Here is a 113,398-nt window from a genome sequence, read left to right as displayed (position 1 = left end):
CGATGAGCGGCGCGGCGTCGAGATCCGGGTCGTGAACGTCGAGATCGACCTCGACGCGGCGCCTGCGTCGGTGGAGGACGCGTACCTGCGCCTCCACCTCCTGTCGCACTGCCTCGTCCGCCCGAACAGCATCAACCTCGACGGAATCTTCGGTCAGCTGCCGAACAACGTCTGGACCACGGCCGGACCGATGCTGCACGACGAGTACCTGAAGCGGCTCCCGGAGCTCCGCGTCGCGGGGATCACCGCCACCGGCATCGACAAGTTCCCGCGTCTGACCGACTACGTCGTCCCGGACGGTGTCCGCATCGCCGACGCCACTCGCGTCCGCCTGGGCGCCCACCTCGCCCGCGGGACCACCGTCATGCACGAGGGGTTCGTCAACTTCAACGCGGGTACGCTCGGTGCCTCCATGGTCGAGGGACGCATCTCGCAGGGCGTCGTCGTGGGCGACGGCTCCGATATCGGCGGCGGCGCATCGATCATGGGCACCCTCTCCGGCGGTGGCACCCAGCGCATCGCGATCGGCGAGCGCGCGCTGCTCGGCGCCAACTCGGGTATCGGCATCTCCATCGGAGACGACACCGTCGTCGAGGCGGGCCTGTACGTGACAGCGGGCACCAAGGTCACCCTTCCGCAGGGCACCGTCGAGTCGGGTGGTTCGTCGGTCGAGGTGAAGGCCGCAGAGCTCTCCGGAGTTCCGCAGCTGCTCTTCCGCCGCAACTCGCGCACGGGTGCCGTGGAGGCGCTCCCGCGAGAGGGCCACGGTGTGACCCTCAACGCGGCGCTGCACGCCTGACGGCGCGTGTGTGGGGTACCACCCGGGCCCCGCACACCGCCCGCGCGGCAGCGTCCGCGAGATCGCAAAAAGTCACGCTTCGAGCAATCTGAGGCGTGACTTTTTGCGATCTCGGTGCTGGGCCCGGGAGGGACCCTCGAGGTCAGCGGTCGAGGTGCCGCTCTCGGCTGCCCATGTAGAGCTGCTGCGGGCGCCCGATCTTGGTCTGGGCGTCCTCGTGGCTCTCGCGCCACTGCGCGATCCAGCCGGGCAGACGACCGATGGCGAAGAGCACCGTGAACATGCGCGTCGGGAAACCCATGGCCTTGTAGATGACGCCGGTGTAGAAGTCGACGTTCGGGTAGAGCTTGCGCTCCTTGAAGTAGTCGTCCTCGAGCGCGATCTGCTCGAGCTCCTGCGCCAGGTCGAGCAGCGGATCGTTGATGCCGAGTTCCTCGAGCACGCGACCGGCGCTCTCCTTCACGATACGCGCGCGGGGGTCGTAGTTCTTGTAGACGCGGTGACCGAAGCCCATGAGCTTCACCCCGTCCTCCTTGTTCTTGACCTTCTCGACGAAGGTCTGCACGCTCTGGCCGGAGTCCCGGATCTGCCCGAGCATGTCGAGCACGGCCTCGTTGGCGCCACCGTGCAGCGGGCCTGAGAGCGCGTTGATGCCCGCGGAGATCGACGAGAACATGTTCGCTCCGGTCGACCCGACGAGACGGACCGTCGAGGTCGACGCGTTCTGCTCGTGATCGGCGTGGAGGATGAGGAGCTTGTCGAGCGCGTCGACGAGCACGGGGTTCATCACGTACTCCTCGGCCATGTTACCGAAGTTCAGGCGGAGGAAGTTCTCGACGAAACCGAGATTGTTGTCGGGGTAGAGGAATGCCTGCCCGATCGACTTCTTGTGCGCATACGCGGCGAGCACGGGGAGCTTGGCGAGAAGACGGATCGTGTTGACCTCGACGAACTCGGGCACCGCGGTGTCGAGCGAGTCCTCGTAGTAGGTCGACATCGCCTGCAGGCCACCCGAGAGCGCCGCCATCGGGTGAGCCGTGTGCGGCAGGCCCTCGAAGTAGTACTTCATGTCCTCGTGGAGCAGGGTGTGCCGACGGATGACGCCATCGAACTCCGCGAGCTCGTCGGGCGTCGGCAGCTCGCCGTAGATCAGCAGGTAGGCGACCTCGAGGAACGTCGACTGGCGCGCCAGCTCCTCGATGGGGTATCCGCGGTAGCGGAGGATCCCGGCCTCGCCGTCGATGTACGTGATGCGCGACCTGGTGGACGCCGTGTTCACGAACCCGTAGTCCAGTGCCGTCAGGCCGGTCTGCTTCGTCAGCGAACTCACGTCGATCGACGAAGCCCCGTCTTCCGCCTGCAGGATGGGCAGCTCTGCCGATCCGCCGGGGAACGTGAGCTTCGCGGAGGCCTGAGTCTGGCCCTGAGTCGATTCGGTCACGTCATCTCCTCGTGAGGTCTGTGGGTGCAGGGGCGCGCGCAGAGGTGATTGCACACAGCTCTTCCACCTTATCCGTGCGGGTGCGTTGCCCGCACGCACAGACTATCTCGACGTCGAGCAAAACGCGATTTCAGGGCCTCACACGCCGCTCAGGCGGCCCGCGGCGGCAGCGATATCGGCGTCCGACGCCGTCAGCGCGAGCCGGACGTGGCGCGGCGAGTGGTCACCGTAGAAGTGCCCCGGGCCGACGATGATTCCCTGGCCTGCGAATGCCGCGACCGAGTCCCAAGCGTCCTCGTCGCGTGTCGCCCAGAGATACAAGCCGGCTTCACTGCCTTCGACGCGGAAGCCAGCGGCTTCCAGGGCGGGGCGCAGTATCGCGCGCCGTGCCCGATAGCGCTCCCGCTGCTCCTCCACGTGCGTGTCATCTGCGAGCGCTACGGCCATGGCGTGCTGCACCGGAGCGGGAAGCATCAGGCCCGCGTGCTTGCGCACCGTGAGGAGGCGGGAAACGAGCGCCGGATCTCCCCCGATCAGGGCGGCACGATAGCCCGCGAGGTTCGACTGCTTGCTCAGCGAGTACACCGAGAGGACGCCGGAGTGGTCGTCGCCGACGACGCGGGGGTCGAGGATCGACGGGATCGCCTCGCTGATCCACGGAGACTCCCACCCGAACTCGGCGTAGCACTCGTCGCCCGCGATGACCGCGCCGAGCTCACGCGCACGCGCGACGGCGGCACTCAGTGCCTCCACACCGAGCACACGGCCGTCGGGGTTGCCAGGCGAATTCAGCCACACGAGACGCGTGCTGTCTGGCCACTCCGCCGGATCGTCGCTGGCGACGGCCGCTGCTCCGACCAGCGCGGCGCCCATGGCATAGCTCGGATAGGCGACGCGCGGGTGCACCACTGTCTCCTCGGCGCCGAGCCCGAGCAGCATCGGCAGCAGTGCCACCAGCTCTTTCGAACCGACGGTCGGCAGCACCGCATCGGTGCCGAGCGTCACACCGCGACGGCGGAGGAACCACTCCACGATCGCGGCACGCAACTCGTCCGACCCCGCAGTCGCCGGGTATCCGTGGGCGTCCGTCGCCGTGGCGAGGGCGTGGCGCACCGGCTCGGGAGTCGGGTCGACGGGCGAACCGACGGAGAGATTCAACGCTCCTTCGGCGTGCCCTCTTGCCCGCTCGGCGTACGGCGCCATGGCGTCCCACGGGTAGTCGGGCAGCGTACCGCGCACGGGCTACTCCCCCTGCGGAGGAAGCGCCGCGATGATGGGGTGATCGAAATCGTACACACCCGTCTTCGCCGCTCCGCCGGGAGAACCGATCTCGTCGAAGAAATCGACGTTCGCGGTGTAGTACTCGGACCACTCTTCGGGCAGGTCGTCCTCGTAGTAGATCGCCTCGACGGGGCACACGGGCTCGCAGGCGCCGCAGTCGACGCACTCATCGGGGTGGATGTAGAGCGAGCGCTCACCCTCGTAGATGCAGTCGACCGGGCATTCGTCGACGCAGGCACGATCCTTCACATCAACGCACGGAAGAGCAATGACGTAGGTCACAGAACCTCACCTTTCAATCGACTGCACCGGAACCCCTCTATCCTACGCCCGGCGCACCTGCGCGAACGCGCTACAGCTCGGGCTCGGCGACCGTGAGCGGCGCTTTGACGGGGATCGAGGTGGTGATCACCGGCACCTCGACCGTCGGCACGTGGTGCTCGCCCTCGCCGTCGCGCGGCAGGATGCCGGCCGAAAGTCCCTCGAACTCTCCGAGGTCCGGCCCCTGCCCGTCGAGCTCGACGCGCACCGGGCTTCCGACGGCGACCTCGAAGGCCCGCCCGCGGACGTACACGGTCACGGGCTCCTCGCCGTCGACGAGCGCGAACGAGATCGCTTCGCGCTCGAGCTCGACCGAGACTCGCTTCCCGCGCCACATGAGCGAGAACGCGAGGCGCCCCCAGTGCTTCGGCAGACGCGGATCGAAGCTCAGTCGCCTGCCGGCGTCGCGCATGCCGGCGAACCCCTGGACGAGCGTCATCCAAATGCCGCCGGCCGAGGCGACGTGGACGCCATCGGAGGCGTTGCGATGCAGGTTGTCGAGATCGACCCTGAGCGCGTGCTCGAAATACCGGTACGCGAGATCCTGGTAGCCGACTTCGGCGGCGATGATCGACTGCACGACTGCCGAGAGGCTGGAATCGCCCGTGGTGAGCGCATCGTAGTACTCGAAGTCAGCCCGCTTCTGCTCCAGCGTGAACTCGTCGCTCGCGAGCAGCAGCGCGAGGACGACGTCGGCCTGCTTGAGCACCTGGTACCGGTAGATCACCAGCGGGTGGAAGTGCAGGAGCAGCGGCTTCTGCTCGGGGGGCGTTGCCGCGAGATTCCACATCTCCCGCTCCAGGAAATGGGCGTCTTGCGGGTGAACACCACTCTCCTCCGAATAGGGCACGCACATGTGCTCGGCGGCCATCGCCCAGTTCTTCACCTCATCATCAGCGAGGTCGAGGCGCTCCACGAGGTCCCAGTAGTCGGCGGGCGAATCGCGCATCATGCGGCGCACGACCTCGACCGCGAACCGGAGGTTGAACTGCGCCATGACGTTCGTGAACAGGTTGTCGTTCACCACCGTCGTGTACTCGTCCGGACCGGTGACTCCGTGGATGTGGAACTGGCCTGAGCCGACGGCGCCGCCGCTCCAGAAGCCGAGACTCGACCACAGTCGCGCCGTCTCCACAGCGATGTCACTGGCGCCTCCGGCGATGAAGCCGGTGTCCCCCGTCGCCGAGACGTACCGAGCGAGCGCGTAGGTGATGTCGGCGTTGATGTGGTACGCGGCGGTCCCGGCCGCGTAGTAGGCGCTCGCCTCCTCACCGTTGATCGTGCGCCAGGGGAAGAGCGCGCCGTTCTCGCTGAGCATGGCCGCCCGTGCCCTGGCGCGCGGCAGCATCCGCTCGCGCGCCCGCAGTGCGTTCCGCGCCCAGCGAGGGGTCGTGTAGGTGAGGAACGGGAGCACGTAGATCTCCGAGTCCCAGAAGTAGTGTCCGCTGTACCCCGACCCCGTCAGGCCCTTCGCGGGGATACCCCGTCCATCGGCACGCGCCGCCGCCTGCACGAGCTGGAAGAGGTTCCAGTTGATCGACTGCTGCACGCCCTGCTCGGCGTCGACCTCGACACCGCTCGCACGCCAGAACTCGTCGAGGAACGCGCGCTGGGCCCGCCAGCGCTCCCCCGCAGGCTCGATGGCGAGCTGCTCGAGCGACTGCTCGCAGCGGTCGACCATCTCAGTGAGCGCCGAGGTGGCCGAGGAGTGGTACATGATCGTCTTCGTGAGCCGGACCGTTTGACCCTCGTACGCCGTGCCCTGGAAGAGGTGCCTGACGCGGTCGGGCCCCGCCTCGACTCGGGAGTGCCACCCCTCGCCGAGATCCTGCATCTCGCTGAGCGCGCCGCTCGAGATACCGGTGTTCAACTGCAGCGGGTCCCGCTCCGGATCCGGCGCGAAGACGTGGTCCACGCCCACCGCGACCTTCATCCCGGAGTTGTTCACGCCGTAACTCATGATGGTGCGGCTCATGCTGTGGCGATGCGGACCGGGGTTCAGCACCCGGTCCGTCAACATCTCGCTCTGGCGAGGGTCGTTCATCTCGCGCGTCTGCCCCGCTTCCCCGACCTCGACGCCAGGCGTCTCGGTGTTGACGCGCGCCAGATCCTGCCGGTTGATCACCAGGCTGCTGAACGTCAGCTCCGCGTCGGCGTCGAGCGCCGTCACCGTCATCTCGACGGTCGCCATGTGCCGGTGCACGAAGGAGACCATGCGCTTCGTGTCGACGCGCACGCGCTTGCCCGTCGGGGTGAGCCAGGTCAGCGACCGGGTGAACGTGCCCTCCCGGAGGTCCAGGGTTCTCGTCACCTCCTGTATTTCGGAGGTTTCGAGGTTCAGTCGCTCATCGTCCACGTAGATCCGGATCGTCTTCGCGTCCGGCGCGTTCACGATCGTCTGACCGTGCTCGGCGAACCCGTAGGCGTTCTCGGCGTGCTGAATGCGCCAGGTCTCGTGCAGGCCGTTCACGAAGGTGCCGTGGCTGCCGAGCGGCAACCCCTCCTCGTGATTGCCGCGCAGACCGAGGTAGCCGTTCGCGAGCGAGAAGAGGGTCTCATCCTCTCCGGCGAGGGCGGGGTCGATCCCCCGCACCACCAGCTTCCACGGGTCGTCGCCGAACCAACGCTGCGTCTCGACTCCCGGGTTCATCGCACCAACTCCTCGAGATCGTTCACGATCACACCGGCACCCGCAGCGCGGAGGGCATCGGCTCCCGTCCCTCGGTCGACGCCGACCACTAGACCGAATCCTCCGGCGTGCGCCGCTGCGACACCGGAGACGGCGTCCTCGAACGCCGCTGCTCGCTCGGGCCGATGCCCCAGGAGCTCGGCGGCCCTCACGAAGGTGTCCGGCGCAGGCTTGCCAGGGAGCCCTTCCCGATCGGCGACGGTACCGTCGACGACGACCGGGAACCGGTCGCGCAGGCCCGCAGCGCGGAGCACGGCGTCGGCGTTCCGAGAACTCGAGACGATCGCGAGCGGGCGGCCGGCGAGCTGATCGAGCAGGCGGAGCGAACCGGGGTACGGCTCGATCCCGTCCCGCTCCAGGACCTCGGTGAACGCCCGGTTCTTCCGGTTGCCAATGCCCGTTACGGTGTCCAGCCCGTCATCCCCGGCTTCGCCCGGGGGAAGCGAGATGCCCCGCGCCTCGAGCAGCGTCGCGACACCGTCGAACCGCGGGCGTCCGTCGAGCGAACGGTAGTAGTCGCTCTCCCGGTACGGCTCCGCGCCGTGACGCGCGAAGACTTCGTCGAATGTCTCCTGCCAGGCCCGCATGTGCAGGTCGACGGTGGGGGTGATGACCCCGTCGAGGTCGAACAGAAACGCGTCGTAGTCGTCGATCAATACGTCGACCCTTCCGTGGCTTTCGTCTTACTTCTGGGATCCTGCCAGCAGCGCCTGCACGAAGTACCGCTGGAACGCGAAGAACACTATCAGCGGTACCAGCATAGACAAGAAAGCGCCCGCGGAGAGCACATCGATGTTCGATCCGAACTGTCTGAGCTGTGACTGGATGGCCACGGTGAGCGGTTGAGAGTCGGAATTCGTGAAGATCAGCGCCACGAGCATGTCGTTCCACGTCCAGAGGAACTGGAAGATCGCGAGCGACGCGATCGCGGGCAACCCGAGCGGCAGCATGACCTGGAAGAAGATCCGCCAGTCCTTCGCTCCGTCGATCCGCGCCGCCTCCAGCAACTCCGCCGGCACCTGGATGAAGAAGTTGCGCAGCAGGAATATCGCGAACGGGAGCCCGAACGCCGTGTGAAAGAGAATCACCCCGAGCACGCTGCCGAAGATCCCGAGCGCCCCGAACAGCCGCGCGAGCGGGATCAGCGCGACCTGCAGGGGCACCGCGAGCAGCACGATGACGGCGAGGAACAACCAGTCCCGTCCCGGGAAGCGCAACCACGCGAACGCGTACGCGGCGAGCGAACCGAGCAGGACGACGAGCACCGTGGTCGGCACCGCGATCACGACGGTGTTCCAGAACGACCCGGTGATCGTCGGGTTCGACAGGAGGTTGGCGTAGTTCTCGATCGTCAGCTCAGTGGGCTTCGTGAGCACGGTCCACCACCCGCTCGACGCATTGTCGCCGACGGATCGGAACGAGGTCAGCAGCAGACCGACCGTCGGCACCAGCCAGAAGATCGCGACGATGAGGAGCACGACGTTGATGATCCCCCGTCCGAATCCACTCGCGATCCGCTGGCCCATCGTACGGCGGGGCTTAGCAGGAGTTGTCACGCTCATCGGCTCCGCTCCTCCTTGAATCTCCGGATGTTCACGATCATCGACGGCAGCACGAGGATCAGGAGGAGCAGCGCGAGGGCTGATCCGAGTCCCTGATTGCCTCCGCCGCCGAAGGAAACCGTCCACATCTCCACCGCGATGACGTTGGCCGCCGGTTTCGACGCGCCAGGCGGGATCACGTAGACCAGGTCGAAGATCTTGAGCACGTTGATGATGAGCGTCACGAACACCACCACCAGCACGGGGGCGAGCAGCGGAGCGGTGATCCGCGTGAACACCTGCCACTCGCTGGCACCATCGGTGCGCGCCGCCTCCTGGAGCGAGCGGTCCATCGCCGAGAGGCCCGAGGCGATCATCACCATCGCGAACCCCGCCCAGATCCAGATATAGGAGAGGATCACGACGACGTTGATGAACGTGGAGCTCAGCCACGACACGCCCTGTGCGCCGGCGTCGAAGTTCGCGGCAGGAAGGGCGACACGGTAGCTCTCTCCGGCGTCGAGTCCCTCGATCGTGTACGTGCCGCCCGCTCCGGTGGTCGCGTACCCGCGGATCGACCCGTCCGCGTCCACGGCGTCCACGCGGACTCCCTCGAGTCCGCGCTTCCCGTCCTCGATTTCGCCGTTCGTCCCGCCGCCACCCGAGATGACGTCGAGGAAGACGGTGCCCGAAATCTCCGAGGATCCCGCGGCGTCCACGGCTTCGGCGTCCACCAGTCCCTCAGGCAGATCACTCTGCTTGATGCCGGTCAACGGGAAGTTCTGGATCGATCCCGTGGCCACCTCGGCCTCCGAGGCGATGATCCCGCCGTCGTCCACGATGCCGAAGCCCTCGCGGGGGCCGGCACCCGGGTACCCGGCGTCGTCACCGAAGACGCTCTGCACGCTCGTGATGGCGGCGTTCACGACGCCGAGCTGCGGGCTCTCCTGGAACATCCCGCGGAAGATCACGCCCGCCGCGAGCATCGAGATGGCCATCGGCATGAAGACGATGAGCCGGAACGCGGTCTTCCACCCGAGCTTGTCGACGAGCACCGCGAAGATGAGGCCGAGCACCGTCACGGCGACGGGGGCGACGAGCACCCACATGATGTTGTTCCGGATCGCGGTGAACGTGGTCTCGTTCGTGAACATCGTCACGTAGTTCTCCCACCCGACGAACTCCGCACCGGTGCGGTCGAAGAACGATCGGATGAGCGTGTAGACGATCGGGTAGACGACGAGCGCTCCGAGCACGATGAGGCCAGGCCCCAGGAACGACGCGATGACGAGCCCGCGGCGCAGGCGGGCGGGGCCGCGGAGTTTCGGTCCGCGACCCCGGACCTGCACCGGGACCGTGAGTGTACGGCTCATGGTGCGGTCAGACTCAGTAGGCGTCGGCCGCTGCGTCCTCGAGACGCTGCGCGGTACCGTCGATGTCGCTCGGATCCTGGTAGAACGAGATCATCTCCTGCCAGAACCCCTGACCGGGTGTGCCGCCGAAGGCGCTCGGAGCGAGATCGGACATATCGAAGCGGATCTCCTCGGCCTCGAGCAGGGACTCGGCGATCTGCTGCGTCGTCTCGTCGGGGTAGAGCGAGGTGTCCACCCCCGAGTTAGCCGAGAGCAGGCCACCCTCGGGCACCCAGACCTCTGCGGCATCGGGCGAGGCGAGGAACTCCATGAGCGCCGCAGTGGCCTCGTCATCGGCGAACTGCACCGCGACGTCGCCCCCGGAGACGACGCTCGGATCCGATCCGTCGATCGCCGGGAAATCGTAGAAGAGCGCGTTCTCACCGACCACCGAGGTTCCGTCGGCCGCGATGTTGCCCGCGACGAAATCGCCCTCGAAGACGGTACCGGCCTCGGGGTCCGCCCCGAAGACCTCGGTCACGCTGGTCGGGAAGTCGCGCTGATCGCCGCCCGGCTGCACGAGGTCCGTGCCCCAGAGCGAGGCGAGCACCTCGAGCGCGTCCTTCACCGACTGGTCCGTCCACGGAATCTCGTGGTTGGTCAGCTGGTCGTACTTCTCTGGCCCGGCAGTCCGCAGGTACACGTTCTCGAACCAGTCGGTGAGCGGCCACCCCACGTCGGCACCGACCGAGATGCCCGAGTACCCGGCATCGCTCACGAGCTGCAACTGGTCGAGGAACCCATCCCAGTCCTCCGGAGCCTCAGCACCCGCCTCGTCGTAGATGTCGGAGTTGTACCAGACGGTCGACTTGTTGGCGACCTTGAACCAGACACCGTAGAGGTCCCCGTCGACGCTGCCGAGGTCCGCCCAGGTGTCGGCGTAGTTCTCGGCCACCGCAGACTGCACGCCCTCGCCGACCGCGACGATATCGCCGTTCTGCGCAAGCGACTGCATGAGGGCAGGCTGACCGATCACGGCGACGTTCGGCGGGGTGCCGCCTTCGAGCTGCCCCTGAATGTAGGTGGGCCCGTTGTCGCCGAAGCTCGTGTAGTCGACCTGGGCGCCCGTACGGTCGCTGAACTCCTGCAGCACCGCCTCGAAGTTCTCCTGCTCGGCACCCGACCAGGCCGCCGCGACGGTGAGGGTTTCACCCTCGAAATCGCCCAGGGACTCGTCGCCTCCCCCGCCGCCCGCGCAACCGCTCAGCATCAGCGCGGTCGCGGCCGTGAAACCGATGGCCGTGCCCACTCGGCCGCGGCCGAACCCTCGCGCAGCCCGCCGGGTCGTCACTGTTCCAGTACTCATGAAGCTCTCCTCGTCATCGTGGTTCCCTGCTCATCGTCCTTCCGGACGCGTCAGGGCGGCAATCCTGCACTGGCATGCCGCCGCTTCCGCAGATCACGTTACTCCGCTGCCACCGCGCACGTCATACCTGATCGGGCCCGAGACGGGATCGTTACCTGCCGCGGGTGACGGGGTGCTGGGGTGTCTCACCACCAGGACGCGAAGATCGCCACCCAGGCGCCCGCCAGCAGCACGGGCCCGAAGGCGAGCGTCCGCCGACCCCGGCGATGCGCCCAGATGAGAGCGCACATCGAGGCCACCGCGATCCCGATCGGGGTCCAGACGAACGCGGCTTCCGCTCCGGCCCATCCGGCCGCGAACCCGACGAGCGGTGCCAGCTTCACGTCCCCGCCGCCGAGCGAGCCCCCGGGCGCGTACCGCCAGAGTGTCAGCGCGGCGACCCCGTAGAGCGCCGCCGCAGCCGCTGCCCACGCGAGGCGACCCGGATCTGCACCCGCGATCACCGACACCGCGCCGCACGCCGCGACGCCGACGGACGCCGCACCGAGCACGCGATTCGGGATCCGGCGCGTGCGCAGGTCGGTCAGTGCCAGCCACGCCGAAGCCACCGCGAACGCGGCGTAGAGAGCCCCCGACGCGGCAACCGCCACCTAGGCGGTGACCTCGGTGCCGATGCCCTGCTCGGTGAAGATCTCGAGGAGCACCGAGTGGGGCTCCCGGCCGTCTATGATCACAGCCTTCTCGACGCCTCCGCCGACCGCCTCCAGGCACGCCCGCATCTTCGGGATCATTCCCGTTTCGAGCGACGGGAGCAGAGCCTCCAGCTCGGACGCCGTGATCGAGGAGACCAGCGAGTCGCGATCCGGCCAGTTCGCGTAGAGCCCCGCGACGTCGGTGAGGATCACGAGCTTCGACGCACCGAGGGCGCTCGCGAGTGCCGCAGCGGCGGCGTCGGCGTTGACGTTGAGGGAGTCGCCGGGGTGGTCGGCGTCTGGCGCGATGGATGAGACGACCGGGATGAGACCGGCCTCGACGAGGGCGAGTACGGGCTCGGTGCGGACCCCCACGACATCGCCGACGAGGCCGAGGTCGACCGTCTCACCGTCCACCTCGATCGGGGGCCTCCGCCTCCCGATGAAGAGACCGGCGTCTTCACCTGTGGTGCCCGCGGCGAGCGGGCCGTGCGTGTTGATGGCGTCCACGAGCTCGGGGTTGACCTTGCCGGTCAGCACCATGCGCACGACCTCCATGGTCTGCGGCGTGGTGACGCGGTAGCCCCCGCGGAACTCGCTCTCGATGCCGAGCTGACCGAGCATGGCGTTGATCTGCGGGCCGCCGCCGTGCACCACGACCGGGCGGATCCCCGCGAGGCGCAGGTACACCACGTCCTCGGCGAAGGTGCGCAGCAGCTCATCGTCGACCATGGCGTTGCCGCCGAACTTGATCACCATGATCGAGTCGCGGAACTTCTTGAACCAGGGCAGCGATTCGACGAGCACGCGCGCCTTCGCGGCGGCCTGCTCGTGGTCCAGTGGGGTAACAGTATCGGTCATCGGTCTGCTCTCAGCTCGAGTAAGCGCTGTTCTCGTGCACGTAGTCGTGCGTGAGGTCGTTGGTGCGGATCGTGGCGTCGTGCTCGCCGGCGAACAGTTCGATGCGCACCCGCGTCGCCCGAGGCGTCAGATCGCACTCCTCGACCGGGCGGTCGGGTCCGCCTGCGTGGCAGAGACGCACACCGTTGAACGACACATCCACGCGGTACGGATCGAACGCGGCATCGGTCGTGCCGATCGCGGCGAGCACGCGCCCCCAGTTCGGATCGTTGCCGAAGATCGCCGCCTTGAACAGATTGTTGCGTGCGACGGACCGGCCGACGATCACGGCGTCCTCGGGACTGGCAGCACCGAGGACCTCGATGTCGATGTCGTGGCTCGCGCCCTCGGCGTCGTGCTGCAGCTGCGCCGCCAGGTCGTCGCAGACGGCGGCGAGCGCCTCGGCGAACGCGTGCTCCTCAGGGCGTACGCCCGAGGCACCGCTCGCGAGCAGCGTGACCTGGTCGTTCGTGGACATGCACCCGTCCGAGTCGAGTCGGTCGAACGTGGTGCCGGTGGCGTGGCGGAGAGCCCGGTCCAGGGCTGCGTCGTCGAGCTCGGCGTCCGTGGTGATGACGACCAGCATCGTCGCGAGCCCGGGGGCGAGCATGCCTGCACCCTTGGCCATACCGCCGATCGTCCAGCCATCCGCGTGACGGTGTGCGGCGGTTTTTGGAACCGAGTCGGTGGTCATGATCGCTTCGGCGGCGAGGTCGCCGTGATCGCCGAGCGCGTCGACGAGACCGGGCACCCCCTCCACGATGCGGTCGCGGAAGTCCTGTCCGCCGTGACCGATCAGCCCCGTCGAGCAGACCTGGATCTGCTCGGGCACGAGCCCGCCCGCGAGTGACGACGCCACGGCCTCTGCGGTGAGACGTGTCGTCTCATACCCGAAGTCGCCGGTGAAGCAGTTCGCTCCCCCCGAGTTCAGGATCACGGCGTGCGCCGTATGCGTCTGAGCAACGGCGCGGCTCCAGAGAATGGGGTTCGCCTGCGCGCGGTTACCGGTGTAGACGGCGGCGCTCGCGACCCGCGGCCCGTCGTTCACGACGAGCGCGAGATCGCGGCCTCCTGAGGCTTTGAGGCCGACGGTGACGCCGGCTGCGCGGAAGCCTTGGGGAACGGTGACGGTCACGGTGCTACTCCATTCACGCTGAGCCCCGTGGCCTCTGGGAGGCCGAGGGCGATGTTCGCCGACTGGATCGCGGCGCCCGCGGTGCCCTTGGCGAGATTGTCGACCGCGGCCACCGCGACGACACGTCCTGCCGCCTCGTCGACGGCGAGGCCGATGAGGCAGGTGTTCGCACCCAGCACGTCGGCGGTGCGCGGCATCACCCCTTCAGGGAGGAGGTGGACGAAGTGCTCGTCCGCGTAGGCGTCCGCCCAGGCGCGTCGCACCTCGGCAGAGGTCGTGCCTGGCACGAGACGCGCAGTCGATGTCGCCAGGATACCTCGGCTCATCGGCACCAGGACGGGGGTGAAGCTGATGCCGATATCCCCCGCCGCGCCCGCTGCGCGCAGCGACTGCCTGATCTCGGGGATGTGCCGGTGGCTCCCGCCCACGGCGTACGGATTCGCGGTGCCCATGAGCTCGGCACCGAGCAGGTGGGTCTTCGCCGCCTTCCCGGCACCGGAGGGGCCGACCGCGAGCACACTGACGATGTCATCCGGCTCGATGACACCGGCGGCGATTCCGGGCGCCAGCGACAGAGCCACCGTCGAGGCGTTGCATCCGGGTGCCGCGATCCGGTCGGCGCCGGTGAGCATCTCGCGCTGACGCACGTGCCCGTGGTCGCCGGCCACCAGAAGCTCGGGTACGCCGTATACCCAGGGCTCGTTGAACGCTCCACCGTAGAAGGCTTCCCAGTCATCGGCGCTGCGGAGGCGGTGATCGGCACCGCAGTCCACGGCGAGTCGGACCTCGCGCAGCTGCGCCGTGAGTTCACCCGAGGCGCCGTGCGGCAGCGCGAAGAAGACGATGTCGTGGCCATCGAGCACTTCGGGGGTGGTCTCCTGCAGCACGAGATGACCGAGGGAACGCAGATGCGGTTGCGCCTCGATGAGCGGGCGCCCGGCGCTCGAGTGGCCTGTCACGGTGCGCACCTCGTATTCGGGATGCTCGGCGAGGAGACGGAGCAGCTCGCCGCCCGCGTATCCGCTCGCACCCGCTACCGCGACGCTGTAGGCCATCTTCGTCTCCTTCTCACCCGGCACAGAGTGTCTCTATTCTGGCACTCCCTGCGCGGCCCTCTCGACACCGGCCGAGGCGCCGCGGCTGATACGCCGCGGCGGACGCGCTTCGCGTCAGCCAGAAGAGACGCTTCGCGTCAGCCGGCCGAGGCGCCCTCCAGCTCGGCGATGACGAGCTTCTTCATCGGCATCATCCGTTCGAAGGCGCCGGGGGTCTGCATGATCTCGGCCATCCGTGCGGGAACGATCTGCCAGCTGAGGCCGGCGAAGTCCGCCAGCCAACCACACTGCTCCGCTTCGGGAACCGCCGACAGGCGGCCCCAGAGCAGATCGATCTCTGCCTGGTCGGCGCAGTTCACCTCGAGCGACATGCCGCACGTGAACGAGAAGTCCTGCTCGACACCGGAGTCCATGGCGGTGAACCACTGGTCTCCGAGCCGGAAGTCGCTGAACATCACCGAGTCCGTGGTCGCGGGACCCTGCGGGGCCGGGTACGTCACGCGCATCCCCAGCTCAGTATCGGTCCCGGCCTCTCGGAACACGTCGAGATAGTGGTCGACCGCCTGCGTCGCCATGTTCTGCGCGGTCCCGCAGAACATCAGCGCCGGGAGCAGGAACGGCCGAGGATCCCCCGCCGGATCCGTGAGCATCAGCTGCCAGCTCACGCCATGCCGATCCTGCACCCAGCCGTAGCGCTTGCTGAACGGATACTCCTGCAGGGGCATCATCACCGACCCCTGTTCGCTGAGCGCCTCCCAGACCTCGTCGAGGCGGGCTCGGGCGGCGGGCTCGTCGGCGTCGAAGAGGAGCGGATCGAAGTTCAGCATGAACGAGACAGAGGGGTTCGGCGAGAACTCATCGCCCGCGTTGATGAGCACGAGCCGCGTGCCCGCGATAGTCAGGCCCACCGTCAACGGCTGCCCCGCGAGGGGCTGCTGGAAGTCGAGCAATCCCTCGTGCGGGTAGTGGGATTCGACCTCGGCGTGCGCCGTCGGGAACACGGAAGCGTAGAACTCCCCGACCTCCTCCGCGTTTCCATTGCACCAGATATTCGGGACGATCTTCTGCATGGCCTGCTCCTCGGTTCGGCGCTGAACGCGGACGTGGATTCAGTATCGGCCTCGGAACGGCGCCGCACAACCAACCTCGCCGGCTCTCCCCTTACATTTAGCACGCAGGTAAGATGACGTGAGAAGCGAAAGGAGCCGCTGATGCCCACTGCAACGATGACCAGCAAGGGTCAGATCACGATCCCGAAGGAGATGCGCGAGGAACTACACCTCGAAGCCGGATCGAAGGTGACGTTCATCCGCGTGAGCGAGGGGCACTACCGCATCATTCCGAGAACCGGGAGCCTGATGGATCTCGCAGGCATCCTCCACGACCCGGATCGGCCCACCATGACCATCGATGACATGAATGAGGCGATCGCCGAGGGCGGGGCCGCGAGCGGCATGCAGGGGATCACGCTCAGGGACGCGCGGTGATCGACTCGACCGGATTCACCGGCATCGACACGAACGTGCTGCTCCGCTACCTGCTACGAGATGACCACGCTCACTACTCGCTCGCAGAGCGGGCCTTCGCCCAGCTCACCCCCGAATCCCCCGGGTTCATCACCCAGGTCACCCTCGCGGAGACGTACTGGGTGCTGTCCCGGTCGCTGAAGCTGCCGCGCCGCGAATGCCTCACCGTCATGCGGCGACTGTTCGAGAGCGAAGCACTGGAGTTCGACGATGCGGAAGGGGTCGGCCGCGCGATCGCTCTCGCCGAGAACGGCGCGGACTTCGGCGACGCGCTCATCCAGGGCGCGATGGAACTGTTTGGCGTCACCCGAACGGTGACGTTCGACCGGCGAGCGGCCGAGCGACTGGGGTGGGAACTGCTGGTGCCCGACGAGCCGGCTCCCGCCGCCTGACGGCGGTCCGCCGGCTCGTCGAGAGCTACTCGCGGAGCTTCGCTCCGAAGGCCGCCTCAGCTGCGGCAACACCGGCGAGCTTCGCCTCGCTGGCCTCCTCGGCCCGCAGCGTGCGATCGTCGGCGCGGAACCTGAGCGCGAACGTCAGTGCCTTCTGCCCCTCCTCGAGGCCCGTTCCGCGGTAGTCGTCAACGATGCGGGCGCTCTCGAGTAGCGAGCCCGACCCTGACCGCACGACGTCGAGCACGTCGCCCGCCGGCACGTCGCTCCCGACGACGAGCGTCAGATCCTGCGTCGCCGCCGGGTAGGTCGAGAGCGGCCCCGTCTCCGGCGTCTGCGGTGCGATCGCGATCAGGCGCCCGAGATCGAGCTCGAACGCCGCAGCGCGACCGTGGAGGTGGTGATCGGCGACCAGGTCGGGCAGCAGTTCGCCAGCGACGCCGACGAGCTCGAGCTCGGCATCCTGCTCCGTGCGCACGAACAGTTCAGCGGTCCGGCCGGGGTGGAATGCCCGGTGGCTCCCCTGCCGCACGACCAGTTCGGCGGCAACGGCGCCGGCGACGGTGCGCGCAGCGTCGAGGGCATCGGCCCAGTCGTATGCCCGGTCACCGAGTCCCGGCTGCTTCGCCTCTGCCAGCCCCGTCAGCACCGCGGCCACTCGGAGCGGTTGCTCGGGTATCGCGGCGTCGAGCTGGGCGAGCACGGCGTCTGCCGGGCGCTCGCCGAGCGGCGGCACGCTCTCGGTGCCGAGTTCCGCGCCTGGCGCGACGGGCACGAAGACCGCACCGAACTCGACGAGCGAGAGATCCGTGAGACCACGAGAGGCGTTCCGCTGCACCGCGCCGATGAGGCCGGGCAGCAGCGAGCGACGCAGGAAGGGTGCTTCACCATCGAGCGGGTTCGCGAGCGCCAGGGCGGAAACGGGAGCGGAGGCCTCGGTTGCGGCGTCGCTCGGCCCCGAGCCGAAGGCGTCGAGCTGCGCGCGGGAGACGAACGGGTAGTTCTGCACCTCGTTGAAGCCCGCTGCCGTGACGGTGTTCGCGGCCCGACGGCGCAAGCGCTGCGCACGCGTCAGACCACGGCCGGCCGGGGCCACCGGAAGCACTGAGGGGATACGGTCGTACCCGACGATCCGTGCGACCTCCTCGACGAGATCCGCGCTCCGCGTGAGGTCGCTCCGCCAGCTCGGCGGGGTGACGAACCAGAGGTCGGGATCGCCGGCGGCACCGAGTGCGACGGTGCAGCCGATCATCTCGAGCGCGCCGCGGATCTCCTCGGGCGTGTAGTCGGTGCCCAGCAGACCATTGACGCGCGCGATGCGCAGGCGCACTGGCGTCGGCTGCCACTCGGCGACGAGCGTAGCGCCGAGATCGTCGGCGGTGCCGCCTGCCAGCTCGACGAGCAGGTCCACCATGCGCTGCGCCGCGGCGGCCGCGACGAGCGGGTCCACTCCTCGCTCGAAGCGCTTCGATGCTTCGCTCGGCAGCTTGTGCCGGCGCGCCGTTCGCGCGATCGAGACGGGATCGAACGTCGCGGCCTCCACGAGGACGTCGGTCGTCGTCTCATCGGTCTTGGTCGACTGCCCGCCCATAACGCCGGCGAGTCCCACGGCACCCGCGTCATCGGCGATGACGAGGTCTTCAGGGTGCAGTTCACGATCCTGCTCGTCGAGCGTCTGCAGGCGTTCCCCTGCGCGCGCTCGGCGCACCGTGATTCCGCCGTCGAGCTTGCTCAGGTCGTAGGCGTGGAGCGGCTGACCGAGTTCCAGCATGACGTAGTTCGAGATATCGACGGGAAGCGAGAGGGCCCGCACTCCAGCGAGCTGCAGTCGCGAGACCATCCAGGGAGGGGTTGGACGGGTCGCATCGATACCGCGCACCACGCGCGCGATGAAGCCCGTCGCTCCGGCGCGTCCGCGGATCGGGGCCTCATCCTGGAGCACCACCGGGAACCCCGTGGCTTCGGCGACTGACACCGCGGCAGCGGGATCGGTGAACGGCGCTCCCGTGGCATGGCCGTACTCGCGCGCCACACCGCGAACCGAGAAGGCGTAGCCGCGGTCGGGAGTCACGTTGATCTCGACCGCACTTTCATCCAGGCCCAGCAGCGCCAGGGCATCGGCACCGATGACGGCACCGTTCGTCTCGTCGAGACCGAGCCGCGACAGCACGATGATGCCCTCGTGGTCTTCACCGAGCGACAGCTCACGTGCGGAGGCGATCATGCCGTCCGAGACGTGCCCGTAGGTCTTCCGGGCGGCGATCCTGAAGTCGCCTGGCAGCACCGCTCCGGGCAGCGTCACGACAACGCGGTCGCCCGGCCCGAAGTTGTGGGCTCCGCAGACGATTCCGCGGACGTCCGCACCGCCGTCCGCAGCGGTCTGCCCCTCGGAAGCCACGCGCACCTGGCACCAATTGATCGTCTTCCCATTGGACTGGGGCTCGGGTTCTGCGGAGAGCACCTCCCCGACCACCACGGGCCCGGACACCTCGAAGCGGCGAATGGACTCCTCTTCGAAGCCCACGCGCACGAGGTCGGCGTGCACCTGCTCGGGGGTCGCGCCTGGCGCGAGTTCGACGCTCTCACCGAGCCAGCTGAGTGGGACGCGCATCAGACCAATCCTCCGAACTGGGAGTTGAAACGAATATCGCCCTCGACCATGTCGCGCATGTCGCTGAGGTCGTGGCGGAACTGCAGGGTGCGCTCGATGCCCATGCCGAAGGCAAACCCCTGGTACTCCTCCGGATCGACACCGGCGGCGGCGAGCACGTTCGGATCGACCATGCCGCATCCACCCCACTCGACCCAGCGTGCGCCGCCCTTGGCGTGCGGCTGCCACACGTCCATCTCGGCGCTCGGCTCGGTGAAGGGGAAGAAGTTCGGCCTGAGACGGATCTCGGCGCCCTCGCCGAACATCTGCCTCGCGAAGTGCTCCAGCGTGCCGCGCAAGTGGGCCATCGTGAGGCCGCGATCGATGGCGATGCCCTCGATCTGGTGGAAGACGGGCGTGTGCGTCGCGTCGAGCTCATCGGTCCGGTACACGCGTCCCGGGGCCACGACGTAGAGCGGAAGGGCCGTGTGCGTCAGCTGCTCGCCGAGCAGGGCGCGGATCTGCACCGGGGAGGTGTGCGTACGGAGCACCAGGTGCCGCTCAGCGGGTTCCACGAAGAACGTGTCCTGCATGGCGCGCGCCGGGTGATCGGGATCGAAGCCCAGCGCGTCGAAGTTGAACCACTCGTGCTCGAGCTCCGGGCCCTCCGCGACCTCCCAGCCCATCCCGACGAAGACATCGGCGATGTCGTCCTGGAGCTGAGCGAGCGGATGACGGGTGCCCGCTTCGCGCCGCACGGGCGCCGCGGTGACGTCGACCGTCTCGGCGACGAGCCTGGCCTGCGCCTCGGCCTCGGCGAGCGTCGCCTCACGCGACTTGTAGGCGCCCTCGATGCGACCTCGCGCCTGCCCCATGAGCTTGCCGGTCGCGGCCTTCTCATCCTTGGGAACCTGACGCATCAGCGCATTGAGCTGAGCGATCGCCGATGCCTCGCCTGCGTGCTCGGCGCGGGCGCGCTTCAGGTCGGCGACGGAGTCCGAAGACTCGAATGCGGCGAGGGCCGCCGCGACCGCGGCATCGACCGCTTCGGGTGAGATGGGGTTGGAGTCTGACACGGTGATCAAGTTTACCGTGCGCCGCCGGCCGCCGGGCACCTCGTCAGCGGCCCCGATTACACTGAGGGCCGTGGACCAGACGGGCGGACCTTCCGAGACGCGAGACGCGGGGTCCGCACCTGCCCGCGCGCCGAGCCGGCGAGAGCGTGTGCTGCGCGGAACTCTCGTCGCCGTCGCCTCGACGCTGCTCGCGGCCGGCTCGCACGCCCTCGGCGGCTCCGAGGTGACGACGCTCTCGGTCGTCGCGACGGCGGCGCTCGCCTGGCCCGTCTGCATCGCGTTGTCCGGCCGCGCCGGTTCGCTCCTCCGGACGAGCGTCGCCGTCGTCGCGAGTCAATTCCTCTTCCACTGGTCGTTCGCCGGACTCGGGGCGGCACATGGACCGGTGACCACCGCGGGTACCGGAATCTCGGCACATGCTGCGCACAGCGTGCGGTTCGGAACACTGCAGGGAGCCGAGGCGCCCCTCAGCTCGGTCTCGCTCGGCGAAGCTTCCCTCCTGATGTGGATCAGCCACGCGCTTGCGGCAGCGGCGACGGTCGCGCTCATCTCTCGCGGTGAAGCTGGAGCTCGCTCAGTACGAGGTCTGCTGCGACGCATCGTTCTCCCACCCGCTCCCGCAATCGTCGCGCATCGGCACCGCGCCGGCATCCTTGCCGCCCGTGACCGTTACTCCGCACTGCGCCCCCGCCTCTGCAGCCTCTCCGCCATCTCCCATCGCGGGCCTCCGGGAGTCCTCGTCCTCTGACCCGGTTCGGATGCGCACGCTGCCGAACCACCGACCGACCCGACGAAACGGACCCCCATGCTCACTCCGGAACTCCACGATCACACGGCCGCACGCGGTCACTCCCCCTCTACTCCCCGCACCGGACGACGCACCGGCCTGCGACTCGCTTCCGCTACGGCGCTCGCGGCCGCTGTGGCAGTCGGCGGCATCGCCACGCCAGCACTCGCCCACGACGAGCTCGTCGGACAGCGGCTCGTGCTCGACGACGTCGACTCCGTCGCCGCGGTCCAACTCAGCTTCAGCGACGAGATCCTCACCAACGGCACCGAGATCGCCGTCACCGACCCGGACGGCGCTGATGTCACGGATGGCGAGCCTCAGCACAGCGGGCGCGACGTTGATCAGCCCGTCGCGGACGACCTCGAACCCGGTGAGTACCGGGTCGTCTGGCGTGTCGTCTCGAGCGACGGCCACCCCATCGAGGGCGCATTCGTCTTCGACCTCGAGAACCCCGCGTCTGAGGATCCCGGCTTCCGCCCATTCGACCCCTCCGAGCCCGCCGGAAGCGACAACGGCACCACCGCCGAAGAGAACGATGACGCCGCGCGCGATGCGTCGGCGGACGGCGCCGGATACGTGCTCCCCGCGATCATCGGTCTCGGGGCGCTCGCGGCGATCGGTGCGGTGATCGTCGTCGTGATGAAGAACCGGAAGCGGCCCGAGGACCGTACGCCCGACGGCCCCTCAGAAGACAGCTGAGCCGGCCCCGGCACCCGGGGCGACGGGCGCGCCCGGACCGCGCTGTCCGGCGTGTTCCTCGCCCCGGGGCGAGGGCGACGCCCGCCCTTCAGCGTGAGCGCTGAGCGAAGGCGGATTCGTAGAGGAGAACGCTCGCGGCGGTTGCCAGGTTGAGCGACTCGGCGCGGCCGAAGATCGGAAGGCGTACAGAACGGTCCACGTGCGCGAGCGCTTTCGCCGACAGGCCCCGAGCCTCATTGCCGAAGACCCACGCTGTGGCCTCGGCAAGCCCCTGCTCCTCGCGGGACGCAGCGAGCTCCGCACCACCGACGTCCGCCGCCACGACGGCGAGACCGGCTTCCCGCGCAGCCAGCACGGCATCCTCCAGTGCGGGTGCTGACGCGACTGGCAGGTGGAACAGCGAGCCGGTAGTCGACCGCACGACCTTGGGGTGCAGTGGATCCACGCTGTCGCCGGCGAACACCACGGCGTCCGCACCAGCGGCGTCCGCCGCTCGCAACACGGCGCCGGCATTCCCGGGATCGCGTACCTCGTGGAGAATCGCCACCAGACGCCCCCCGGCACAGGCCTCAGCGACCGGTACCCGGCAATCGGCGACGACCGCGACGACACCCTGCGGTGTGACCGTCTCGGTCATCGCGGCCACGACGTCCGCTGTCGCGCGGACGAGTTCGACGCCCTCTCGGTCGGCAAGACGGTCGAGCTCCAGCTGCCAGGGCTGCGCTTCGTCGGTCGCGTAGACGACCTCGACGAGCTGCGGCGCGTGCACGAGCGCCTCGCGCACCGCCTGAGGCCCCTCCACGAGGAACCGCCCCTGCGCCCGGCGGTCCTTCTTCCGCACGAGGGCCGCAGCGCGCTTGACCCGGCCGGACTGACGGTTACTGAGAATGACGTCGCTCACCGCCCCATCCTACGTGGACCGCATCGGGCGGGAAAACGCGGAACCCCGCCGCCCACAGGGCGACGGGGTTCCGGCGGAGAGAACGACGCTTACGCGGCCTTCGGAGCCGAGGTGTCCTCGGGAAGGGCCTGCTTCGCGGTCGCGACGAGGGTCGCGAACGTTGCGGGCTCGTTCACGGCGAGCTCGGCGAGCATGCGACGGTCGACCTCGATGCCTGCCAGGCCGAGGCCCTGGATGAAGCGGTTGTAGGTCAGGCCGTTGGCGCGCGCGCCCGCGTTGATGCGCTGGATCCACAGACGACGGAAATCGCCCTTGCGCTTGCGACGATCGTTGTACGAGTAGACGAGCGAGTGGGTGACCTGCTCCTTCGCCTTCCGGTAGAGGCGCGAACGCTGTCCGCGGTAGCCCTCAGCGCGCTCGAGGATTACGCGACGCTTCTTGTGGGCGTTGACTGCCCGCTTGACTCTTGCCATGTTCTGTCTTCCTTACGAAAAAGTCTGGGTTCGGGTGCCGGTTAGAGGCCGAGCATCCGCTTGGCCTGCTGAGCGTCGCCCTTCGAGAGCACCTGCTCGGCGTTCAGGCGGCGCTTCCGCTTCGAGGCCTTGACCTCGAGGTTGTGGCGCATACCGGCCTGCTGCTTCATCAGCTTGCCGGAGCCGGTGACCTTGAACCGCTTCTTGGCCCCCGAGTGGGTCTTCTGCTTGGGCATCGATTTCTCCTTGATTCGTGTTGTGCGTCGCCTGGGCGACCACGGGTGCTACGGCGCGCTGGGCACCGAAGTCTCTATTCGGCGGACGCGGCGGCCTCGCCGGTCTCGCTCGACTCGCCGGCCTTCTGGGCCTTGCGGTCCGCCTTCTCCTCGGCGCGGCGAGCGTTCTGCTCCGCTTTAGCCTCGGACTTGTTCTTCACCGGGGCGATGACCATCACCATGTTGCGGCCGTCAATACGCGGAGCGGACTCGACGGTGCCGTACTCCGCGATGTCCTCTGCGAACTGCTGCAGCAGACGTACGCCCTGCTCGGGGCGCGACTGCTCACGACCGCGGAAGAGGATCATCGACTTCACCTTGTCGCCCTGCGACAGGAAGCCGATGGCGCGCTTGGTCTTGGTCTCGTAGTCGTGCTTGTCGATCTTCAGGCGGAACCGGACCTCCTTGAGGACGGTGTTGGCCTGATTGCGACGGGCCTCCTTCGCCTTCTGGGCGGCCTCGTACTTGAACTTGCCGTAGTCCATGATCTTCGCCACGGGCGGCTTCGAGTTCGGGGCAACCTCGACGAGATCGAGATCGGCGTCCGCTGCCAGGCGCAGAGCAGTCTCGATCGGCACCACGCCGACCTGCTCGCCACTGGGACCAACCAGTCGCACCTCGGGGACGCGGATTCTGTCATTCGTGCGGGGATCGCTGATCGCTTGCTCCTCTGATCTCGTGTACTGGGTCCGATGCGGACCACGGTCACGGAGATCAAGAGCGACGCGCACTCTCACACCCTTCTGCTGCCGCGCGATGCGCGGCGGGGTGTCAACGACCCGGTAACCTGTTATGTGCGGTGCCGGGTGGGAGAATCTCCACTTCCGTTTTCTCGGCAAAACACCGAGAACCAGCAGAAGTTTAGCACAGCCACAGACAGGATGCCATGAACGACGAGACCGTACCCGACACGTCCGCCACCGACCCCGCGGCGGACGCCACACGCGACATCGCTGACGTCGCCGCGGTCGAGGTCATCACCACCGCCGCCGTGCACCTCCTCAGCGCGGCCGCGGTCAAGGTGGGCCTCGCCGACGATCCCGAGAGCCAGATCGATCTCGATGAGGCACGTAAGCTCATCAATGCCCTCGCAGGTCTCATCACGGCGGGTGCGCCCGAGGTGAGCGACATGCACGCGCGAAGCCTGCGCGATGGCCTGCGATCGGTGCAGCTCGCGTTCCGCGAGGCCTCCCAGTTCCCCGACGCGCCGGGTCAGGGCCCCGGGGAGAAGTACACCGGACCCGTCAACTAGGGCTCAGCTCGCCGAGCCCGTCGGCACGACCCTGAGGGAGTCGACGCGCTCGGTGATCACCGGATCGGCCGACCACACGCTGCTCGCCGCCTGCACGACCGCCCGCAACGACTCTCGGTCGAGACCTGGCACGAGCCCAAGCACGACATCGACTTCCGGCGCCAGCAATCGTGCCTCGGGGTCCCCGGGAACGATCGCGGTGTAGCTCACGCGAGGATCCCCCGCGATCCCGGAGGCGAACGCTCGCTCGACATCCGGATCAGCCCACGCCGGTTGCGCGACTCCGCCCTCGGCGAGGGCTTGCAGTGCCGTCCGCCGGACGCCGAACTCGCGCTCGGCAGTACCCGGATCGACGATGATGAGCGCGTGATCGTCCTGTGCCGCCGCGAGGGCGGCCTGCGGCGCGGCCACTGGGATCGGCCTGGCGTCGCTGTTCCACGTGCGCAGGGCCTCGACGGAACTGAACACCGGCATGACTCGTCTCCCGTCAGGCCCGAGGACCGTGACGATGGAGAGCTCCTGCGTCTTCTCGACGGTGCGCCCGCCCTCGGTCTCACCGATGTCCCCCGCCTCCGCGACAAGCGGCACGAGTACTCGGCACCGGGAGAGCGTGACCAGAGCGTCAGCGTGTGCGGCGGCGAGTTCGCCGAGCGCCGTACGCTGCCCCTCGGCGCTCGTGGCGCCCCTCAGGCTCGAGGCCGCGGCGCGCAGTGCATCGATCGCGTCCCTGAAGATCTCGGGGGTCGCCCCGTCGTCGTCCGCGAATGCGGTCTCGTGGTGGTCGAAGCTGCGTCCAGCCCAGGGAAACCCGGCGGAATCAGTCGCCCCGCCGGAGACCAAGCTGTCGGGAACACCGGTGGATCGGGGGGCGTCACCCGTCGACGGCAGGCGCTTGATCGCCATGACGGCCTACTCGGCCCGCCCCGCCACGTCGAGCGCTGCCCCGAGGGTGAAGGCGCCCGAGTACAGTGCCTTGCCCACGATGGCGCCCTCCACGCCGAGCGGGACCAGCTCGCGGAGCGCCGCGAGATCGTCGAGACTCGAGATGCCACCGGAGGCGACGACGGGGCGATCGGTCCGCTCCGACACGCGGCGCAGAAGGTCGAGATTCGGGCCCTGCATCATGCCGTCGCGAGTCACATCGGTGACCACATAGCGCGGGCAGGCCGCCTCCTCGAGGCGATCCAGCACCTCCCAGAGGTTGCCGCTGTCCTCAGTCCACCCGCGTGCCGCGAGAGTGTCGCCCCGCACGTCGAGGCCCACCGCGATGCGCTCCCCGTAGCGAGCGATCACTGCTGCCGTCCACTCCGGATCCTCGAGTGCGGCCGTGCCGAGGTTGACGCGGGCCGCACCGTGCTCCAGCGCCGCGTCGAGACTGGCATCGTCGCGAATACCACCCGAGAGCTCGATGCGCACGTGCTTCGCGTGGGCCAGCACCTTCCGAATGACACCGGCGTTGCTGCCCCGCCCGAACGCGGCGTCCAGATCGACGAGATGGATCCACTCGGCGCCCTGGTCGATCCACTGGAGAGCAGCGTCGAGCGGGCTGCCGTAGTCGGTCTCGCTCCCCGCCTCGCCCTGCACGAGCCGCACAGCGGCACCGTCCACGATGTCGATCGCGGGAAGGAGGGTCAGTCGGGGCTGTTCGGTGAACGCCGTCACGGATTACTCGCTTTCTGAGGGGGTGGTACGGAGCGACTCGATCCAGTTGCCGAGCAACCGAATACCCGCCGCCCCGGACTTCTCGGGGTGGAACTGTGTCGCGGAGAGCGGGCCGTCCTCGACGGCGGCCACGAATCTTTCGCCGTGCTCGGCCCAGGTGATCCGGGGAGCTGCCGATGGACCTGAATCCACCGCCCACTCCGGGGCGGCATTACTGTGCACGAAGTAGAAGCGCTCTCGCTCCACGCCGCGGAACAGGCGCGATTCCGCAGGCGGGTCGACGGGGCTCCAGCCCATGTGGGGCAGCACGGGCGCGCGCAGTTCCCGCACCGTACCCGGCCAGTACCCGAGCCCGTCACTCTCGACGCCGCGCTCGATGCCGCGCGCGAACATCACCTGCTCGCCGACGCAGATGCCGAGCACCGGCCTCCCCTCGGAGAGCCGCTCGGCGATCAGGCGATCGCCGCCGACCGCACGGAGCGCGCGGATGACGGCGTCGAACGCCCCGACACCCGGCACCAGGAGCCCGTCGGCGGTGAGAACCGTCTCAGGATCTCGCGTGAGACTCGCGTCCGCCCCGGCGCGCACGAGCGCCTTGACGGCAGAGTGCACATTGCCCGAGCCGTAGTCGAGTACCGCAACCGTCGGTGCAGGTGCGGTCACAGCGCACCCTTCGTCGAGGGGATACCCGTCTCGAGCGGATCGAAGGACTTCGCCTGGCGCAGAGCCCGCGCGAACGCCTTGAACTCCGCCTCAGCGATGTGGTGAGGATCGCGCCCCTCGACGAGTCTGACGTGCACTGTCAGCCGCGCATTCAACACGAGCGCTTCGAAGAAGTGCCGGACCATCGATCCCGTGAAGTGCCCGCCGATGAGGTGATACTCGAACCCTGTCGGCTCACCGGAGTGCACGAGGTACGGGCGACCCGAAATGTCGACCACGGCCTGGGCCAGTGCCTCGTCGAGCGGCACGAGAGCGTCGCCGTACCGGGTGATCCCGCGCTTATCGCCGAGCGCCTCCAGGAGGGCGGCTCCCAGCAGGATCCCGGTGTCTTCGACGGTGTGATGCACGTCGATGTGAACATCGCCGGCTGCGCGCACGGTCAGGTCGATCAATGCGTGCCGCGCGAACGCCGTGAGCATGTGATCGAAGAACGGGACTCCCGTCTCGATGTCGTGAGTCCCGGTGCCGTCGAGGTTCACCTCGACACTGATCTGAGACTCGCTCGTCTGACGCTCGAGACGGGCGGTGCGCGCGGTTTCGGTCATACAGTGATCCTATCGCGCGTCAGGCTCACTCCGAGGGCGCGCCGCCTGGCCCGAGGTCGGAGATCGCCGAGATGAGCGTCGACGTCTCGCTTTCGGTACCCGCCGTCATCCGCAGGTGGCCGGGGATGCCGAGTTCACGGATCAGGATCCCCTGACGTCGTAGCGCGTCGAACGTCGCTCCGGGATTCGCGAAGCCCCCCACCAGCAGGAAGTTGGAGCCCGAAGGGTGCACCGTGTACCCCATCTTCGTCAGCGCGTCCGAGAGCCGGTCCCGCTGACCGCGGATGTCGTCGACGGTCGCGAGCATGCGGTCGGCATGCCGGACCGCCGCGATCGCCGCGGCCTGCGTGAGCGCCGACAGGTGGTACGGCAGGCGCACGAGGCGCAGTGCATCCACCACAGCGGGGTCCGCAGCGAGGTATCCCAAGCGCACACCGGCGAAGGCGAAGGCCTTGCTCATGGTGCGCGAGACGAGTAGCCGCGGGCGACCGGGGAGCAGCCGAAGGGCGCTCTCATGCTCGGCGTCGAACTCGTGGTACGCCTCGTCCACGATCAGGATGCCGTCGAACGCGTCCGCAGCGGCCTCCACGACCTCGAGATCGAGCGACGTGCCCGTGGGATTGTTCGGTCCGCAGATGATCGCGACATCGGGGCGCTGCTCGGCGAGCGTCCGGGCCACGAAATCCGGCCGGAGCACGTAATCGTCGGGTCGCGGAACCGGCACCCACTCCGTATCGGTCCCGGCTGCCAGCAGGGGGTACATCGAATAGGTCGGGGTGAAGCTCAGCAGCCGTCGACCCGGACCGCCGAACGCCTGCAGAATCTGCTGCAGCACCTCGTTCGAGCCGTTCGCCGCCCAGATCTGATCAGCGCTGAGACCGTGTCCGAGGTACCCCGCGAGCGCCGCGCGGAGTTCACCGAAGTCTCGGTCGGGGTATCGATTGACTCCCCGTACCGCCCGTGACAGCTCAGCCACGACGTCTTCGACGACCTCTTCGGGGATGGGATGCGTGTTCTCGTTGACGTTGAGACTGACCGGCACGGGGTCCTGAGGAGCGCCGTACGGCAGCTTGCCGACGAGATTGTCACGGAGAGGAAGGTCGCTCAGACTGGTCACGCGACCAGTCTACGCGGGGCACGCATTCGACTCCGATGAACGCGAGGACTAAGGAGCCGGGATCACGCCCGGCGCATCTGAGAAGCGGAGCGGGACCGCGATGCTCTCCCCCGCCTGCACGCTCGACCCGTCCATACCGTTCAGGGTGACCAGTTCGGCGACCAGGTCACGAGGGTCACCCTGCGGGTCCAGGGACTCTGCAATAGCCCAGAGCGAATCGCCCGGTGCCGCGACGACGGTGCTGAACGACTGCTCGCTCTGCTCGGCCGACGCGGACGCCGAGGTCGCACCCAGCGAAGCGAGGAGTGCGAGGAGGCCTGCAGCCAGGAGCGTGCCGAGGGTGCCGAACACGACTCGGCCCCGGTGCGTCAAGCGGAGGTGCGTTGCTTCACCCGTGATGGCGCCCTGAGCGTCGTCTCGTGCCTGATCGAATGCTGCGATGGCGGTCATTGCTCTCTCCTTTCGGATGAAACGTTCGAGTGTTCTCATCGAACCGAACGCTTCTTTCGAATATATATACCCCTTTTTCGAAGATCAAGTCAAGTGTTCGAATATTCCGCGGCGAAATCCGCGACACACTCGAATGGATGTTTGTTCCACTCGAACACTTCACCTACACTCGGGATCACGAGCAGCACTCAACCACGCACCTCTGACATTCGCGTCGCCGCCCCGGGAAAGGACCCACCGTGAGCCCCTCGAAGCCATCGAAATCCGCCAAGCCGCTCACCGAGAAGCAGCAGGCGATCCTCGAGTTCATTGGTCAGTCGGTGGCATCGCGCGGTTACCCGCCGAGCATGCGCGAGATCGGTGATGCGGTAGGGCTTGCCTCCCTGTCGAGCGTGACCCACCAGCTCACGCGACTGGAGCTGCTCGGATACCTCAGGCGCGACCCGAATCGGCCGCGCGCGCTCGAGATCCTCATCGAACTCCCGAGCATGAGCGACCCCACTCCCTCGAGCGCGACCCCGGAAGAGGCCGCGTATGTACCGCTGGTCGGGCAGATCGCGGCAGGCATTCCGATCACCGCGGAGCAGCAGGTGGACGAGGTCATGCCGGTGCCTCGGCACCTCGTGGGCGAGGGGCAGCTCTTCATGCTCCGTGTGGTCGGTGACTCCATGATCGACGCCGCGATCTGCGACGGCGACTACGTGGTGATCCGTCAGCAGAACGACGCCGAGAACGGCGATATCGTAGCGGCCCTCCTGGATGGAGAGGCGACCGTGAAGGTGCTCCGCCGCCGCGATGGGCACACCTGGCTGCTGCCGCGCAACAGCGCCTTCGAGCCCATCCTCGGCGACTTCGCCGACGTGCTCGGCAAAGTCGTCGCGGTCTTCCGCTCCCTCTGAGGGCCGAAACCTTGCCGCCCGGCGCTGACGACCCCGTCGGCACCGGGCGGTTTTTTGCGGGATTGGCCTTTTTGCACGCGGTTCAACTAATCTGGGAGCATGATCGCTCAATCGTCGGTGGCCGTTGATGTCGCCGGACTCGACCCCGATTTCGTCCCCTACGCCGATGGCCTCCAGCTGCAACGCACGGCGGCGGATCGCGTTGTCGCCGGGGAGGACGACGGCACCCTGATCCTGCTCGAACACGAGCACGTGTACACGGCAGGGCGGCGCGCGCGTCCGGAGGAGTACCCCACCGATGGCACTCCGGTCGTACCCGTTGATCGAGGGGGCCTCGTCACCTGGCACGGGCCAGGCCAGCTCGTCGGGTATCCCATCATCAAGCTCAGCCCGAACCGGGGCGTCGTCGACGTGGTCCGCGCGCTCGAGCAGGTCATCATCGACGTCTCCGCCGAGTTCGGGGTCACCGGGTACCGGGTCGCCGGTCGCACCGGGGTGTGGGCTCAGGCGGGAGCCGCCGAGGCGAAGTACGCGCAGATCGGTCTCCGTGCACGGGCGCACGTCATTACCCACGGTTTCGCCCTGAACTGCAGCAACTCGCTCGAACCGTTCGGCGGTTTCGTACCGTGCGGCATCACCGACGCCGGCGCGGCCACGCTGAGCACCCTCGCGGGAACGGCGATCACCCCTGCGGATGTGGTGCCGGTCATCACTCCGCGTCTGGTCGCCGCACTCGAGGAGCTCGCCGCATGAGCGCGCGCAACATCGGCGCCCCTCTCTCCGAGGTGCTCGCCGAGCAGACTAGAGCCGAAAAGGCGCTGAAGGTCGCGCCGCGTGAACCCGAACTGGTCGTCGCGACCGGAGGATGCGGAGGCGGGCAACCCCCCGCCGCTTCCGCCCCCTCGCCTGACCAGGAGGGACGACCCACCGCGAACGGGCGTACACTCCTGCGCATCGAGGCCAGAAACGCCGAGACTCCCATCGAGCGCAAGCCCGAGTGGATCAAGACGCGAGCCAAAACCGGTCCTGAGTACACCGACGTGCGAGGTCTCGTGCAGCGCGAGGGTCTCCACACGGTCTGCCAGGAGGCAGGATGCCCGAACATCTACGAGTGCTGGGAGGACCGCGAGGCGACATTCCTCATCGGCGGGTCGATCTGCACGCGGCGCTGCGACTTCTGCCAGATCACCTCGGGCAAACCGCTCCCCCTCGACACCGACGAGCCGCGTCGCGTCGCCGAGTCGGTGCGCACCATGGGCCTGCGCTACGCGACGATCACGGGCGTGACGCGAGATGATCTGCCGGATACCGGAGCCTGGTTGTACGCCGAGACCATCCGCCAGATTCACGAGTTGAACCCGGGCTCCGGGGTCGAGGTACTCGCGGACGACCTGGGTGGGCGTCCGTCCGATTTGCAGCAGGTATTCGACGCGAAGCCCGAAGTGTTCGCGCACAACCTCGAGACCGTTCCCCGCCTCTTCCGCAGCATCCGCCCTGGGTTCCGGTATCAGCGGTCGCTCGACGTCATCCGGCAGGCACGTGAGGCGGGGATGATCACGAAGTCGAACCTGATTCTCGGCATGGGCGAGGAGCGCGCGGAGGTGCACGACACGATGCAGGAACTGTTCGATTCCGGGTGCGACATCCTCACGCTCACCCAGTACCTGCGCCCGTCGAAACTGCACCGACCAGTGCATCGCTGGGTCCGCCCAGAGGAATTCGTCGAGCTCAAGGCCGATGCGGACGCGATCGGTTTCGCCGGAGTGCTCGCCGGGCCGCTCGTCCGCTCGTCGTATCGTGCGGGTCGGCTCTGGGCGCAGACGATGGCGGTTCAGAACCGTCCTGTTCCCGAGAACCTGCAGCACCTCGCCGACAAGGCGGCTGACGCGTTCCCGCAGGCGGTCTGAGACCTGCGTGCGTCGTGGGGCGGGGCTCATCCGTAGCGCCCCGCCCCACGACGCGTTAGGGTGGGTGGCAGTACCCCACGGGTGCCCGAGGCATCGGGCTGAGATCGCGCTTCGGCCGCGCGGGACCGTCGAACCTGATCTGGTCAGCACCAGCGGAGGAAGCGAGTCCCAGCATGATCCCCGATTTCCGTTGCCACGTGGTCACCGGCGGCGATGACCATCGTCGTACCGTCGAGGTGGCCCGCGCCGCAGCCGCGGGAGGTGCCGGCGTGGTGCAGGTCCGCTCGAAACCGATCTCCGCCCGCGCGCTCACCGAGCTCACGACGCACGTGGCCGAGGCGGTCGCCGCAGTTGCATCCGGTACGAGAGTGCTGGTCGACGACCGCGTCGATGTCGCGGCGGCGCTGGCGCTGCGCGGCGTTCCGGTACACGGGGTGCACATCGGGCAGGACGATGTGACGGTGCGCGACGCTCGCGCGCTCCTCGGCAGCTCGGCGATCATCGGCGTGACGACGGGCACGTGGGACCTCGTCCACGCCATCCACGACGTTGCCGACCTCGTGGACTACATCGGTGCCGGCCCGTTCCGCCCGACCCCGACGAAGGACTCGGGACGCCCGCCGCTCGGGCTCGCCGGTTACCCGTCGCTGGTGGCCGAATCCCCGGTCCCGGTGATCGCCATCGGAGATGTCACCGCTGAGGACGCTGCCGATCTCGCGCGCACCGGCGTCACCGGAGTCGCGATCTCGCGGGAGTTCATGGGGGCACGCGATCCGGAGGGACTGGCCAGGTCGGTGATCCGCGGGTTCGAGTCCGGACGATGAGCGGCATCGGCACGACGGATCGCGCCATCGTGATCGGCGGAGGCATTGTCGGCCTCGTGGCGTGCTTCGAACTCTCAGAGCTCGGCATTCCCGTCTCGCTCATCGATCCCGCTCCGGCGTCGGGTGCGACGCACCACGCGGGCGGCATGCTCGCGCCGATCGCCGAGGTGCAGTACCGGCAGGAGGCCCTCTTCCCGCTGATGCTGCGCTCGGCTGCCCTCTCCGCCGACGTCGTGCAGCGAGTCGGGGCGGCGACACCGCTACCGACCGGATACCGCGACGACGGGACGCTCGTGGTCGCGGCGGATCGCGCGGATGCCGACCATCTCCGGAGACTCGCCGACTACCAGCGCGCGCACGGGATGACGGTGGATCGCCTGACCGTGCGCGAGGCACGTCGTCTGGAGGGCGCCCTCGCACCCGGCCTCGCCGCCGCAGTCTCGATCGCAGGAGACCATCAGCTCGCACCGCGACGCTTCGCCGCCGCGCTCATCGACGCCCTCGAACGCCGCGGGACCGAGTTCATTCGCGAGCGGGCCGTCAGCCTCGACGGCGGCGACCCCTGCCGGTCGATCCGTTGCGAGTCGGGGGCCATCGATGCCTCTGGGGCGACCGTCGTGCTCGCGAATGGGATGGGTGCCGCCGACGTGACTGGGTGGTACCGCGGCGCGCACCCGCTCCGCCTCAGGCCGGTCGCCGGAGACATCATGACGCTGCGGGTCCCCGAGCGACTGCGTCCACTCACGACCCGGGTGATCCGCGCGTTCGTCGAGGATCGGCCGGTGTACCTCATCCCCCGCGACGACCGCACCGTCGTTCTCGGGGCGACCAGCCGCGAGGACGACGGGCGGCTCCCCCGAGCGGGTTCGCTTTACGACCTGCTTCGCGACGGGATTCGCGTGGTCCCCGGACTCGAGGAGTGCGAACTGCTCGAGGCGACGGTCGGTGTCCGTCCGGGTACTCCCGACGACCTGCCGTACCTCGGCCGAGCGGGGTCGAACCTCGTCGTCTCGACCGGCTATTTCAGGCACGGTGTCCTCCTGGCCGCGCTCGGCGGACGCGTGGTGTCCGACGCGGTATCCGGATCCGGCACCGTCGCCGACCTCGATATCTCGGCCTGCGACCCCTGGAGGCACGCCGAGCGCTCGGCGCCCTCCGGCACCCAGCAGGCTCCCGACCCCCACCAGCACGACTCGAGAGGAACCGACGCATGCACTACACCGTGAACGGCGATCCGCACGAAGCCGAGGCGATCAGCATCGCCGAGCTCGTCGCCGGCCTGACCTCGGCGACCCAGGGCGTCGCTGTCGCTCTGAACGGCGACGTGGTGCCGCGGTCCGCCTGGGATCGCGCACTGTCCGACGGCGACGCCGTCGACGTGCTCACCGCGGTGCAGGGCGGGTGACGGCGTGCTGACCATCGCCGACCGCACCTTCGACTCACGGCTCGTCATGGGCACGGGAGGGGCGACGTCGCACGCGCTGCTGGAGGAAGCCCTCGTCGCGAGCCGCACCGAACTCACGACGGTCTCCATGCGGCGCCACAGCGGCGACTCCGAGGCACAGGGAGAGTCGGTGTTCGCGCTGCTGGAGCGACTCGGGATCGCCCCGCTCCCCAACACCGCAGGGTGCCGCACCGCCCGCGACGCCGTCATTACGGCGAAGCTCGCCCGAGAAGCCCTCGGCACCGACTGGGTGAAGGTCGAGGTCATCGCCGACGAGCGCACTCTGCTCCCCGACACCGCGGAGCTCCTCGATGCCTGCGAGCTGCTCGTCGCGGAGGGGTTCACGGTGCTCGCCTACACGTCCGATGACCCCGTGGTCGCCGCGCGACTCGAGGACTCGGGTGTGGCGGCCGTCATGCCGCTCGGCTCCCCCATCGGCACTGGCCTCGGGATCCTGAACCCGCACAACATCGAGCTGATCTGCAATCGCGCCACGGTGCCCGTGCTGCTCGACGCCGGCGTCGGCACCGCCTCGGACGCCGCGCTCGCGATGGAGCTCGGATGCTCCGGCGTGCTGCTGGCGAGCGCCGTCAACCGGTGCCAGGACCCCGTGGTGATGGCGCAGGCGATGCGTCACGCCGTCGAGGCCGGCGCTCTCGCCCGGCAGGCCGGCCGCATCCCGAAACGGGAGCACGCCGTCGCGTCGTCCACCTTCGATGGTCTCGCGAGCTGGGCGGAGCAGGTCCTGTGACCCGCCCGCCCGCAGCGCTGGACGAACGGGAGCTCAGACGCATCGCCAGGCAACTCGCCCTCCCCGGGTTCGGGCTGCCCCAGCAGGAACGACTCGCCGAAGCCCACGTGCTCGTCATCGGCGCGGGAGGGCTCGGCTGCCCGGCCATGCAGTCGCTGGCGGCCGTCGGCGTCGGGCGCATCACCGTGATCGACGACGACGACGTGGATCTCAGCAACATCCACCGGCAGATTCTCTTCGGCGCGGACGACGAGGGGCGTCCGAAGGTCGAGGTCGCCGCCGAACGGCTTCAGCGTCTCCAGCCCGGGATCACCGTCACGCCGCTGCGCACACGGCTCACCTCCGACAACGCCGTCGAGCTGGTGGCAGCGGCCGACCTCGTACTCGATGGGTCCGATACGTTCGCGACCAAGTACCTCGTGGCCGACGCTGCCGAGCTGACCGGCACCCCGCTCGTCTGGGGCACCGTGCTCAGGTACCGCGGCGACGTGGCGCTCTGGTGGAGCGGCCCTGGATCGCCGGAGGGCGGCGCCGGGCTGCGCGACCTCTTCCCGGATCAGCCGGCCGCCGACTCCGTGCCAGACTGCGCCACCGCCGGTGTACTCGGGGTGACCACGGCCGTCGTGGCAGGCCTCATGGCGACGGAGGCGGTAAAGCACCTGTCCGGAATCGGCACGTCGCTCGTCGGCACGCTGCTCAGCTACGACGCTCTCGCGGCGGAGACCCGGAAGTTCTCCGTCTCGCACGACCCCGACCGCTCGCCGGTGCTGGAGCTGCGCGACGATTACGGCCCCTCGGTATGCCGTTCCCCAGGCGGTACCGGCGCCGCCAACACCGGTGACGCCGACCGCCGGGAAGCCGACGCAGCGCTCGCACTCCTCGACGCGGGGCGCGCCGTCGCTCTCGACGTCCGCGAGGCGCACGAGAAGCTCATCGCCGATCTCCGGGTGCCAGGACTCCACATGCCGCTCTCGGAGATCTCGCCAGAAGCGTTCCGCGCGCTTCTCGGCCGGGCGGCCCGTGCGCTCAACGGAGGATTCGACCAGACACAGAGCTCCGACGAGACACACCGTTCCGGCGAGATCATCGTCTACTGCGCATCGGGCAAGCGCAGCGGGAGCGTCGTCGCCGAGTGGGAGACCGCGGCGGCCGAAGAGTTCGGTCTCCGCCTGCGCAGCCTCCCCGGCGGGGTTAATGCTCTGCCTCGCGAGGCCACTCGACCGGCGGCGCCGGACGAGTGACTCAGGCTGCGAGGAAGGGTTCGAGCTTCGCGAGCATTTCTCGCGACACGAAGGCGCTCACCCGGGTGCCGCCCTCTTCGTACTCGGTCTCGAGCACCCGGTTCCGCTCGTGCAGTTCGGCGACGAGCTCACCGCGCTCGTAGGGGATCACAGCGGTCACGAGCGTGTCGGGCACGGGCAGCGCGGCGAACAGGCGCTGCCGCAGCTCCTCGATCCCCTCGCCCGTGCGCGCCGAGACGAACACGGCGTCGGGAGCGAGGCCGTGAAGCACCATCCGCGTGGACTCGTCGACCAGGTCGGCCTTGTTGAAGACGACCAGCTCGGGGATCGCCTGGCCGTCGACCTCGGCGATCACCTCCCTGACCGTGCGGAGCTGAGCCTCAGGATCCGGGTGGGAGCCGTCGACGACGTGCAGAATCACGTCAGCCTCCGCGACCTCCTCGAACGTCGACCGGAACGCCTCCACCAGCTGGTGGGGCAGGTTGCGCACGAACCCGACAGTGTCGGCATACGTGAACTGCCTGCCATCATCGGTCTCCGCGTGCCGCACAGCGGTATCGAGCGTCGCGAAGAGCTGGTTCTGCACGAGCTCCTGCACCCCCGTCAAGCGGTTCACGAGCGACGACTTGCCTGCGTTGGTGTACCCGGCGATCGCGACCGACGGCACCTCGCCGCGCTTCCGGTTCGCGCGATTCGTCGCGCGTGACGGCGCGAACCCCGCGATCTGCTTGCGGAGCTTCGCCATGCGCGAGTGGATCCGGCGGCGGTCCAATTCGATCTTCGTCTCACCCGGGCCCCTTGACCCCATTCCCGCTCCAGCGGAACCGACCTGGCCACCGGCCTGACGGGACATCGATTCACCCCAGCCGCGCAGACGCGGCAGCAGGTACTCGAGCTGCGCGAGTTCGACCTGGGCCTTGCCCTCTCGACTCTTCGCGTGCTGACTGAAGATGTCGAGGATCACTGCGGTGCGGTCGATCACCTTCACTTTCACGACGTCCTCCAGCGCACGCCGCTGGCTCGGTGCGAGCTCGGTGTCGGCGATCACCGTATCGGCTCCCTCGGCGGCGACGAGCTCGGCGAGCTCCTGGGCTTTGCCCTTGCCGAGGTAGGTGGCCGGGTCGGGATTCGCCCGGCGCTGCAGCAAGCCGTCGATCACGCGTGCTCCAGCCGTCTCGGCCAGCGCCGCGAGTTCGCGCAGCGAGTTCTCCGCATCGTCGACGCTGCCCTGCGAATACACGCCGATCAGCACCACGTTCTCGAGCCGCAGTTCGCGGTTCTCGACCTCCGACACGTCTTCGAGTTCGGTCGACAGGCTCGGCACGCGCCGCAGCGACGCCCGCTGCTCGCGCTCCATGCGAATCGCATCGAGGTCTTCGGCGAGCTGGTCGTGCTCGGCGTCGCCGAGCGCCTGCGCACCCTCGCTCCAGTCGCGCATCACGGTGGCGTCCCGTCGCTGCGATGCGCGCGCGAGGATCCGCTCGATCGGGTCGTCGGTCGGCTGCTGATCTTCTGGTCTACTCATCTGAGGCCAGTCTAGGTGCCCCGCGCCCGCGCGTGTCGCGAGTTCGCCCACAGCGCAGGGTGCGAGCGGCCTGGAATACTGGAGCAGTGAGCGATGAGACCCAGCACTACTTCTCTGCGACCCCGGCAGGCGACTATCGTCCGCGGGAGGTGGAGGTCGACCTCGCCGGCTCCGCGCGAACGGTGGTCACCGCTGGCGGCGTCTTCAGCCCGGACGGCATCGACCGAGGCACCGAAGTTCTCCTGCGGTGGCTCGACGAGGTCGAGGAACCGTCGGGAGCCGGCGCCACCCCTGATCGGAGCGCGTCCCCGGAACCGGACCAGGCCTCCGCGATCCTCGACATCGGCTGCGGGTGGGGGCCGATCGCGGTGAGCGCGGCACTCGCCCACCCCGACCGTCAGATCTGGGCGATCGACGTCAATGCGCGCTCCCGCGAGCTCTGCGAGCAGAACGCCGCGCGCCTGGGCGCGGTCAACGTCCACGTGGTGGAGCCCGACGCCGTTCCCGCCGACCTCGAGTTCGCCGAGATCCGATCAAATCCGCCGATTCGAGTCGGCAAAGAGGCACTCCACGTGATCCTGCGTCAGTGGCTGCCCCGCCTCGCGGACGGCGGATCCGCCTCGCTCGTGGTCGCCAAGCATCTCGGTGCCGAGTCGCTCGCGAAGTGGATCGCGCGGGAGTTCCCGACGCTCGCGGTGGAGCGGGCGCATCGGGATCGGGGATTCCACGTGCTCCGCGTCACCCGCGAGTAAGCGCCGCCCCCGCGGCCGATCCCCTACGGGAGGTCGATCGAACCGCGGTACACCAGCTCCGCGGGCCCGGAGAGGGATACGTGCTCGATGTCGCCGACGGGGAACATGCTCACGAGTAGCGTGCCGCCCGGCACCGCAACGCGCCAGTCGTCCGGCATGCCTGGTCCTCCCCAGTGCCGGAACGCCAGCGCGGCAGCCGCAGTACCCGTGCCGCACGAGAGCGTCTCTCCGACGCCGCGCTCGTGCACGCGCATCCGTACCTCAGCGATGCCATCGGTCACGAGCGGTTCCCGCGGCACCACGAACTCGACGTTGGCGCCGCTCGCGGGCACCGGATCCAGACGCGGCGCACTGGTCAGCTCGAGCGCTTCCAGCTCCCCGTCGTGCGCGAGCGCGCAGACCACGTGCGGGTTGCCGAGATCGATGCCGAGACCGGGGCGCGCGACGTCGAGACCCGGCACGGTGACCAGGCGCTCCTCGGCGAGCCGCCACCCGCCGAGATCGACGGTGTACTCGTTCGCATCGACGAGGACGTCCTTGATTCCGGCTCGCGTGGCGATGGCGATGGAGTCGCCGGGGTCCACCGAGATGAGTCCCTCCGCGATGAGGAAGTGCACGTACACGCGCACCCCGTTGCCGCACATCTCGGCGGGCGTCCCGTCGGCGTTCCAGTAGTCCATGAACCACTCTGCACGGTCATCGCCCTCGGGGTGGGCCGATGAGCGGATGGCGCGAATGAACCCGTCCCCTCCGATACCGAAGTGCCGGTCGCAGAGGTACCGGATCTGGTCGGGCGAGACGTCGAGCCGCCCCTCGGGGTCGCTCACCAGCACGAAGTCGTTGCCGGTGCCGTGACCCTTGGTGAACTCGATCAATGCCATGCCCACCAGTCTAGAGAGTCTGGTACCCGCTGAGCTTCAGGTGCGCTCGATGGCCCCGACGTCAGGCGCATCGAGCCAGGTGACGTCCGGGTACCGGCGGAACCAGCTCACTTGTCGCCTGGCATAGCGCCGGGTGAGCCGCTGTGTCTCAGAGATCGCCTCGTCCTGCGACAGTTCACCGTTCAGCTGCGCGAGAGCCTGAGCGTACCCGATGGCCCGCGACGCGGTCGGGCCGTCGCCGATGCCGCGCGGAATGAGTTCGCGCACCTCGGCGACGATTCCGTCCGCCCACATGGCCTCCACCCGGCGGTCGAGTCGTTCCACGAGTGCACCGCGCTCGGCGTGCACACCGACGATCCGAGTGTCGGGCGCCCAGAGCTCCGGTGTCTCAGGGAGCGTGCCGTGGGCCGACTCACCGAGCTCGTGCAGTTCGAGCGCACGCACGACTCTGCGGCCGTTCCGGCCGTCCACAACCGCAGCGGCGGCGGGGTCGAGGCGCTCGAGACGCGAGAACAATTCATCTACGCCGACGACCTCGAGCTCGGCTTCAAAGCGAGCTCGGATCGCGTGGTCGCGCGGCGGGAAGCGGAAGTCGTAGATCGCGCTCGAAACGTACAGTCCGGATCCGCCGACCAATATCGCATCGGCGCCGCGAGCGAACACCTGCGCGATCGTCTCGCGCACCGTCGGCTGGTACCACGCGACGGTCGACTCCTCGGAGGGCTCGAGGACGTCGAACAGATGATGGGGAATACCGCGTCGCTCGGCAACGGGGACTTTCGCGGTGCCGATGTCCATGCCGCGGTACACCTGCATGGCATCGGCGTTCACGATCTCCGCGGTGCGGCCCGTCTCCCCGATTCGCTCGGCGAGGTCCAGCGAGAGACCCGACTTGCCGGTGCCCGTCGCGCCGACGACGACCCACAGCCGCGACGAACCGCCCGCGGTCATCGGATGCGAAGCGTCGGCAGACCGAGGTTGACGGCGCCAGGTGCAGCGGAGACACCAGGTGACGGCACTCCGCAGCTGTCCGCTTGCCTGCGGTCCCACGCGTCGCCGGCGCGCGTGCGCCTGATCCGCACCGCCGCGGTGTCGTCGGCGAGGAGGAAGTGCGGCGCAGCGTCGGTGATCCTGACCGTGACCACGTCGCCGGGGCGTGGCCGCTCGCTGCCGTCGGGCAGCGCGAAGTGCACGAGCCGGTTGTCCTCGGCGCGACCCGAGAACCGCTGGGTGGCCTCGTTCTTCCGCCCTTCACCCGCGGCGACGAGCACCTCCTGCAGTGATCCGATCAGCGCCTCGTTCTCCGAGAGCGACATCCGCTCCTGAAGTGCGGTGAGACGTTCGAACCGCTCCTGCACGACTTCCTTCGGGACCTGATCGTCCATGGTGGCCGCGGGAGTGCCCGGCCTGATGGAGTACTGGAACGTAAAGGCGCTCGAGAATCGGGACGCCTCGACGACCCGCATGGTCTCCTGGAAGTCCTCTTCCGTCTCGCCGGGGAATCCGACGATGATGTCGGTCGTGATCGCCGCGTGCGGGATCTGCTCGCGCACCCGATCGAGAATGCCGAGGAACCGGCGCGACCGGTACGACCGTCGCATCGCCTTGAGGATCGCGTCGGAGCCCGACTGCAGCGGCATGTGCAGGGACGGCATCACGTTGGGGGTCTCCGCCATCGCAGCGATGACGTCGTCGGTGAAGGCCGCGGGGTGCGGGCTGGTGAAGCGCACGCGCTCGAGCCCCTCGATCTCACCCATCGCCCGCAGGAGCTTGCCGAATGCCTGACGGTCGCCGAACTCGACACCGTAGGTGTTCACGTTCTGCCCGAGCAGCGTGATCTCGATCGCTCCGTCATCGACGAGCGCTTGCACCTCCGCGAGGATGTCACCCGGGCGACGGTCCTTCTCCTTGCCGCGCAGCGCGGGCACGATGCAGAAGGTGCAGGTGTTGTTGCATCCGACCGAGATCGAGACCCAGCCGCTGGAGGCCGAGTCTCGTTTCGTCGGCAGCGTCGAGGGGAAGACTTCGAGCGATTCGAGGATCTCGACCTGGGCTTCCGAGTTGTGCCGCGCTCGTTCGAGCAGTGCCGGCAAGGACCCCATGTTGTGGGTGCCGAAGACCACGTCGACCCAGGGCGCCTGTTCGACGATGGCACCCTGGTCCTTCTGCGCGAGACACCCGCCGACGGCGATCTGGAATCCGTCGTGCTCTCGCTTGACCTTGGCGAGCTGGCCGAGGTTGCCGTAGAGCTTGTTTGCCGCGTTCTCGCGGACCGCGCAGGTGTTGATGACGACGACGTCGGCCTGCTCGTCGGGCGCAGCCGCGGTGTACCCGGCGGCTTCGAGTGACCCTGACAGGCGTTCCGAGTCGTGGACGTTCATCTGGCAGCCCAGGGTGCGCACCGAGTAGCTGCGCGGCGACCCGTCGGCCCGCAGCGCGGCGGGCGACGGGTCGATCACGGTGGAGTCAGCGGGAGTGGGACACATGGTGTCGATTCTACCGTCGCGTCAGTTCGCCAGGCTCACTGGAACCGGACGCCCGACCCGCCGCGACCGCGGCCCTGCAGCGCGTCGCGGACCGCACGTCTCGCCGGCTCGCCGCCCCACCCGCGTCTGGCGAGATATCCGAGGAGTCGCCGTTCAGCGGTCTGCGGATCGAGGCCGGTGAGGCGCCTGGCCCGGTCTTCTGCCGCGGTACGGAGCAGCTCGTCTTCCTGTTCCTCGTCGAGGTCGGCGAGCGCCGCTTCGATCGCGGCGTCGTCGAAGAAGCGCTCCTGGAGCTTCCGGCGAATCTGACCCCGACTCGCGCCCTTCGTGTCGCGAAGCTTTTCGGTGACGATTCGTGCCAGGCCGACATCGTCGAGGTACAGGCTCTCTCGGAACTCGTCGATCACGTCGCTGACCTCGTGCGGGTCGTGGCCGAGCCGCTCCAGATCACGCCTGAGCTCCCCGCTCGAGCGAGCTTTGCGTCCGAGCACGCGCACTGCGTCCTCGTGCGTCGTGCGTTGCGGGCCCTCAGACGCGGATTCTCGCGCAGGGTCCGAGGGCTGCTCCGTCGGAGCCGCAGTCGGCAGCGATCGGATCGGGTGCAGTTCGACGGGAGCGGAAGGCGACGCATCCTCCCGCTCTCCGTCGAAATCCGACTCGGGCTCGGGCTCTTGCTCCGCGGTCGCCCACTCCCGCTGGGGTTGCGCCCACTCGCGCTGGGGCAGCTTGGACCGCAGGGAGATCACCTCGGCGAGATCGCCGCGGTCCTCTCCCTGCGGCCGCTCCGCGTCTCCGGGTGACGGTCGAAAACGTACAGCCATGAGCGCTTAGGCTCCGAGGCGCTCGTCGCGGATCGGAGCGACCTCGGCTTCCGCCTCGGCCTCGGGCTCAGCCGCGCCCCGCCCGTTCACGCCGAGTTTCGTGAGGATCTTCTCCTCGATCTCGGCGGCGATATCGGCGTGCTCGACAAGGAACCGGCGGGCGTTCTCCATACCCTGCCCGAGCTGGTCACCGTCGTAGGTGTACCAGGCCCCGCTCTTCTTGACGAGCCCCTGCTCCACGCCGTAGTCGATGAGGGAACCTTCACGGGAGATCCCGTGGCCGTACAGGATGTCGAACTCGGCCTGCTTGAAGGGCGGCGCCATCTTGTTCTTGACGACCTTCACGCGGGTGCGGTTGCCGACCGCGTCCGTCCCCTCCTTGAGGGTCTGAATGCGGCGGATGTCGAGCCTGACGGAGGCGTAGAACTTGAGCGCTTTTCCACCTGAAGTGGTCTCCGGGCTGCCGAAGAACACGCCGACCTTCTCGCGCAGCTGATTGATGAAGATCGCCGTGGTCTTCGTCGCGTTCAGGCCACCAGTCATCTTGCGCAGCGCCTGGGACATGAGCCTGGCCTGCAAGCCCACGTGGCTGTCTCCCATATCGCCGTCGATCTCGGCCTTCGGCACGAGCGCCGCGACGGAGTCGATCACGACGAGGTCGACGGACCCCGACCGGATGAGCATGTCTGCGATCTCGAGCGCCTGCTCCCCCGTATCCGGCTGCGAGACCAGCAGCGCGTCGATGTCAACACCGAGCTTCTGCGCATAGTCGGGATCGAGCGCGTGCTCCGCATCGATGAACGCGGCGATACCGCCGTTCCGCTGAGCGTTGGCGATCGCGTGCAGCGTCAGCGTGGTCTTACCCGACGACTCGGGCCCATAGATCTCCACAATGCGGCCACGGGGCAGCCCGCCGATACCGAGCGCGACGTCCAGTGCGACCGAGCCGGTCTGGATGACCTCGACGGCCTCTCGCTCCTGACTGCCGAGGCGCATGATCGCGCCCTTACCGAACTGCTTGTCGATGTTCGCGAGCGCCGCGTCGAGTGCTTTCTCGCGATTCTTGGGTGCTGCCATGGTCTCTCCTCGATTGGGCGGATCTCTCCGCGTTCTGCCGCCTACCGGCTGTCGGCCTCCAACGTTCCGGAGTCACCGACAAGGCGTAGTGGGGTGTTCAGGAAAACCCTAGGCCGCACCTCTGACATCGGAGCCAGATTCACGGAACTCGGGATCGGATCCCCGATCACCTCACCTGTGCACGACAATACCAAAGTTCGAACACATCTTCGGGATATGTGTTCGCTCGAACCGCGTGTCGCGCATCGAACCAGCACAACTCGGGGCAGACACACCGGTGCCCCGGAGGGATCACCCTCCGGGGCACCGGGAGCACTCACCGATTCGGCTCTCGCAGTCCACGCCCATAACGCCGGTCCGGGGGCACCTGGAGATCCTCGCAGAGCTCGACCCAGACCGTCCGCGCGGGAACTCCGCGCTCAAGAGCGTCCGCCGGAGTACCGCCGAGCTTCGAAAGCCAGTGATCCCTGATCAGCACCCCCGAATAGGCTTGCCCGAACTCCTCGGCCATCGCGCGCTGAAACTCACTCAGCCGCACGGGACCCTTATGGAACCAGCTCGGGAGTGAAGTCCGTGACGAGATCGTCGGGAACCGTGTCGGGAACCCGATCACCCAGCCGAACATTCAGGCCTTCAGCAACCGTGTAGCGCTCGCTGACCTCACCGAGGATCACCGAGAGCGGCGTATCCAGCGCTTCGGCCACCGCGGCGAGGATCTCGCTCGACGCTTCCTTCTGCCCGCGCTCGACCTCGCTGAGATAGCCGAGAGCCACGCTGGCCTCACCGGCGACCTGTCTCAGCGTCCGGCCCTTCTGCAGGCGGAAGTCGCGGAGCACGTCACCGATCTCCTGACGAAACAGCACCATGTGCACCCTCCTTCTGACTTCCACGACGTGTGATCGTGGTCCCACTCTACCCGCGCGCTTGTCAGGTCGCCACGGAAGTGCCGATTCATTACCGGCATCACAGGAAACAACTCAGAGACTACCGAGACTATTCCTGAGTCTTCGCTGAACTTGAGCGGGCTTCACTCAAGTTCAGCGAAATCTCCGCGCAATGCCGCGACCCCGAGCCGCACCGCCTGCGTGACGGTCGCCACCCGCACCTGCTCCCGCGAACCCTGCACCACCGGCAACCGCACCGCCCACGCTCGCTCGCCCGTCGCCACGGCGGAATCCGCCAGGCTCACTCCGATCCACACCGTGCCGGCCCCCTGCCCGGTCTGCGGATCCGGATCGGGGCCCGCCACACCGGTGGTGGCGATCCCGAGCATCGCAGGCGCGACGCGAGGGCAAGCCACCTCGACGCCTGCTCCGTCACCGGGCACGGCGCAGGCTCGCCTCACACCCGAGGCCATCTGCTTCGCGACCTCGGGGTCGACCGGACCTCGGCGCCGGAGAAGCTCGCCATCCACCCCCAGGAGCCTCTGCTTGAGGGCCGTGTCGTACGCGACGATCGCCCCCGAGAAGGCGGCGGATGCGCCGGGAACCGAGACGATGGCATCGGACAAGCGCCCGCCCGTGAGCGACTCGGCGACCGCGATCCGCCCTCCGCGCTCCCCCGCCAAACGGATCAGCTCGGCGGCCGGCGTCGCGGACACCCGGTGCCCTATCGCCGGGCCGTACGAACGGCGTTGATGACGTAGTCGATACCGCTTGCGATCGTCAGCACGACGGCAATCGTCATGGTGACGATGTTCACCCAGTTGAACCAGTCGCCGAGTACTTCCGGGAGCGGGAGGAGCGCAAGGGTGATGGCCACTGACTGGGCGACGGTCTTCAGCTTGCCCATCCAGGCGGCTGCCACCACGATACTGCGGGCTTCGAACAGCCGATGCACAGTCACTCCGACTTCACGGACGAGCACCACGATCGTGACCCACCAGGGGAGCTCCGCGAGGATCGACAGGCCGACCAGGGCAGCGCCGGTGAGGAACTTGTCGGCGATCGGATCGAGGAGCTTTCCGAGATCGGTGATGAGGTTGCGTGACCGGGCAAGGTAGCCGTCCCAGGCATCGGTCGCGATCGCGACCACGAAGAATGCGGCGGCCGTCCAGCGGAGCGGCCCCATCTCTCCCCCGTCTGCGAGCAGCATCCAGATGAAGAACGGCGTCGCAACGATACGCGCCGCCGTGATGATGTTCGGCGCGTTCCAGTTACTCGGTCGCGCGGGCGTCTGCGCTTCAGTCACGTCCGGTCAGCCCCCATGCATCCTCGTCGGAATCGGCCTCGACCTCTTCGAGGCCCTCTTGCGCCCTCCCGATCGGATCGTCGTAGCGGTCGTCATCGCTCGAGCGTGCGCTGCCCGATCCTGCCGGGGCCAGCACCTCGGTGACTGCCTCCCCTGCTGCGGACGGAGCTGCACCGCCGGCGTGCGGTCCAGCGACTCCCCCGGCGGGCGACGAAATCGGTGCTGCGGACGGAGCTGCTGCAGGCGGTGCCGCTGCAGGCGGAGCGGGTCCGTCCCCCGTGATCCTGGCGAGCACCTCGGGCAACTGCTCGGGCGCGACCAGGACGTCTCGAGCTTTGGAACCTTCGGAGGGGCCGACGATTCCACGGGATTCCATGAGGTCCATGAGTCGCCCCGCTTTTGCGAAGCCTACTCGGAGCTTTCGCTGGAGCATCGATGTCGAACCGAACTGCGAGGTGACGACCTGATCGATCGCGGCAAGGAGGTCGTCGAGATCGTCGCCGATGTCGGCATCGATCTCCTTCTTCTCGGCCGCCTGCGCGACATCCGCGCGGTACTCGGGCATCGCCTGCGACTTGACGTGCTCGACGACGCGGTGAATTTCGTTCTCAGGCACCCAAGCACCCTGCACGCGCATCGGCGTCGAGTCGCCGTTCACGAGCAGGAGGCCGTCGCCTTGACCGATCAGACGCTCAGCGCCGACTTCATCGAGGATCACCTTGGAGTCGGTGCCCGAGGCGACCGCGAAGGCGTACCTACTCGGCACGTTCGACTTGATGACACCGGTGACCACGTTGACCGACGGGCGCTGAGTCGCGAGGACGAGGTGGATGCCGGCAGCGCGCGCGAGCTGGGTGATGCGCTGAATCGAGTCCTCGACGTCGCGCGGTGCGACGAGCATGAGGTCGGCGAGCTCATCGATGACAACGAGCAGGTAGGGGTACGGCTTCAGTGTTCGCTGGCTGCCCTCGGGGAGGACGATCGAGCCAGAACGCACCGCTTCGTTGAAATCGTCGATGTGACGGAACCCGAAGCTTGCCAGGTCGTCGTACCGCATATCCATCTCTTTCACGACCCACTGCAGCGCTTCTGCCGCCTTCTTGGGGTTCGTGATGATGGGGGTGATGAGATGCGGCACGCCCTGATAGATGGTGAGTTCGACGCGCTTGGGGTCGATCAGTACCATCCGCACCTCAGCGGGCGTGGCACGCATGAGGAGGCTCGTGATCATCGAGTTGATGAAGCTGGACTTGCCCGAACCCGTCGCGCCGGCGACGAGGAGGTGCGGCATCTTGGTGAGGTTCGCGACGACGAACCCGCCCTTGACGTCTTTGCCGACACCAATAGTCATCGGATGCGCGCTGCGCTGAGCCTTCGCCGAGCGCAGCACGTCGCCGAGCGCAACATTCTCCCGATCCTTGTTCGGGATCTCGATACCGATCGCCTTCTTGCCGGGGATCGGCGAGAGGATCCGGATCTCGTTGGACGCGACCGCGTAGGCCAAGTTCTTCGAGAGCTGGGTGACCTTCTCAACCTTCACGCCGGGTCCGAGTTCCACCTCGTACTGCGTGACCGTCGGCCCGCGCGAGAAGCCGGTGACCGACGCATCGACCTTGAACTGAGCGAGCACCTCCGTGATCGCTTCCATGATCTCGTCGTTCGCCCGAGTGTGGGCCTTCCCGGGTTCGCCCGCGGAGAGCTCGTACTGATCGGGCAGCTGGTAGTCGACGGGAGCGGCCGGCTCATGCGCGGGAGCGACCGCGAATGTACGGTCACCCGCCCCGGTCTCGAGCGGATGCTCCGGCGGGGTCTCAGGGATACCCTCTGGCTGCTCGAACGAGTCGTCTCCCAGACCGGACGCCGGACGAGGAGCGCGACCGGCGACCGCCGCCTCCGCCTGCTCCATATCGCCGAGGAGGTCGCCGGGGAGGGCGTGGGTCTGCGGATCCTCGAGTGCGCTGTCGAACGCGCCCTCCGCAGCCGCAGCCGGAGCCTCGGCGCCCGGAAGCACACGGTCGACATCATCGGCTCCCTGGTCGGCGTAGTCGGGATCCTCTTCGCGACCCGACGCGTTGCGGCGCCACCAGGGTAGCTGCCCGGTCTCGACAGGCTCATCCTCGAGGTCGAAGAGCGTCTCCTGACTCTTCCGCTTCGAGCGCTTCGGTTTCGCCGCTGCGGCATCGGCATCGGCGGCGTCGGCGCGACTCCGCGATGTCTCGTCGTCCTCGTCCACGGCTCCGAAGAGGAACGCGTATGCCTCACCCAGGCGGCGGGCGATGCGCCCGGGAGGCGTCTTGGTCACGATGAGGAGAGCCAGCGCGAGCAGCAGCGACAGCACGGGGGCGGCAACCCACACCGTGAGTGCGTAGAGCGGGGCACCGACGAGCCATCCGAGCAGCCCACCAGCTGCCGCGAGAGTCTCCATCCCGTCAGCCGGTCGCGGTGTACCGCCGAAGACATGGCAAAGTCCGGAAATGCTGAGCATCGCGATGAAGAGACCGATCGCGATACGTCGGTTATCGCTGACGCTCGACGGATTGTTGAAGAGCCAGAACGCGAACCCCATCATGATGATCGGCAAGCCGAAGGCGAGGCGACCGAAGAGCGCGCCGAACGTCCAAGCATCCAGCTGTACCGCGACCGGTTGCCCGATGAGGAACCACTCGATGACCGCACCGGCGATCGCCATCAGCGTCAAGAGGAGCGGGATTCCGTCGCGGCGATCAGCCGGATCGAGAGGCTCGAGACGGAACGCCCGCGCTGCCGCCCCGACTCCGTGGCCCAGACCGCGCCAGGCACGGACCATCACGCCCTCGGTGGGCTCGGGCGCTTCCGCGAGCACACGGGTCTTCGAAGTCTTCGCCGAAGTCTTCGAGTTCGCGCGCGTCGACGTACCGGTGGCCTTCCCGGTTTTTCCGCGCGCTGAAGTCTTACTGGGCATACATCTACGGTACCGCGGACCTCCGACGCCAACGCAGAACGCCCGCGGCGAGCCTGAAACTGCACGGGTGCAGTCCGGCCCGACGCGGGCGTTCAGTGCGTGAGCAGCGGAGTCTAGAAGTAGAGTCCCCTGGCCGCCATGGCGGATTCCGGCTCAACGGCCTGCGACTCGCCCCACCAGGTCGCGAAGTGCAGGTGCGGCCCCGTGGAGCAGCCCGTCGTGCCGACCTGACCGATGACCTGTCCGGCACCGACTCGCTGGCCGACACCCACGTAGGGAGCCGTGTTCTGGTGGGAGTACCAGGTGTCGGGACCGCCGTCATCGTGGCGGATCCGCACCTCGTTGCCACCGCAGAAGGTGTTCCAACCCGAGAACACGACGGTTCCCGCTCCCGCTGCGCGAATCTCGGTTCCCATAGGAGCCGCGAGGTCGATGCCGTTGTGCGCGCGTGCGCCGCCCCAGCGGTCGGTCACCTGGTAGCTGCTGAGGGGAAGCACCCAGCCGCCCGAGCTACTGCCGCCGCCACCACCGCCACCGGAGCCACCGCCACCGGTGCCACCGCCGCCACCACCACCGGTGCCTGCGGGCGGAGGCACAACGCCGCCACCCCCGCCACCGCCACCGCTGTTGGCGAGGCGCTGACGCTCGAGTTCGGCCTGGCGCGCGAGCTCGGCCTGCTGACGGGCGATCTCGGCGGCGATCCGCTGACGCTCCTCCTCTTCCTTCCGGAGGCGCTCCTCGTAGCCGTCGACGGTCTTCGTCGTCTTGTCCTTCAGCGCCTCGAGCTGGGTCTGCAGGGTCTTCTGCTGCTTCTCCTGCTCGACGAGCTCGACACGGGCTTCCTCAGCCTCGGCCGCGGCCGCAGCGCTCTTCTGCTGAGCGATCGCGCTGAGTCGGTCACGCTCTGCCTTGGCCTCTTCCGCCTGCTTCCCGAGGGACGCTGCAGTGTTCATGGTGCGCTCGGCCTCGTCAGCGACGGAGGTGTTGCGCTCCGTGGCCTTCGACATCGATGCGAGGCGCTCAAGCAGCTGGTCCGCGGTGGAGTCATCGGTCTCGAGGAACAGCTCGACGTTGCGGTCGATACCGCCCGAGCGGTACATCTGCGACACGAGCGAGGCAGCCTGCTCGGCTGCTTCGTCGGCCTCGACGCGGCTCTTCTCGGCCTCCTCCGCGAGCGCGTCCGCTCGATTGGCAGCCGTGAGCGCATCCTCGCTCGCTGCTTCGGCGACCTGCTGCGCATCGGCGGCGGCGTTACGGGTCTTCTCGACCTGCACCTCGAGCTCGTCGAGGAGATTCTCGATCTCCGTGACCTTCTTCGCGGCGGACGCCTCGTTGCTCTTGGCCTTCTGCACGTCGTCCCAGGTCGGGAGATCCAGGTCGAGGGCCTGAGCCGGCTGCGCGTCCTGCACCTGCAGTCCCGTGAACCCGAATGCGGCCACAGCGAACACTGCGATCGCCCCGATTCCGCGCCTCACAGCATCTCCGCGCCGGCGAGCGGCTTTCGTGGCAGACATGCGCCTCCTCAGCAATTCAGTACTTCCCCGCGAACACCCAACGCCCGCACATACCTTTGACACGATAGCAGGCTGGACGCTTGCTGAACAGTCCTGATCTGAATTCACCCGAGCTCCCGGTTAGACTCGTCCACGTTCTGCCCACCGCCCCGTCACCTGCTTGGAGCCGCCCGTATGCCCGGACTCGAGTCGATCCCGACGCCTCCGCTGAGGAGTCGTCGCTGATGGCCGGAAGCGTCGGTCGCGCCGGCCTCTGGATCGCCTCGGGCACGCTCACCTCTCGCGTGCTCGGCCTCGTGAGGGCGATGGTGCTGGCGTACGCCATCGGTTCGATCGGCTTCGGCGCGAACGCGTTCGCCAACGCTGGCAAGGTGCCGAACACCGTCTACACCCTCATCGCGACCGGGGCGCTCACGGCGGTCCTGGTGCCGCAGATCACGAAAGCGGCCCTCGCAGCCGACGGCGGCGCCCGGTATATCAACAAGCTGATCACCCTCGCCCTGGTCGGCTCGGGCGCCATCATGGTGATCGCCGGCGTGTTCACGCCCCCTCTGATCTCATGGCTCGGGTCGAGCTGGAGCGCGGACCAGGTGGAGCTCGCGACGGTGTTCGCGTTCTGGCTGCTCCCTCAGATTCTCTTCTATTCGTTGTACACGGTCCTCGGGGAAGTGCTGAACGCACGCAGCCTCTTCGGCCCATATGCTTGGTCCCCCGTCCTTAACAACGTGCTGAACATTGCAGGACTCATCGGTTTCGTCGTCATCTTCGGAGCCGACCCTGACGGAGTCGCGGGTGCCGGGAGATGGGATCTGCTCGGCATCGCGCTCGTGGCGGGGTCGGCAACGCTCGGTGTTGCTTCGCAGGCGCTCATCCTCTTCGCGTTCTGGCGTCGAGCGGGTCTCACGTTCCGCATCGACTTCGGCTTCCGCGGCATCGGGCTCGGCACCATGGGCAAGGTTGCCGGTTGGACGTTCCTGACGGTCCTCCTCACACAAGCGGTCGGCCTCTTCAACACCCGCGTCATGAATCTCGCGGGATCGGGCGAGGCCGGTCTCGCCGCAGCCGAACTCGCCGGCCTCATCTTCGTACTGCCCCACTCGATCATCACGATCTCTCTCGTGACTGCGCGGTTCACTCGCATGAGTGAAAACGTCCACGCGGAGAACTTCGCCGCGTTCACGTCGGACATCACCAGTTCGGCCCGGCTCGTCGGCTTCTCGATGATGTTCTTCACCGCGGCCATGCTCGTACTCGCATTTCCGCTGATTCGCTTGATTCAGCCCGGCGCGACCTACGGGGTGGTGAGCACGGTGTCGGTCGTGCTCATCGCGAACCTCATCGGTCTCCTCCCGTTCAGCCTGCTGTTCGTGCTCAACCGCGGGTTCTTCGCGCTGAGCGACACGCGGACGCCGTTCTTCATCGCCGTGGGTCAGTCGGCGCTCACGATTCTCGCGGCGATCTTCTGCACGACCCTCCCATCAGAGATGATCACGGCGACGTTGACGGGAGTGATCTCGTCACTGTTCGTGCTGCAGATGCTCGCGACGTTCCTGCTCCTGCGGCGCAGGGTCGGGATCCTCGGCGGTCGCGGCATCCTCGGCGGCATCGCTCAGAACCTCGTCGCCGCGGTCGTGGCCGCTCTCGCGGGATGGGGGGTTCTCGCGCTGCTCGGTGGCATCGAACCCGAAGCTCTGGCCATGCGCAGCTTCCTCGGAGCGTTCATCGCCTGCGCCATCGTCACCGTCGCAATGGCCGTCGTCTACGGGCTGATCCTGCTCGTGATGCGCAACCGGGAGGCGATCTCGATCCTCGCCCGGCTCCGCGGAATGCTTCCGGGGAGCCGCTGAGGCCACTGCGGTACCGGCCAGGGACCGCTGCGACCCACGCACTACACTGGATCTTCGTCCACCCGAACGAGAGGGGTCTCCCGCACATGAGCAGTCTGCAGGCTCGCGCCGCCACGGCCGAAGAACGGCGACGGTGGGACGAGCTCGTCGCCGCGAATCCAGCCGGAGGGGACTTCGTTCTCGCAGAGGCTTTCGCCGAGACGAAGGCGGCCGTCGGATGGACGCCGCGGCACCTCGTGTTCGCGCGCGGAACGGAGATCGTCTCGGTGGCACTGGTGCTCGAGCGGCGCATTCCGACCGTCGGCACCTACTGGTATCTGCCGCACGGCCCTGCAGTCACCACGCCGATGGAAACGCACGAGCACGCCGAGGCACTTGCCGCGTTCGCCAACGCCGGTGCCCCCCGGGTCTTCGCCATCACGATCGAGCCGCCTGTCGAGAACGCCCCCGCCTACCGTGAGGCGTTGGAGACCGGCCCCTATTCCCTTTCGGGCATGGATGCGCGCTGGCGCGAGGGCCTGCAGGGCAACACGAGCACTGCCATTGTGAACATCGATCGCGACGACGACGCCCTCATGACCAGCTTCCACAAGAAGTGCCGCAACATGATCCGGCGGGCCGAGCGCGACGGGGTTCGCATCGTCGACATGCCGGCGACACCGGAGACCTTCGCGCATATGCACCGCCTCATGCGCCTCGTGGGCGGCGGCAACAAGCAGGACTTGAATCTGCGGTCCGAGGAGTATGCCGAGCGCTTCTGGCGCGGCTTCTCCGCGCGCGGGCAGGGATCCTTCGCCGCCATCGAGGTCGACGGCACCCCGGCGGTGATGGCGTATTCGATCCGGATCGGCGATCGCGCGTTCTACAAGGACGGCGGCTCCGAACGTCCGCGCGTGACGCCCGGGATGTCCAACCTCATGCAGTGGCATCTCATGCGCCAAGCACGCGACGCGGGAGCGAAGACCTACGACATGCTCGGGGTACCTCCGCGAGATCAGCTCGACGACCCAGCCCACCCGAATCACTCCCTCGCCCCGTTCAAGCTCTCGTTCGCCCGCGAGGTGACCGAGTACATCGGCGCGTACGATCTCGTGCTGCGTCCGGCGGCGTTCCGCCGGTGGCAGCGGTACGGGCTCCCGGTCGCCCAGCGGCTGCACCGCAGGCGCTATCACGACCTCGGGCTTTTCTAGCACCGGCGCGTCCGCAGACCGCACCCGCACGAGAGGCGACGACACACATGGGACACTTCCTCCAGAGCCCCGCATGGGCTCAGCTGCAGCGAGACCTCGGCCGCACGGTCGTGTCGCTCGACGGGGACGGCTGGAGCGCACAGGCGATCCTGGAGCGCGGCAAGCTGAACTCCCGGCTGTACGCTCCATACGGCCCCCAGCTCGACCGAGCTGAAGCGCTGCCCGCCGCGCTTGATGCGCTGCGCGGTGAGGCGAAGCGTCTGGGCGCGGCTTTCGTGCGCGTGGAGCCGATGCTGCGTCAGACGGACGCAGCATCGCAGCCGGCCCTTCCCGCCGCCACGCTCGAGGCCGCCGGGCTCCGTCGTGTCGCGCGTGTGCAGCCGGAGCACACGCAGCGCGTTCGACTCGACCGCCCGTTCGACGAAGTCCTCGCGGACATGCGGAAGACGAACCGCAATCTGCACCGCAACGCCGCGAAGAAGGGACTCTCGATCCGGGCGAGCGATCAGCCCGATGACATTGAGCACCTGCTCCGCCTGCTCCGCGAGGTCTCCGACCGCACCGGCATGCACGCCCACGCCGACGACTATCTTCGGCAGCAGGCACGCACGCTCGTCGCTTCGGGCGACGCGACGATCTACCTGGTAGATCTCGAGGGCGAATCGTTGCCGATCGCCGCGTCGCTCGTGTTCGACGATGCGGAGCGCAGGTACTACGCACACGCCGCCGCTGACACGGCGCACCGGAAGCTCTCCCCCGGTGTCGTGCTCGTCACGACCATGATGCAGGAGGCGCACGAGGCGGGGCGGCCGGAGTTCGATCTCTACGGTGTCGTCCCTCCCGAGGTGACGGACCACGCCTGGTCGGGCTTCAGTGATTTCAAGCGCTCATTCGGCGGCGAGCAGATCGATTTCTCAGGCGCGTGGGAGGCCCCCGTGCGGCCCGTCAGCTACGCCGTCTACTCGCTCGCGCGGAAGGTCGTCGGCGGACGGGTCTGACGCGGGACCGTTCCGGGCCGCAGACAGACCCGGAACGGTGCCAGCGGCCCGATCCGGCCCCGCGATAGCTCAGTAGAAGACGTCGTGACGCATCCGGAGCGCCCAGCGCCGCGCGATCGGGTCGCCGAGACGGGCCCAGAGCTGCGCGTGCTTCGACCGCAGTGGCAGATCGAGCACGCCGACGTAGTCGGTCACCTGCTTGGAGAGCCGCAGCTTGTACTGGCCGACCCCGTGCAACGGGTGCTCCGGGTCGTCCAAGCGGTCGCTCGGTGGCGACCCGATGAGGTCGTGGACCTCGGCACCGTGCTCGCGCCCCCAGAGGATCAGCTCCCACTGCATCCGGTACATCGCCCCGTTCGGCAGCGAACCAGAGCGGGTCGAGGCGCCGTCCTTGTACCCGCTGGTCTTCCCGAACACGGTAGCGAACATCCCGGCGACGGGTGCGCCTTCCGCGTAGCCGAGAAAGAGCTGCCCGCGACCGGCGTCGGCGAACGTGCGCCAGAAATCACGGTAGTACTCGTAGGGCCGGAGCTCGAAGCGCCCCTCCCCCGTCTCGGCGAGCAGGTCGTACATCGTTCGGCAGTTCTCGTCGCTCGTCTCGACCCTGCGGACCTCGAAGCCGAGCTTGTCTGCCTTCCTGATCTTCGTGCGCGTGCTCCCGGAGAAGCGCGACATGACGTCGGACTCCTCACCGGAGATATCGAGGAGGATCGTCGACTCGTTCGGCAGGATCCTGACGGCCGACGAGAAGCCGGCCTCATCGAACTCCTCGAGCGTCTCAGGCCTCTTCTCGAGCCGAGGCTCGATCTTCAGCAGGAAGACCCCGTTGATGCGGGCGAAGTCACCGAGTCGCTCCGCGGCGGTCCGCGTCGCTTCGACGCCGTCCGCCGTGGGCCCGCCCGGCACGTACCAGAGTCGCCCCAGGAACGGGATGGTTTTCTCGAGCACGAGGGTGGGAGGGAAGTCCTGGCCGACGACGTACAGCGGCCGGTAGCGCTGGAAGCGCTTGACCTGACCGTACTCCCGGCTCTGCCAGACCTCACCGCCGCCCGGCAGCTGCTCGACGCTCTCGTCCCAGTGCGCGATCTCGTCTGCGCTCGCGAACCGCAGCTGGGGCACGCTACACCACCACGACGACGGGAACGATCATCGCCTTCCGTCGCAGTTTCGTGCCGACCCAGCGACCGATCGTGCGGCGGGTGATCTGCTGCAGCTGCTTGGCGTCGTGGACGCCCTCGCTCATCGCGGTCTCGAGTGCATCCGCGATCTTCGGCTTGATGGAGTCGAAGACGCGGGCTTCCTCTGCGACGCCCTTGGTGTGGATGTCGGGACCCGAGACGATATGCGCCGTGGTCGGCTCGACGACCGTCACGACGGAGATGAAGCCCTCCTCGGCCAGCACCCGACGGTCGCGCAGGTCGTCGTCCGTGACGCGGCCGACGCTCTTGCCGTCGACGTAGATGAAGTCGATCTCGAGCTGGCCGACCGCGCGGGCGACACCGTCGACGAGGTCGACGACGGTCCCGTTCTCGCCGATGATGGTGCGGTTCTGGGGCACACCGGTCTCGATTGCGACCTTCGCGTTCGCGACGAGATGACGGAACTCGCCGTGGATCGGCATGACGTTCTTCGGGCGCACGATGTTGTAGCAGTACATGAGCTCGCCCGCGGCGGCGTGCCCGGAGACGTGCACCTTCGCGTTGCCCTTGTGCACGACGTTGGCGCCGAGCTTCATGAGTCCGTTGATGATGCGGAACACGGAGTTCTCGTTGCCCGGAATCAGGCTCGACGCGAGGATGACCGTGTCGCCCTCGCCGATCTCGACCTGGTGCTCCTGGTTGACCATGCGGCTGAGCACCGCCATCGGCTCGCCCTGCGAACCCGTGGACATGTACACGATGCGGTGATCCGGAATGTCGCCGCTCTTCTTCAGGTCGACCAGCACGCCCTCGGGAACGTCGAGGTACCCGAGGTCGGACGCGATCTTCATGTTGCGGACCATCGAGCGGCCGAGCAGCACGACGCGGCGACCCGCCTTGACGGCGGCATCGAGCACCTGCTGCACGCGGTGCACGTGGCTCGAGAAGCTGGCCACGACGACCTTGCCGGGTGCGCGCTCGATAACCTGCTCGAGGACGGGCCCGATGTGCTTCTCGAGCGGGGTGAAGCCGGGCACTTCGGCGTTCGTCGAGTCGGTCATGAAGAGATCGACGCCCTCTTCACCGAGGCGGGCGAACGCCCGGAGGTCGGTGATGCGGCCGTCGAGCGGCAGCTGATCCATCTTGAAGTCGCCGGTCGCGAGCACGCTGCCGGCCGCCGTGCGGATCATAACCGCGAGCGCGTCGGGGATGGAGTGGTTCACGGCGACGAACTCGAGATCGAAGGGGCCCTTCGACAGGCGCTCGTCCTCGGCGACGACCTGGGTCACCGGCTTGATCCTATGCTCTTTCAGCTTCGCCTCAACGAGTGCGAGTGTGAGCTTCGAACCGATGAGCGGGATGTCTTCTCGCCGCTTCAGCAGGTACGGCACCGCGCCGATGTGATCCTCGTGCCCGTGGGTGAGCACGACGGCGACGATGTCGCCGAGGCGATCCTCGATCTTGGAGATATCGGGCAGGATCAGGTCGACTCCCGGCTGATGCTCTTCAGGGAAGAGCACGCCGCAGTCGACGATGAGCAGCTTGCCGTCGATCTCGTACACGGTCATGTTGCGACCGACCTCGCCCAACCCGCCGAGCGGGGTGATGCGCAGCGTGTCCTTCTGCGCGGTGGGCGGAGCGTAAGGGGGGTTCGGCACTGGGCCTCCTGTGTTGTATTAGCGTGTGGTGCCCGCGATTTTCGGCAGGGCACCGCCGGCAGCCGCGTTGCGGTCGGGCCGGAAATTCGTCAGGTCGACGCCGGGGATCTCTCCCACGAGCGCCAGTTCGTCTTCGATGAGGGCGGCTTCCCACTCCTCGGGCCCCACGAGCGGCAAGCGCACGCGAGGACTGTTGATGTAGCCGAGACCGTGGAGAATGTACTTCGCCGCCACGGTGCCTGGTACGTGGGTCATCACGGCGCGGACCAGCGGCTCGAGGCGCTGGTGCTCCTCGCGGGCCGTGGTGAGGTCTCCGGCGTTCACCGCGTCGATGATGCGCCGGTACGGCGCCGGCGCGATATTGGCGGTGACGCCGATGAGTCCGCTCGCACCGATGGAGAGGTGCGGCAGCACATTCGCGTCGTCCCCGGAGAAGTACATCAGGTCGGTCTGGTTGAGCACGCGGCTCACTTCGCTGAAGTCGCCCTTCGCGTCCTTCACCGCGAGAATATTCGGGTGCTTCGCGAGGCGGAGGATTGTCTCGTACTTGATCGGCACCCCGGTGCGACCCGGAATGTCGTACAGAATCACTGGGAGGTCGGTCGCGTCTGCCACGAGGCGGAAGTGCGTGAGCAGACCCGCCTGCGTGGGCTTGTTGTAGTACGGCGTGACGATCATGACACCGTCGGCGCCGGCCTTCTCGCTGGCCTGGTAGAGCTCGATGGCGTGCGCCGTCTCGTTCGACCCGCCACCGGTGATGATCTTCGCGCGTCCGCCTGAAACGGACTTCGCGACCTCGACGAGCTTGATCTTCTCGGGGTCCGTGAGGGTCGACGTCTCACCGGTGGTACCGGTGACGACGATGCCGTCTGCACCGCTCTGGATGCAGCCGTCGATGTGCCGCTCCGTCGCCTCCCAGTCGACCTCGCCGTCCGCGTGGAACGGGGTCACGAGAGCGACGAGGACCTGCCCGAAAGGATTCTCTGCGTTCGTCACCATAACAGGGTACCGGACGTTACTCGCCGAGACCCCCATCATGACGGCGATACCACTCGAATCGGTAGTCGAGGCCTGTCCGAGAGCGATGCGGCCCCTCACTGCGGACGAGTTGCCACTCGGCATCGATCCTGGGCGCGTGGGTATCGGCATTCGGCACCGCGACGTCGATGCGGGTCACGACGAGATCCGTGGCGGCCGGCATCGCGGCGCGATACAGCTCGCCTCCTCCCATGATCCAGACCCCGATCTCCGGCCAGGATCCGGGGCTCTGACACGCGGCCCCCTCGGCTGCGGCGAGGTTCTCGAGGTGTTCGGCGTACTCGCGCTGCACGACTCCGCTCGTGCGTTCGAGCGCCGCTTCGATCGAGGGCACGACGACGGCCCCCGAGGCCACGTAGCGCTCGTTCCGGGTCACGACGACGTTCTCACGTCCGGGCAGCGGGCGGAAGCGCTCGGGCAGCGACTCCCAGGTGCGGCGGCCCATCACGACGGGTGCGCCCCAGGTCTGCTCCTTGAAGTGCGCGAGGTCCTCCGGCAGATGCCACGGCATCTGCCCACCTCGGCCGATGGCGCCGTCGCGCCCTTCGGCCCAGATCATGCCCACACCCTCGCCGATGCGTGGCTGCAGGTCGTCGCGCAACTCGTCCTTCGTCGTCACTCGCTCGTCTCCGACTGCTCTACACCGCCACCGGGGCTTTGATCCCGGGGTGGTGCTGGTAGTCGAGTACTGAGAAGTCGCCGAGTTCATAGGCGTCGATGGAGTCGCGTGCTGCGATCTCGAGTCGCGGGTAGGGGTAGGGGTCGCGTTCGAGCTGGGTGCGCACCTGTTCCACGTGATTGTCGTAGATGTGGCAGTCGCCGCCCGTCCATACGAACTCTCCTGGTTCGAGTCCGGTTTGCTGGGCCACCATCAGCGTGAGCAGGGCGTAGGACGCGATGTTGAACGGCACACCGAGGAACATGTCGGCTGATCGCTGGTAGAGCTGGCACGACAGCTTGCCATCGGCGACGTAGAACTGGAAGAACGCGTGGCACGGCATGAGCGCCATCTCGTCGAGATCAGCGACGTTCCACGCGGAGACCACCAGACGGCGCGAGTCAGGGGTTCGTCGAATGTCGTCGATGACGCGTGCGATTTGATCGATGTGCGCTCCGTCAGGGGTGGGCCAGGACCGCCACTGAACGCCGTACACGGGGCCGAGGTCCCCGTTGTCGTCCTCCCATTCGTCCCAGATGGATACGCCGTGCTCCTTCAGGAACGCGGTATTGCTCTCGCCGCGCAAGAACCAGAGCAGCTCGGCCGCGACCGACTTGAAGTGCACGCGCTTCGTCGTGATCAGCGGGAACGACTCCGCGAGGTCGAACCGGATCTGCCTGCCGAACACGCTGCGCGTGCCCGTTCCGGTACGATCCCCCTTCGGAGTCCCGGTCTCCAATATCTCTCGCAGCAGATCTTCGTAGGGCGTCGGAATCGGGGTCTCAGTCACGCGGACAGTCTACTGCGGACCCCTGACACGAGGCGGGGTGGATCAATCGCGCCAGCCCGTCGACGCACACCTCCCGACCACACCGCTATGCACGGTACGGACGACCTTCGCACCACACGGCGTTCAAGAAGTCACCGTCCTCGATCTCCTGACGCACCTCATCCGTCATCGTGGCCTCGGGAATCACAGCGAACTCGACTTCGGTCGCCTCTGCGATCACAACCTGATCAGCGCAGGCCGCCACGATGATCCAGGCATCCGATTCCGGGCCGCCGCGGTATGTGGCCTCAGCGCCCACCCGTGGAGAAGCATCCTGAATATACAGCTCCGCATTTACGGAGACCTCGTGCGACGTGCTGCCGAGAGACGTCGCCACCGCGTCCCACACCAGCATTCGTTGCTCTTCTTCTGAGCACCCGACCAGCCCGTTCACCCCGAGGGCCGCGATGAATACTGTGGACCACAATCGTCTCATCGCAGTCGGCACGCAATGTGACTCTTGGACGGATTGAATGCCACTCTGAACCCGCTCGTTGCTTTCGGCGCCCACCTCGTCCGACCAAATCTGGGCTTGTACGCCTTATCCTTACGGATCTTGTACACATAGCGTGTGCCGACTGACCTCGCCTCCCAGACCTGACCCTTCTTCATCTTCGGTGAAGTGCATCCCACCGAAACTGACTGGGTCTTCGCGCTCGATATGTTCAGCTGAGAGGCGACGGCCGAACGACTCAAGCCGAACGCCACTCCAATAGTGCGGCTCGCGGATAAGTTCTTCGAGATGTTGCAGACACTCCCGGTCGTCATAACCTTGCAGGAGCCGAACACTGATCCGAACTGATAGTTCTTATGCACCTTGTCGACAACGCGATATCGGTACAGCGCGTCAGCCGCCTCACCAGGCACTACCGTGAATCCAATCGCTGCCACGATTACCGCTGCGACCGCTGCACTTACACGCTGAGACAGGCTTTTCCGGAGAATTGATGTCATGCATCTAGAACACCATGTTCATTTACGTGAGTCAATAGAACTTAAGTCTGTATGACTTAAGTCTCACTTTCCGCCGGGTGAACTTCGCTTCATAAACCGGGTTTTCTCTCAGCTGTGCACAACGTCTTCACTACGACCCGAGACCGTCGTCGAACAGCTCGAGTGCTGAGGTGTCCGATGTCGCCTCGGTCCGAGCGAGCACTCGTCCGCTGAAGAAGTCCTTCGAGACCCTCGCCTGCACGAACATCAGCACGAGCCCAAGGCCGAGCACGACGACGCCGATGATGCCGACCAGCCCGACCCCGGCGATGTTGCTGCCCGATCCGAACTCGGGGTCCATGCTGTCGAGCGTCGTCTGCACGAACACCACCAGCAGCAGGATGCCGCCGATACCGGGGAGCACGATCTTCGAGATGACGGAGCCGATCCCCTCGCGCACAGCAGCTCTGCGGAAGTACCAGGGACTCGCGAGCGCCGTGATCCCGTAGTAGAAGCAGACCATCATGCCGAGCGCGGTGATGGTGTCCCAGAGCACGTCCTCGCTGATGAACCGCATCACGGCGTAGAAGATGGAGGCCACGATCGACGAAAGCAGCAGGGCGCGGTACGGCGACTTGTACTTCGGGTGGATCTTCTTGATGGACGCGGGCAATGCACCGTAGTGAGACATCGCGAGCAGCGTTCGTGCCGGCGAGATGGCCGTGGAGTTGATCGACGCCATGGCGCTCACGAGGATGGCGACCGAGAGCAGGATCGCGGCCGGCCCCATGACCGGGTGGGCGAGCGCGGCGAAGACGTTCTCAGCGATCGCCGAGTTGTTGAGTCCGGTACCGGTATCCCCGAGGCCGGCGTAGCCGACCGTCGCGGCCGCCGTGCCGACGTACAGGACGACCAGGATCCCGACGAGAATCATCGCCGCTTTGCTCTCGGTCGAGAGCTTGCCCTTCGACGGTTTCGTCTCCTCGCCCATCGTCAGCACGGTGTCCCAACCCCAGTAGACGAAGATCGACACGGCGATGCCGGCGGCGAAGGCGCTGAAGCTGTCCACCTCGAAGGGATTGAACCAGGAGAGCTCCGGGGTGCGGCCTTCGGTGTTTGCCGGGTCGCCGGCTCCCACGAACATGGCGATGATGAACCAGACGAGCACCGCCATCTGGAACAGCACGGTGATGTACTGGAAGATCTTGGTCGAGGTCATTCCTCGGTAGGAGATGAAGGTCGCGAGCGCCATGAACCCGAGGCATACCGCGATGTTGATGAAGCGGTTCCCCGCGATCTCGGCGATCGCCGGATCACCGACCAGAATGCTGATCGACTGGAACAGGAACTCGACGGCGATGCCGGCGAGGTTCGAGAGCACGAGCACCGTCGCTGCCACGAGCCCCCACCCGGCCATCCAGCCGATCCAGGGCCCGAACGCCCGGGTCGCCCACGTGAACGAGGTCCCCGAGTCCGGCATCGCGCTGTTCAGAGCGCGATACCCGAGGGCGACGAGGAGCATGGGGATGAACCCCATCAGGAAGATCGCGGGGGTCTGGTACCCGACCTGGGTCGCGGCGGGTCCGACCGCAGCGGTCAGTGTGTATGCGGGCGCACAGGTCGAGATGCCGATCACGAGCGCGCCGAGCACGCCGACGGTGCCGGACGGGAGGCCCTTCTTGCTGATCCCCGTAACCGAGTCGAGGGTGCGCGTCGCCGGATCGGCGTTCAAATCGTACTTGCTCATGACATCCGTGCTTTCTCGCGCACCACTGCGCTCGCGTACTGCCGGCAACGGGTCTGCACGGGGTCATCTGGGCCCCGACCGCTGGTGCCTGGAAAAGTGTAGACCCCTGGTACGCGAAGCGCTATTCGTCCGAAGAATCTTCGCGTCGGGATGCGCGCTCACGGGTGATCGCCTCACGAATTGCGGCACGAGCCCGCCTGCGATCACCGCAGGCGTCGTAGACCACACCCAATCGCATCCAGTCCACCCAGGAGTCGGGCCGGGCGTCGACGGCGTCCCGGTATCGCGGGAAGACCGCGTCGGCCTGCTCACGGACGGGGCGCCCCGATGGGCGGGTTTCCACTTCTTCCTCCGGCATCAGTCCTGAGGCCTCCAGTTCCGCGGCGAGACGATTCGCGGAGAAGCCGAAGCGCAGTTCACGGATGAGCGCCCACACGCCGATCAGGGGCAGCACGAGCAGTGCAACACCCATGAGCGCCGCGAGCAGAGTTCCAGACATGAGGAGGGCCACGGCCCGGACGCCGATGAACACGAAATAGATCGCGAGCACCGCTGAAAGGAACATCACACCGGCGATCGCCCGGGACCTGGCGTTCATGCGGGCGTGCCGTCCGCGGCGTCCTGCCTGTTGGCCTGCGTCGGCGCGCCGATCCCGAGCACGCGGTCGAGTCCGACGGTCAGACCGGACGCGCCTCCGATAGCCCCGAGCGCGGCGCGGATCCCTGCACGGTACGCATCATTCGAGTGAGTGTCGTGGGTGATGGTGAGCACCTCACCCGGTCCCCCGAAGCGCACCTCCTGCTTCGCCACCACCCCGGCCAGCCTGAGGCTGTGGACGGGGATGCCGGCGACGTGCTCACCCCGAGCACGCTGATCGGCGAACGGCGCCTCGACCGGGCGACCGTCACGGGCTTCCGCGATCAGCTCGGCCGTGCGCACGGCGGTACCCGAGGGCGAATCGACCTTCTGGGGGTGGTGCGCCTCGATGATCTCGACCGCGTCGAAGTAGGGCGCCGTGAACTGGGCGAGGGCGGTTCCGATCACCGACCCCAAAGAGAAGTTCGGCACGACGATCACCGCGCCGCCGGCGTCATCGACACGATCGGCCAGCCACTCCAGGCGCGTCGCCGACCACCCGCTCGTGCCGACGATGACGCGCTGGCCGCGGCTGAGCGCCCGGTCGACGATGTCGGCACTGGCGTCCGGGTGACTGACGTCGACGAGGACATCGGCTGCTGCACCGTCCTCCGGATCGCTGCCGCTCGACAGACGGGCGACGACGTCGAACGCGGGATCCGCCTCGATCACCTCGCACACCAGTGATCCGAGGCGGCCGGTGGCACCGGAGACAGCAACGCGCGTAGGCATGCTTCCAGGTTACCGGAGCGTCGAGCGCGAGACTTCGCCGACGGCGACGATCGTGGACGGCTGACGCTGCAGCAGTGCGGCGACTTCCCGCACGTCGGTATCGGTCACGGCGTGGAACCGCTCGAGCGACGTGTCGAGGTCGTACAGCTCCCCCGTGCCGAGTTCGGCGCGGCCGAGCCGACCCATGCGAGTGTCGGAGTCCTCGAGGGCGAGCGCCGAGGAACCAGCGATCTGCCCGAGTGCGCGCTCGCGCTCCTCGGAAGTGATGCCGTCGTCCGCGATCTTGGCGAGCTCCGTGCGCGCCAGGTCCACGACTTCAGCCGCCTTCTGCGGGGCCGTGCCCGCGTACATGCCGAACAGGCCTGCATCCGAATAGCTCGCACCGAACGAATACGCCGTGTAGGCGAGCCCCCGCTTCTCGCGGATCTCCTGGAAGAGACGGCTCGACATGCCGCCGCCGAGGACCGAGTTCATGAGCCCCATGGCGAAACGACGCGGATCCCCCGCGCGAAGGCCCGTGGTACCGACAATGACGTTCACCTGCTCACTCGGCTTCTCGGTGACCGCGACGCGCGGTGCGGCGTTCACGGCCTCGGGTGCTTCTTGCGCGGTCGTCGAGGCGGCGGGGACGTCATCGGGTACCGTGCTCCGGCGCACCGGGGTCCGTGAAACCTCGGTGGACCAGCGAGGATCGGCGCTTCCCTCCAGTGCTCGCAGTACGAGCTCGACGAGCCGATCATGATCGACCGCGCCCGCTGCCGTGACGACGAGCGTCGAGGGGTCGTACCGGTGCGCGTAGTGCTCGTTCACGTCATCGCGCCGAGCGGCCCTGATGGTCTCGGTATTGCCGCCGATCGGACGCCCCAGCGGGTGATCCCCGAGGACCTCTTCAAAGAACCGCTCGCTCGCGACATCGGCAAGATCGTCGGCTGCCATGGCGAGCTCCTCGAGGATCACCTCGCGTTCGTTCTCGAACTCCCCGGCATCGAGGACCGAGTTCGTCACCATGTCGGCGAGCACCTCGACGGCGCCCTCGAGATCGACATCGCGGGCTTTGGCGTGGTAGCAGGTGTACTCCTTCGCCGTCAGCGCGTTGCTCTCAGCACCGACCCGATCGAAGCTCGTCGCGATCGAATACGCGTCACGAGTCGGAGTGCCCTTGAACAACAGGTGCTCCAGGAAGTGAGTAGACCCCAGGCTCCCCCGCGCGGCGTCGTTCTCGGCCTGCTCGTCTCGGGAGCCCACGCCCACCCAGAATCCGACCGAGGCACTGCGCACCCCGGGCATGTACTCCGTCAGCACGCGCAGGCCGCTCGGGTGCACGGTGCGTCGGACGCGCGTCCCCCCGAGGTCGACGTCGAGGGCGGACTGGTCGAGGGGAAACTGGATCGGCTCGCGCATCCCTCCAGCCTAGAGCCCCCGCCCTGCGAACCCGCCGGTGCTGTGCGCCCGTCGGTCCGCTGGACCCGAGCGTGTACACATCGGATCGCGGGCGGAACATCAGAGCGGACGCAGCAGCGCCCGCCCTGCCTGAGCAGGACGGGCGCTGAGATCCCGCGAGAAACGGGAGGACGAACCGCTTACGCGGGGTTCACCGTGGTGGGCTCGTCGGGCAGCTCGGTCGTCTCGGCGGCTACAGCAGCACCTGCGGCCGCTGCGGCCTCCTCGATGACGGGCTCGAGCGACAGCTTGCCGCGATCGTCGACCTTGGTGATCTTGACGAGCACCTTCTGGCCGATCGAGAGCACGTCATCGACCGAGTCGATGCGCTTGCCGCCAGCGAGCTTGCGCACCTCGGAGATGTGCAGCAGGCCGTCCTTACCGGGCAGCAGCGACACGAATGCACCGAAGGCCGCGTTCTTCACGACGGTGCCGAGGTACTGCTCCCCGACCTCGGGGTTGGTCGGGTTCGCGATGGCGTTGACCTGCACGCGAGCCGCCTCGGCCGAGGGGCCGTCGACAGCACCGATGTAGACGGTGCCGTCGTCGTCGATCGAGATGTCGGCGCCAGTCTCGTCCTGGATGCCGTTGATCGTCTTGCCCTTGGGCCCGATGAGCTCGCCGATCTTATCGACCGGGATCTGGACCGAGATCACGCGGGGCGCGGTCGGAGCCATCTCATCGGGAGCGTCGATCGCCTGTCCGAGCACGTCGAGGATCGTGGTGCGCGCTTCCTTCGCCTGCGACAGGGCACCTGCGAGCACATCCGAGGGGATGCCGTCGAGCTTGGTGTCGAGCTGCAGCGCGGTCACGAACTCGCTGGTGCCTGCGACCTTGAAGTCCATGTCGCCGAGCGCGTCCTCGGCACCGAGGATGTCGGTGAGGGTCGCGTACCGGGTCTCACCGTCGACCTCGTCGGAGACGAGGCCCATGGCGATGCCGGCAACGGGTGCGCGCAGCGGCACGCCCGCGTTGAGGAGCGACAACGTCGAGGCGCAGACCGAACCCATCGAGGTCGAACCGTTCGAGCTGAGCGCCTCGGAGACCTGGCGGATGGCGTACGGGAACTCCTCGCGCGCGGGCAGCACCGGCACGAGGGCGCGCTCGGCCAGGAAGCCGTGCCCGATCTCGCGACGCTTCGGGCTGCCGACACGGCCGGTCTCACCGGTCGAGTAGGGCGGGAAGTTGTAGTGGTGCAGGTAGCGCTTGCTCGTCACGGGCGACAGCGAGTCGATCTGCTGCTCCATCTTGAGCATGTTCAGCGTGGTGACGCCCATGATCTGGGTCTCGCCGCGCTGGAAGATGGCGGAGCCGTGCACGCGCGGGATCACCTGGACCTCGGCGTCGAGCGCACGGATGTCACGCAGACCACGACCGTCGATGCGCGCACCGTCGGTCAGGATCCGGCTGCGCACGATCTTCTTCGTGACGGCCTTGTACGCCCCGGAGACCTGGCCCTCGGCGTCTGCGGACAGCTCGCCGGCCTCGACCTTGGCCGCGATGGCCTCCTTGACGCGCGACTTCAGCGCATCGTCGGCATCCTGGCGCTCCTGCTTGTCGGCGATCTGGTAGATCCCGGCGAGCTCGCTCTCGGCGAGCTCGGCGACAGCGGCGTAGGTCTCGTCGGCGTAGGGCGGGAATACGGGGTAGTCCTGCACCTCCTTGGCCGACTGCTGAGCCAGCTGCTCCTGCGCCTTCACGAGCTGGGCGAGGAACGGCTTCGCAGCCTCGAGTCCCTGAGCCACGACGGCCTCGTTGGGCTTCACAGCGCCGCCGCGGATGAGCTCCCAGCTGCCCTCGGTCGCCTCCGCCTCGACCATCATGATCGCGACGTCCTCGGTGCCGTCAGCCTTCGTGACCACGCGGCCGGCGACGGTGAGGTCGAACACGGCCTCCTGGAGCTGAGCCACGTTCGGGAAGGCGACCCACTGGTCGTCCTGACCCGCTGCGCCGGGAATGAGCGCGAGGCGCACGCCGGCGATGGGACCCGAGAAAGGCAGACCCGAGATCTGGGTCGATGCCGATGCGGCGTTGATCGCGAGCGCGTCGTAGAACTCGCCGGGCGCGATCGACAGCACGGTCACGACGATCTGCACCTCGTTGCGGAGACCGTCGACGAACGACGGGCGCAGCGGGCGGTCGATGAGACGGCAGACGAGGATCGCCTCGGTCGAGGGGCGGCCCTCTCGACGGAAGAACGAGCCGGGAATCTTGCCAGCGGCGTACGAGCGCTCCTCGACGTCGACGGTCAGGGGGAAGAAGTCGAAGTGATCCTTCGGGTTCTTCGAGGCGCTGGTGGCCGAGAGGAGCATCGTCTCCTCATCGAGGTACGCGGCGACCGCGCCCTGGGCCTGCTGTGCGAGGCGGCCTGCCTCGAAGCGGATGGTGCGCTTGCCGAACCGACCATTGTCGAGAACGGTTTCGGCGAACTTGATTTCAGGACCCTCCACGGGCTCTCCTTTGCATTCAGGTGAGCACGCTGCGGGTCGGCGCGCCGTCTGCGCGGCGACATCACTGATCTGCAGTGCTGATCAACAGTGCACGATCACTCCCGCCTCGCGAGAGGAATCCTCCACCGAAGACCAGCCGCCTCGTGCTCGGTACATCGTTGACGGTGGGCATCAGCCCACCCCGTCACACTACCACCCGCGTACGAGAACGCACCGGGCACGAGGCGAGTCTCGGGATCAGCCCAGGTTGCGGACCCTCACGGACAGGCAGGTGGGGCAGCCCTCGAGCTTCTCGAACTCGCTGAGCGGGGTCTCGGTAACGGTGTAGCCGAGGTCGCGGAGCATGTCGGCTGTGCGCGGTGCCGACGCCGAGATGACGAGCTCGTGCTCGCTCAGGCAGACCACGGCCGTGCCGTGCGGCTCGGGAACGGGGAGGAAGCGCTCGAAGAGTCCCGGCTCGTCCACGTAGTCCGGGTAGCCGATCACCGTCCCGTCGGGCAGCGCTGTGACGGCCGTCTTCAGGTGGAGCACCTTCGTGACCGGCACAGCGACGACGCGCGCTCCGAGCGGGCCGAGAATGCGGCGCAGCTGCGCAATGCCCTCGGCGTTGGTGCGTCCTCCGCGACCGACGTAGACGGTGTCGCCGATCTTGAGCACGTCACCGCCGTCCAGCGTTCCCGGCTCCTGGATCTCGGCGACAGGACAGCCGAGCTGCTCGACCACACGGCGGGTGCCAGCCGTCTCGGGCTTGCGGCGGTCATCGCCTGGTCGCGAGATGACGGCAACGTTGCGGAACATCACCACGGTGTCCTCGACGAAGACGGCGTCCGGGCAGTCCTCCGCCTCCTCGACCTCGATCGTCGACCAGCCGTGCTGCTCGAGGACGTCGACGTAGGCCCGCCACTGGTCACGAGCGACATCAAGATCGACGGCCACCTTCTCGATGTGGTCGACGATGCCGTCGTCGAGCTTCGAGCCGGGCCGGCGCACGAGAGCGATGGTGGACATGGGGGCCTCCGAGATTCTGCAGGCGGAACGAGTAACGGGTTCCAGCGTAGCGCTCAGCTGGTGCGCTGCTCGCCGATGAGGTTCTCGGCGAACCGTCGGGCGAGTTCCGCGCCACTCAGCCCGGCGCGCACCAGTGCTCGGAGCTTGCCGACCGCCGCCTCCGCGGTGAGATCGGAGCCTCCGATCGCCCCCGCTTCCACCAGCGCCGCACCGACCGCATAGCGGCTCAACCCCACGGCTCCACCCGAGCATCGGGTCGTGGTGATCACGGGGGTCCCCGCATCGACCGCGCGCCGAATGGCCGCGGGGATCCGCCCCTCGTCGAGTGGGAAGGTCCCTGCGCCGAACCCCTCGAGGACGACGCCGTCGGGAAACGCCGCGACCGCGGCCTCGACCAGGGCTGCAGGCAGGCCAGGCGCGGCGGTCAGGATACCGACGCGCGGTGCCTGCCGGTCTGCGGACGAGGCAAGGGCGCGGGCGAGCCCGTCGTCGATCCCGACCGCGGAGGCGGCGAGCGGCAGCGGAGCGTGGAAGCCGTCTGGCTCTTCGCTCGAGCGCTTCGTCACCCGCACAGCGGGGAGGGTCCGTCCGCCGAACACGACGACCGTCGCCGCACCGCCGGAGCTCGATGCCGCACCGGTCGACGACTCCGCGCACCAGGCGAAGGCGTCGCGCAGATTCTCCTCGGCATCGCCTCCCGAAGTGCCGAGCGGTGCCTGCGAGCCGGTGAAGGCGACGGGCAGCGCCAGATCGGCGAGAGCGAATGCGGTCTGCGCGGCGACGTGCGCGAGGGTATCTGTGCCGTGCACGACGACGGCGCCCCCGATGTGCCGGTCGGCCGATGCCGATCGGATCAGGTCCGCGAGTTCGAGTCCGCCGCCGTGCCCCGTCTGCGAGCTGTCCCCGATGAACGGTGCCCGAGCATGGATCCACGGGTGCGCACGCCCGCGTTCGTCGCTCCGAGCACCGGCCCCGAGTACGTCGTCCATCTCCGTGCGCAGATCGACGGGTGCTTCGAGGCCGCGACCGCGGTCGCGCATGCCGAACGTGCCCCCCGCATACACGAGGAGGATCGGCGCCGCAGCTGCGGCCTCTACGAGCACGGCGAGCCGGCGCGTCAGATCTCGGGGACGGTGATCGCCCTGAGCGTCGACGCGTCGATCGAATCCCGCAGCTGATCGATGAGCGTCTCGGGCACCGGGGCATCGATCGAGAGGACGGACAGCGCCGTGCGGTGCTGATCGTCGCGCGCGACCTGCAGACCCGCGATGTTCACCCCGGCCTCGCCGAGGATCGTGCTGTACGTGGAGACGATGCCCGGGCGATCCTCGTAGCTGAAGACGATGAGGTGCTCGGGAATCGGGAGCTCGACCTCGTACCCGTTGAGGCCGACGATCTTCTCGACCTGCTTCGGCCCCGTGAGGGTGCCGGCGACCGACACCGGAGTACCGTCGGCGAGCACACCGCGGAGGGTGATGACGTTGCGGTAGCTCTCCGAGACCGGCTCAGTCGTGAAGCTCACCTCGATGCCCCGCTGTTCGGCGAGGAGCGGAGCGTTGACGTACGACACCGGGTGGCTCACCATCTGCGAGAACACGCCCTTCAGCGCCGCGAGACGCAGCGCTTCGATGTTGTGCTCGGTGAGGTCGCCGCGCACCTCGACGTCGAGCGAGGTGATGGGACCGGCCGCGAGCCCGGCGAACACCTGGCCGAGCTTCTCGGTGAGCGGCAGACCGGGGCGCACGTATGAGTCGATGGCTCCGCCGGCGACGTTCACGGCGTCGGGCACCAGATCACCGGCGAGCGCGAGGCGCACCGACTTCGCGACAGCGACGCCGGCCTTCTCCTGTGCCTCAGCGGTGGAGGCGCCGAGGTGCGGGGTGACGTTGACACGGTCGAGACCCGTGAGCGAGGTATCGGCGGGCGGCTCCTGCACGAAGACGTCGAGGGCCGCTCCGGCGATCTCGCCCGCAGCGAGCGCTTCTGCCAGCGCCTCCTCGTCGATGAGCCCGCCGCGCGCCACGTTGACGACGTACGCGGAGGACTTCATGGCACGGAACTGCTCGCGGCCGATCATGCCCAGGGTCTCCGGCGTACGGGGCATGTGAATGGTGAGGAAGTCGACGCGCTCGACGAGCTCCTCCAGCGTCACCAACTGCACCCCGAGCTGCTGGGCCCTGGCGGCGGTGACGTAGGGGTCGTAGGCGATCAGTTCGACCCCGAAGCCGCGGAGGCGCTCGGCGATGAGCGCGCCGATGCGGCCGAGTCCGATGATGCCGACCGTCTTCTCGTAGAGCTCGATGCCGGTGAACGCGGAGCGCTTCCACTCCCCCGCGGAGAGCGAGGCGTGCGCGCGCGGAAGGTGACGAGCGAGGCCGAGGATGTGCGCGACGGTGAGCTCGGCGGCGCTGATGATGTTCGAGGTCGGGGCGTTGACGACCATGACGCCGGCCTGCGTGGCCGCCTTGATGTCGACGTTGTCGAGGCCGACGCCGGCGCGGGCGATGACCTTCAGTCCGGACGCCCAGGAGATCGCTTCGGCGTCGAGCTGCGTCGCCGAGCGGATGAGGATCGCGTCGGCGGTGGCGAGTGCGGTGCGGAGGGCTCCGCGATCGGTTCCGTCGACGTGGACCACGTCGAAGTCGGGGCCGAGCGCGGCGATGGTGGCGGGCGAGAGTTCTTCGGCGATCAGCACGATCGGCTTCGACACGACAGATTCCTTCGGGGTCAGCGAGTGCGACGTGGGCCGTGCGGCCCAGTGGATCAGTCTAGCGCGCGCAACCGGTCGAAATCCTCACCCCATGAGATGGAGTACGTCGAGCTGCATCGCGGCAGCCCCGCAGAGCCCGGCCGCGAGCAGCAGCAGGCGGATCCCTCCGGTCCTGCGCCTGCCCAGCCAGAGCGCGACGACGAAACCGATCGGCGGTGCGGCGATGCCGGCGATGAGCGCGATCCAGGCGGTCGTGCTCAGCGCGTCGCCGAGGAACCCGACCATGCCGAGGAGGTTGCCCACCGCTGCGACGGAGGCGTAGATGTAGAGCGCCGTGATGACCGCGGCGGTCGCCCATCCCGAGATCTTCGCGGCCATTAGAGCGCCCCTCCGCTCGAGACGAGCATCGGCACCGGGACCAGCAGTATCGCGCCTGCGATGAGCGCCACGGCCAGGCGGCGCGTCGACCGGCCGCGGTTGAGGAGAACGGCGCTGAGGAACCACAGCGCCGGGGCGACGGGCGCGGCCCAGAACACGACCTGCTGCAGTGCTCCGCCGATGACGCCGCTGTTCGCCGCAACGGCTGTGTTCACCCCGCTGTAGTACTGAGCCCACGTCATCCAGACATAGGTGTACATGAGATACAGTCCGCCGATCACCCCGAGGAGGACGAGCGCGCCGTTGCTGAGCTGCTGGCGAGGTTCCGGTGCCGACTCGATCTCGTCGAGATCGCGTACGGATTCGGCTTCGCCGGTTCCGGACGCGACGACTCCTGGTGCCTCGGGTGAGAGCGCCACGGGCGGGTCGGGGGCCTGACCCTCCTCCTCGACGGTCCAGCCGCTCGCGAGCGTGCTTTCACGAGGCTCACGAGGCTCACGTGGGGACTTGTTCCGCATGCGCTCCAGCCTAGACCGGCCCGGCTTGGAGCACGGTGCGCGCGGTCACCGCTCGAGCGCAGCTGCGACGTCCGCGGCGTAGAGCAGATCGTCGCGATTCGGTCGCACGTAATCGGTGTCTCGCTCGGCGGGGCGCTCGGGGATCTCGATGCGCGCCGGCTCGACGTATCGCCAGGGGATCCGCTCGAGGATGTCGTGCATGACGTTGATGCGCGAGCGCTTCTTGTCCTCGCTCTCGACCGTGACCCAGCGCGATCCGGGGAGGTCCGTTGCCGCGAACATCGCGTCCTTGGCCCGCGAGTACTCCTCCCACCTGGTGATGGACTCCACGTCCATCGGTGACAGCTTCCACCGGCGCATCGGATCCTCGGCCCGGGAGCGGAACCGTGCCTCCTGCTCGGCGTCCGACACCGAGAACCAGTACTTGATGAGGTGGATACCGTCCTCCACGAGCATGCGCTCGAACGCCGGCGCTTGCCTGAGGAAGCGCAGATACTCCGGCTCCGTGCAGAACCCCATGACGCGCTCGACTCCGGCCCGGTTGTACCAGGACCGGTCGAAGAGCACGATCTCTCCCGCGGCAGGGAGGTGCTCGACGTAGCGCTGGAAGTACCACTGCGAACGCTCGCGGTCCGTCGGCGTCGGCAGCGCGACGATGCGGGCGTGCCGGGGATTCAGATACTCGGTGATCCGTTTGATGGCGGATCCCTTCCCCGCCGCGTCGCGCCCCTCGAAGACCAGGCACACCCTGGCACCCGAAGCGATCACCCACTGCTGCATCGCGACGAGTTCCGCCTGCAGGCGGCGGAGCTCGCGTTCGTACGCGCGCTTCGCGAGCTTCCGGGGTCTGGTGCCTTCAGGCACGGCTTCGTGCTCGTTCATACTGGGATCCTATGCCCCGGCGGCCGCGACCGCTGATGACAGCGCGACGTACACTGCCGTCCCGCTGAAGATGCTCAACGTCGCACTCCCCCGCCAGAGCTGCAGCCCGACGGTGATGGCGATGCCGAGCACCGTCGGGCCGAAGTGCATCACCTCGGTCGGATTCACGTCGCGGACCGTGTACAGCGCGAGGATGAGCATGATCCCCACGGGCATCCGCGCGCCGAGGTAGGCCAGGAGCTCGCTGTCGCGAAGCGGCGCGAGCATCCCGAACGGCACGGCACGCATCGCCCAGGTGATCGCCGCTGAGATCAGGATCCCCGCCAGCAGGTACGAGTGCTCAGCCGACACGGCGCGTCCGTTTCGTCAGTGCGTATCCGCACCCCAGCGCCAGCACGAACAGCCCCATGGCGATCATGAGCATGTTCTCCGGTGATACGAGCAGTCCAACGATCGCGCACCCGAATGCCAGCGCCGGGGCCGGTAGCGACCTTCGCACCTTGTAGGCTTCGACGCCGAGCACGACGAAAAGCGCTGTGAGGGCGAAATCGAGACCGACGACCTGCGGCGGGATCATCGTGCCCAGCCCGGCCCCGATCGTGACGAACAGCACCCAGAGGAAGTGGAAACCGGCCTGAATGGTCAGGATGCGCGCTCGGGTCCACCCGTGGGCGGCGGGCGTCGCCGTCAGAGCGTACGCCTCGTCCGTCAGCGCGAAGGTGCTGTATGCCTTCCACCCCCGTCCAGTCACACGGTGCAGCGGGAACGAGAGAGCATAGAAGACGTGCCTGAAGTTCACGATGACGGCGCTGACCGCGATCTGCGCGAGCGGCGCCGCGGCTGCGAAGAGTCCGACGAGGAAGAACTCGAGGGAGCCGGCGAAGACGATCGCCGCGAGCATCGTCGCCCACCACCACTCGAACCCCGACTGCACGACCAGCACGCCGAGGGCGAGACCGAGCGGGATCACAGCAAGCCCCGCCGGCAGCACCGTCCTGGCCCCCGCAACGATCTCGTCGCGCCGAGCGGGTTCGATGGCTTCGCGCTCGGGCGCCGCCTCCGGGCGGCGAGTCTGTGGCGAACGTGAACTCATACTGCAATGGTAGGGAATTTCGACACTCACAGGGTTGCCGAATCGGCCTGATACTCTCGAAAGATGAGCAATGATCATCGCATCGATGACCTCGATCACGCAATTATTGCCGAGCTGCAGCGAGATGCTCGACTCAGCAACACCGAACTGTCTCGTCGGGTCGGCCTGACCCCTGCCCCGTGCCTGCGCCGCGTGCAGCGCCTGGAACGGGACGGCGTCATCGAGGGCTACCACGCCAAGGTCGATCCGAAAGCTGCCGGACGCGGATTCGAGGTGATGGTGGCGATCGACATCGCGATGAACGATCGCAAGACCATCGAGGATTTCGAAGCGGCCGCCGCCGCCGTGCCCGAGGTGGTCGAGATGCGCCGCATGCTCGGACAGCCGGACTACTACCTGAGAGTGCAGGTCGCCGATACCGAGGCCTACGAGCGTCTCACCCTCGACACGCTCTCCCGGCTTCCGGCGGTCCACCGGCTGCTCTCGCACCAGACGATGCGCCTCGTGAAGGGCTAGGCGAGTCAGGCGCCCCCGCTGATCTCCCCAAATGCCGCAAGCGCTCGCTTCCGGCTCATCTGCAGATCGATGAGCGGGGCGAGCATCGCGCTCTCCGGCGCCCAGCGAGCGACGTACGCGCCTTCCGGGTCAAACTTCTGCTGCTGAGTCTCCGGATTGAAGATGCGAAAGAACGGGGCGGCATCCGCCCCGCAGCCCGCGATCCACTGCCAGTTGAACGTGTTGCTCGCGAGATCGGCGTCCACGAGCGTGTCCCAGAACCAGGCCTCGCCGATCCGCCAGTCGAGCAGCAAGTTCTTGGTGAAGTACGACGCGCAGACCATGCGGACGCGATTGTGCATGGTCCCGGTTTGCCAGAGCTCCTGCATCCCCGCGTCGACCAGCCCCATTCCGGTGGTACCGAACCGCCAGGCGCGAAGCACGTCCCGATCCGGCTCGGCCCAGGGGAAGGCGTCGAAGCGAGCGTCGAGGTTCTCCGTCGGCATCTCCGGTCGGTGATACAGCGTGTACCAGGCGAAGTCGCGCCAACCGAGTTCGGAGAGGAAGGTGGCCCGATCGCCGCGCACAGCGATCGTGCGATGCCAGACCTCTCGTGGGCTCATCTCACCCCACCGCAGGTACGGCGAGAGGCTCGAGGTCGCGGACACCGCTGGAACGTCCCGCAGACGAGCGTACTCAGCGGGTGACCGTTCGAGGAAGTCCTCGAGCACCGTATGCGCTTCCGCCTCACCCGGGGTCCAGCGCGCGGCGAGTCCCGCCGACCAGTCCGGTGCAGCCGGCAGCAGCCCCCACGCCACCAGCTCGTCCGATTCGGGGACGGAGGGCGGTCCCGAGCGTGCCGCTCGATCCGTTCGCGGTGCGGGAAGGGGCGCTGCGGGCTCATCCGCTGCGAGGCAGGCCCGCCAGTAGGGCGTGAATACCCGATAGGGCGAGCCCTGCTGCGTGGCGATGGTCCACGGTTCGCGCAGAACGTTTCCCGGGAACGAGTGCGCGTCGACGCCGGACTCCCTCAGTCGCTGCTTGAGGTCGGCGTCGATCGTCCGCTCCGCGGCACCGTATCTGCGATTCCAGGAGACCCGGGTGGCACCGGCCTCTGCCACGACTTCCGGGACGACCTTCCGCGCCGGCCCCCTGCGGAGCACGAGAGGGATGCCGATCTCGGCGAGCGCAACCGTCAGTGCCTTGAGCGAGTGATGGAGCCACCACCGCGCTGCACCGCCGATCGGACGCACCCCTGGCGACTCCTCATCGAGCACGAAGAGGGCGACGACGTCGTCGTCGCCCTCTTCCGCAGCGTTCAGTGCCGGGTGGTCCCCGATCCTGAGGTCATCGCGGAACCACACCACCGTTGTCATCACTCCATGGTAGAGAGTGTGCGATGGCGACGCGATCCCACTCGGGTGACCTAGCGGATGTCGAACCGATCCAGGTTGGCCACCTTCGCCCAGGCATCGACGAAGTCGCTCACGAATTTCTCCTGCGCATCGTCACTCGCGTACACCTCGGCCACCGCTCGGAGCTCGGAGTTCGAGCCGAAGACGAGATCGGCGCGCGTACCGGTCCAGGAGGGCTGGCCCGTCGTCTCATCGGTCGCCTGGAACGTGCGGGACTCGTCGTCCAGCGGACGCCAGGTGGTGTTGAGATCGAGCAGGTTCACGAAGAAGTCGTTCGTGAGCGCCCCCGGACGGTTCGTGAGCACGCCGTGCCGCGAGCCGTCCCAGTTCGTCTCGAGCACGCGCAGGCCACCGAGCAGCACGGTCATCTCGGGCGCCGACAGCGTCAGGAGATTCGCGCGATCCACGAGCAGGTGCTCGGCTGGCAGCCCGAGCGCACGCTCGCTCTCGTAGTTGCGGAACCCGTCAGCCGCGGGGTTCAGGTACTCGAACGACTCGACGTCGGTCTGCTCCTGAGTGGCGTCGGCGCGCCCCGGAGCGAAGGGGATCTCCACCTCGTGGCCGGCAGCACGCGCCGCCTGCTTGACGCCGACGTTACCCGCGATGACGACGAGGTCCGCGAACGAGACCCGCTTGTCTCCCGCCGACGCGTTGAAGTCGCGCTGCACTCCCTCGAGCACCTCGATGACACGGGCGAGCTGCTCGGGACGGTTGACCTCCCAGCTGCGCTGCGGCTCGAGACGGATGCGACCGCCGTTCGCGCCGCCCCGCTTGTCGCTGCCTCGGAAGGACGACGTCGCCGCCCACGAGGTGCTGACGAGCTCCGAGACCGTCAGACCGGCATCTGCGATGCGCTGCTCGAGCGACGCCACATCGGCGGCATCGATCGGGGCACCGTCTGCCGCGGGGATCGGATCCTGCCAGAGCAGGTCCTCTGCGGGAATCTCGGGGCCGAGGTAACGGGACTTGGGGCCCAGGTCACGGTGCGTCAGCTTGAACCATGCGCGGCGGTAGGCCTCCGTGAATGCCTCCTGGTCGTCGCGGAAGCGCAGCGAGATCTCACGGTAGATCGGATCCTCGCGGAGCGACAGGTCGGTCGTGAGCATGCGGGGCTCGCGACGCCCGCTCCCCTGCGCCATCGGCACCATGTCATCGCCGCCGCCATTGGTCGGGCGCCAGTGGTAGTGGCCGCCCTCGCCGGTCGTGAGCTCCCACTCGTAGGCGAACAGGATGTGGAAGAACTCGTTGTCCCAGCGAGTCGGGTGGTAGGTCCAGGTGACCTCCAGGCCGGATCCGATGGCGTCGTTTCCGCTGCCGGTGCCGTGTCCGCTCTTCCAGCCGAGCCCCATCTGCTCGATGGGAGCCGCCTCCGGATCCTCCGAGACGTGGTCGCCCTCGGGCGCCGCGCCGTGGGTCTTCCCAAAGGTGTGGCCGCCAGCGATGAGCGCGACGGTCTCCTCGTCGTTCATCGCCATGCGTCCGAAGGTCTCGCGGATGTCGTGCGCCGCCTTCACCGGGTCGGGCTCGCCGCCCGGACCCTCGGGGTTCACGTAGATGAGACCCATCATGGTCGCAGCCAGCGGGCGGATCAGCTCACGATCGCCCTCGTACCTGGCGTCGTCGCCGAGCCAGGTCTGCTCGGAACCCCAGTAGACGTCGTCGTCCGGCTCCCAGACATCCGGACGACCGCCGGCGAAACCGAACACGGGCATCCCCATCTGCTCGTGGGCCACATTGCCAGCGAGGATCATGAGGTCGCCCCAGGACAGGGACTTGCCGTACTTCTTCTTGACCGGCCAGAGGAGTCGGCGGGCCTTGTCGAGAATGACGTTGTCCGGCCAGCTGTTGAGCGGTGCGAAGCGCTGCTGGCCCGTGCCGCCGCCGCCGCGACCATCGAAGACGCGGTACGTTCCCGCCGAGTGCCAGGCCATACGGATCATCAGGGGTCCGTAGTTGCCGAAATCGGCTGGCCACCACGGCTGCGAGTCGGTGAGCAGTCCGGCGATGTCCTGCTTCACCTGGGCAAGATCGAGGGCCGCGAACGCTGCGGCGTAGTCGAAATCCCCTCCCTGCGGATTGGCGACGTCGGGATTCTTCGCCAGCACCTTCAGGTTGAGCCGGTTCGGCCACCACGTGGCGTTGCCGGTTCGCCCTCCTGCCGGCGCGAGCCCCTCACCGGGTGCATTATTGTCGGGTGCACTCGAGTGGTTGACGGGGCACTTACTCTCTTCGGTCACTCTCAGTTCCTTCCTTCGTTGGGGGGTGAGTCAGTCTGTACGCATGTGGTGTCAGCTCCGATGCGGTATCGGCGCCGATACGGCGTCAGTGCGCCTGCGCTGCGGCGCCGCTGGCCTCGCACTCGCGGCACACGCCACGGAACGTGACGGCCGCTTCCAGGAGGCGCATGCCGTGCGCGTGGTCCGGGGAGAGGCACGGCGCTTCGCCGACGACGCAGTCGATGTCTTCGACGCGTCGGCACACGACGCACTGAACGTGGTGATGGTTGTCGCCAATGCGGGTCTCATAGAGCGTGCTGTCGGAATCGGGCAGGCTCACGCGTCGGAGCAGACCGTGTTCCGTCAGGTCGTGCGCGATGTTGTGCACGGACTGCAGCGTGAGCGTCGGCAGTTCATCGGCAAGACCGGCGTGAACTTCGCCGGCCGAGCTGTGCGGGTGCGCGGCGAGGTAACCGAGCGCCGCGACGCGCCCGGCAGTGCTGCGCAGCCCGGAGGAGCGGAGCGCTGCGCTCCACTCCTCCGGATCCGGCACGCCAGCACGACGAGTCTCAGGAGTCTCGGTGCGGATCATGGGCCCCACCCTATCGCTGTTTTGAATGATTCAAAACCCTAAAGGTTGAGACTCGATCCCCGCGGCATGATCCTGCGCAGGATGTCGGCCACCGTGAGCACACCCACGACCCGATCGCCCCGCACGACGACCGCGAGCTGCTCGCCCGCTTCGCGCAGCGTACTGAGCGCCTCGTAGACCGGCGCGTCGGCCGAGAGGATCAGGGGCTCTCGCACGTGTTCCGCGGCGGGAACCGCCTCGGGCTCGAGCAGGAGATCGCGCACGTGCACCACGCCAGGCACCCCGGCTCCTCGCCTCAGCAGCACGCGCAGATGACCGGTGTCGGCGGCGACCCGGCGCACATCGCCCGCCGTCGCCGTCGCCGGTACGGTCGTGGCGTCGACTGAGTCCTCCCGGACCATGTCCTCGACCTTCAATCGCTCGATATCGAGGACGCGCGAGAGCTGCGAACGGAAGGACGCATTGAGCGTGCCGACCCTGCCCGAGTGCTCTACGAGCTGTCGGATCGTCGCAACGTCCTGTCCTCCGGCAGCGTGCCGCTCGGCCGGCTCAACGCCGCTCGCGACGACGAGCCGGTTCGCGATTCGGTTCATCCACACGAGCAGCGGCCGGAAGATCCAGGCCAGCGCCCGCGACGGCACGCCGATGATCTTCGCGGCGAACTCCGGATGCGCGATCGCCCACGACTTGGGCATCATCTCGCCGATCACGAGGTGCAGGAACGTCACGACGAGGAGCGAGAGCACGAATGCCGACACGTCGGCCACCTGCACGGCCAGACCCCATGACGCGAGTGCGGTACCCAGCGCTGCGTCGACTGCGGGTTTGGTGATCGCCCCGAGCGCGAACGTACACGCCGTGATGCCGAGCTGGGCTACGGCGAGCATGAGGGTGAGCTCGTTGACCCCCCGCAGCGCTGCACGCGCAGAACGGCTCGTCTTCGCGTCCGTTTCCAGACGATGCTGGCGTGCACCTAGCAGTGCGAACTCGATCACCACGAAGAATGCGGTGAGGACGATCAAGGCAACGGTCGCACTGATGACGACGACTGGCTGGTTCATCGACGGTCCTCCCCCTCGTGCGCGGCGCCGACGGTGCGCTGCTCCGCATCGTCCTCGCACGACCCCGGTTCGGCCCAGGCCTCTTCGGCGACGCCCTCGGGGTTCTCGGTGTCTTCGACCTCGATGACAGCGACGCGCAATGCATCAGGCACGTGCTTGGAGATCCCGAGCACTTCCACCTGCAGTTCCCTGCGGACCGGTCGGGGCAGCACGAGGTCGGCCGGGTCCTCCGGCAGCGGCACGCGAACCGTGTCGCCAACCTCGGGGAACCCCCGATCCGCGGAGATCACGAGGCCCGCGAGGGTCTCGTAATCGCCCTCGGGGAGATCGTGTCCGATCGCCCGCTGTACCTCGTCGAGGTGCACTTCGCCGTCGACCAGCCAGGTCCCATCAGACTCGGCGACGATCGCGGCAGGTGCGTCGTCGTCGTGCTCGTCGGTGATCTCGCCGACGAGCTCCTCCGCGAGATCCTCAGTGGTGAGCACCCCGGCGAACCCGCCGTACTCGTCGATGACGCAAGCGAACTTGGCGTGCGCTTCACTCATCTCCTCGAGCGCGTCGGGGAGCGGCATGAGCGCCGGCACGAACAGCGGCGCGCGCATGATCTGCGTCACCCGAGCCTCGTCGGGGAGGTCGGTGCGCAGTAGGTCGACGAGCTGCACGACGCCAATCGGCTCGTCCTCATCATCGACGACGGGGTACCTGCTGTGCTCGTGCGCCATGAGGGCGCGCAGGTTGCCGAGCGTGGTGTCGGCATCCACGACCGCGACGCGGGAGCGGGAGATCATCGCATGCTCGACGTCCTCATCGGGGAAGTCCAGGACGCGATCGATGAGCATCGACAGGTTGTCGGGAAGGTCGCCGCTCTCTCGGGAGTCCGCGACGGCTCGCTTGAGATCTTCCGGAGAGGCACTGGAGTCGACGTCGTGGACCGGCTCAACGCGGATGAGGCGGAGGAGACCGTTGGCCGCCCGATCGAAGACCGTGATCAACCATCCGAAGAGCAGCAGGTAAATGAGGGTCGAGCGGGCGAGCCCGCGTGCCAGCGATTCCGGAGCGGCGATGGCGAGGTTCTTCGGGTACAGCTCCGCGAAGATCATCTGGATCAGCGTGGCCGCGATCAGTGTGAAAACGGTGCCTGCCGTCACGCTGACGGCGGCCGGGACGCCGACGCCGCCGAGCAGCACGCCCAGGGCTTCACCGATGAGCGGCTCTGCAACATAGCCCACCAGGAGGCCGGTCACAGTGATGCCGAGCTGCGCCCCGGACAGCATGAACGAGGTGCGCTTCGTCACGGCGAGCGCGCGGCGCGCGGCGGTGTCACCGGCCTGCGCGCTCGCGGCGAGCCGGGATCGGTCGACCGACATGTACGCGAACTCTTGGGCGACGAAGTAGCCGTTGAGCGCGATGATCACGAGGACCACGATGATGCCGACGATAAGTGTCAGGACTGCCGTCAGCACGGGAGATTCACCCCCTCTGCGAGGGCGTCGCGCCTGCTGGGCGCGGATCGCTCTAAGCGATCAGGAGTTTCGGTACGGCGGCAACTATGACTCGGGCCGTCAGATGACGACCCGGACTCAGGGGCAGAACCCATGTGTCGGCTTCACTCTCCAGTGCGTGGAAGTCGGGCAGGGGTTCCAGAATACACAGCTCGCACCGTCGAACTCGTCGGAGCGAAGAACACTCGGCGTATGCTCAGCGGCGCACAGGGCGCGATTGCGAACGATCATCCAGGTGCACCACCGTGAGCTGGAGAATCGGGGCAGGGCGATCGGCGAGCGCAAATAGAGCTGCGAGCGCTTCGGTCAGCTCGCCGAGGGTCTCCAGCAAGGGCCGCGCCGATGAGACACCCACTGACACCGTGATCTCGGCCGCCGCTGAACCGTCGACAACTCGCACGCGTGCACTGGGAGCCTCCGCGCCCCAGGCCGAGGCGCCCAGCGCGACCGCACGCGACAGCACGGAACCTGCAGGGTACAGGTTCGTGACGCCCACAACGCTGCACAGCACATTCTCGATCTCTTCGATGCTCGGAGCGACCGGCATAGCGTTCTTCTCCTTTTCACTCATGACTTGCTACTCACCGCCTCTGGCCTGCAGGTCCACGACGTCGATGTCGATCCCTTCAACGTTCAATTGCGTGTGCTCGGCCAGCCGTTGCGCGATCTCGTCGCGGAGGGCGTCGACCGCCGCTCCAATCGGGTACCCGTAACAGATACTGACTTCGATCTCAACGCTGACCGGAGCCAGCGGTACTTCCACGTCACCTCGAATGCGACAGCGACCGATCAGCGCCCCGGGCACCACGGCATCGGCTCCGCGGACGAGCCCGCGAACGGCCCCCTCGGTGAGACCGAAATCCCCGTCGGCACCCGGGACCTCGAGCGGGATCCGCCGTCCCGGTCGGGAGTTGGGCGGGATCTGAGACAGAATGCGATCGATCCAGAGCTCGTCAGCAGGGGGCTCTGCCTCGACGTCGGCTCGAAGCATTTCACTGCGCACATCTCGCAGGCGCTCGAGAGCCTCAAGAGCGATGCGGCACGACGGGGAACTCTCGATGCGAGCGTTCCGTGGCACTCTGCCGGCTTCGACGTAGTCACTCAGCTCTTCGAGGGTGTACCCGTCGAAGTCCTCGACCTCCAGCGAGTCGGGCAGTTCGGGTTCGCGAGTCATCGCCACGCCTCCATCCGCACAATAATCGATTTCCGTGCCCTGGCTATCAGGCCGCGCACTGTGGACACCGGGACACCCAGTTCGGTCGAGATCTCGCCGTAGGAGAGTTCGCCGAGTTCGCGGAGCACCCAGCATTCGCGCTGCTCATCCGGCAACGACCTGAGTGCCTCACCCAGAGCCCGCAGTCTCTCACTGTTCTCGGCCATCCTGGAGGGGCTGGCCTCGGCATTGGTGGGCAAGTCCACCCCGTCGAGGTCCGTTTCACGACCGGCTCTGCGAATCTGGTCGATGCACCGGTGACTGACCAACCGCATCAGCCACGACTTCACTTTGTTCGGGTCCCGGAGCTCGGGAAGTCGGTGCCAGGCCGCGACAAACACTTCCTGCACGATGTCGTCGACATCGGCACTCCCAGAGAGCATGCGTCGCGCATAGGCGCGCATCAACGGCGTGTAGCGGCGTACCAGCACACCGAATGCCGCGACATCGCCGTCTACGCATCGGCCGACAACGATTCGGTCTTCAGAATCATCGAGATTCGTTGAGACCCTGACGGTTCCATCGAGCATCTGCCCACCCCCATCGCCGCACTGACGACACCTGGCTCACTTGATCGGCGACGTCCCCTGCGGTCAGCGTATCGCCAGACAGGAGCGGTGCGGAGACCGCGGACCATATTCTCAGTCTCCGCACCGCGCCCAGCGAGTGAGGCCTACTTCTTGAACGTGTCCTTTACGTCCTCGGCCGCCTCGCGGGCATCACCCTTAACCTGATCGGCCTTGCCCTCCGCCACCAGACGCTCGTTGTCCGTCGCGTTGCCGACGGCCTCCTTCGCCTTGCCGGTCAGCTGCTCAGCTTTCGCCTTGATCTTGTCTTGTGCACTCATGTTCGTAGTCCTTTCGTGAGGATGTGGGTGGAGATGCCCGGTCGCCGACGGCGGCCTGGCGTTACAGGACCCGTGCCGGGGGAGCCGCGATGCGCGACCGCAAACCAGCATGGATCGAGACGTACACGAGGTTCGCCGACCCCGTGAGCGTGGCGAGATTGTTTGCGAGCGACGTGACGGTGTCGGCCACCTCTCTCGGAGATACCCCGGACCGAGGCGTGACGCGGACATGCAGCACCTCTTGCCCACGGTAGCGTCCGCCCGAGATCTTCGCAGAAACGATCTCCGAACGCTGCGCGAGCGACTGCTGCAGCGCGTCTGCGGCGAAGCTGTCGCTGATCACCACGCGACCGAGCTCGTCCTCCCGCACCGCGATCCGCACGCGGTCGCGCCGCCGTCGGGTGAGCATGCGGACCATCACGGTCACGCAGATCAGCACGACGATGGCGCACGCGGCGACCACGGCGACATCGAGCCACGTCACCGCGGATGATGCTGTGATCACGGTGCTGCTCTGAGCGGACTGAGCGGCTTCGATCGCCGCTCTGCCGGCACTCGCCCAGGCCTCCCCGATCGGCGCGACCAGCACCGATGTGGCGGCGAGCGCCCCCGCGGCGAGGAGAACGACGCCGACGATGAACAGGATGGCGCGGTTGAGGCCGCGGTTCACGTGGTTCATGCCGGCTCCTTCTCTCGTGCGGCGACCACGTATACGCGGACGCGCGGTTCTCGTTCGAGTCCGATCCGCGACAGCTCGCGCGCCGCCGACTCAGACACCGCGGCGCGGTCCACCTCGACGCCGAACGACGGGCGTATGGTGACATCGACGACCCGGTGCCCCACTCCGACACTCACCTCGCGGCGATCGAAGCTCAGGTCGTTCGCGACTCCCTGTGCGATCGCCGAGGCGAGCGCACCGTTGTCGACGAGGATCGCCGGCCCCTCGTTCTGCACCCGCTGTTTCGCGAGCCGGCCCGGTGCAAGCGCGAGAAACACGCAGGCGATCCCGACGAGCCCGACGACAACGGATCCCGCGACGATCGCGACGACCTGTCCGTTCTCGGGGAGCTCCGCGAGCCATGTGGCCATGGCTCCAGGAGGCGCGAGGAGCGCCGGGAGCTCGAGGGAGCGGAGGATGGTCTCCGTCGCGACCCACGCGAGCGCCACGATCACGAGGACCAGCACGATCGCCGCGGCGATGGCGCGTGAGGAGTGAGACTCCCGACGCACGACGCGTTCCAATACCTGTTCGCTCATGTCATCTCACCCGCTTTCTCGCGGCGACGATCGCGCCCGTAATGGTGACGGCGACGCGATGAACCTCGCGGCCCGTCGCAGCACCGACGCGGTTCTGCAGTTCTGCCTGAATGGCGGACACGTGATCGAGGAGGTTCGTGTGCTCCGCGATCGCCGCGTCGTCTCCGAGGTCGGGGATGCCGAGCTTGGCGTTCACACGAAGCGCGAGCCCTCCTCGCCACTCCCCCAGGTCGACGCTCACGTCGCCTCGCGGAACGCCGACGACGGCCGCAGCCGTTTCGCGCGCCACTTTCTCGAGCACCTGCTCGCGCACTCGCACGCGGCCCGGAACGGCTGGGGACCCGTCGCCGCCCTGCACAGGCAGGCCAGCTTCGGGAGTCATCACGAGCTCCTACGGCCGGTGAACGCCCCGAAGATCGCGTTCGCGTTGGTGCGTCCGCTGGCCAGTGCGCCGATGAGGGCACCCACCACCATGAAGACGGCGACGAGCAGGAAGCCCCAGAAACCAAAGAGGAGCGCCGCGATCGCGAGTGCGGCGCCGATCAGTGCGCCGGTTGCCACGGGATTCATGAGACACGCTGCTCGGTGTCGTCCTCGTGATCGTCACCTGGCAGGTGCACGTCGTTGACGTCCACATTCACCTCGACGACCTCGAGCCCGACGAGTCGTGTGATGGCATCGGTCACAGATACCCGCACATTCTCAGCGACGGTCTGGATCGGGGCGGGGTAGTCGACGACGATGGTGAGATCGACCGCAGCCTGGGTTTCGCCAACCTCGACCTTCACACCCTGCGTGAGATCCGTCGCATTGATGGCGTCGCGGATCGCACCGAACGCCCGCGCTCCGCCGCCGCCGAGCGCGTACACGCCGGAGACCTCGCGTGCTGCGATCCCCGCCACCTTCGCGACGACATCGTTGGCGATCGTAGTGCGACCGGTAGCGTCGATGTCGCCCTGAGTCTGGGGCGTCGCCGGCCGATCGACGCGACCGACCGATGCGGGCGCCTTCGCCGCCGAGGAGCCTTCACCGGCACCGGCAGCCTGAGTGTTGACCTTTTCGTTCGACATGTGCAGTGTCCTTTCGTGTGAGAAAAGCGATGCGCCGACTAATGCGGGCCTGCGCACCGTGCGCTCGAACTTCGCGCTACACATAGGACGGACGCCGCACGCGATTCGTCACAAATTCGTCGAACTTTTTTCCTGCCGCCGGAGACGCCCTGCTCGCCCGCCCTCAGAATCTGCCGCTGCTCCGTCTCGCCCGTCGCGACAGCGAGTCGATCGTCACCGCGAGCACGAGCACGGCACCGGTCACGATGTAGCGGACCTCGGCGGCCACCCCGATGAGATTCAGGCCACTCGTGATCGACTGCAGCACCAGCATGCCGAGGAGCGCCGCGAACACCGAGCCGCGTCCGCCGAAGAGACTCACCCCGCCAATGACGGCCGCGGCGATCGCCATGAGGTTCGTGTCGGTGCCGCCGCTCGACTGGGCGACGGACTGGAGGCGGCCGGCTGCGAGCACGCCTCCGAAGACGGCGAACATCGAGCACAGCGCGAACACGCTGAGGTAGACGCGGTTCACCGCGATACCGGCTCGTCGTGCCGCCTCCTCATTGCCACCGACGGCGTAGACGTGCCTCCCCCAGGTCGTGCGGCGGAGCACCTGATCCATGATCACGATGATCACCACCCAGAGCAGCGGCATGTACCCGATGCCTCGATCGATGTTCAGGTAGTAGGCCAGACCCCCGATCGCCGCCATCATCAACACGGCCCGGATCCCGATGGACAGCGTCGTCGGCGCCGACAGGCCGTTCTTCCGTCGTTTCCGGATCGCGAGCATGCGCAGTCCGAAGTAGAGCAGACCTGCCACGACGGCCAGTGCGTAGGACGCCCAGTCGGGCAGGAACCAGAAGTTCGCGAAGTCGATGATCCAGGAGTCGCCGGGCAGGTTCACGGTGCCGTTGGAGCCGAGCACCCAGAGCTGAACACCGAGGAACGCGAGCAGACCGGCGAGTGAGATCACGAAGCTCGGTACCCCGAATCGGGTGTAGAGCAGTCCGTAGAGCGAACCGATGAGCAGACCGCAGACGAGGGCGGCCAGCATGGCGGTGAGGAGCGGCCACCCCTGGTAGACGAAGAGGACCGCCATGATCGAACCGCCGACGCCGCTCACCGAGCCGACCGACAGGTCGATCTCTCCGAGCAGAAGCACGAGGACGATCCCCACCGAGATCATGCCGATCGTGGCGGAGTCGAGGCTCAGCTCCACCAGGTTCCTCGAGGACAGGAATCTAGGGTTCAGGAAGTAGAAGATGCCCCAGATCACGACCAGTCCGACGAGCACCGGAACCATGCCGAGGTCTCCGGATCGCATCCGTCGGAGGAAGCCGCGCAGCAGCTCGCCTGGCGACGAGTCCTCGACGAGACGCTCATCGCTCCGGTCTGCGAACGCTGTGGGAGGGAGCGCCGTACTGTTCACGGTGTTCGTGCTCATGGTCTCAGGCTGATCGGTCATGCGTGCTTCTCCTTTGCGGCGCGCTGCGCGACGACGTTGTCGGACGCTCCGGTGATAGCGGCGACGAGGTGTTCCGTCGTCGCCTCCTCGATCGTCATCTCCGCCGCGTTCTTGCCGAGCCGCAGCACGATGATGCGGTCCGCGACGGCCTGGACATCCGCCATATTGTGGGTGATCAGTACGACGCCAAGGCCGTTCTCGCGCAGGCGCTCGACAAGATTCAGCACTTCGGCCGTCTGTGCGACGCCGAGCGCCGCCGTCGGCTCGTCGAGCATGACCACCTTCGGGTTGCCGACGAGGCTGCGGGCGATGGCCACGGTCTGCCGCTGGCCGCCTGACAGGGAGGCGATCGGGATCCGCACCGAGGGGATCTTCGCACTCAATTGCCGCAGCAGCTGCCAGCTGCGCGCTTCCATCTCGACTTCGTCGAGCACACCTCCGACCGTCTCCTCCTGGCCGAGGAAGAGGTTGGCGACGACGTCGAGGTTGTCGGCGAGCGCGAGATCCTGGAAGACCGTCGCGATCCCGAGTTCTTTCGCCTGGCGCGGGCCATTGATCGTCACCCGCTTGCCGTCGAAGATGATCTCGCCCTCATCGGGCTGGTAGACGCCCGACATGATCTTGACGAGCGTCGACTTGCCGGCGCCGTTGTCGCCGACGAGCGCGACGACCTCGCCGGGAGACACGTTCAAATGGACGTCAGTCAGCGCCTGGACGGCGCCGAATCGTTTCCCGACCGCTGAGAGCGTCAGAACGGGAGGGGCTGTCGACATCGATGTTCCTCGTTTCGAGAGAGTGACGGTGGTGCAGGGCGGGCGCCCGAAGGCGCCCGCCCGTGCCGATCAGCTCAGGCCGGCGGCCGCGCAGGCGTCGGCGTACTGGTCGGTGCAGATCTGGTCGACGGTGTAGAACTCGTCTTTCACGACGGTGTCCTTCACGTTGTCCTTCATCACGGCGATCGGATCGAGGATGTAGGAGGGCACATCCTGGAAATCGGTCGTGTCGCTCGGCGTCTCCCCGTTCAGCAGGTCGACTGCCAGCTGCGCGGCCTGCTCAGCCTCGGTCTTGATGGGCTTGTAGACCGTCATGTACTGCTCTCCGGCGAGAATGCGCTGGATGCCCGCGAGTTCGGCGTCCTGACCGGTGATCGGCGGGTACTCGCTCACGCCTGCGGCCTTCAGCGCGGCGAACACGCCGCCGGCCTGCCCGTCGTTCGCGGCATAGACGCCCGCAAGATCGTCGGGGTCGATGTTGTTCAACTGGCTGCTCGTGAACTGCTGCGCGTTGTCCGGGCTCCAATCGGGGTTGTCGTACTCGGCGACCACGTTCAACTTGCTCTCGTCGATGACGTTGTGCGCTCCCTGCTTGAACTGGGCGGCGTTCGGATCGGTCGGCGCTCCGTTGAGCATCAGGATGTCGCCCGAATCGCCTGTGGCATCGACGAGCGCCTCCCCCTGCAGCTCCCCGACGCGTTCGTTGTTGAACGAGATGTAGTAGTCGGCACCGGTGATGAATCGGTCGTACGCGACCACCGGAACGTCGGAGGACTGCGATGACTTCACGATGCCTTCGGCCGACTTGCCGTCGACAGGGTCGAGCACGAGCACGGAAGCACCGTCGGTGATCGCCGACTGGGCCTGCTGCTGCTGCTTCGACGCGTCCTGATCCGCGTTCAGGTAGTTCACGGTGCAGTCATCGCAGAGTTCCTTGACCTTGGCCTCGAACAGGGGCTTGTCGAAGGCTTCGTAGCGCGTGGTCTTCGTCTCGGGCAGCAGCAGAGCGATCGTCTTGCCGCCTTCGCCGCCGTCGCCCGAAGCGTCGTCGGCGGAATTCGCCGCGCACGCCGTGAGACCAGCGGCCGAGATGAGTGTGACCAATCCGAGTGCGGCGGTGCGGGATATACGGTTCACGGGTTTCCTCCCCATTGAGTGAAATGTGCGCCCGCATGTCGAATCGCGTACGGGCTCGATCCACAGTGTGCGCCGCTCAGGCGTTGCCGTCAAGGGTCGAAGACAAAACTGCCAAAACTTCCACGAATTCTGACTTTTGTGTTTAGACCTTGACGCCAAAGGCAAACTGCGCGACAGTACGGTCATGACGAGTCCACACAGTTCGGCGGCCCTGCGCGACCGGAACCGCAAACTCGTCTTCGACGCGCTCAGATCGTTCGGCCCCTCCGGCGAGGCCAGCCAGGCCGACGTAGCCAGGCACACCTCGCTGGCCCCCGCGACGGTCTCGACGAACGTGCGGGAACTCGAGGCCGCGGGCCTTATCACCGTCACAGCCGGTGCCGGCCGCCGCGGAGCGGTACTGCGCATCGACCCGGGCGCAGGGATGGTGGGCGGGATCGACTTCGGTCACTCGCACGTGCGCGTCTCGCTCGCCGACCTCGGAGGGACGATCACCGCGAGCGCGACTGCGCCGATCGCAGACGATCACGATTCGAACGATGGCCTCGCGCTCGCGAACGACCTCCTCGACGGCCTGAGAGCCCAGGCCGATCCCTCGCTCACCCTGCACGCGATGGGCGTCGGTCTCCCCGCCCCCATCGGAGCGAACGGGGTGATCGACTCCGGCTCGATCCTTCCCGGCTGGGTCGGCATTCACGCTCGCGAAGCCGTTCAACGGCGATTCGGAGTCCCGACGATCGTCGACAACGATGCGAACCTCGGTGCACTCGCCGAGTTCGCCGTGGGCGCGGGGCGACCGTACTCGTCTGTGGCGTTCATCAAGGTTTCGTCGGGCATCGGAGCCGGTATCGTCCTCGATGGACACATCTTCCGCGGCGGCATCGCGACGGCGGGCGAACTCGGACACCTCACCATGCAGGAGGACGGACCGCTGTGCCGCTGCGGCAGCCGCGGCTGCCTCGAGTCCTACGCCGGGGGCGCCTCCCTCGTGCGGCAGTACCGCACCATCGCACCGGACCTCACGGTGTCGGAGTTCGTGGGTCGGGCGACCGACGGCGACGTCGGCGCACGTCGGCTCATCGAGGATGCGGGGCGCCATCTGGGCCGTGCAGCCGCCTCGCTCGCCCAGATCCTGGGCCCCGAGGCGATCGTGGTGGGCGGCGACCTCGCCGAGGCGGGCGACCTGCTGCTCGACGGCGTCCGCGAAGGACTCCGGCGTCACGCTCTCGAATCGATCGCCGCTCACACCGCCGTCGTGCAGGCGGACCTCGCGGATCGTTCAGCAGCCATCGGGGCCGTGCTCATGGCGCTCGAAGCGGTCGACGTCTGACCGGCATTCAGCGTCGACGGTCTTCCCTCAGGAGATGAGCAGGTCTGGCCGGAGCGCATCGACCGCTGTCGTGGCGATCTCGCTGAGCATCGCTCCCCGGCCGACGCCGACCACGGGAAGCCCGGCACCGCGCGCAGCGGCGAACCCGATCGGCGAGTCCTCGAAGGCGACGGCGCGCTCCGGCTCGACGCCGAGCACCTCGAGCGCCTGTACGTAGCACGCGGGATCAGGCTTCGCCCGCTCCACGTCCTCGAGCGCCACCACGACGTCGATCTGGTCAAGCAGTTCGATCTGGCTGAGCGCTGGGACGGCCACCGTCTTGCTCGCCGCCGTCACCACCGCGATCGGGGTACCCCCTGCGTGCACCGCTCGCACGAACGCCTCCGCCTCACCGCTAATGCGTCGCTCGCGGTACACCGCATCGAGATAGCGTCGATTGAACAGCTCCACGAGTTCGCCGACGCGACGGGGATCGGCGTCGCCCGAGAGCTCCTGGAACATGCTCTCCTCGGTGCGCCCGAGAAACCGGTCGAAGTACCGCTCGCGGTCGAGGCGGACGCCCAGTCGCTCGATGGCGATCTCGGAGACCAATTGGCCGATGAGTTCTTCGTCGTCCGAGAGCGTGCCGTTGAAGTCGATGAGCAGGGCGTCAGCGTCGCGGATGAGCTGCGCGATACGCGGGCCGCGAGCGACGGCGCGGTGCGGTCGCTGGAGCGTCGGGATCTGAGACATGGGATCCTCCCTCGGTGACTGAGTCGGTCACCGGCGACCCTACGCTGCACGCGCGAACGATAGATGAACGGCGCGTGACCCGTGAGCATCTGGAGCACCTGCTCACCCTCGATCGATGACCGTCGACAGTGAGAAAGAGGTCACCGTATTACTCACACCAGGCATCGCGCTGACCGTCTCCCAGATCTCCTGCACCCGCTCCACCGAGCGAGCGTCGACACGGACAAGCAGGTCCAGGTCACCCGCAAGAATGTCGCACTTCACCACCTCAGGGATTCTCGCGAGCTGCGCGATGACCTCAGCACCGCGCATGCGGTCTGCGCGATCGATGAAGAGCACTGCGCTCACCCGTTCCTGGGGCGAAGACCCCCCGCGAATGATGGTGTATCCCTGAATGACTCCCGTACGCTCGAGACGCTCGATGCGCTGGCGAACGGCGTTCCGCGAGAGCCTCACCTTCGCCCCGAGCGAGACGAGTGGAATGCGGGCGTCTGCGGTCAGCTCGGCGATGATGTGTTCATCGATCGCATCCCGGTGCACCGTCACGACGTACCGCCACCGAACGTCGCATCCAGAGCCGCCTCCACATCATCGAGAAGGTCGCGCTGATCCTCGATACCCACCGAGAGCCGCAAGTGCCCGAAGTGCCGGAACTCGTCCGGGTAGTACCGAACCCGACCACCCTCGGTTCCGACGTGAACGATGAGCGAGTCATCGTGTCCGAGCGAGAACCCTGAAGTGATGAGTCGCAACTGCGAGACGAATCGGTTCTGCATGTCCGGACCCCCGCGAACGGCGAACGCGAGCGTGCCGCCATACCCGGAGCCGCCGAACTGCCGGGTCGCGAGGTCGTGCTGCTCGTGGCCGGGCAGGCCGGGATAAGCGACGTACTCGACACGGCTGTCCGCGTCGAGCAGGTCGGCGATCGCATGCGCAGAAGCGAACTGCTGACGCAGGCGAAGCGGAAGCGTCACGGATCCGCGTTGGATCTGCCACGCGTTGAAAGGCGAGATGATTCCACCGACATCGACCATGGCATCGGCTTTGATGCGTTCGACGAGATCCGCTTTGCCGATGACGGCGCCACCCATCGCATCGCCGTGCCCGTTGATGTACTTGGTCAGAGAGTGCACGACCAGATCAGCCCCGTCTGCGAGCGGTCGATAGAACGGGGGCGGTGTGAACGTCGAATCGACCACGAGAATCGCCGAAGCCTCGCGCGCGATCTGCGCCACCCCGGTCACATCGGCGACCTTCGTCGTCGGATTCGCGATCGCCTCGATGCAGATCATTCGGGTGTTCGGGCGGACCGCGTCGCGCACCGCGTCAAGGTCACTGATGTCGACGAATGTCGCTTCGATCCCGTATCGGTTCGGGAGCAGTTCCGACCAGAGCCGCCAGGTGGCTTCGTAGGTGACATCGCTGACGAGCACATGGTCGCCGACTCGAACATGCGTGAAGAAGACAGCGTGCAGGGCGGCCACCCCACTCGCGAGCGCGACCGCGGCCTCCCCGCCTTCCAGTGCGACGAGTTTCTCCTCGAGGGCCGCCTGATTGACGCCGCTGTTCCGGGTGTACAGGCCCTCGGTGGTGGCGGACCAGCTGATGTCGCTCGGGTCGTCGGGCAGCAGATACGAGTTCGCCATCACCAGCGGGGTGCGCAATGCACGGGTACTGTCTATCCGATTTCCCCCGTGAACGGCCAGACTCAGCGGTCCGAGCGTCGCGTGATCACTCCGGTCGGGTCGGGATTCGATCATTTCGGCGCTCTCCTCGTCATCAATTCCTGATACCCACACTTTTATGGGCTTTATTGGCATACTAACGTGCTTATCTTGCACAGGTCGAGACCTCGTTTCAACAAGCGTTACCGGTGTCCTAGGCTGAGGCCATGGCCACACACTCGAGCATGGGACGCGGTATGGAGGTCTTTCGCAGCCTCGGCCGAACGGCTCACGCTCTCCCCTGCGGCACCCCGGTCTCGAGCCTCGCGGAAAGCCTGGAGCGTGATCGCTCCCAGGTGTCGCGGACTCTTGCTGCGCTCGCGCAGGCTCGGCTGGTCGACCGCACACGGTCGGGTTACCGGGTCGCAGCCCGCACCTACGCGCGTGCTCAGGCCCTTTCCGAGCATCGACTGCGGGTCGACGGGCTCACCGTTCTCGAACAGTTGAGCTCTGTCACCGGGGAGGCATGTTTTCTCGGGGAGCTGTACGGTGCGAGCACGGTTACCATTGCCGAGAGCATCCCGCAGTCAATGGGCATGGTGGGATCATGGGTCGGGCGCGCGTATCCGGCGTTCTGCAGCGATGCGGGATACGCCGCGCTGTGGGACGCCGATGACGCGGAGATCGCCGCCGTGCTCGGGCGGATCGACGCATCGCTCGGCGGGCCCGGCGCGGTGGCGGGAGTGGCTGAATTCATCACCAGACTGGAGCGTGCACGCGCGCGCGGCTACTCGATCGTAGACGAGGAGGCCGAGTCGGGGCTGACATCAGTAGCTGCTCCGGTGTTCGACTATCGGGATGAAGTGGTCGCGGCCATGCAGGTCGTCGGCCACAGCGCACCCGTGCGATCCCGCGTCTCCGAGCTCGGCGACGCCTGCCGAGCAGCAGCGGAGCATCTCAGCGCCGTCCTCCGTGGAGCGGCAAGCGCCTCAGACTTCCAACAGGTCCACCACTGAGCGCAGCGCTGTCGGAACCTTCCGGGCAGCACGGACTTCCTCGGATCGGCTCGCCACACTGAGTGCGCCGACCACCTCTCCCCCACGGACGATTGGCATACCGAACTCGCGTACGCCGTACTCGTACTCCTGATCCGCATCGACATATCCACGTCCGCGATCCCGATCGACGAGCCTCACCACCTCAGCGACGGACCGCGCGGACCGCGGGCCTCCGACCCCGGTGAAAGAGGTTGCGGCCAGACGGGTCGAGACCTCCGCCTCACTGTCGAACCAGAGCAGCGCACGTGGCCCACCGCACCAGACCGGCGTCTCCATTCCCGGCCTGACCGCACTCTCCGGAGCACCTGCCGACCCCTCGTAACGCAGCTGAACCGCGCGGTCACCGTGCGGCACGACGAGCCGGACGATCACCTGGAACGTCGTCGCGAGGCGACGCATCTCCGCTCGCGCGGCGCGTACCCAATGCTCCTGCCGAACGGCCGCGGCAGCGAAGTACGCTGGTCCGGCGCGAAACACGCCGTCGGGTTCACGAAGCAGGTACTCGAGATCGACCAGCTCCTGAGTCAACCGAGACACACGACTTCGTTCGATGTTCACCAACTGCGCCAGACGGGACGCCGTGAGACCCGGCCTCCCGCTCACTTCACGGTCGACGATCGCGGTGAGCAAAGCGGCTCCTTGCATCACGGACGACGCTGCAGCAGAGGGGCGCTCGGTCGACGCTGAAGAGGATTCCATTCGCTCAGACTACTCACTCATCAACCAGCATGGTGCGCAGGACCCCCGAGCGCCACGCGACCGGATGCAAGCGTTCCACCCCAGGCCGCATACGTCGCAGCAGCGATCACGCCGGACTCCGCGGCGAGCTCATCCATGGTCCGCTGATGGGCCCCCTGCGCCCCCAGAATCACGACCTCGTCTCCCGGCTGCACCCCTGGCACCTCAGTCACATCGATCGAAAACGAGCACATCGCCACGAGATCGATCATCTGCGCGGCTCGTCCGCGGATGAGCACCCGGCCGGTGCCGCTCAACAGGCGCGGAATGCCGTCCCCGTAACCGAGCGGCACGGTCGCGATGACCGCATCCCGCTCGAGCACGACCGTCCGGTCGTAACCGACCGTCGCGCCTGCCGGATAGCGCGAAACCGACGCCACCTCCGATGTCACGCGCATCGCGGGGCTCTGCCCGGGAACCGGTGCGGACGTGTCCCCGTAGACCGCCGCACCGATACGAACCAGATCGAGGTGGCTCTCGGGAAGCGTCAACGCGGCGAACGAGGTCGCGCAGTGACGCTGTACGTCGATGGCCCGATCGGGTCCGAGCTCCCGGAACACGAACGCCACATCGCTCAGGAACGCCTCAAGCCCCGCGCGTGTCTGCCCCACTGACTCGCAGGGGAAGTGTGCGCAGACGCCACGCACGGAGAGACCGTCCAGCATCAGTATCGCCCTGAGCTCGGCGCGGCCGGCATCGCTGCTCAGATCAACGCTTTCTCGAGAGATCCCGGGACCATTTGTGGCGAGGTGGATATCGAGCGTGAGCGACTCCGACCGGGCGACCTCCGCGATCGCCCGGGCGTGAGCGAGTCCTCCAACCCACTCCTCGATACGCAGCGCCGTTCCAGATAAAGCCTCTCGCGGAGTGGCGGCGCGAACGCGCAGCAGCCGCCCCGAGAAGCCGAGCCGCCGCACTGCTCGCGCCTCGGCATTACTCGCGATACCCAGGGTCTGTATCCCTGCCCGCATCAGTTCGGGCACCACGATGTCGATACCGTGACCATAGGCATCGGCTTTCACGACTGCGCAGATCTCGGCCCCTCCGGCTGCCGCGACGCTCCTCTGCACGAGCTCGACGTTTCGTCGGATCGCGGAACCGTCGACGGCCACGCGGAAGCGGTCACTCATCCTTCCGCCGCCCGTACCTGTTCAGGCCGGAGCCGCGCTCCCCGCCTCCCGTGCCGCCACCAGAAGAACAGGTAGCAGAGGCCGACGAACGGAACTCCGAAGTACAGCGCCGCGACCTGGTTCGGATCGAACGCGACGGCGACCATGGAGATGCTGAGCAGAACGAAAGCCAGGATCGGGACCACGGGGTAGAGCGGTGTGCGGTAGGCGAGCTGCGAGACGTCTCCTCCCTGGCGCACGAAGGATCGGCGGTGGAAGAACTGAGAGGCGACGATGGACATCCATACGGCGACCACTGCGAAACCTGCAATCGACACCAGGACGAGGTACACGGTCTCGGGCGCGATCACGCTCGAGATGAGCGAGGCAAGACCACCGAGGATACTGACGGACAGCGCGATCAGCGGAATCCCTCGACGTGTCAGCCGCGAGAACACGCGCGGCGCGTGTCCTTCGTCCGCGAGCGAGAAGAGCATGCGGGCGCAGGAGAAGAGACCTGAGTTCCCCGCAGAGAGCAGCGCGGTGATAATGACGAAGTTCATGATGTCTGCGGCGAACGGCACGCCGATGTAGTCGAAGACGGTCACGAACGGTGAGTCAGTCACGCCGGTCTGGTCATACGGAATGATAGCCGCAATAATCGCGATCGCACAGATGAAGAAGAGCACCAGGCGCAGCACGGTCGATCGGATCGCGCGCGGGATGTTCTTCGCGGGATCCTTTGTCTCCCCCGCTGCGGTACCGATCAGCTCAGTACCGCTGAACGCGTAGAAGACCGCGAGGGCAGTGATGACGATACCCGTAAGCCCGGTGGGGAAGAGCCCGTCGTCGGTGACGTAGTTGCTCAGGAAGAGCGCTTCGCGAGGCTGATCCGAGAGCGGTGCGAAACCGAAGATCGCCGCGCCACCCAGCACGATGAGCACCAGGATGGCGAGCACCTTGATCATCGAGAACCAGAACTCGGTTTCGCCGAACACGCGCGCCGAGATCGCATTGACCATGAACAGCACGCCCGCGAACAGCAGACACCAGATCCAGACTGGGACATCCGGGAACCAACGCTGCATGAGGATTCCCGCGGCCGCGAACTCTGATCCAAGCGCGGCCACCCAGCACAACCAATACAGCCACGCAGTGGTGAATCCGGTCGCTGGTCCGATCGAACGAGCGGCGTAGATGTGGAACGCACCCGAGACGGGATACGCGACCGCCAGCTCTCCCAGACAGACCATGACTAGCCATACGACCACTGCACCGACACCGTAGGCGATCACGGCACCGAGCGGCCCCGCCTGCGAGATGGTGTAGCCGGAGCTCAAGAACAAGCCTGATCCGATGACACCGCCAAGGGCGATCATCACAAGATGCCTCGACCCCATGGATCGTTGCATCTTTCTGAGAGGTACTTGGGTCGCTGTGGTGTGGGGCAGATTGTTCGGGAGTGTGTCATCTGCACGGTTTCGACTCATGAGAGCTCGCCTTCGAGAACGGGGTCAGTGGAAGCACCTGTACGTGCACTATAACCAACTTTCATTGTTAATAGCGCACAACAGAGGTGTGGTTGTCACCGTACGTGCGATCCCAGGCCGGTACGCACCAGCACATCGCCTTCCGTCAGATCGTCCTCGATACCGACAGAATGCTCGGTGAGAGTGCCGATCGGACAGGTGCCTGGCGACGTGGCACCCGCGAGGCTAGGACACGTATCACCGATGCCCCTACGGAGAATGGAAACCTCATGCACCAGTACTCACTCGCTCTCATCGGATTCGGAGGCGTCGCACGCGCTCTCGCCGGAATCATCAGAGACGACGGTGACCGCATCGCCCGAGAACTCGGCTTCTCGCTGCGCGTCGTCGCGATCACCGACCTGAACCTCGGCACACTCATCCAACCCACCGGCATCGATCTCACCGCCGCACTCGCCGTCGCTCGCGAGCAGACGTTCGCGGCGTTCGCGGGCGGCTCCCCCGAGGCAGACAATGCGCGGGCGATTCGCGACAGCGGCGCGGACATCGTGGTCGAAGCGACATTTACCAACCCGATCACTGGTGAACCGGCTCTCTCACACGTGCGACAGGCACTGGAAGCGGGAATCAGCGTCACGACCACGAACAAAGGACCGGTCGCCATCGCCGGCGAGGAGCTCACGAGTCTCGCGCACCGGACCGGTGCGCACTTCGAGTTCGAGGGCGCCGTCATGAGCGGTACCCCCGTGCTGCGATTCGCGCGGCAGCAGCTGGCCGGGACCCGTATCGTCGCGATCGAGGGCATTCTGAATGGCACGACCAACTATGTGCTCGGACGACAGGAGGATGGCCTGAGTCAGGATGAGGCAATCGCTGAAGCGCAGGCACGCGGATACGCCGAAGCGGACCCGACTGCCGATATCAACGGATCCGACGTCCGGTTGAAGGTCGCGATCCTCGCCGAGCAGGTGATGGGCGAACGCATCCCTCTCGAAGACATTGCAACGACCGGCATCTCCTCGGTCACCGCGGCCGACATCGCGTCGGCTCGCGAGACGGGGGCGCGGTGGAAGCTCGTCGGGAGCGTGGCACGCGCAACCGACGGAACCGTATCGGCTCGCGTCGCGCCAATGGCACTCCCCGAAGATCACCCGCTCACGGGAATCTCGGGCCCGACCAACGCCGTCACCTTCAGTACCGAGTTGGTGGACCGGGTCACGGTGTCCGGCCCGGGGGCGGGGCGTACGCAGACCGCCTTCGCACTCCTCTCCGACATCATCGCCATCGATACCGCTCGTGGACGCCGGTCATGACCGCATCGATCGCTCCCCTCACTGTCACTAACCCGGCAGACGGGTCCATCGTCGGCACGGTTCCCCAGCACGGCCCCCACGACGTGGCCAGCCTGCTCGCGGTAGCCGAGCGCGGGCGTCGCGCGGCGCGCGCGCTCAGCAGATTCGAGCGAGCCGCGATCCTCGACGGTGCGGCTGCCGCATTGCGCGGACGCGCGGACGCGTTCGCACACATGATCGTGCGCGAGGCCGGGAAAACCATCACCCAGGCGCGTGCAGAAGTTGGCCGAGCGGCAGTCACCCTCTCGCTCTCGGCCACCGAGGCCAGAAGAGGCGGAGGCGAAGTCATCCCGTTCGACGCTTTCGCCGGAGCGGAGGACCGCCGAGGGTGGTACACCCGCGAACCCCTCGGAATCATCCTCGCCATCACGCCCTACAATGACGCGCTGAATCTCGTGGCGCACAAGATCGGACCAGCGATCGCCGGTGGAAACGCCGTCATCGTGAAGCCCGCGCAACAGACACCGTTCTCGGCCAGGATGCTGGTCGATCTTCTCATCGAGTGCGGCTTGCCCGACTCCGCTGCCACGGTCGTGCACGGCGATCGATCCCTGACCCAAGCCTTGGTCGCCGCGCAAGAGGTCCGCATGGTCTCCTTCACCGGAGGCTTCACCACCGGAGATGCGATCTCGCGCATCGCCGGAATCAAGAGGTTGGCGATGGAGCTCGGGGGCAACGCCCCCATCCTCGTCTTCGCCGACGCGGATCTCGATGCCGCGGTTGAGGCCTGCGTTTCCGGCGCATTCTGGGCCGCCGGTCAGAACTGCATCGGCGCGCAACGCCTCATCGTGGAATCGTCGGTCGCTCCCGCGTTCCAGCAGGCTTTCATCGCGCGTGCGCGCACTCTGCGCACCGGCGATCCGACCGATGAGCGCACGGATGTCGGTCCCATGATCAGTGCACCGGCAGCCGAGAGAGCCTCGCGGACTGTGGCGTCAGCGGTCTCGCACGGTGCGCGCCTCTGGTGCGGTGGCTCGGCGGAAGGTGCTTTCCTTCCACCGACCGTCCTCTCCGACGTTCCGCACGATCATGAACTCTCGCGAGAAGAGGCTTTCGCTCCCATCGCGATCCTCGATACGTTCACCTCTGAGGCCGAAGCCGTCGCCGAAGCCAATCGGCTCGATTACGCGCTCCACGCCGCGCTCTTCACCGAGAACCTTCACACTGCTCTCCGCGTCTCCGAGCAGATCGAGGCCGGAGGGGTGATGGTGAACGACTCGTCCGACTTTCGAGTGGATGCCATGCCGTTCGGTGGCGCGAAGTACGGGAGCATGGGTCGCGAGGGCGTGCGATTCGCATACGAGGACATGACGCAGCCGAAGGTGATCTGCATCCGCTGAACGATCACCCGGGGGCGACATCCGGCCAATCGATGCGCAACAGCTCGTTCGTGCGCGCCCAGTGGCGGTCGCGGAACTCTGAGCTCGACGCCGCGCGGAGGATGCGTCCGCGGCGCCCGCTCGGGAGGTAGTACCCGCCGGACTCCCACCGGTCGACGACCGCGGGATCGATGAACTGCGCGAGCGTCGCTCCCCCCTCCGCCGATGAACTGAGCCAGCGGCGCAGCAGTGGCCCATACGCCCAGCGCAGCGCGGAAGAGGTGTCGGAGGCGAAGTTCGTGGCGACCACCCCTGGGTGGAATGCGAAGGAGGAGAGACCGAACGGCCCGTACCGCTCCGCGAGGGTGCGGGCCGTGACGACGTTTGCGAGCTTCGCGTTGCCGTATGCCCGATGAGCTCGAAAACGCCGCGCACTGTCGAAATCGTCGAAATCGACGCGGGCGAAGACGCGGGACGCCACGCTCGCGGTATGGACCACGGTGGCCTTGGCATCGATGAGACGATCGAGCAGCAGACGCGTCAACAGCACCGGGGCGAGATGATTCACCTGGAATGTGCGCTCGTGTCCGTCCTGGGTGATCGACGGACCGCTGAAGATGCCGCCGGCGTTGTGCGCGAGGACATCGATCCTGCCCGCCGAATCTCGCAGCTCGCCTGCGAGACGGCGCACGTCGTCGAGGCGCGCGAAGTCGGCAACGTGGGCGTACGGGGTTCCTACGCGCTCCGCGGCGAGGCGCGTCTTCTCCGGGGATCGGCCTACCACCACGACTCTCGCTCCCGACTGCGCCACAATGCGTGCGGCCTCAGCGCCAATGCCATCGCTCGCACCCGTGATCACCACCGTGGGGGTGTCGTCCATGGGCTCCCCTCCTCTGCTCGGTGCGGAAAGGCTCATCGTATCTGCCCTGGTATCGATTCAGCTCCTACCGAACAAGGGGGTGACGTGTTCGGCCCGGTCGGGCATGGTGGAGGGATGGCTACTCACGAGAACAAGATCGTCGTCACCCGCACCATCGATGCACCCACGAAGGACCTCTTCAACGTCCTCACGCTCCCCGCACGGCACTCCGAGTTCGATGGGTCGGGCATGGTCCGATCGGACGAGAAGTCGCAGCGCATCCAGAGCGTCGGTGACGTGTTCGTCATGAACATGCACGCCGAGGCGATGGGCGACTACCAGATGCACAATCACGTCACCGCGTTGGCGGAGAACAAGATGGTGGGGTGGCAGCCCGCGATCGCCGAGAAGCCTGATGACCCGGCGGGCTGGGAGTGGCTGTACGAGCTGAACTCCATCGACTCGGGGACGACCGAGGTCACGCTGACGTACGACTGGTCGAAGGTGACTCACCCGAAGCTCCTCCCCCTCTTCCCCGCCGTCTCCGAGGAACAGCTGGAGGAGTCGCTGAACCAGCTCGCGGCTGCCGTCGCCGACCACTAACCCGAGGCTCTAGCGATCGCCTTCACGGTGCACTCCAGTGAGGCCGCGGGTTCGCTGCCGCGGCAGGTGAGGCGGCGTGCCGGAGCCTGGACTGCTGCGACCTCGATGTCGTACCGACCAGACTCCGGGTGCGGACCGCGCACCCGCAGCCGCCAGGATTCCGCCCCGCGATCCATGGAGACGATCGCATAATCATCGCGCCCCGCTGGGCCGAACGAGGCGAGGAGTGCCGCGATGGCAGCTTGAGCGACGGGCACGAGATCCGTGTAGCCGCGCAGGTGATCGGCCGAGATGCGGCCTGCGAAGTGCTGCTCGATCGTCGAACACGCCGTTCCGGGCGTGAGTCTGCCATAGGCGACGCCGTCGGGGACGACGAGCACGTTGGGCGCGAACCGGTCCCCGCCCACGTGCGTGCACTCCCACACGCGTTCCGGCCATGCATCGCTGAGCGCTTCAGCCACCGGCCTCCCCCGAACTGAACAGCACACATCGTGCTGACCATGTGCACACACCAGGACCACAGAGGGCCGGTCGTCGTCTCCGAGCGGCGCGACCTCACCGTCTCCCGCTTCGGCAATGGCCCGGAGAATCCGCGCGATCTCCTCCAGATCAGTGTCGCGCCGCCACACTCCCCACCGTTGCCGCGACCGCCCGGACGTCGTGCGGTGCAGCACCGCCCACTGACCCGAACCTCCTGGGCGCCGACGACCGTGGCGACGCACCAGGAGGATCCGAGCGCGAAGGACACGTGCCACGGCGAACACCTCGTCGTGCACGGCTCGATCCAGGTCGATCCCGTCGAAGCCGTTCACCGGCCAGGCTCCGCGGTACTCGATGAGCACCCAGGTCGTTCCTCGCGGCGCCGTACCGGCCAGAGGGTCGCCTCGCCGATCCGCAGCGGCGGCGCAGAAGAACGGCGCGGATGCTGACACGGGAGCGCTTAGTCGCCGGGAACCAGCACACCGACCCGCAGCAGGCGCCGCGCGAGCTCGATCCCGAGATCACCGGCGCGAAGCTCATCCGCTGCTCGGAGGCCGCTGCCAGAGTTCAGGAGCCCGCGCACGATCTCACGATCCTGATCGCTGAACTCCAACCATCCGACTCGCGTCATGAGCCGCTCCCCCACGAATCTCGCCTCGAGACCCGCGCGCACGCGAACGTTCGAGGACTCGCTCACGCCTGCGAGGAATGCCCGCTGCGCGAGTGGTCCGAGCGGTCCAGGCCGTGCCTGAGAACGGCGGGTGCGGTGCAGGCCAGCCGTCGGGTCCGACTGGTCGAGCGCTTCGGCAAATCGCGCCTTGACATCCTCCACGATGTCGCGGGTCGCGCCCGCCTCTCCCAACGGGAGACTCCGCCTGACGTCGGGCACCTCACGAAGTTCGCGAAGAACCGCGGCCGCAATCTCTTCAGCGACGGCATACCTGGTCCAATTGTGGATCCCGAGCGTGACATGGATGGAGACCTCACCCTGCGCCTGCGCGGCGTGGAGCCACCCACGCGGCAGATACAGCACATCGCCCGGCTCAAGCACGGCGTCGATGGCCGGCTCGGTCGCCGCGGCAGCCGCTACGGAGTCGCGCCGGTCAGTCCACGGCTGGTCCCTGAGAGGATCGGCGAAGACCGGTTCGTGGATCACCCAGCGCTTCGTCCCGCTGATCTGGAGCACGAACACGTCGTGGACGTCGTAGTGATCGTCGAAGCCTTGGTTCTGCGGAGGAGTGATGTAGGCGTTCGCCTGGACCGGGTTACCGAGCTCCTCATTGAGCGTCGTCACCAGACGACCGATGGCATCCCAGGTGCGCTGCAGTGCCTGCAGGACCAGCGTCGCGCCGTCGTCGAACTGACGCCAGAGGGCGGTGTCGTCGAGCTGATCCGAAATCGTCGCTCCGACACCGGCACCCGAGGTGAACGTCGTCGTCGGCAGCGTGGCACCGTCCTTCGCCACCCGGAGAAACGGCGACCTGAGGCCGCGTCGCGATACGAGCTCGTCGACGGCACCCGCCGAGAAGACATCAGAGAAATCGGAGGCCCCTCGCGTCAGAAGTGCACGCCTGCCCCAGAATTCATCAGCGAAACGGTCCCGGTCGATATCGATCAGGCGAGACTCCAGGACGCCGGCGCCCTCGTGGGCTCCGGCGTCCTGGGATCGGTCTTCAGACGCGGTCAAGAGCGATCCGCGCCGCCGTCGGCACCACCATCGTGAACACCCGGCGTACCCGCCGCGCCACCGTCAGCCGGACCCTCAGCACCGCCGTCGGCACCACCATCGTGAACACCTGGCGTACCCGCCGCGCCACCATCGGCCGGACCCTCAGCACCGCCGTCGGCACCACCATCGTGAATACCCGGCGTACCCGCAGCACCGCCGTCAGCCGGACCCTCGAGACCGCTCGTATCCTCTTCCGTACCGCTCATGATTCCTCCTCGAATTCAGCTGGCGGGCCAGTGCGCTACAGAGGAACTCCGTCGCGCCCGACCCGTTCCCGAGTGTACTCAGCCCCGGCCCTCACGAAGAAGGGGTTGCGCCGCATCAGAAACTCCCCCTCGAATCGACGGTACGGGCTCGAAGTGTGTCTCCCACCGGGACTACACTGGCCCTTTGCGCAATGGAGCTCGCCGCCCGCTTCTTCCACGAAAGGTCGCCTCATGACTGCGCCCTCCCCCGCCCTCCCCCCGGCCCGCCGAGCGATCGCACTCTTCGCGCTCGCGCTCGGCGGTTTCGGCATCGGTGTGACCGAGTTCGCGTCGATGGGGCTCCTCCCGGATATCGCGCAGGACCTCCTCCCCGGGTACGCCGCGTCGCCGACCACTGAGATCGCGCGCGCCGGGATCCTCATCACGATGTATGCGCTGGGCGTCGTCGTCGGAGCGCCCGTGTTCGCGGCGCTCGGCGCACGCGCGTCGCAGGCGAAGCTCACCTTCCTCCTGCTCGCCCTGTTCATCGTCGGCACTATCGCCTCAGCTCTCGCACCGAACTTCGGCTGGCTCGCGGCGTTCCGGTTCATCGCGGCGCTCCCCCACGGCGCATACTTCGGCGTCGCATCGCTCATCGCGGCCCGCATCATGGGCCCGGGCAACCAGGGCAAGGGCGTGGCGCTGGCGATTTCAGGGCTCACGGTGGCGAACGTGGTCGGCGTCCCGCTCGCCACCTGGCTCGGGCAGCACCTCGGCTGGCGGTGGGCCTACATCATGGTGGCCGTCATCTTCGCGCTCACGCTCGTACTCACCTTCCTCGCGCTGCCGCGACTCCCCGGTGATCCCTCCCGCAACGCGCGTGCCGAACTCAGTGCGTTCCGCAACCCTCGCACCTGGATCATGATCGCCGTCGGCTCGATCGGGTTCGGCGGGTTCTTCGCGGTGTACTCCTACATCGCGGAAGTCTCCACCGAGGTCGCCGGACTCTCGACCGCCTCCATTCCATGGGTGCTCGCCGTCATGGGCATCGGCATGACCCTCGGCAACCTCATCGGCGGCTGGGCGAGCGACCGCGACCTGACGAAGACCATCGTCGTCGGCTTCTCGACCTTCATCGTCGCCCTGATCCTCTACACGTGGCTCGCGCCAACCCCGGTGGGACTCTTCGTCACGGTATTCCTCATCGGCATCACCCAGTCGATGCTCATCCCCTCGATCCAGGCGAGACTCATTCGGATCGCGGATCGGGCCGCGCTGCTCGGTGCCGCGGTGAACCACGCCGCGTTCAACGTCGGCAACGGTCTCGGAGCCGCGCTCGGCGGTGCCGTGATCGCGGCGGGCTTCGGCTACCTCGCCCCGGGCTGGGTCGGCGTGGGCCTCGCCGTGATCGGGCTGCTCCTCGCGCTCGTCAGCGTGATGGTGACGCGACGCGACAAGCAGAAATCGCTGAACACGGTCGGCATTCGCCTACCCGAGGCCTGAGAACGCACCCCTCCCACTCGAGAAAAAGAACTCTCAGGCTCGGCCGTTCAGCTCAGGCGGTGAGCACGCGCCAGTTACCGGACGCGGCCTCGGTCGGTTTGCCGTCGAGCACGCCGAGTGTGCGCTCCTGCGGATCCGTCGTAGCGGTCGCGAGCGTCTCCCAGCGTTCACCGTAAGACTTCGATCGATCGGCGAAGCACGTGAGCGGCGCCTCGCCCGCTCCCGTGGCGAGCAGCGCGACCAGTCCGGCGGAGTCTCCCGGCACCCCTGTGGCGACGCGTGACCGGAGCAGCGCCAGTCGCTCGGAGGAATCGGGCTCGTAGATCTCGGATTTCTGCGCGGCGAGCGGCACTTCGTCCTGGAAGTGGTTCGTGCGCTGCACCGAGCCATCGACCTCGGGGATGACGAAGACACCCGCCGGGCTCATTTCGACCGAAACCGCCCGCGTGCTGTCGAGCAGCGTGAATGCGGAGGAGGATGACACGGGGGCGCTCCGGATGAGCGCCACGGCTTCGTCGACAGAGCCGCACTCGGTCAGCACGATGTTCGACAGCACATGCATGGGGACGCCGGTCGGCCCATCTGCGCGATGCCCGAGGATGTTGAAGTGGAGCGCGAGGCCGGCCTCGTTGACCCCGATCTTGCTGAGGATGCCCTGCTCCGTGAGGCCCGCGAAGCGGTACCCGGGGCCGTCGACGATCTGGGTGTGCCAATACGCCGCGAGTTCGATGTGCCAGTCCCAGGTCTGCGCGCCGAGCCTTCGGCCATCGACCTCGGCCGTCACCGTCGAGCACTCGCTCGACGCGAGCGCGCCGAGCGCGATGATCTCGGTCCTCGCGTTCAGCGCCACGACTTGCGCGAGTTGCAGGCCGGCTCCCTCGGCGATCCCGTCGAGCTCTGCGAGCACCTCTGGCCGCCAGTCGGAGAGCGTGGCGACGACCGCGGCGACGCCCTCTTCCTCACGTTCCCGGTCGACACCGAGCACGCGGAAGAGCTCCGCGTACTTCGCGTATGCCTCACTCAGCGTCCCGCTGAGCGCCTCGCCTCTGCGCCTTCCGAGTTCGCGATGCGAGGAGGCAGAGATCTCAAGGTGGAGGCGTTCGGTTCGTTCGGTCATGACGTGGTTTCCTGTTCCCGGGGAGCGCTCCCCGATCCGATGAGTGCGTCGCGGAGGCCCCGCTGCGGCTTCCAGCCCGGCCTCGGCGCTGAGGCGATGAGCAGCTTGGTGTATGGCTCTTCGGGTCGATCCAGAATCGCATCGACCGAGCCCCGCTCGACGATGCGTCCCGTGCGCATGACGACGACGTCATCGGCGATGTCGCGCACCACGGAGAGATCGTGCGTGATGAAGAGGTACGACAGGCCCCGATCGCGCCTGAGCCGTTTGAGGAGCTGGAGGACCTGAGCCTGGACGGACACGTCGAGCGCCGACACCGCCTCGTCGAGGACCAGGATTTCGGGCTCGGCGGCGAGCGCCCGAGCGATCGCCACACGCTGCTTCTGGCCGCCCGAGAGCGCTGCGGGCTTCGCGTCCGCGTGGCGCTCGGTCAGGCCCACCTCGTCGAAGAGTTCCAGCACCCGCGCTCGACGTGCGGAGCGATCGAGGTCCGGTCGATGCGCGCGCAGCATCTCATCGATCGTCGCGGACACGGGCAAGGACCGGTTCAGGGAGCCCTGAGGATCCTGGAAGACCATCTGCACGAGCTTCGCGCGCTTCCGGAGCTCCCTGCGGGCTGTCGTGGGTCTCACCTCGGTGCCGGCGATGCGAACGGTTCCCGAGTCCGCAGATTCGAGGCCGACGACGACTCGGGCGAGCGTCGATTTGCCAGAACCCGATTCGCCGACGATCGCGAGGCAGGTACCGGTGCGCAGAGCGCAGGAGACGTCGTCGAGCGCCGCGATGCTGTGCCCACGGCCGAGGTGGAATGTCCGCGAGAGGTGCTCGACCTCGATGATGGGTGTCGTGCTCACTCGCCCGTCTCCTCAGGGTTCAGCGTGGTGGTCCCTGCGGCATCCGCCAGGTCGCCTCGATCATTCGGATACAGAAGCGGCCGCGCCGCCATGAGGGCCCGGGTGTACTCGGTCTTCGGCCGGTCCCTGATCTCCTCAGGCGTGCCGATCTCGAGAATCTCGCCGTCCTTCATCACCGCGAGACGATCGCAGACTGCGGCCGCAAGATCGAGGTCGTGGGTCACGAAGATCATGGAGAGTCCGTGTGCGCGCCTCCGCTCGTCGAGGATCGCGACGACCTCTGCCTGGGTGGTCACATCCAGGGCCGTGGTCGGTTCGTCCGCGAGCAGGAGCTTCGGTGATCCCGACAGTGCCCCCGCGATCACGACGCGCTGCAGAAGTCCCCCCGAGAGCTGGTGGGGGTAGGAGGCCAGCACGCGTTCGGCGTCGCTGATACCCACTTGATGGAGCAGGTCCGCAGCGAGCGATGTCGCTTCGGAACGCGTCATTGCGCGCGCATCGGTCATCCCCTCGATCAGAAATCGACCGACCGGAAGCACGGGGTTCAGTGCTCCGTGCGGATTCTGGGCGATGAGTGCGAGGTCGTTCGCCCGGATCCGTCTGAGGTCCTCCCCCTCGGCGTCGAGCAGATTCGCGTCGTCGAGATCGATCTGGCCGGAGACGCGCGCTCCGCCCGGCTCGATGCCGAGGATGCAGCGGAGCGTCATCGACTTGCCTGATCCCGATTCACCGACGAGCCCCAGGGCCTCTCCCTGAGCGAGCGCGAAGGAGTTGCCGTGCAGGATCTCCGTTTCTGCCCCGGAGTCCGGGTCGGTGATGGAGAGCACAAGATTCTCTACCTGCAGCATCATCGGATCCTTCCTGCCGCACGACGGCCACCGAGCTGCTCGCCGACGTAGCCGAACGCGGCCACCGTGATCACGATCATCACACCGGCGAACACGCTCTGCTCCCAATATCCCTGCTGCAGTGACGCCTGTCCGTTGGAGACCATGAGACCCCAATCGGGGGTGGGCGGCTGAACCCCGAGACCGAGGAACGAAAGCGCCGCGAGCTCGATCATCGCGTAGCCGAAGTTGATCGACATGCCGGTGAGGATCTGCGTGCGAACGTTCGGCAGGATGTGGCGGACGGTGATGAGGAATCCTGAGATCCCCTGCAGCTGCGCGGAGGCCACGTAGGGCAGCTGACGCTCACGGAGCGCCACCGAACGGATCACTCTGGCGGAGTAGGGCGTGAATCCGATAGCGAGCGCGATCGACGCGGTGAGGAGCGAGGGCCCGAAGATTGCGACCGCAAGGATGGCGAGCAGCATGTTCGGGAATGCGAACAGGATGTCGAGCACGCGACTGATGCAGGCATCCACGCGGCCTCCGAACCACACCGCCGTGAGCGCGAGCGTCGTCGCCAGGAATGCGGCGATCAGGATCACGATCGTGGGGCCGATGAGACTCGTGCGGGCACCCCACATGATGCGCGAGAGGATGTCGCGACCGGACTGGTCGGTACCCATGAGATGGGCGGCGCTCCAGGCCTCGTGGCGGGCCGTCACGCTGCCCTCGAACGGGTCGTACGGCGCGACGAGTGGAGCGAGGAGCGCCATGAGGACGATGACGACGATGATCGCCGCGCTCACCACTCCGACAGCACCGAGTCGGCGGGTGATCAGTGCCCATCCGGTGACCGGTGCGGCGTTGCGCCGCTTGCGGAGCAGCTGTACGGCAATCGTGTCCTGTGCACGCGCGTCCGCAGTGGCTTCCCGCGTGGAATTCTGTTGCTTCATCGCGTCGTCACTCTCTGATTCAGTCGGACACGGGGGTCGATCACCGCGTAGAGCAGGTCGACGATGAGGTTGATGAGACCGAAGGCCAGCACCATGATGAGCGCGATCGCCTGCACCACCGCGAAGTCTTTCTTCTGGACCGAGTTGACGAGGAGCGAACCGATGCCGTCGAGGGTGAACGCGTACTCGATGACGAACGCGCTCGCGAGCAGCCCCGCGATCTGGGTGCCGAGCACCGTCGACACCGGCAGCATCGAGTTGCGGATCGTGTGCCGCCACAGCACGAACTGCTTGGGCACTCCGCGCGCAATCGCCATCACCACGTGCTCCGACCCCTGCTCCTCCCGGACCGCCGTCCGTGTGATTCGTGCGACGACGGCGATGCCGGGAAACGCGAGCGCGATGGCGGGGAGCGTGAGGTGCCAGAGTCGATCGGCGAACCCGGATCCGGACCCGGAGACCGGGAACCACCCGAGGCCCGAACCGAACACTGCCATGAGGATCAGCGCGGCGAAGAACGTCGGGACAGCGAAACCGAGGTTCGAGCCGAAGACGACGGCTTTCTCGAACACGCCGGATCGCGTGGCCGCGAGGATCCCGAGCCCGACGCCGCACACGCAGATCAGGATCGCCGCGAAGAGCGCGAGGGAGAGGGTGGTGGGCAGGCGGGACATGACGAGCGTCGTCACGTCCTGCTGCGTGAGCAGGGACCTCCCGAGGTCCCCCTGGACGAGGTCGAACAGCCATTGCGCGTAGCGCACGAGGAAGGGATCGTCCAGCCCGTACTGCGCGCGGATCGCGGCGAGCACCTCGGGCGTGACTGTACGGCCCTGGATCAGGAACTGCTCGGGACTTCCGGGGGCGAGATACATGCCTCCGAACACCACGAAACTGGACACGAGGAGCACGGCGACGAGCGCGCCGAGCCGGTGCAGAACATAGACCATGGACGATCCCTTCCGGCGGGTAAGCGCCTACTCGGCCGCGCCGAGATCAGCGGCCCACGGGTAGTACAGGTAGATGAAGGAGGCGGGTGCGCCCGTCACCGACTCGTCCATGTACATGCGGACCGCGAGATCGTTGATCGGCACCCAGGGCTGCTGCTCCATGACGAGCGCCTCGGCCTCGACCGTGAGCTCGGCGCGCTTCTGGGGATCGGACTCGGCGTAGGCCGCATCGATCGCCGCGTCGACGTCGGGATCCGAGAACCCGGAGTAGTTCTGCTGGCTATCCGTGTAGGCCACGTTGTCCAGGTGCGACAGCGGCGACGGCGAGCTCAGGTAGTTCGTCGTGACGAATCCGTCGTATCCCTCGCGAGCAGCGGGATCGGAGAAGAACGCGCCGAACTGCGCACTGGGTACGCCAGTCGGCTCGAGGGTGAGACCGAGTTCTTCAGCGCCACTCGCCATCTCGTTCAAGATGTCGGCGTAGAAGCTCCGTTCGCTCGGGTAGGCGATCTTGATGGGCTGCGTCGTATCGACCTCGGCTGCCTCCAGCTCAGCCTTCGCCGCGTCAATGTCGAAGCTCAGGTCGGGCAGCTGCTCATCCCGCAGTTCGGCGACCTCGGGCACCGCGTCCCACGGAGCCTGCGGCACGATTGATCGCGAGGCCGTGCCGGTGCCTTCATACACCGTCTCGCCGATCGCTTCGCGGTCGGTTGCGCGGGTCAGCGCCCTGCGCACTGCCGGATCGCCGAACGCGCCGTTGCCCGTCGAGATGATCGCCATGATCTGCATGCCCTCGCCGAGGGTCAGGGTGCCGGATTCACTCGCGGAGAGTTCCCCGAGCGCGGGAAGGGGCACGTCGTAGGTCCCCTGCGTCTCTCCGGTGGAGAGGCCGTTCGCGATCGCGGTCGGATCGACGACGAAGCCGATCTCCACTTCGCCGGCTTTGGCTCGCTTCTTCTCGTTCCAGTACTCGTCGTAGCGCTCGAGCGTGATCGACTGCCCCTGCTTCCAGTTGCCCGGAGTGAACTGGAACGGCCCCGTGCACATCACCCCGGTTTCCGGGTTCCCGTAGTTCTCGCCGGCGTCCTCGCGCTGCGCCTGCTGCACGACGGCGCCGAGGTTCGTCGCCAGCTCCTCTGTGAGGATCGAGTTCGGCTCGGAAAGCTCGAGGGTCACCTCCCACTCACCGGTCTGCTCGATGCTCGTCACCTTCTCGAAGCTCGATGCCAGGACGCTCGCCTCCTGGGGGTCGAGGTGCCGCTGCAAGCTGAAGGCGACGTCCCCTGCGGTCATGGGCGATCCATCCCAGAAGGTCACGTCGTCCCTGATCTGGAACGTGTAGGTGCGATTGTCGTCGGAGACGTCGAAGCTCTCGGCGAGATTCGGTTCGATGGAGAAGTCGGGCTGCATCTGGAAGAGCGACTCGCAGAGGTTCGCGATGACGCCGTTCTCGGGATAGTTGAATGCCTTGACCGGGTCCAGGTTCGCGAGTTCGCCGTAGGGCGAGTTCCACGTCACGCGGTCGATCTCACCTGCCGCTTCGGGGGTCACCTGCTGCAGGTCACTCCCCTCTGAAGGAGCGGTCCCTCCGCGACTGCCGGTCGCGCAGCCGGCGAGCACGAGGCCCGAGACTGCGAGCAGGGCTACTGAAGCTCTCATCGTTGCGAGTTTCACACTGTTCTCCATTCGAAGTTTCGTCGTCGAACCCCCGTGGTCTGGCACAGCCATGGACGGAGACCCAAGCAGGAGACTAACACCCAAAACGATTTACATAAATCGTTTTGTAGATCACGGTTCGATAACAACCGGGTCAACGTGCACGAATCGCCGTTGGCGCAGGAAACCAGTAGTCTGTGGGCGTGCAGAGAAGCGGAAAACCGACGATCAAAGATGTCGCCAGGGCAGCCGGCGTCTCGCCGACGACTGTTTCCCATGCGTTGAACGGCAAGGGCACCGTCCGGCGCGAGACCGCTGAGCGCGTCGAGCAGATCGCCGCCCAGGTCGGCTACCGCCCCAGCGCGATCGCTAGAGGATTGCAAAACTCGCGTCTCGGACTTCTCGCCCTGGTCATCCGCCCTCTGCACAGCCTCGACACGTTCCTCCCCGAAGGCGTCGACTACTTCCTTCGCATGGCCGGCGGTGCGTCGCTCGCCGCCATGGATCGCGGCTACAGCATGATGCTCATCGACGACCCGACGCGACCGGACGTCCCGTTCAGCGCGCTCGCGGCGGACGCCTACATCGTGACCGAACCGTTCGAGAACGACCCGGTCCTGACGCTCCTGAGCGAGCAGCGCATCCCGTTCGTCTCCGTGGGCGCCGACCCTGCTCGACGAGGAGCTTTCGTCGAGTTCGATGAGTCGAGCGAGCAGCAAGCAATCACGATGCTCGAACACCTCGCGCACGCGGGTGCCCAGCGCATCGCCATGGTGACGGGAACCGATCGGAATGACTGGAATCTCGGATCGCAGGAGACCATGCGCGCCTGGGCCTCCGCGCGGGGCCAGCGGCCGCAGATCCTCGAGATCCCCGAAACCGACGGTGAGGGCGCCGGCGAACCCATCGCCAGGCGCCTGCTCGACGGCCACGCGGACGAACGCCCGGATGCGATCTTCTGCCTCACCGGCCGTCACGCCGCCGGTGTCGTCACAGCGGCGCAGCGGCGCGGTCTCCAGGTCCCGGCCGACCTCATGGTCGCTGCAGCGTCAGGAGCGATGCAAAACCTGACCAGTCGCCCGACAGTGACCACACTCGACTTGCATCCGGAGGAAACCGCGAAACTCGCGGTGGACGCAGCGATCCGGCTCGCAGAGGGTCACACCGTCTCGACGCCGCTCAGTACGCCTGAAGTAACGCTCCAAATCCGAGAGTCCACCACCCGCAGCTGACAGGCGGGGCGGCTACGCGGTCTTCGCGCCGCCGGACTCTGCAGCGACATCGGCCTCGAGCAGCCGCAGCCACACCTCACTGACGGTCGGGTACGCCGGGACGGCGTGCCAGAGCCGATCGACCGGCACCTCCCCCACGATCGCGACCGTTGCCGAGTGGAGCAGATCGGCGACGTCCTGCCCCACGAACGTCGCACCGATGAGCGTGCTCCGCTGCGCATCGATCACCAGCTTCGCACGGCCGGTGTAGCCGTCGGCGTGGAGTGCAGCACCGGCGACCGCTCCGATATCGGCCTCCACCGCACGAACATCGATACCCGCTTCTCGCGCTACCGCCTCGGTCTGCCCGACGCTCGCCACCTCCGGATCGGAGAAGACGACGCTGGGAACAGCCGCGTGGTCGGCGGTAGCCACGTGCCGACCCCACGGCTCATCGTCGACGGGCTCCCC

The 113,398-nt window shown here is 67.3% G+C and carries 116 protein-coding genes and 1 riboswitch (2 of these 117 running past the window's edge); of the genes, 26 read left to right on the top strand and 90 right to left on the bottom strand.

Features of this window, described 5'->3' with window-relative positions; all coding sequences use genetic code 11:
• A protein-coding gene (dapD, locus tag K8P10_RS05695; protein ID WP_224780838.1) for a 2,3,4,5-tetrahydropyridine-2,6-dicarboxylate N-succinyltransferase crosses the window boundary here: on the top strand, positions 1–799 show its 3' portion. The gene continues 158 nt to the left of window position 1, outside the view; only the last 799 of its 957 coding nucleotides appear in the window; the start codon falls outside the window, past its left edge; its stop codon occupies positions 797–799.
• Between the two features lie 142 nt (positions 800–941).
• Here dapD and K8P10_RS05690 read toward each other — a convergent pair whose 3' ends face one another.
• From K8P10_RS05690 to K8P10_RS05630, 13 genes are all read right to left on the bottom strand, one after another.
• Positions 942–2,240 (bottom strand): citrate synthase, encoded by a 1,299-nt coding sequence (locus K8P10_RS05690; RefSeq protein WP_224780837.1) that lies wholly within the window; start codon positions 2,238–2,240, stop codon positions 942–944.
• A gap of 138 nt (positions 2,241–2,378) precedes the next feature.
• Positions 2,379–3,479: a succinyldiaminopimelate transaminase gene (dapC, locus tag K8P10_RS05685; protein WP_224780836.1), complete on the bottom strand. Its 1,101-nt coding sequence runs from the start codon at positions 3,477–3,479 to the stop codon at positions 2,379–2,381.
• 3 nt (positions 3,480–3,482) lie between these two features.
• A complete protein-coding gene (fdxA, locus tag K8P10_RS05680; protein ID WP_208239398.1) occupies positions 3,483–3,803 on the bottom strand; it encodes a ferredoxin in 321 nt (106 codons plus the stop codon).
• Between the two features lie 70 nt (positions 3,804–3,873).
• Positions 3,874–6,492 (bottom strand): glycoside hydrolase family 65 protein, encoded by a 2,619-nt coding sequence (locus tag K8P10_RS05675; RefSeq protein ID WP_224780835.1) that lies wholly within the window; start codon positions 6,490–6,492, stop codon positions 3,874–3,876.
• Positions 6,489–7,187, bottom strand: coding sequence for an HAD family phosphatase (locus K8P10_RS05670; RefSeq protein WP_224780834.1), 699 nt, complete (start codon positions 7,185–7,187; stop codon positions 6,489–6,491). Before K8P10_RS05670 ends, K8P10_RS05675 begins: the two co-directional genes overlap by 4 nt.
• A 27-nt stretch (positions 7,188–7,214) precedes the next feature.
• Positions 7,215–8,093, bottom strand: coding sequence for a carbohydrate ABC transporter permease (locus K8P10_RS05665; protein ID WP_224780833.1), 879 nt, complete (start codon positions 8,091–8,093; stop codon positions 7,215–7,217).
• Entirely contained in the window at positions 8,090–9,445 is a 1,356-nt protein-coding gene (locus K8P10_RS05660; protein WP_224780832.1) for a carbohydrate ABC transporter permease, read from the bottom strand. Before K8P10_RS05660 ends, K8P10_RS05665 begins: the two co-directional genes overlap by 4 nt.
• A 13-nt stretch (positions 9,446–9,458) precedes the next feature.
• The gene (locus K8P10_RS05655) at positions 9,459–10,790 is read right to left on the bottom strand and encodes an ABC transporter substrate-binding protein (RefSeq protein ID WP_224780831.1); all 1,332 of its coding nucleotides are present in this window, start codon (positions 10,788–10,790) and stop codon (positions 9,459–9,461) included.
• A gap of 185 nt (positions 10,791–10,975) precedes the next feature.
• Entirely contained in the window at positions 10,976–11,440 is a 465-nt protein-coding gene (locus K8P10_RS05650; protein ID WP_224780830.1) for a prepilin peptidase, read from the bottom strand.
• A complete protein-coding gene (gene argB, locus K8P10_RS05645) occupies positions 11,441–12,343 on the bottom strand; it encodes an acetylglutamate kinase (RefSeq protein ID WP_224780829.1) in 903 nt (300 codons plus the stop codon).
• Positions 12,344–12,353: 10 nt separating this feature from the next.
• Positions 12,354–13,517 carry a bifunctional glutamate N-acetyltransferase/amino-acid acetyltransferase ArgJ gene (gene argJ, locus K8P10_RS05640; protein ID WP_224780828.1) on the bottom strand — a complete coding sequence of 388 codons (1,164 nt, stop codon included), beginning with the start codon at positions 13,515–13,517 and terminating at the stop codon, positions 12,354–12,356.
• Positions 13,514–14,572: an N-acetyl-gamma-glutamyl-phosphate reductase gene (argC, locus tag K8P10_RS05635; protein ID WP_224780827.1), complete on the bottom strand. Its 1,059-nt coding sequence runs from the start codon at positions 14,570–14,572 to the stop codon at positions 13,514–13,516. The genes argJ and argC overlap by 4 nt, the downstream gene beginning before the upstream one ends.
• A 137-nt stretch (positions 14,573–14,709) precedes the next feature.
• Positions 14,710–15,642, bottom strand: coding sequence for a VOC family protein (locus K8P10_RS05630; protein WP_224780826.1), 933 nt, complete (start codon positions 15,640–15,642; stop codon positions 14,710–14,712).
• 141 nt (positions 15,643–15,783) lie between these two features.
• Between K8P10_RS05630 and K8P10_RS05625 the strand changes: the two genes are divergently transcribed.
• The gene (locus K8P10_RS05625) at positions 15,784–16,059 is read left to right on the top strand and encodes an AbrB/MazE/SpoVT family DNA-binding domain-containing protein (protein ID WP_224780825.1); all 276 of its coding nucleotides are present in this window, start codon (positions 15,784–15,786) and stop codon (positions 16,057–16,059) included.
• Complete coding sequence (locus K8P10_RS05620; protein WP_224780824.1) at positions 16,056–16,490, top strand: PIN domain-containing protein; 435 nt, start codon at positions 16,056–16,058, stop codon at positions 16,488–16,490. The genes K8P10_RS05625 and K8P10_RS05620 overlap by 4 nt, the downstream gene beginning before the upstream one ends.
• Before the next feature lie 25 nt (positions 16,491–16,515).
• Here the strand turns inward: K8P10_RS05620 and pheT are convergent, their stop codons facing one another.
• Positions 16,516–19,101, bottom strand: coding sequence for a phenylalanine--tRNA ligase subunit beta (pheT, locus tag K8P10_RS05615; RefSeq protein WP_224780823.1), 2,586 nt, complete (start codon positions 19,099–19,101; stop codon positions 16,516–16,518).
• The gene (gene pheS / locus K8P10_RS05610; protein WP_224780822.1) at positions 19,101–20,156 is read right to left on the bottom strand and encodes a phenylalanine--tRNA ligase subunit alpha; all 1,056 of its coding nucleotides are present in this window, start codon (positions 20,154–20,156) and stop codon (positions 19,101–19,103) included. The genes pheT and pheS overlap by 1 nt, the downstream gene beginning before the upstream one ends.
• A 70-nt stretch (positions 20,157–20,226) precedes the next feature.
• On the opposite strand from pheS, the gene K8P10_RS05605 reads away from it, so the two are divergent.
• Together K8P10_RS05605 and K8P10_RS05600 are read left to right on the top strand one after the other, a co-directional pair.
• Entirely contained in the window at positions 20,227–20,904 is a 678-nt protein-coding gene (locus K8P10_RS05605) for a hypothetical protein (RefSeq protein WP_224780821.1), read from the top strand.
• Between the two features lie 57 nt (positions 20,905–20,961).
• Complete coding sequence (locus K8P10_RS05600; RefSeq protein WP_224780820.1) at positions 20,962–21,645, top strand: copper resistance CopC family protein; 684 nt, start codon at positions 20,962–20,964, stop codon at positions 21,643–21,645.
• An 88-nt stretch (positions 21,646–21,733) separates the two neighbouring features.
• On the opposite strand, the gene K8P10_RS05595 is transcribed toward K8P10_RS05600, so the two are convergent.
• The 4 genes from K8P10_RS05595 to infC form a co-directional block, all read right to left on the bottom strand.
• Positions 21,734–22,546 carry an RNA methyltransferase gene (locus K8P10_RS05595; RefSeq protein WP_224780819.1) on the bottom strand — a complete coding sequence of 271 codons (813 nt, stop codon included), beginning with the start codon at positions 22,544–22,546 and terminating at the stop codon, positions 21,734–21,736.
• An 89-nt stretch (positions 22,547–22,635) separates the two neighbouring features.
• Complete coding sequence (gene rplT, locus K8P10_RS05590) at positions 22,636–23,019, bottom strand: 50S ribosomal protein L20 (protein WP_224780818.1); 384 nt, start codon at positions 23,017–23,019, stop codon at positions 22,636–22,638.
• 41 nt (positions 23,020–23,060) lie between these two features.
• On the bottom strand, positions 23,061–23,255 hold the full coding sequence (gene rpmI / locus K8P10_RS05585) for a 50S ribosomal protein L35 (RefSeq protein ID WP_224780817.1): 195 nt from the start codon (positions 23,253–23,255) through the stop codon (positions 23,061–23,063).
• 74 nt (positions 23,256–23,329) lie between these two features.
• Positions 23,330–23,953, bottom strand: coding sequence for a translation initiation factor IF-3 (infC, locus tag K8P10_RS05580; protein ID WP_224781220.1), 624 nt, complete (start codon positions 23,951–23,953; stop codon positions 23,330–23,332).
• Positions 23,954–24,180: 227 nt separating this feature from the next.
• Between infC and K8P10_RS05575 the strand changes: the two genes are divergently transcribed.
• Complete coding sequence (locus tag K8P10_RS05575) at positions 24,181–24,546, top strand: DUF1844 domain-containing protein (RefSeq protein ID WP_224780816.1); 366 nt, start codon at positions 24,181–24,183, stop codon at positions 24,544–24,546.
• 3 nt (positions 24,547–24,549) lie between these two features.
• Here the strand turns inward: K8P10_RS05575 and K8P10_RS05570 are convergent, their stop codons facing one another.
• Genes K8P10_RS05570 through K8P10_RS05545 form a run of 6 tightly spaced genes read right to left on the bottom strand, consistent with a single transcriptional unit; the run spans position 24,550 to position 29,043 of the window.
• Positions 24,550–25,449, bottom strand: a complete 900-nt coding sequence (locus K8P10_RS05570; protein WP_224780815.1) for an SseB family protein — start codon at positions 25,447–25,449, stop codon at positions 24,550–24,552.
• A 6-nt stretch (positions 25,450–25,455) separates the two neighbouring features.
• Complete coding sequence (gene priA, locus K8P10_RS05565; RefSeq protein WP_224780814.1) at positions 25,456–26,208, bottom strand: bifunctional 1-(5-phosphoribosyl)-5-((5-phosphoribosylamino)methylideneamino)imidazole-4-carboxamide isomerase/phosphoribosylanthranilate isomerase PriA; 753 nt, start codon at positions 26,206–26,208, stop codon at positions 25,456–25,458.
• A 3-nt stretch (positions 26,209–26,211) separates the two neighbouring features.
• The gene (gene hisH, locus K8P10_RS05560) at positions 26,212–26,871 is read right to left on the bottom strand and encodes an imidazole glycerol phosphate synthase subunit HisH (protein ID WP_224780813.1); all 660 of its coding nucleotides are present in this window, start codon (positions 26,869–26,871) and stop codon (positions 26,212–26,214) included.
• Positions 26,868–27,476: an imidazoleglycerol-phosphate dehydratase HisB gene (hisB, locus tag K8P10_RS05555; protein WP_224780812.1), complete on the bottom strand. Its 609-nt coding sequence runs from the start codon at positions 27,474–27,476 to the stop codon at positions 26,868–26,870. The genes hisH and hisB overlap by 4 nt, the downstream gene beginning before the upstream one ends.
• Positions 27,477–27,501: 25 nt before the next feature.
• Complete coding sequence (locus tag K8P10_RS05550; RefSeq protein WP_224780811.1) at positions 27,502–28,593, bottom strand: histidinol-phosphate transaminase; 1,092 nt, start codon at positions 28,591–28,593, stop codon at positions 27,502–27,504.
• Positions 28,594–28,641: 48 nt separating this feature from the next.
• Positions 28,642–29,043 (bottom strand): LysM peptidoglycan-binding domain-containing protein, encoded by a 402-nt coding sequence (locus K8P10_RS05545; protein WP_224780810.1) that lies wholly within the window; start codon positions 29,041–29,043, stop codon positions 28,642–28,644.
• Between the two features lie 239 nt (positions 29,044–29,282).
• Between K8P10_RS05545 and lexA the strand changes: the two genes are divergently transcribed.
• The 8 genes from lexA (at position 29,283) to K8P10_RS05505 (ending at position 36,109) form a co-directional block, all read left to right on the top strand.
• Complete coding sequence (lexA, locus tag K8P10_RS05540; RefSeq protein ID WP_224780809.1) at positions 29,283–29,942, top strand: transcriptional repressor LexA; 660 nt, start codon at positions 29,283–29,285, stop codon at positions 29,940–29,942.
• A 99-nt stretch (positions 29,943–30,041) separates the two neighbouring features.
• Positions 30,042–30,695, top strand: a complete 654-nt coding sequence (lipB, locus tag K8P10_RS05535) for a lipoyl(octanoyl) transferase LipB (protein ID WP_224780808.1) — start codon at positions 30,042–30,044, stop codon at positions 30,693–30,695.
• Positions 30,692–31,849 (top strand): lipoyl synthase, encoded by a 1,158-nt coding sequence (lipA, locus tag K8P10_RS05530; RefSeq protein ID WP_224780807.1) that lies wholly within the window; start codon positions 30,692–30,694, stop codon positions 31,847–31,849. Before lipB ends, lipA begins: the two co-directional genes overlap by 4 nt.
• A gap of 67 nt (positions 31,850–31,916) precedes the next feature.
• Positions 31,917–32,028: riboswitch (TPP riboswitch) on the top strand.
• Complete coding sequence (locus K8P10_RS05525) at positions 32,023–32,673, top strand: thiamine phosphate synthase (RefSeq protein WP_224780806.1); 651 nt, start codon at positions 32,023–32,025, stop codon at positions 32,671–32,673. (Overlaps the previous riboswitch by 6 nt.)
• Entirely contained in the window at positions 32,670–33,899 is a 1,230-nt protein-coding gene (gene thiO / locus K8P10_RS05520; RefSeq protein WP_224780805.1) for a glycine oxidase ThiO, read from the top strand. Before K8P10_RS05525 ends, thiO begins: the two co-directional genes overlap by 4 nt.
• On the top strand, positions 33,884–34,078 hold the full coding sequence (gene thiS / locus K8P10_RS05515; protein ID WP_224780804.1) for a sulfur carrier protein ThiS: 195 nt from the start codon (positions 33,884–33,886) through the stop codon (positions 34,076–34,078). Before thiO ends, thiS begins: the two co-directional genes overlap by 16 nt.
• 4 nt (positions 34,079–34,082) lie before the next feature.
• Positions 34,083–34,868, top strand: coding sequence for a thiazole synthase (locus K8P10_RS05510; protein WP_370631973.1), 786 nt, complete (start codon positions 34,083–34,085; stop codon positions 34,866–34,868).
• Positions 34,865–36,109 carry a ThiF family adenylyltransferase gene (locus tag K8P10_RS05505; RefSeq protein ID WP_224780803.1) on the top strand — a complete coding sequence of 415 codons (1,245 nt, stop codon included), beginning with the start codon at positions 34,865–34,867 and terminating at the stop codon, positions 36,107–36,109. The genes K8P10_RS05510 and K8P10_RS05505 overlap by 4 nt, the downstream gene beginning before the upstream one ends.
• Before the next feature lies 1 nt (position 36,110).
• Here K8P10_RS05505 and hflX read toward each other — a convergent pair whose 3' ends face one another.
• Positions 36,111–37,634, bottom strand: coding sequence for a GTPase HflX (gene hflX / locus K8P10_RS05500; RefSeq protein WP_224780802.1), 1,524 nt, complete (start codon positions 37,632–37,634; stop codon positions 36,111–36,113).
• An 86-nt stretch (positions 37,635–37,720) separates the two neighbouring features.
• On the opposite strand from hflX, the gene K8P10_RS05495 reads away from it, so the two are divergent.
• Positions 37,721–38,386 (top strand): class I SAM-dependent methyltransferase, encoded by a 666-nt coding sequence (locus K8P10_RS05495; RefSeq protein WP_224780801.1) that lies wholly within the window; start codon positions 37,721–37,723, stop codon positions 38,384–38,386.
• 23 nt (positions 38,387–38,409) lie between these two features.
• On the opposite strand, the gene dapF is transcribed toward K8P10_RS05495, so the two are convergent.
• The 11 genes from dapF to K8P10_RS05440 all read right to left on the bottom strand — a co-directional run bounded on the left by dapF (position 38,410) and on the right by K8P10_RS05440 (position 50,296).
• Positions 38,410–39,267 (bottom strand): diaminopimelate epimerase, encoded by an 858-nt coding sequence (gene dapF / locus K8P10_RS05490; RefSeq protein WP_224780800.1) that lies wholly within the window; start codon positions 39,265–39,267, stop codon positions 38,410–38,412.
• A 36-nt stretch (positions 39,268–39,303) separates the two neighbouring features.
• Entirely contained in the window at positions 39,304–40,218 is a 915-nt protein-coding gene (gene miaA, locus K8P10_RS05485; protein WP_224780799.1) for a tRNA (adenosine(37)-N6)-dimethylallyltransferase MiaA, read from the bottom strand.
• Complete coding sequence (gene miaB, locus K8P10_RS05480) at positions 40,215–41,753, bottom strand: tRNA (N6-isopentenyl adenosine(37)-C2)-methylthiotransferase MiaB (protein WP_224780798.1); 1,539 nt, start codon at positions 41,751–41,753, stop codon at positions 40,215–40,217. The genes miaA and miaB overlap by 4 nt, the downstream gene beginning before the upstream one ends.
• A 35-nt stretch (positions 41,754–41,788) precedes the next feature.
• On the bottom strand, positions 41,789–42,574 hold the full coding sequence (locus K8P10_RS05475) for a regulatory protein RecX (RefSeq protein ID WP_224780797.1): 786 nt from the start codon (positions 42,572–42,574) through the stop codon (positions 41,789–41,791).
• A gap of 6 nt (positions 42,575–42,580) precedes the next feature.
• Entirely contained in the window at positions 42,581–43,651 is a 1,071-nt protein-coding gene (gene recA, locus K8P10_RS05470) for a recombinase RecA (RefSeq protein ID WP_224780796.1), read from the bottom strand.
• Positions 43,652–43,967: 316 nt separating this feature from the next.
• Positions 43,968–44,276 (bottom strand): DUF3046 domain-containing protein, encoded by a 309-nt coding sequence (locus K8P10_RS05465; RefSeq protein ID WP_370631972.1) that lies wholly within the window; start codon positions 44,274–44,276, stop codon positions 43,968–43,970.
• Entirely contained in the window at positions 44,197–44,517 is a 321-nt protein-coding gene (locus K8P10_RS05460) for a helix-turn-helix domain-containing protein (RefSeq protein WP_224780794.1), read from the bottom strand. The genes K8P10_RS05465 and K8P10_RS05460 overlap by 80 nt, the downstream gene beginning before the upstream one ends.
• Positions 44,518–44,678: 161 nt before the next feature.
• Complete coding sequence (locus K8P10_RS05455; protein ID WP_224780793.1) at positions 44,679–45,251, bottom strand: CinA family protein; 573 nt, start codon at positions 45,249–45,251, stop codon at positions 44,679–44,681.
• Positions 45,252–45,259: 8 nt separating this feature from the next.
• Positions 45,260–45,841: a CDP-diacylglycerol--glycerol-3-phosphate 3-phosphatidyltransferase gene (gene pgsA / locus K8P10_RS05450; protein WP_224780792.1), complete on the bottom strand. Its 582-nt coding sequence runs from the start codon at positions 45,839–45,841 to the stop codon at positions 45,260–45,262.
• Entirely contained in the window at positions 45,834–48,782 is a 2,949-nt protein-coding gene (locus K8P10_RS05445) for a DNA translocase FtsK (protein ID WP_224780791.1), read from the bottom strand. The genes pgsA and K8P10_RS05445 overlap by 8 nt, the downstream gene beginning before the upstream one ends.
• A 113-nt stretch (positions 48,783–48,895) precedes the next feature.
• Positions 48,896–50,296: a peptidoglycan DD-metalloendopeptidase family protein gene (locus K8P10_RS05440; protein WP_224780790.1), complete on the bottom strand. Its 1,401-nt coding sequence runs from the start codon at positions 50,294–50,296 to the stop codon at positions 48,896–48,898.
• A gap of 224 nt (positions 50,297–50,520) precedes the next feature.
• Here K8P10_RS05440 and murJ point away from each other — a divergent pair, with 224 nt between their 5' ends.
• The 3 genes from murJ to K8P10_RS05425 all read left to right on the top strand — a co-directional run bounded on the left by murJ (position 50,521) and on the right by K8P10_RS05425 (position 54,331).
• Positions 50,521–52,143 carry a murein biosynthesis integral membrane protein MurJ gene (gene murJ, locus K8P10_RS05435; protein ID WP_224780789.1) on the top strand — a complete coding sequence of 541 codons (1,623 nt, stop codon included), beginning with the start codon at positions 50,521–50,523 and terminating at the stop codon, positions 52,141–52,143.
• An 86-nt stretch (positions 52,144–52,229) separates the two neighbouring features.
• Complete coding sequence (locus K8P10_RS05430; protein WP_224780788.1) at positions 52,230–53,333, top strand: peptidoglycan bridge formation glycyltransferase FemA/FemB family protein; 1,104 nt, start codon at positions 52,230–52,232, stop codon at positions 53,331–53,333.
• Positions 53,334–53,380: 47 nt separating this feature from the next.
• Complete coding sequence (locus K8P10_RS05425; protein WP_224780787.1) at positions 53,381–54,331, top strand: peptidoglycan bridge formation glycyltransferase FemA/FemB family protein; 951 nt, start codon at positions 53,381–53,383, stop codon at positions 54,329–54,331.
• 69 nt (positions 54,332–54,400) lie between these two features.
• Here K8P10_RS05425 and K8P10_RS05420 read toward each other — a convergent pair whose 3' ends face one another.
• From K8P10_RS05420 to K8P10_RS05330, 19 genes are all read right to left on the bottom strand, one after another.
• The gene (locus K8P10_RS05420) at positions 54,401–55,450 is read right to left on the bottom strand and encodes a peptidoglycan bridge formation glycyltransferase FemA/FemB family protein (protein WP_224780786.1); all 1,050 of its coding nucleotides are present in this window, start codon (positions 55,448–55,450) and stop codon (positions 54,401–54,403) included.
• Position 55,451: 1 nt separating this feature from the next.
• A complete protein-coding gene (locus K8P10_RS05415; protein ID WP_224780785.1) occupies positions 55,452–57,128 on the bottom strand; it encodes a ribonuclease J in 1,677 nt (558 codons plus the stop codon).
• 18 nt (positions 57,129–57,146) lie between these two features.
• Complete coding sequence (gene dapA / locus K8P10_RS05410; RefSeq protein ID WP_224780784.1) at positions 57,147–58,124, bottom strand: 4-hydroxy-tetrahydrodipicolinate synthase; 978 nt, start codon at positions 58,122–58,124, stop codon at positions 57,147–57,149.
• Positions 58,125–58,143: 19 nt separating this feature from the next.
• Entirely contained in the window at positions 58,144–58,785 is a 642-nt protein-coding gene (locus K8P10_RS05405; RefSeq protein WP_224780783.1) for a dihydrofolate reductase, read from the bottom strand.
• Between the two features lie 19 nt (positions 58,786–58,804).
• Complete coding sequence (locus K8P10_RS05400; RefSeq protein WP_224780782.1) at positions 58,805–59,614, bottom strand: thymidylate synthase; 810 nt, start codon at positions 59,612–59,614, stop codon at positions 58,805–58,807.
• An 85-nt stretch (positions 59,615–59,699) separates the two neighbouring features.
• The gene (locus K8P10_RS05395; RefSeq protein WP_224780781.1) at positions 59,700–60,008 is read right to left on the bottom strand and encodes a hypothetical protein; all 309 of its coding nucleotides are present in this window, start codon (positions 60,006–60,008) and stop codon (positions 59,700–59,702) included.
• A gap of 729 nt (positions 60,009–60,737) precedes the next feature.
• The gene (locus K8P10_RS05390; RefSeq protein ID WP_224780780.1) at positions 60,738–62,333 is read right to left on the bottom strand and encodes an APC family permease; all 1,596 of its coding nucleotides are present in this window, start codon (positions 62,331–62,333) and stop codon (positions 60,738–60,740) included.
• Between the two features lie 121 nt (positions 62,334–62,454).
• Positions 62,455–62,931, bottom strand: coding sequence for a hypothetical protein (locus K8P10_RS05385; protein ID WP_224780779.1), 477 nt, complete (start codon positions 62,929–62,931; stop codon positions 62,455–62,457).
• Positions 62,928–63,701: a 4-hydroxy-tetrahydrodipicolinate reductase gene (gene dapB / locus K8P10_RS05380; RefSeq protein ID WP_224780778.1), complete on the bottom strand. Its 774-nt coding sequence runs from the start codon at positions 63,699–63,701 to the stop codon at positions 62,928–62,930. The genes K8P10_RS05385 and dapB overlap by 4 nt, the downstream gene beginning before the upstream one ends.
• A gap of 9 nt (positions 63,702–63,710) precedes the next feature.
• Positions 63,711–65,102: a pitrilysin family protein gene (locus K8P10_RS05375; protein WP_224780777.1), complete on the bottom strand. Its 1,392-nt coding sequence runs from the start codon at positions 65,100–65,102 to the stop codon at positions 63,711–63,713.
• A gap of 179 nt (positions 65,103–65,281) precedes the next feature.
• Complete coding sequence (locus K8P10_RS05370) at positions 65,282–67,591, bottom strand: polyribonucleotide nucleotidyltransferase (RefSeq protein WP_224780776.1); 2,310 nt, start codon at positions 67,589–67,591, stop codon at positions 65,282–65,284.
• Positions 67,592–67,828: 237 nt separating this feature from the next.
• On the bottom strand, positions 67,829–68,599 hold the full coding sequence (gene ddaH, locus K8P10_RS05365; protein ID WP_224780775.1) for a dimethylargininase: 771 nt from the start codon (positions 68,597–68,599) through the stop codon (positions 67,829–67,831).
• 53 nt (positions 68,600–68,652) lie between these two features.
• Positions 68,653–69,702, bottom strand: coding sequence for an asparaginase domain-containing protein (locus K8P10_RS05360; RefSeq protein WP_224780774.1), 1,050 nt, complete (start codon positions 69,700–69,702; stop codon positions 68,653–68,655).
• Between the two features lie 14 nt (positions 69,703–69,716).
• Entirely contained in the window at positions 69,717–71,309 is a 1,593-nt protein-coding gene (serA, locus tag K8P10_RS05355) for a phosphoglycerate dehydrogenase (protein ID WP_224780773.1), read from the bottom strand.
• An 84-nt stretch (positions 71,310–71,393) separates the two neighbouring features.
• The gene (locus K8P10_RS05350; protein WP_224780772.1) at positions 71,394–71,687 is read right to left on the bottom strand and encodes a hypothetical protein; all 294 of its coding nucleotides are present in this window, start codon (positions 71,685–71,687) and stop codon (positions 71,394–71,396) included.
• Positions 71,687–72,205, bottom strand: a complete 519-nt coding sequence (locus K8P10_RS05345; protein WP_224780771.1) for a hypothetical protein — start codon at positions 72,203–72,205, stop codon at positions 71,687–71,689. Before K8P10_RS05345 ends, K8P10_RS05350 begins: the two co-directional genes overlap by 1 nt.
• Positions 72,206–72,250: 45 nt before the next feature.
• The gene (gene ppk2 / locus K8P10_RS05340) at positions 72,251–73,087 is read right to left on the bottom strand and encodes a polyphosphate kinase 2 (protein WP_224780770.1); all 837 of its coding nucleotides are present in this window, start codon (positions 73,085–73,087) and stop codon (positions 72,251–72,253) included.
• A gap of 9 nt (positions 73,088–73,096) precedes the next feature.
• Positions 73,097–73,438, bottom strand: a complete 342-nt coding sequence (locus tag K8P10_RS05335; RefSeq protein WP_224780769.1) for a branched-chain amino acid transporter permease — start codon at positions 73,436–73,438, stop codon at positions 73,097–73,099.
• A complete protein-coding gene (locus K8P10_RS05330) occupies positions 73,428–74,180 on the bottom strand; it encodes an AzlC family ABC transporter permease (protein WP_224780768.1) in 753 nt (250 codons plus the stop codon). Before K8P10_RS05330 ends, K8P10_RS05335 begins: the two co-directional genes overlap by 11 nt.
• Before the next feature lie 63 nt (positions 74,181–74,243).
• On the opposite strand from K8P10_RS05330, the gene K8P10_RS05325 reads away from it, so the two are divergent.
• Positions 74,244–74,696: an Lrp/AsnC family transcriptional regulator gene (locus tag K8P10_RS05325; RefSeq protein ID WP_224780767.1), complete on the top strand. Its 453-nt coding sequence runs from the start codon at positions 74,244–74,246 to the stop codon at positions 74,694–74,696.
• A 5-nt stretch (positions 74,697–74,701) separates the two neighbouring features.
• Here the strand turns inward: K8P10_RS05325 and K8P10_RS05320 are convergent, their stop codons facing one another.
• From K8P10_RS05320 to K8P10_RS05240, 17 genes are all read right to left on the bottom strand, one after another.
• On the bottom strand, positions 74,702–76,051 hold the full coding sequence (locus K8P10_RS05320; RefSeq protein ID WP_224780766.1) for a deoxyribodipyrimidine photo-lyase: 1,350 nt from the start codon (positions 76,049–76,051) through the stop codon (positions 74,702–74,704).
• A gap of 50 nt (positions 76,052–76,101) precedes the next feature.
• Complete coding sequence (gene katG / locus K8P10_RS05315; RefSeq protein WP_224780765.1) at positions 76,102–78,327, bottom strand: catalase/peroxidase HPI; 2,226 nt, start codon at positions 78,325–78,327, stop codon at positions 76,102–76,104.
• Positions 78,328–78,412: 85 nt separating this feature from the next.
• Positions 78,413–78,898 (bottom strand): Fur family transcriptional regulator, encoded by a 486-nt coding sequence (locus K8P10_RS05310; RefSeq protein WP_224780764.1) that lies wholly within the window; start codon positions 78,896–78,898, stop codon positions 78,413–78,415.
• Positions 78,899–78,936: 38 nt separating this feature from the next.
• Positions 78,937–79,959: a CNNM domain-containing protein gene (locus tag K8P10_RS05305; RefSeq protein WP_224780763.1), complete on the bottom strand. Its 1,023-nt coding sequence runs from the start codon at positions 79,957–79,959 to the stop codon at positions 78,937–78,939.
• Positions 79,956–81,422 (bottom strand): hemolysin family protein, encoded by a 1,467-nt coding sequence (locus K8P10_RS05300; protein WP_224780762.1) that lies wholly within the window; start codon positions 81,420–81,422, stop codon positions 79,956–79,958. Before K8P10_RS05300 ends, K8P10_RS05305 begins: the two co-directional genes overlap by 4 nt.
• Positions 81,423–81,657: 235 nt before the next feature.
• Positions 81,658–82,032 (bottom strand): hypothetical protein, encoded by a 375-nt coding sequence (locus K8P10_RS05295; protein WP_224780761.1) that lies wholly within the window; start codon positions 82,030–82,032, stop codon positions 81,658–81,660.
• Positions 82,033–82,038: 6 nt separating this feature from the next.
• A complete protein-coding gene (locus tag K8P10_RS05290; RefSeq protein WP_224780760.1) occupies positions 82,039–82,635 on the bottom strand; it encodes a hypothetical protein in 597 nt (198 codons plus the stop codon).
• Entirely contained in the window at positions 82,632–83,204 is a 573-nt protein-coding gene (locus tag K8P10_RS05285; RefSeq protein ID WP_224780759.1) for an RNA polymerase sigma factor, read from the bottom strand. Before K8P10_RS05285 ends, K8P10_RS05290 begins: the two co-directional genes overlap by 4 nt.
• Before the next feature lie 143 nt (positions 83,205–83,347).
• Positions 83,348–83,521, bottom strand: a complete 174-nt coding sequence (locus tag K8P10_RS05280; RefSeq protein WP_224780758.1) for a CsbD family protein — start codon at positions 83,519–83,521, stop codon at positions 83,348–83,350.
• 61 nt (positions 83,522–83,582) lie between these two features.
• Entirely contained in the window at positions 83,583–84,200 is a 618-nt protein-coding gene (locus K8P10_RS05275) for a hypothetical protein (RefSeq protein ID WP_224780757.1), read from the bottom strand.
• Positions 84,197–84,778, bottom strand: a complete 582-nt coding sequence (locus K8P10_RS05270) for a DNA/RNA endonuclease G (protein WP_224780756.1) — start codon at positions 84,776–84,778, stop codon at positions 84,197–84,199. The genes K8P10_RS05275 and K8P10_RS05270 overlap by 4 nt, the downstream gene beginning before the upstream one ends.
• A 1-nt stretch (position 84,779) precedes the next feature.
• Entirely contained in the window at positions 84,780–85,160 is a 381-nt protein-coding gene (locus K8P10_RS05265; RefSeq protein ID WP_224780755.1) for an NTP pyrophosphohydrolase, read from the bottom strand.
• Positions 85,160–85,348: a DUF2273 domain-containing protein gene (locus K8P10_RS05260; RefSeq protein ID WP_224780754.1), complete on the bottom strand. Its 189-nt coding sequence runs from the start codon at positions 85,346–85,348 to the stop codon at positions 85,160–85,162. The genes K8P10_RS05265 and K8P10_RS05260 overlap by 1 nt, the downstream gene beginning before the upstream one ends.
• Entirely contained in the window at positions 85,345–85,848 is a 504-nt protein-coding gene (locus tag K8P10_RS05255; RefSeq protein ID WP_224780753.1) for an Asp23/Gls24 family envelope stress response protein, read from the bottom strand. Before K8P10_RS05255 ends, K8P10_RS05260 begins: the two co-directional genes overlap by 4 nt.
• A 163-nt stretch (positions 85,849–86,011) precedes the next feature.
• Positions 86,012–87,298, bottom strand: a complete 1,287-nt coding sequence (locus K8P10_RS05250; protein ID WP_224780752.1) for a sugar ABC transporter permease — start codon at positions 87,296–87,298, stop codon at positions 86,012–86,014.
• Positions 87,295–88,071, bottom strand: coding sequence for an ATP-binding cassette domain-containing protein (locus K8P10_RS05245; RefSeq protein WP_224780751.1), 777 nt, complete (start codon positions 88,069–88,071; stop codon positions 87,295–87,297). The genes K8P10_RS05250 and K8P10_RS05245 overlap by 4 nt, the downstream gene beginning before the upstream one ends.
• A 69-nt stretch (positions 88,072–88,140) precedes the next feature.
• On the bottom strand, positions 88,141–89,208 hold the full coding sequence (locus K8P10_RS05240) for a sugar ABC transporter substrate-binding protein (protein ID WP_224780750.1): 1,068 nt from the start codon (positions 89,206–89,208) through the stop codon (positions 88,141–88,143).
• A 184-nt stretch (positions 89,209–89,392) separates the two neighbouring features.
• Here K8P10_RS05240 and K8P10_RS05235 point away from each other — a divergent pair, with 184 nt between their 5' ends.
• On the top strand, positions 89,393–90,538 hold the full coding sequence (locus K8P10_RS05235; RefSeq protein ID WP_224780749.1) for an ROK family transcriptional regulator: 1,146 nt from the start codon (positions 89,393–89,395) through the stop codon (positions 90,536–90,538).
• A gap of 27 nt (positions 90,539–90,565) precedes the next feature.
• Here the strand turns inward: K8P10_RS05235 and K8P10_RS05230 are convergent, their stop codons facing one another.
• The 3 genes from K8P10_RS05230 to K8P10_RS05220 form a co-directional block, all read right to left on the bottom strand.
• Positions 90,566–91,270, bottom strand: a complete 705-nt coding sequence (locus tag K8P10_RS05230; protein WP_224780748.1) for an HAD family phosphatase — start codon at positions 91,268–91,270, stop codon at positions 90,566–90,568.
• Between the two features lie 102 nt (positions 91,271–91,372).
• Positions 91,373–91,816, bottom strand: coding sequence for an Lrp/AsnC family transcriptional regulator (locus K8P10_RS05225; RefSeq protein ID WP_224780747.1), 444 nt, complete (start codon positions 91,814–91,816; stop codon positions 91,373–91,375).
• Positions 91,813–93,030, bottom strand: a complete 1,218-nt coding sequence (locus K8P10_RS05220; protein ID WP_224780746.1) for a PLP-dependent aspartate aminotransferase family protein — start codon at positions 93,028–93,030, stop codon at positions 91,813–91,815. Before K8P10_RS05220 ends, K8P10_RS05225 begins: the two co-directional genes overlap by 4 nt.
• A 131-nt stretch (positions 93,031–93,161) precedes the next feature.
• Here K8P10_RS05220 and K8P10_RS05215 point away from each other — a divergent pair, with 131 nt between their 5' ends.
• A complete protein-coding gene (locus K8P10_RS05215) occupies positions 93,162–93,950 on the top strand; it encodes an IclR family transcriptional regulator (RefSeq protein ID WP_224780745.1) in 789 nt (262 codons plus the stop codon).
• Here the strand turns inward: K8P10_RS05215 and K8P10_RS05210 are convergent.
• Genes K8P10_RS05210 through K8P10_RS05200 form a run of 3 tightly spaced genes read right to left on the bottom strand, consistent with a single transcriptional unit; the run spans position 93,924 to position 97,251 of the window.
• Entirely contained in the window at positions 93,924–94,691 is a 768-nt protein-coding gene (locus K8P10_RS05210) for an IclR family transcriptional regulator (RefSeq protein WP_224780744.1), read from the bottom strand. The genes K8P10_RS05215 and K8P10_RS05210 overlap by 27 nt on opposite strands.
• A gap of 20 nt (positions 94,692–94,711) precedes the next feature.
• Positions 94,712–95,860, bottom strand: a complete 1,149-nt coding sequence (alr, locus tag K8P10_RS05205) for an alanine racemase (RefSeq protein ID WP_224780743.1) — start codon at positions 95,858–95,860, stop codon at positions 94,712–94,714.
• Positions 95,857–97,251, bottom strand: coding sequence for an amino acid permease (locus tag K8P10_RS05200; RefSeq protein WP_224780742.1), 1,395 nt, complete (start codon positions 97,249–97,251; stop codon positions 95,857–95,859). Before K8P10_RS05200 ends, alr begins: the two co-directional genes overlap by 4 nt.
• 347 nt (positions 97,252–97,598) lie before the next feature.
• Between K8P10_RS05200 and K8P10_RS05195 the strand changes: the two genes are divergently transcribed.
• Positions 97,599–98,642 carry a homoserine dehydrogenase gene (locus K8P10_RS05195; protein WP_224780741.1) on the top strand — a complete coding sequence of 348 codons (1,044 nt, stop codon included), beginning with the start codon at positions 97,599–97,601 and terminating at the stop codon, positions 98,640–98,642.
• Complete coding sequence (locus K8P10_RS05190) at positions 98,639–100,021, top strand: aldehyde dehydrogenase family protein (protein WP_224780740.1); 1,383 nt, start codon at positions 98,639–98,641, stop codon at positions 100,019–100,021. Before K8P10_RS05195 ends, K8P10_RS05190 begins: the two co-directional genes overlap by 4 nt.
• A gap of 4 nt (positions 100,022–100,025) precedes the next feature.
• On the opposite strand, the gene K8P10_RS05185 is transcribed toward K8P10_RS05190, so the two are convergent.
• Positions 100,026–100,880, bottom strand: coding sequence for an SDR family NAD(P)-dependent oxidoreductase (locus K8P10_RS05185; RefSeq protein WP_224780739.1), 855 nt, complete (start codon positions 100,878–100,880; stop codon positions 100,026–100,028).
• Positions 100,881–100,994: 114 nt separating this feature from the next.
• Here K8P10_RS05185 and K8P10_RS05180 point away from each other — a divergent pair, with 114 nt between their 5' ends.
• Positions 100,995–101,462 (top strand): SRPBCC family protein, encoded by a 468-nt coding sequence (locus tag K8P10_RS05180; protein ID WP_224780738.1) that lies wholly within the window; start codon positions 100,995–100,997, stop codon positions 101,460–101,462.
• Here the strand turns inward: K8P10_RS05180 and K8P10_RS05175 are convergent.
• From K8P10_RS05175 to K8P10_RS05165, 3 genes are read right to left on the bottom strand one after another with little or no spacing between them, the layout of a single operon-like run.
• Entirely contained in the window at positions 101,459–102,394 is a 936-nt protein-coding gene (locus K8P10_RS05175; RefSeq protein ID WP_224780737.1) for a sucrase ferredoxin, read from the bottom strand. The two genes, K8P10_RS05180 and K8P10_RS05175, sit on opposite strands and share 4 nt — an antisense overlap.
• 8 nt (positions 102,395–102,402) lie before the next feature.
• Complete coding sequence (locus tag K8P10_RS05170) at positions 102,403–103,629, bottom strand: cupin domain-containing protein (RefSeq protein WP_224780736.1); 1,227 nt, start codon at positions 103,627–103,629, stop codon at positions 102,403–102,405.
• Complete coding sequence (locus K8P10_RS05165) at positions 103,626–103,877, bottom strand: BatC protein (protein WP_224780735.1); 252 nt, start codon at positions 103,875–103,877, stop codon at positions 103,626–103,628. The genes K8P10_RS05170 and K8P10_RS05165 overlap by 4 nt, the downstream gene beginning before the upstream one ends.
• A gap of 231 nt (positions 103,878–104,108) precedes the next feature.
• Here K8P10_RS05165 and K8P10_RS05160 point away from each other — a divergent pair, with 231 nt between their 5' ends.
• Positions 104,109–105,359, top strand: a complete 1,251-nt coding sequence (locus K8P10_RS05160) for an MFS transporter (protein WP_224780734.1) — start codon at positions 104,109–104,111, stop codon at positions 105,357–105,359.
• 52 nt (positions 105,360–105,411) lie between these two features.
• Here K8P10_RS05160 and K8P10_RS05155 read toward each other — a convergent pair whose 3' ends face one another.
• From K8P10_RS05155 to K8P10_RS05130, 6 genes are read right to left on the bottom strand one after another with little or no spacing between them, the layout of a single operon-like run.
• Positions 105,412–106,476 (bottom strand): C45 family peptidase, encoded by a 1,065-nt coding sequence (locus K8P10_RS05155; protein WP_224780733.1) that lies wholly within the window; start codon positions 106,474–106,476, stop codon positions 105,412–105,414.
• Positions 106,473–107,330 carry an ABC transporter ATP-binding protein gene (locus K8P10_RS05150; RefSeq protein WP_305069241.1) on the bottom strand — a complete coding sequence of 286 codons (858 nt, stop codon included), beginning with the start codon at positions 107,328–107,330 and terminating at the stop codon, positions 106,473–106,475. Before K8P10_RS05150 ends, K8P10_RS05155 begins: the two co-directional genes overlap by 4 nt.
• Positions 107,327–108,181 (bottom strand): ABC transporter ATP-binding protein, encoded by an 855-nt coding sequence (locus K8P10_RS05145; protein ID WP_224780732.1) that lies wholly within the window; start codon positions 108,179–108,181, stop codon positions 107,327–107,329. The genes K8P10_RS05150 and K8P10_RS05145 overlap by 4 nt, the downstream gene beginning before the upstream one ends.
• Positions 108,178–109,113: an ABC transporter permease gene (locus K8P10_RS05140; RefSeq protein ID WP_224780731.1), complete on the bottom strand. Its 936-nt coding sequence runs from the start codon at positions 109,111–109,113 to the stop codon at positions 108,178–108,180. The genes K8P10_RS05145 and K8P10_RS05140 overlap by 4 nt, the downstream gene beginning before the upstream one ends.
• Positions 109,110–110,060 carry an ABC transporter permease gene (locus K8P10_RS05135; RefSeq protein ID WP_224780730.1) on the bottom strand — a complete coding sequence of 317 codons (951 nt, stop codon included), beginning with the start codon at positions 110,058–110,060 and terminating at the stop codon, positions 109,110–109,112. The genes K8P10_RS05140 and K8P10_RS05135 overlap by 4 nt, the downstream gene beginning before the upstream one ends.
• 27 nt (positions 110,061–110,087) lie before the next feature.
• Complete coding sequence (locus tag K8P10_RS05130) at positions 110,088–111,719, bottom strand: ABC transporter substrate-binding protein (RefSeq protein ID WP_224780729.1); 1,632 nt, start codon at positions 111,717–111,719, stop codon at positions 110,088–110,090.
• A 200-nt stretch (positions 111,720–111,919) separates the two neighbouring features.
• Between K8P10_RS05130 and K8P10_RS05125 the strand changes: the two genes are divergently transcribed.
• Positions 111,920–112,948, top strand: coding sequence for a LacI family DNA-binding transcriptional regulator (locus tag K8P10_RS05125; RefSeq protein WP_224780728.1), 1,029 nt, complete (start codon positions 111,920–111,922; stop codon positions 112,946–112,948).
• A gap of 12 nt (positions 112,949–112,960) precedes the next feature.
• Here K8P10_RS05125 and K8P10_RS05120 read toward each other — a convergent pair whose 3' ends face one another.
• Positions 112,961–113,398, bottom strand: partial view of an NAD(P)/FAD-dependent oxidoreductase gene (locus K8P10_RS05120; RefSeq protein WP_224780727.1) — the 3' portion only. Its footprint extends 999 nt past the window's final position; only the last 438 of its 1,437 coding nucleotides appear in the window; its start codon lies beyond the right edge, outside the window; it ends in the stop codon at positions 112,961–112,963.

Source organism: Leucobacter sp. Psy1, assembly GCF_020096995.1.
Taxonomy (GTDB): domain Bacteria; phylum Actinomycetota; class Actinomycetes; order Actinomycetales; family Microbacteriaceae; genus Leucobacter.
The sequence above is the reverse complement of the archived record's forward strand: the minus strand, read 5'-3'. Positions and strand labels throughout refer to the sequence as shown.

Excerpts from the sequence above, each read along its gene's own strand:
- K8P10_RS05210 (WP_224780744.1), bottom strand. The coding sequence starts at position 94,691 with ATGGAATCCTCTTCAGCGTCGACCGAGCGCCCCTCTGCTGCAGCGTCG.
- miaB (WP_224780798.1), bottom strand. The coding sequence starts at position 41,753 with ATGTGTCCCACTCCCGCTGACTCCACCGTGATCGACCCGTCGCCCGCC.
- K8P10_RS05130 (WP_224780729.1), bottom strand. The coding sequence starts at position 111,719 with ATGAGAGCTTCAGTAGCCCTGCTCGCAGTCTCGGGCCTCGTGCTCGCC.
- K8P10_RS05245 (WP_224780751.1), bottom strand. The coding sequence starts at position 88,071 with ATGTCGACAGCCCCTCCCGTTCTGACGCTCTCAGCGGTCGGGAAACGA.
- K8P10_RS05195 (WP_224780741.1), top strand. The coding sequence starts at position 97,599 with ATGCACCAGTACTCACTCGCTCTCATCGGATTCGGAGGCGTCGCACGC.
- argB (WP_224780829.1), bottom strand. The coding sequence starts at position 12,343 with ATGACCGATACTGTTACCCCACTGGACCACGAGCAGGCCGCCGCGAAG.
- K8P10_RS05345 (WP_224780771.1), bottom strand. The coding sequence starts at position 72,205 with ATGCGGAACAAGTCCCCACGTGAGCCTCGTGAGCCTCGTGAAAGCACG.
- hflX (WP_224780802.1), bottom strand. The coding sequence starts at position 37,634 with ATGAGTAGACCAGAAGATCAGCAGCCGACCGACGACCCGATCGAGCGG.
- K8P10_RS05290 (WP_224780760.1), bottom strand. The coding sequence starts at position 82,635 with ATGACTCGCGAACCCGAACTGCCCGACTCGCTGGAGGTCGAGGACTTC.
- K8P10_RS05310 (WP_224780764.1), bottom strand. The coding sequence starts at position 78,898 with ATGATCCGCACCGAGACTCCTGAGACTCGTCGTGCTGGCGTGCCGGAT.
- K8P10_RS05220 (WP_224780746.1), bottom strand. The coding sequence starts at position 93,030 with ATGATCGAATCCCGACCCGACCGGAGTGATCACGCGACGCTCGGACCG.
- K8P10_RS05545 (WP_224780810.1), bottom strand. The coding sequence starts at position 29,043 with ATGACCGCCATCGCAGCATTCGATCAGGCACGAGACGACGCTCAGGGC.
- miaA (WP_224780799.1), bottom strand. The coding sequence starts at position 40,218 with ATGACCGCGGGCGGTTCGTCGCGGCTGTGGGTCGTCGTCGGCGCGACG.
- dapB (WP_224780778.1), bottom strand. The coding sequence starts at position 63,701 with ATGCCTACGCGCGTTGCTGTCTCCGGTGCCACCGGCCGCCTCGGATCA.
- K8P10_RS05665 (WP_224780833.1), bottom strand. The coding sequence starts at position 8,093 with ATGAGCGTGACAACTCCTGCTAAGCCCCGCCGTACGATGGGCCAGCGG.
- K8P10_RS05465 (WP_370631972.1), bottom strand. The coding sequence starts at position 44,276 with ATGTTCGGCTGGGTGATCGGGTTCCCGACACGGTTCCCGACGATCTCG.
- thiS (WP_224780804.1), top strand. The coding sequence starts at position 33,884 with ATGCACTACACCGTGAACGGCGATCCGCACGAAGCCGAGGCGATCAGC.
- K8P10_RS05145 (WP_224780732.1), bottom strand. The coding sequence starts at position 108,181 with ATGATGCTGCAGGTAGAGAATCTTGTGCTCTCCATCACCGACCCGGAC.
- K8P10_RS05230 (WP_224780748.1), bottom strand. The coding sequence starts at position 91,270 with ATGTCTCAGATCCCGACGCTCCAGCGACCGCACCGCGCCGTCGCTCGC.
- K8P10_RS05625 (WP_224780825.1), top strand. The coding sequence starts at position 15,784 with ATGCCCACTGCAACGATGACCAGCAAGGGTCAGATCACGATCCCGAAG.
- K8P10_RS05165 (WP_224780735.1), bottom strand. The coding sequence starts at position 103,877 with ATGAGCGGTACGGAAGAGGATACGAGCGGTCTCGAGGGTCCGGCTGAC.
- K8P10_RS05270 (WP_224780756.1), bottom strand. The coding sequence starts at position 84,778 with ATGAGCGAACAGGTATTGGAACGCGTCGTGCGTCGGGAGTCTCACTCC.
- rplT (WP_224780818.1), bottom strand. The coding sequence starts at position 23,019 with ATGGCAAGAGTCAAGCGGGCAGTCAACGCCCACAAGAAGCGTCGCGTA.
- K8P10_RS05320 (WP_224780766.1), bottom strand. The coding sequence starts at position 76,051 with ATGACAACGGTGGTGTGGTTCCGCGATGACCTCAGGATCGGGGACCAC.
- K8P10_RS05570 (WP_224780815.1), bottom strand. The coding sequence starts at position 25,449 with ATGGCGATCAAGCGCCTGCCGTCGACGGGTGACGCCCCCCGATCCACC.
- thiO (WP_224780805.1), top strand. The coding sequence starts at position 32,670 with ATGAGCGGCATCGGCACGACGGATCGCGCCATCGTGATCGGCGGAGGC.
- K8P10_RS05325 (WP_224780767.1), top strand. The coding sequence starts at position 74,244 with ATGAGCAATGATCATCGCATCGATGACCTCGATCACGCAATTATTGCC.
- lipB (WP_224780808.1), top strand. The coding sequence starts at position 30,042 with ATGATCGCTCAATCGTCGGTGGCCGTTGATGTCGCCGGACTCGACCCC.
- K8P10_RS05475 (WP_224780797.1), bottom strand. The coding sequence starts at position 42,574 with ATGGCTGTACGTTTTCGACCGTCACCCGGAGACGCGGAGCGGCCGCAG.
- K8P10_RS05525 (WP_224780806.1), top strand. The coding sequence starts at position 32,023 with ATGATCCCCGATTTCCGTTGCCACGTGGTCACCGGCGGCGATGACCAT.
- K8P10_RS05140 (WP_224780731.1), bottom strand. The coding sequence starts at position 109,113 with ATGAAGCAACAGAATTCCACGCGGGAAGCCACTGCGGACGCGCGTGCA.
- K8P10_RS05460 (WP_224780794.1), bottom strand. The coding sequence starts at position 44,517 with ATGGTGCTGTTTCGTCAGGAGATCGGTGACGTGCTCCGCGACTTCCGC.
- K8P10_RS05255 (WP_224780753.1), bottom strand. The coding sequence starts at position 85,848 with ATGTCGAACGAAAAGGTCAACACTCAGGCTGCCGGTGCCGGTGAAGGC.
- K8P10_RS05600 (WP_224780820.1), top strand. The coding sequence starts at position 20,962 with ATGCTCACTCCGGAACTCCACGATCACACGGCCGCACGCGGTCACTCC.
- K8P10_RS05200 (WP_224780742.1), bottom strand. The coding sequence starts at position 97,251 with ATGCAACGATCCATGGGGTCGAGGCATCTTGTGATGATCGCCCTTGGC.
- rpmI (WP_224780817.1), bottom strand. The coding sequence starts at position 23,255 with ATGCCCAAGCAGAAGACCCACTCGGGGGCCAAGAAGCGGTTCAAGGTC.
- lipA (WP_224780807.1), top strand. The coding sequence starts at position 30,692 with ATGAGCGCGCGCAACATCGGCGCCCCTCTCTCCGAGGTGCTCGCCGAG.
- K8P10_RS05440 (WP_224780790.1), bottom strand. The coding sequence starts at position 50,296 with ATGTCTGCCACGAAAGCCGCTCGCCGGCGCGGAGATGCTGTGAGGCGC.
- K8P10_RS05235 (WP_224780749.1), top strand. The coding sequence starts at position 89,393 with ATGACGAGTCCACACAGTTCGGCGGCCCTGCGCGACCGGAACCGCAAA.
- K8P10_RS05375 (WP_224780777.1), bottom strand. The coding sequence starts at position 65,102 with ATGCGCGAGCCGATCCAGTTTCCCCTCGACCAGTCCGCCCTCGACGTC.
- K8P10_RS05185 (WP_224780739.1), bottom strand. The coding sequence starts at position 100,880 with ATGGACGACACCCCCACGGTGGTGATCACGGGTGCGAGCGATGGCATT.
- ddaH (WP_224780775.1), bottom strand. The coding sequence starts at position 68,599 with ATGTCCACCATCGCTCTCGTGCGCCGGCCCGGCTCGAAGCTCGACGAC.
- K8P10_RS05280 (WP_224780758.1), bottom strand. The coding sequence starts at position 83,521 with ATGAGTGCACAAGACAAGATCAAGGCGAAAGCTGAGCAGCTGACCGGC.
- K8P10_RS05425 (WP_224780787.1), top strand. The coding sequence starts at position 53,381 with ATGGGACACTTCCTCCAGAGCCCCGCATGGGCTCAGCTGCAGCGAGAC.
- dapF (WP_224780800.1), bottom strand. The coding sequence starts at position 39,267 with ATGGCATTGATCGAGTTCACCAAGGGTCACGGCACCGGCAACGACTTC.
- K8P10_RS05260 (WP_224780754.1), bottom strand. The coding sequence starts at position 85,348 with ATGAATCCCGTGGCAACCGGCGCACTGATCGGCGCCGCACTCGCGATC.
- K8P10_RS05675 (WP_224780835.1), bottom strand. The coding sequence starts at position 6,492 with ATGAACCCGGGAGTCGAGACGCAGCGTTGGTTCGGCGACGACCCGTGG.
- K8P10_RS05135 (WP_224780730.1), bottom strand. The coding sequence starts at position 110,060 with ATGGTCTATGTTCTGCACCGGCTCGGCGCGCTCGTCGCCGTGCTCCTC.
- K8P10_RS05250 (WP_224780752.1), bottom strand. The coding sequence starts at position 87,298 with ATGACCGATCAGCCTGAGACCATGAGCACGAACACCGTGAACAGTACG.
- K8P10_RS05430 (WP_224780788.1), top strand. The coding sequence starts at position 52,230 with ATGAGCAGTCTGCAGGCTCGCGCCGCCACGGCCGAAGAACGGCGACGG.
- K8P10_RS05390 (WP_224780780.1), bottom strand. The coding sequence starts at position 62,333 with ATGAGCAAGTACGATTTGAACGCCGATCCGGCGACGCGCACCCTCGAC.
- recA (WP_224780796.1), bottom strand. The coding sequence starts at position 43,651 with ATGGCAGCACCCAAGAATCGCGAGAAAGCACTCGACGCGGCGCTCGCG.
- K8P10_RS05630 (WP_224780826.1), bottom strand. The coding sequence starts at position 15,642 with ATGCAGAAGATCGTCCCGAATATCTGGTGCAATGGAAACGCGGAGGAG.
- K8P10_RS05395 (WP_224780781.1), bottom strand. The coding sequence starts at position 60,008 with ATGCTGGTGTGGGACGCGGTGGCGACGTCTCTCGGCAGCACGTCGCAC.
- K8P10_RS05385 (WP_224780779.1), bottom strand. The coding sequence starts at position 62,931 with ATGAACGCCAGGTCCCGGGCGATCGCCGGTGTGATGTTCCTTTCAGCG.
- K8P10_RS05155 (WP_224780733.1), bottom strand. The coding sequence starts at position 106,476 with ATGACCGAACGAACCGAACGCCTCCACCTTGAGATCTCTGCCTCCTCG.
- K8P10_RS05575 (WP_224780816.1), top strand. The coding sequence starts at position 24,181 with ATGAACGACGAGACCGTACCCGACACGTCCGCCACCGACCCCGCGGCG.
- K8P10_RS05275 (WP_224780757.1), bottom strand. The coding sequence starts at position 84,200 with ATGAACCACGTGAACCGCGGCCTCAACCGCGCCATCCTGTTCATCGTC.
- argC (WP_224780827.1), bottom strand. The coding sequence starts at position 14,572 with ATGGCCTACAGCGTCGCGGTAGCGGGTGCGAGCGGATACGCGGGCGGC.
- K8P10_RS05190 (WP_224780740.1), top strand. The coding sequence starts at position 98,639 with ATGACCGCATCGATCGCTCCCCTCACTGTCACTAACCCGGCAGACGGG.
- hisB (WP_224780812.1), bottom strand. The coding sequence starts at position 27,476 with ATGACCGAAACCGCGCGCACCGCCCGTCTCGAGCGTCAGACGAGCGAG.
- murJ (WP_224780789.1), top strand. The coding sequence starts at position 50,521 with ATGGCCGGAAGCGTCGGTCGCGCCGGCCTCTGGATCGCCTCGGGCACG.
- K8P10_RS05445 (WP_224780791.1), bottom strand. The coding sequence starts at position 48,782 with ATGCCCAGTAAGACTTCAGCGCGCGGAAAAACCGGGAAGGCCACCGGT.
- K8P10_RS05660 (WP_224780832.1), bottom strand. The coding sequence starts at position 9,445 with ATGAGCCGTACACTCACGGTCCCGGTGCAGGTCCGGGGTCGCGGACCG.
- K8P10_RS05285 (WP_224780759.1), bottom strand. The coding sequence starts at position 83,204 with ATGCTCGATGGAACCGTCAGGGTCTCAACGAATCTCGATGATTCTGAA.
- K8P10_RS05215 (WP_224780745.1), top strand. The coding sequence starts at position 93,162 with ATGGCCACACACTCGAGCATGGGACGCGGTATGGAGGTCTTTCGCAGC.
- K8P10_RS05160 (WP_224780734.1), top strand. The coding sequence starts at position 104,109 with ATGACTGCGCCCTCCCCCGCCCTCCCCCCGGCCCGCCGAGCGATCGCA.
- K8P10_RS05265 (WP_224780755.1), bottom strand. The coding sequence starts at position 85,160 with ATGACTCCCGAAGCTGGCCTGCCTGTGCAGGGCGGCGACGGGTCCCCA.
- K8P10_RS05655 (WP_224780831.1), bottom strand. The coding sequence starts at position 10,790 with ATGAGTACTGGAACAGTGACGACCCGGCGGGCTGCGCGAGGGTTCGGC.
- K8P10_RS05330 (WP_224780768.1), bottom strand. The coding sequence starts at position 74,180 with ATGAGTTCACGTTCGCCACAGACTCGCCGCCCGGAGGCGGCGCCCGAG.
- alr (WP_224780743.1), bottom strand. The coding sequence starts at position 95,860 with ATGAGTGACCGCTTCCGCGTGGCCGTCGACGGTTCCGCGATCCGACGA.
- ppk2 (WP_224780770.1), bottom strand. The coding sequence starts at position 73,087 with ATGAACGAGCACGAAGCCGTGCCTGAAGGCACCAGACCCCGGAAGCTC.
- K8P10_RS05180 (WP_224780738.1), top strand. The coding sequence starts at position 100,995 with ATGGCTACTCACGAGAACAAGATCGTCGTCACCCGCACCATCGATGCA.
- K8P10_RS05305 (WP_224780763.1), bottom strand. The coding sequence starts at position 79,959 with ATGAACCAGCCAGTCGTCGTCATCAGTGCGACCGTTGCCTTGATCGTC.
- pheT (WP_224780823.1), bottom strand. The coding sequence starts at position 19,101 with ATGCGCGTCCCACTCAGCTGGCTCGGTGAGAGCGTCGAACTCGCGCCA.
- K8P10_RS05295 (WP_224780761.1), bottom strand. The coding sequence starts at position 82,032 with ATGAGTGAAAAGGAGAAGAACGCTATGCCGGTCGCTCCGAGCATCGAA.
- K8P10_RS05350 (WP_224780772.1), bottom strand. The coding sequence starts at position 71,687 with ATGGCCGCGAAGATCTCGGGATGGGCGACCGCCGCGGTCATCACGGCG.